Here is a 109,484-nt window from a genome sequence, read left to right as displayed (position 1 = left end):
CTCAAGGATCGGCTGCGCCATCCCGGCATGTGGCGCATGGTGCTCGTGGGCTTTGCCGATTGCATCCCGCGTGACAGCAACCGGCTTGATCTCGATCCCGTCCGGACCGACCGTTTCGGCATTCCGCAACTGCGCATCCAGTTCGCCTTCGGCAAGGAGGAAGAGGCCGCGCTCGCTCAGGCAAAGGCCGATGCCGCCGAAATGCTGGGGGCTGCGGGCGGCACGGTCATCATGGGGATGGACCGGCCCGGAACCGGCGGCATGGCCATTCACGAAATGGGCGGCGCGCGCATGGGCCACGATCCGAAAACCTCGGTGCTCAACAAGTGGAGCCAGGCGCACGACATTCCCAACCTTTTCGTCACCGATGGTGCGCAGATGGCATCGTCCGCCTGTCAGAACCCGTCGCTTACCTACATGGCGCTGACCGCGCGGGCCTGCGATGCGGCGGTGCGGATGCTGCGCGAAGGCGCGATCTGAGCCGATGGCCACGACCGCCGCGCCGGGGGGCATCTCCGGCATGACCGAACGGCAGAAGAGCCTCGCCTTCTTCACCCTCATCACCGCGCTCGTGCTCGAAATCGTCGATGTCACGATCATCAACACCGCGCTGCCTGCCATGCAGGCCGATTTCGCCGCGCGCGGGCAGGATCTTGGCGGCAGCACCGCGCAGTGGATCGCGGCGGGCTATTCGCTGGCATTCGGGTTGCTGCTGATCCTTGGCGGCAGGCTGGGAGATCTGTTCGGCGGACGGGCGATGTTCCTTGCGGGCGTCGCGGGCTTCACGCTGGCCTCTGTCCTGTGCGGGGTGGCGGCCGATCCGCAGCTGCTCATCGCCGCGCGCGTGGCGCAGGGCGCGGCAGGCGCGGTCATGGCGCCGCAGGTCATGGCCGTGATCCAGATCCTCTATGATCCGGTGGAGCGCATCGGCCGTCTGGCATGGTTCGGCGTCATTGGCGGGCTGGCGGGGATTGCCGGGCCGGTCATCGGCGGCCTGCTCATTTCCGCCGACATTGCGGGGCTGGGCTGGCGCACCGTCTTTCTCATCAACCTGCCGATCGGGCTTGCCGCGCTCGTGGCCGGTTGGCGCTTTCTGCCGCGCGGGGCGCAGCACAAGGGCGGGCGCATCGACGTGGCCGGAACGCTGGCCTTCGGCATCGCGCTGGCGGCCATGCTCGTGCCGCTGGTGCGCGGCGAACATGGCGGGCTGGACCGGGGCAGCGCGCTGCTGCTCGGTGTATCGCCTTTCCTGCTGTGGGCGGCATGGCGCGGCCTCGTGCGGCGGGCGGCGGCGGGCAGGCCGGTCATTCTCGATCCCGCGCTGCTCGATGATGGCCTGTTCCGCACCGGTGCGCTCATCGGGCTGGTCTTTGCGGCGGCCAATACGGGCTTCCTCTTCGTCTTTGCCCACGCGCTGCAATCGCGCCTCGGCTACACCCCGCTCCAGACCGGTCTCATCCACATTCCCTTCAGCGCCGGGGTCATGCTCGGCATGGGTTTTCTGGGGCGGCGCTATCTCGCGCGGATGGGCAAGTGGCTGCTCGTGGGCGCGGCTTTCGCCCTGTTCGTGGCCGATACCGCCACTTTCGGCTGGATCGCGGCGGGCGGTCCGGGCCTTGGCCTGCTCCTGCCCGCGCTGCTTCTGGCGGGCATGGGCATGGGCACGATGTCCGGCCCGGTCAGCCCGATCGCGCTGGCGCGGGTCGACCGGCGGCACGCGGGTGCTGCCAGCGGCATCCTCAAGACGGTGCTGCAAATGGGCGGGGCTTTCGGCATCGCGCTTGTCGGCAGCGCCTATTTCGCGCTCGGCGGGCCTGATCCTGCAAACGGTCCGGAAGGTGTCTTGGCCGCGCTTGGCGTGATCCTGCTGCTGCTGGGCGGCTGTCTTGTCCTCGCGCTGTCGCTGCCCTCCGTGATCTTTGCCCCTGCGGCCCCTTCCCAAGCGCTGCAAACCCGATAATCTTGCCTTCGAACCACAGCGCCAGGGAAAGGGCGCAGGGGAGAAGGATGCAAGCAATGGACGATCTGCCGACCGCCCGGTTCCACACCATGACCGAAGGCACCCAGGAAGACTGGGACGCCATCATGGCCCATCTGAAGCCCTACTCGCGCGAAGGAGGGCGGCGCGTGCTCGATCACCTGCGTCTGCTCGAAGGTGATTGCGGCGGCTTTGCCGTGGACCGGCTGACCCATTGCCTGCAAACCGCCACCCGTGCCCATCGCGACGGGCGCGACGAAGCCTATGTCGTCATGGCCCTGCTGCACGATATCGGCGATACGCTGGGCGCCTACAACCATCCCGACATTGCCGCGGCCATCCTCAAGCCCTTCGTTTCGGAGGAACTCCTGTGGATCGTGCAGCACCACGGCATTTTTCAGGGCTACAATTTCTTCCACTTCATCGGGCTTGACCGCAACCTGCGCGATCAGTTCGCCGGGCATCCCCATGCCGCCGCCACGGCCGAGTTCGTCGAGAAATACGATTGCCCCTCGTTTGATCCCGCTTACGAAAGCCTGCCGCTGTCCTTCTTCGAACCCATGGTCATGCGCCTGTTCGAAACGCCGCTGAACAGCGTCTACAAGAAGGCTATGGAGCAGGCCTGAGCACAAGGGTCGCGGCGGCGGGCTGCGGCCTGCCGCCGGCGGCAGCGGCCGACACACTCTGTCACGTTTGCCGGGCTTGCCTCGTGGCTTAATTGCGTGATTAATTCGCCCGGACAGACCCTTGGGAGAACACCGCATGGCTCAAGCTGCCGCCCGGCCCAGCACGGCCGAACGCACCGCCGATCTGTTCACCTTCGATGCCTTCCTGCGGTTCTGGGCCGAAGATCGCCCGCGCGGCATCGCGCTCGACGGCCCCGACCGGACGCTCGATTTCGGCCAGCTCGACGGGGTGACGGCGCAGGCCATCGCCGGCTTTGCCCAGCTCGGCATCGCCAAGGGTGATCGCATCGCCTGGTTCGGCAAGAACAGCACGCTCTATTTCACCCTGTTCTTTGCCGCGGCGCGCGTCGGCGTGGTCATGGTGCCCATCGGCTGGCGGCTTGCTCCTGCCGAGGCGACATGGATCGCGCGCGATGCACAGGCAAAGGCCGTGTTCCTTGGCGAAGGGTTCGAGGCGATGGCCGACGCCTTTGCCGCGCTGCCCGGCGTCGGGCGCGTATTCACGCAGGATCAGGCGTGGGAGTGGATCGACCGGCAGCAGCCTTGCGATTTTGCGCCCGCAGGCCCTGACGATGCCGTCCTGCAACTCTACACATCAGGCACGACCGGAAACCCCAAGGGCGCGGTCCTGTCCAACCGCAACCTCTTCGGCCTGCGCAAACAGTCGCTGGGCAGCGAGCAGCCCTATACCACCATGACCGACGACGAGGCGATCCTCGTGGCCATGCCCTGCGCGCACATCGGCGGCACGGGGCTGGGGGTCATGGCCGTGGGGGCGGGCCTCCCCGCGGTGATCCTTGCCGAGTTCGAGCCGCGCGCGGTGTTCGATGCGGTCGAACACAAGGGCGTGACGCGCTTCTTCATCGTGCCCGCGGCCTTGCAGATGCTGCTCAACCATCCCGATTGCGCGCGCACCGATTTCAGCCGCGTCAAATACATCATCTATGGCGCATCGCCGATCCCGCTCATGCTGCTGCGCGAATGCATCGCCATGTTCAAGGCCGAGTTCATTCAGGCCTACGGCATGACCGAGACGACCGGCACAATCTGCATGCTGCCGCCCGAAGACCACGATGTGAACGGCAACCAGCGGATGCGTTCGGCCGGAAAGCCGCTTCCCGGTGTCGAGGTGCGCGTGGTCGACGAGAACGGCACACCGCTCGGTCCCAACCAGATCGGCGAGATCCAGACCCGTTCGTCAAACAATATGCTGGGCTACTGGAACCTGCCCGAAGCCACCGCGAAGACGCTCAGCCCCGATGGCTGGATCGCCACCGGGGACGCAGGCTATCTCGACGAGGACGGCTATGTCTACATGCACGACCGGATCAAGGACATGATCATCTCCGGCGGCGAGAACGTCTATCCCGCGCAGGTCGAAAGCGCGATCTATGGCCATCCCGATGTGCTCGAAGTCGCCGTGATCGGCGTGCCCGATGAAAAGTGGGGCGAGGCGGTAAAGGCGGTCTGCGTGCCCAAACCGGGACACACCATCGATCCGCAATCGATCATCGACTGGACGCGCGAACGGCTTGCCGGGTTCAAGGTGCCCAAATCAGTGGATGTCATCGCGGCGCTGCCGCGCAATCCTTCAGGAAAGATCCTGCGCCGCACCCTGCGCGAACCCTACTGGCAGGGCTTCGAACGGCAGGTGAACTGATACTGCCTGCAAGGGGGTGCGCTGGCGCCGGCCCTGCTAGGCGTGACCTCGTTCGATAAAACGCACCATCGGCCAAATGCAAAGGCCGGCGCAAGGCGCAACGCCCGCACCGGCCAAGGCAAAGGCCCGAACTGCAACGGGCCGCCCCGAAGGCGGCCCGGCTATCAGGCCATCCGGCCTTTCGCCAATCAGCCGTTCAGCCGTTCAGCCGTTCAGCCAATCAGCCGTTCAGCCAATCAGCCGTTCAGCTTGTCCTTGACGGCCTTGGCGGCAGCAAAGGTCAGCTTGTTCGAGGCGGCGATCTGGATGGTGGCGCCGGTCGAAGGGTTGCGGCCTTCGCGGGCCGGGGTGTTCTTGACCTTGAACTTGCCGAAACCGTTCAGCGAAACTTCCTCGCCCTTGGCGGCGGCGTCGGCGATGGCGGCGAACACGCTGTCGACGGCCTTGCGGGCGTCGGCCTTGGTCAGGCCGTGGTTGGCGGCAACGATATCGGCGAGGTCATTGTTGTTCATTGCTATGCAGTCCTCTGCTGGAAAGGGAAGGCACGGCTAACGCAACGCTGGCCGCCAAAGCCATGCCTTTCGGCCTTCTTTCCACTGTTATTCGGCGATGATGAGCGATTTTGCCTCGATTTTGGGGGTGCCACGCCGCGAATCAGCGCGAATCGGGCCTGCTGCATCGTTGCTTCGGTGCAATTGTAACTTTCTGTCGCAATTGTCGCGCATGGCCATCAAGGAACGTGCGCAAGTGCAGCAATCTGCTAGACACGCGGCGCAACCGGTTCCGCAAGGGACGGGGCGTTCTGTGCTGAATCCCCCGCCGCACGGGGCGAATCGCGCTGGGCATTGCCGTCGCTGCACCGGTCAAACGCGGTTTCTGGAGTGAGATTTTCCTTGCCATTCACGATCCCGTCCACCGGACCTGATCTGCGTATTGCGCTTCTGGCGAAAGCCGGCGCGGCCATCTTGCTTCCCGCCGTTCTGGCGCTGTCGCTTGGCGGCTGCGGTTCGGGCAAGGCGGAAAAGTCCAAACCCGTTCCGGTCGTCGGCGTCATGGTCGCCCGTGCCGAACCGGTTCCCCTCACCACCGAACTGGCCGGCCGCACCGAGGCTTCGGAAATCGCCGAAGTGCGCCCGCAGGTGGCAGGCATCGTCATGGCGCGCCTGTTCGAGGAAGGCTCCTTCGTGCGGGCGGGTCAGCCGCTCTACCAGATCGATTCCCGCCTTCTGGCGGCCACGCGCGATCAGGCCGCGGCCGCGCTCGAATCCGCGCGCGCCACGGTCGAGGCGAACCGCCTGCGCGCCGAACGCTTTGCCGCGCTGGCCGAACAGGGCGGGGTCAGCAGGCAGGAAGCCGCCGATGCCATGGCCACCTATCACCAGTCGCGCGCGCAGGTCGGGCAGGCTCGCGCCGCGCTGGCATCGGCCAGCGTCAATCTCGGATTCACCCGCGTCACCTCTCCCATCAGCGGGCGCATCGGCATTTCGCTCGTCACCAAAGGCGCGCTCGTCACCAATGCGCAGGCCACGCCCATGGCCAAGGTGCAGCGGCTCGATCCGATGTATGTCAACATCCGCCAGTCCGGGGCAGAGTTCATCGCCCTGCGCCGCGCCATCGAGAAGGGCGAACTCATGGCTGGTGCGGCCCCGGTCACGGTGATCCTGCCCGATGGCAGCGAATATCCGCTGAAAGGCAGGCTCAACCCGGCCGATATCGACGTCAATCCCGAAACCGGCACCATCACCATGCGCGCGGTTGTGCCCAATCCCAGGGGCGATCTTCTGCCCGGCCTGTTCGTGCGTGCGCGTGTCGGGCAGGGCGTCGTCCCCGATGGCATTCTCGTGCCGCAGGTTGCCGTCACGCGCGATCCGCGCGGCCGCGCCAGCGTGCTCGTCGCCACGGCCAAGGACGAACTGGAGAAACGCCAGATCACCGCCGATACGCCGGTCGGCCAGAACTGGCTGGTCACGGACGGTCTGAAGCCGGGCGATCGGGTGGTCGTCGAAGGTCTCATCAACGCGCGCGAAGGCATCAAGGCCAAGGTCGTGCCTGCCGGAACCAAGCCTTCCGGCAAAAAGCCCGAAGCGGGCGCGGCCGGGGCCTGACGCGCCATGATCTCGCGGTTCTTTGCCTATCGTCCGATCTTCGCCTGGGTGCTTGCCATCGTGGTCATGGCGGCGGGGCTGCTGGCCGTCAGCACCATGGGGGTCGAACAGTATCCCGATATCGCCCCGCCCACGATCTCGGTCAGCGCCACTTACGGCGGGGCCGATGCCGCCACGGTCGAGAACTCGGTCACGCAGGTGCTTGAGCAGCAGCTCAAGGGTCTGGACGGGATGCTCTATTTCAGCGCCACCTCCTCGAACGGCTCGGCCAACATCACCGTCACCTTCGAGAAGGGCACCGATCCCGATACCGCGCAGGTCCAGGTCCAGAACGCGATCTCGCGTGCCATCAACCGGCTGCCCGCCGTGGTCCAGCAGCAGGGCGTCAACGTCAACAAGGCGCAGTCCGATCAGCTCATGGTCGTCTCGATCTATGACGAGACGGGCCGCGCCGCCAATTCGGACATTTCCGATTACCTTACCACCCATTTCCAGGATCCGATCTCGCGGGTCGAGGGTGTCGGCGCCACGCAGGTCTTCGGCGGCTCGTTCGCCATGCGCGTGTGGCTCGATCCGCTGCGGCTGGCGGCGGTGCAGCTCATGCCCGCCGATATCGTCGCCGCGCTTCAGGCCCAGAACACCCAGGTCGCCGCGGGCGAGATCGGCGGCAACCCCGCGCCTCCCGGACAGCGCCTGACCGCCACCGTCACCGCGCGCTCGCGTCTCGAAACCCCGGAAGAGTTCGCCAACATCGTCGTCAAGACCAACGTCGATGGCTCGGTCGTCAAGCTCAGGGACGTTGCCCGCGTCGAGATGGGCGAGGAGAACTACGGCGCGATCAGCCGCCTCAGCGGAATGCCCGCCACCGGCATGTCGATCAGCCTCGCGTCCGGGGCCAATGCCATGCTCACGGCCGAACTGGTCAAGGAAAAGGTCGCCGAACTCGCGCAGGATCTGCCCTACGGCTATCACGTCGCCTTCCCGCGCGACAGCAGCACATTCGTCAAGATCTCGATCGAGGAAGTGGTCAAGTCCCTGTTCGAGGCGATCGTGCTGGTCGTGATCGTGATGTTCCTGTTCCTGCAAAGCTGGCGCGCCACGCTGATCCCGGCCATCGCGGTGCCGGTCGTGCTGCTGGGCACGTTCGGCGTGCTGTCGCTGTTCGGCTACACGGTGAACACGCTCACCATGTTCGGCATGGTGCTTGCCATCGGCCTGCTTGTCGATGACGCCATCGTCGTGGTCGAGAACGTCGAGCGCGTGATGCACGAGGAAGGGCTTGGCCCGCTCGAAGCCACGGTCAAATCGATGGGCGAGATCACCTCGGCACTGATCGGCATCACTCTCGTGCTCACTGCCGTGTTCGTGCCGATGGCCTTCTTCGGCGGATCGACCGGTGCGATCTACCGCCAGTTTTCGGTCACCATCGTTTCGGCCATGGTGCTTTCGGCGCTGGTGGCGCTGATCTTCACGCCCGCGCTCTGCGCAACGCTGCTCAAGCCCGTGGCGCACCATGAAAAGCCGCAGGGGCGCTTCTTCCGCGCTTTCAACCGCAACTATGAACGGCTTGAACAGGGCTATCGCTCGCGTCTTGCGCGGGTGGTCGGCCGCCCTTGGCCGTGGATGGCGGCGTTCGGGGCGATCACGCTGGCCATGGTGGTGCTCTACCTGCGCCTGCCCACCAGCTTCCTGCCGGACGAGGATCAGGGCAACATCTCGATCAGCTTCCAGCTTCCGGTCGGCTCCACCGCCGAACAGACATGGGCCGTGGCGCTGCGTATTTCGGACTACATCCAGAAGACCGAAAAGGACAATATCGCGGCGGTCTTCGTGAACATGGGGCGCGGGCCGTCGGGCAATGCGCAGAACACCGGGCAGGGGTTCGTCCCGCTCAAGCACTGGTCCGAACGCAAAGGCAAGGACCGCAGCGCGCAGGCCATTGTCGAGCGGCTCAATGCCCACTTCCGCACATGGAACGATGCGCAGGTCTTCGTGCTCAACCCCGCGCCGATCCGGGGACTGGGCAATTCCAGCGGGTTCGAGATGTGGCTTCAGGACGCCGCCGGCGCCGGGCGCGAGGCGCTCACCGCCGCCCGTCGCCAGCTCGTCAAGGCCGCAACCGAGGACGAGCGCCTCGGTCAGGTCCGGCTGGCCGGGCTTGAGGATACGCCGCAGCTCAGGGTCAGGATCGACGACGAGGCGCTTACCGCCTTCCAGATTGCCCCGGCGGCGGCCAATTCCACGCTCTCTATCGCGTGGGGCGGCCTTTACGTGAACGATTTCGTCGATCGCGGCCGGGTCAAGCGCGTCTTCGTGCAGGGCGATGCGCCCTATCGCGCCAAGCCTTCCGATCTCGATCAGTGGTTCGTGCGCAGCGCCAGCGGCCAGATGGCGCCGTTCTCCGCCTTCGCCACGTCCGAATGGACGCAAGGCCCGGTCCGGCTCGATCGCTTCAACGGCATTCCCGCGCAGCAGCTCAACGGCAGCGGCGCACCCGGCGTCAGTTCGGGCGAGGCGATGAACATCATGGAAGCCAATGCCAAGGCGCTGCCCGGCGGCTTCAATGTGGCGTGGAGCGGCCTGTCCTATCAGGAACGCGCTGCCTCCAGCCAGTCGGGTCTGCTCTATGCCGCCTCGATCTTCTTCATCTTCCTGTGCCTTGCTGCGCTTTATGAAAGCTGGTCGGTGCCCTTTGCGGTGCTGCTGGTGATCCCGCTCGGCATCATCGGGGCGGTTCTGGCTGTCACCTTGCGCGGGTTCGATAACGACATCTACTTCCAGGTGGCGTTGCTCACCACCATCGGCCTGTCCGCCAAGAACGCGATCCTGATCGTCGAGTTTGCCGAATCCGCCATGGAAAAGGGTGCCGCGCCCGTGGCCGCGGCGCTTGAAGGCGCACGCCTGCGCCTGCGTCCGATCATCATGACCAGCGTGGCCTTCATCGCGGGCGTGGTGCCGCTGGCGCTGGCCAGCGGGGCAGGGGCCAACGGGCGGCGCGCCATCGGCACAGGCGTGATGGGCGGCATGATCTCGGCCACGGTGCTGGCCATCTTCCTCGTGCCTGTGTTCTTCGTGCTGGTGAAGGGCTGGCTGGCCCGGCACGGTGCGCCTGCCGGCAAGGGACCATCGCCCGAAAGCGGCGAAGCGGCGGAACCGCAAGCTGCGCTTGCCGCGGGAGAGGTGCCATGAAGCCCGCCCGCCCGCTGCGCATCCTTGCCGCCTTGCTCCCTGTGCTGGCCCTGCCTGCGTGCAATCTTGCGCCCAGGTATGTGCGGCCCGATGCCCCGGTAGCCCCCGCCCTGCCGCAGGGCGCGGCCTATCCGGCGCTTGCCGCACAGCAGGGAGAGGCGGTCGATGCCATCGGCTGGCGCAACTTCTTCACCGATCCGCGCCTTCAGAAGGTGATCGAACAGGCGCTCGCGGATAATCGCAACCTGCGCGCCACGCTTGCCAATGTCGAACGTGCCCGCGCGCTCTACCGGGTCAACCGGGCGGCCCTGTTCCCCATCGTCAATGGTGCGGCGGTGCTCTCTGCGGTGCAGGGCACGCAGGGCCGCGTGACCGACAATTTCCTCGTGCAGGCCGGGTCCAGCGCCTACGAGATCGACCTGTGGGGACGCCTGCGCAACCAGAGCGAGGCCGCCTTCCAGACGTGGCTCGCCACTGATGAGGGGCGCAAGTCCACGCAGATCGCGCTTGTCGCCGAAACCGCCAGCGCGTGGCTCAGCCATGCCGCGATTTCCGATGGCCTGCGCATCGCGCGCGAAACGCTCGAAACCCGGCGGGCAACGCTTGCGCTGGTGCAGCGGCGCGAGGCCATGGGCATCGGCACGCGGCTCGATGTGGCCAATGCCACCGCGCTGCTCAATCAGGCCGAAGCCGCCGTTGCCGATCTCACCACCAGTCAGGCACAGGCGCGCAACGCGCTCGAACTGATCGCGGGCGGCCCGCTTGCCGATGATCTCCTGCCCGCAACGCTGGGCACGGGCGATCAGTTGCTGGCCGCGCTTCCCGTGGGGCTGTCGTCCGATGTCCTGCTGCGGCGACCCGATGTGCTGGCCGCCGAACACAGTCTGCGCGCGGCCAATGCCAATATCGGCGTGGCGCGCGCCGCGTTCTTCCCCACGCTCTCGCTCACCGGGCTGTTCGGCTATGCCAGTCCCGGCCTGACGCGCATCTTCAGCCAGAACGCCTTCCAGAAAACCGCGAACACCGCGCTGCGCCCGCGCCTGTTCGATGGTGGTGCCACGGCCAACAACCTCAAAGCCGCCAAGGCTGCGCGCGATGCTGCGGTCGCCACCTACGAACGCGCCATTCAGGTCGCGTTCCGCGAAGTGGCCGATGCCCTGGCGCGGCGCGGCACCATCGACGAAAGCCTGCGCGCGCAGGCCAGCCTCGAAGCCAATGCCGCCACGGCCCGCACGCTCAGCGAGGAACGCTTCAAGGTGGGCGTCGCCAGCTATCTCGAAGCGCTCGATGCGCAGCGCACGCTCTATAACGCGCAGCAGTCGCTCATCGCCGCGCGCCTGACGCGCGCCGCCAACATGGTGGAATTGTATCGCGCCCTGGGCGGGGGGCTGGTCGAAACCACGGGGCAGGATGCACCCGCGCGGTAGCCGCGCCCCGGTTCAGTCGCTGCGGGCCCGGTCAGTAACTGCGTGGAAGCCCCAGCACGTGTTCGGCAAGGTGGGAAAGGATCAGGTTCGTGCTGATCGGCGCCACCTGATAAAGCCGGGTTTCGCGCAGCTTGCGCTCCACGTCGTATTCCTCGGCAAAGCCGAAGCCGCCGTGGGTCTGCACGCAGGCGTTGCCCGCTTCCCATGAAGCATCGGCGGCCAGCATCTTGGCCATGTTCGCCTCCGCCCCCATCGGCAGGCCGGCCTCGTAAAGCCGGGCGGCCTCGCGCACCATGAGTTCGGCCGCGCGCATGTTCGCGTATGCCCTGGCAATGGGAAAGGCCACGCCCTGATTGGCACCGATGGCGCGGCCAAAGACCTGCCGCTCCTTGGCATAGTCCACCGACCGGCGCGTGAACCACTTGGCATCGCCCACGCATTCGGCCGCAATCAGCACACGCTCGGCGTTCATGCCCGACAGGATATAGCGAAAGCCCTTGCCTTCCTCGCCCAGCAGGTTGGCCGCCGGGATGCGCATGTTGTCGAAGAACACCTCGGTCGTCGCGTGGTTCATCATCGTGCGGATCGGCCGGATGGTGAGCGACTTGCCAACCACCTCGCGCATGTCCACGATGAACACCGAAAGCCCCTCGGTCTTCTTCGCGGCCTGTTCCCTGGGGGTGGTGCGCGCCAGCAGCAGCATGAGGTCGGAATGTTCGGCGCGGCTGGTCCAGATCTTCTGGCCGTTCACCACGTATTCGTCGCCCTCGCGCCGGGCGAAGGTGCGCAAGCTCGTGGTATCGGTGCCGCTCGTCGGCTCGGTCACGCCAAAGGCTTGCAGGCGCAGCGCGCCGCTTGCAATCTGCGGCAGGTAGAAGCGCTTCTGCGCTTCCGATCCGTGGCGCAGGATCGTGCCCATCGTGTACATCTGCGCGTGGCAGGCTCCGCCATTGCCGCCTTCGGCCTGAATCGTCTCAAGGATGGCTGCCGCCGCGCCAAGGCCAAGGCCCGATCCGCCGTATTCTTCGGGGATCAGCACGGAAAGGTATCCGGCCTCGGTCAGCGCCTTCACGAAGGCGGTGGGATATTCGCGGTTCCGGTCAAGCGCGCGCCAGTATTCGCCGGGAAACTGCGCGCACAGCTTGCGCACCCCTTCGCGGATTTCGCCGTGGTCCTCGCTGTCGTAAGGGGAAAGGATCATTGCGCGGCCTCGAACACGGCGGCAATGCCCTGTCCGCCGCCAATGCACATCGTCTCCAGCCCGTAGCGCCCGCCGCGCCGCTTCAGTTCGCGCGTCAGGTTGGCAAGGATGCGCCCTCCCGTCGCGCCGATGGGATGACCTAGGCTGATGCCCGATCCGTTGACGTTGAGCATTTCGTGGCGGCTGTCGTCGTCCGACCAGCCCCAGCCCTTGAGGCAGGCCAGCACCTGCGGCGCGAAGGCTTCGTTAAGCTCGATCAGGTCGATGTCCTTCCACGAAAGCCCGTTGCGCGCAAACAGGCGCTCGGTTGCGGGCACTGGGCCAAAGCCCATGCGCGATGGATCGCAGCCCGCCGCCGCCCACGAATGGAACCATGCGATCGGCTCCAGCCCCAGTTCGTCCAGCCTGTCCTCGGCCACCACAAGGCAGGCGGCAGCCGCATCGTTTTGCTGGCTGGCATTGCCTGCCGTCACCACGCCGCCTTCGATCGGGCGCAGCTTGCCCAGTGTTTCCATCGTGGCATCGGCCCGATAGCCTTCGTCATGAGCGAACATCACCGGATCGCCCTTCTTCTGCGGCACGGGAACCGGCACCAGTTCATCGTCAAACAGGCTGCCGGCCCATGCCGCCGCCGCGCGCTGGTGGCTGCGCACGGCGTAGGCGTCGCAGGCTTCGCGGCTTATGCCGAAGTCGCGCGCCAGATTCTCCGCCGTCTCGATCATGCCGGAGATCACGCCATAGCGCTCGATCGGCTGGCTCATCACGCGCCCGCGCGTCAGCCGGTCATGCAGGGTCAGGCTTCCGGCGCGTACGCCCTTGCGCACGTCGGTGGTGTAGTGCTCCACGTTCGACATGGATTCCACGCCGCCTGCCACCACCACGTCCGAAACGCCGGTCTGCACCATCATGGCCGCATTGACGATCGCCTGAAGTCCCGATCCGCAGCGCCGGTCAAGCTGATAGCCGGGCACCTCTTCGGGCAGGCCCGCCAGCAGCCACGACCAGTGCGCGATGCACGGCGCCTCGCCGCTGCCATAGCCCTGTGCAAAGACCACATCGTCCACCCGTGCCGGATCGATGCCGGTGCGTTCGATCAGCGCGTTGAGGATTACCGCGCCAAGTTCGCCCGCGGTCAACGGAGCAAGCGCGCCGCCGAACTTGCCGACTGCGGTGCGCAAGGGGGCGACGATGGCGGCTCTTCTGAGGGTCATGCTCTGTCCTTGTGTTATGGGCCGTCTGACGTGGCCACCACGCCCCGGTCGATCAGCGCAGCGATCTGCCCGGCTGAAAGGCCCAGCCGCTCGGTCAGCACTTCCTCGGTGTGTTCGCCAAGAAAGGGGGCAGGGCGCGGATCGCCCGCCGTCTGGCCGGCGATGCTGGCAAAGCTGCGCGGCGCGGGATAGGCAAAGCCACTGGGATTGGCGGGTGATGGGCCGAACAGCGGGTTGTTGGTCACAAGGTCCGGGTCCTGCGCCATGTCGTGCATCGTGCGATAACGCTCGAACGTTGCCCCCGCCCGCGTCAGGCGCGCGGCCATTTCGGCATAGTCGAACCGCTCCGCCGCGCGCTGGAACAGGGTGAACAGGCGCCGGCGATGGACAAACCGCGCGTTGTCGCTTGCCGCAAAGTCCTCGCCCAGTTCCGCCTCCAGCGCGGCCACGTCGGGGGCAAGGCCGAAGGCGTCCACCGTTGCGCGCCACTGCTTGGCCGTCAGCGCGGCGATCATGAAACGGATGCCGTCGCGACTGCGGAAATCGCGCCCGAACGCTCCCCAGATGGCATTGCCGATGCGTTCGCGGTTGGCCCCGCGATAGAGCATTTCGGGCGCCGCCCCCGCGTTGAAGGCCGTGCCGATCGCCACATCGCCCAGCGGCACGCGCACTTCGCTGCCTTCGCCGGTGGCATCGCGGTGGCGCAGCGCCGCCAGCAGCGCGAAGGCGCAATAGGCCCCGGTGATGAAATCCCACGCGGGCAGGATCTGGTTCACCGGCGGGGCACTTTCCGGGTCCCACTCTTCCGGTCCCGTCATCAGCGGATAGCCGGTGGCCGCATTGACGGTGAAGTCCATGGCCTGACGCCCGTCATGCCAGCCAAGGATGCGCACCGAAACCAGATCGGGCCGTCCCTCGGCCATGCGCGCGTGCGCCATGAAACTGTCCGGCGGCAGATTGGTGATGACCTGCCCGCAGCCGCGCGCCAGTTCCACCGCCAGTTCGCGCCCCTCGTCCGATTGCAGGTCGAGCGCGACGCTCTTCTTGGCGCGGTTCAGGTTCTCCCATGAAAGCGAGCGCCCCTCGCGCGTGGTCAACTGGCGGCGATAGTCCAGCCCGCCGCGCCGGTCGTCGATGCGGATGACCTCGGCGCCCATCTGCGCGCAATAGAGACCCGCCGTGGGCGAGGCCACGAACGAGGAGACCTCGATGATCGAAAGGCCCGACAGAAGCTGGTACATGCCCTACCAGACCGAGCCTTCGCGGGCGAACTCGCGCAGCATGTGCTTGGCGATCTGAAGCTGCATGATCTGGCTGGTGCCTTCGTAGATGCGCAGGATGCGCGCATCGCGGAAGAAGCGCTCGGCCGGATATTCGGCAAGGTATCCTGCCCCGCCGAACACCTGCACGCAGCGGTCCACCACGCGCCCGCAGGCTTCGGAGGCGAAGAGCTTGGCGGCGGCGGCCTTGCGCTGGATGTTTTCGCCGCGGTCGGCCCGCGCGCAGGCATCGGCGATCATGCACTCGGCGGCATAAAGGTCGGCTTCGCTGTCGGCCAGCATGGCCTGAATAAGCTGAAAGTTCGCGATCGGTTCGCCAAAGGCCTTGCGCTCGCTGGCATAGCGGATCGCGGTGTCGAGCGCGCGGCGCCCCATGCCCACGCCCATGCCCGCAACCGAAAGCCGCCCGTTGTCGAGGCTCTGCATCGCGATCTGGAAACCGCGCCCTTCCTCCCCGCCGACCAGCGCCGATCCGGGGACATGCACGTCTTCCATGATGACATCGGCAATGTGCGCGCCCGATTGCCCCATCTTCTTGTCGGGCTTGCCCACGGTGATGCCGGGCGTCGTCATATCCACGATGAAGGCCGAAACATGCGCGTTCTTGGGCAGCGCCTCCTTGGATGTGCGCGCCATGATGAGGCCGATCTTCGCCCAGGGGCTGTTGGTGATATAGCGCTTGGTGCCGTTCAGCCGGTATCCGTTGCCATCGCGCACGGCGGTGGTCTGCATGGCGGCGCTGTCCGATCCCGATCCCGGCTCGGTCAGGCCGAAGCAGGCGATTTCCCCGCTGGCAATGCGCGGCAGCCATTCGGCCTTCTGTTCTGGCGTGCCGAAGTTCTTGATCGCGCTTCCGGTCATGCCGATGTTGATCGAGATGGTCGAACGATAGGCAGGCGCGGCATAGCTCATCTGCTTGACCGTCTCGATATACTGGCTGATGTTCATGCCCGCCCCGCCGAACTCTTCGGGGATGGTGATGCCGAACAGGCCCATTTCGCGCATTTCGCCAAGGATTTCGTCAGGGATGCGGTCCTGCGCGATCACGTCGTCCTCGGCCGGGATCAGCCGTTCGCGCACATAGCGGCGCAACTGCTCGATGAACTGGGCGAAGATTTCGGGGTCCATGCCCGCGTTGCCGGGGTTGGCAGTGCTCATGCTGTGGTGTCCTCAGACCGGATCATAAGGGAAGACGTGCGCGGTCACTTCGTCGGCGCACGCAAAGCTGCTCTGGAAGGCGGGGATCAGTTCGGACGCAATGCTCGCGGGCGTCCAGCCTTCCAGCTTCACCATCGAGCGCGCCGGGCGAGGCTTGGAAAACAGCACGATCTCGTTCTTGCGGACCGAGAAGATCTGGTTGTTCACGTCCTTTGCCGCGTCCGATGCAAGGAACGCCACCAGCGGGGCGATCTTGTCGGCGCTCATCGCCTTCAGCCGTTCCACCCGTTCCTTCTGGGCGGGCGTTTCGGCCGGGATCGAGGCGGTCATCCGGCTCCATGCAAACGGCGCCACGCAGTTGGACCGCACACCCCAGCGCGCCATGTCGAGCGCGATGGAATGCGAAAGCGCCACAAGGCCCAGCTTTGCCGCCGAATAGTTGGCCTGCCCCACGTTGCCGATCAGGCCGCTGGTCGAGGTGAAATGGATGAAGCTGCCCGATTGCTGCTCGCGGAAATAGGGGGTTGCCGCCTTCGACACGTTGAACGCGCCGGTCAGGTTCACGTCGATGACGCTCGTCCAGTCTTCGTAGCTCATCTTGTGCCAGATCGTGTCGCGCAGGATGCCGGCATTGTTCACCACCGCGTCGATCCGCCCGAAGCGCTGGACCGCATCCTCGATGATGCTGGCCGCGCCTGACGGATCGGCCACGCTGGCAAGGTTGGCCCAGGCCCTGCCACCCGCCGCCTTGATGTCGGCCACGGTGGTCTCTGCCGGCCCGGCATCGCCGCCGTCGCCGCCCTGCGCCACGCCGGGATCGTTCACCACCACGGCCGCGCCTTCGCGCGCGCACAGCAGCGCCACTTCGCGCCCGATCCCGCGCCCCGCGCCGGTTACGGCCACGACCTTGCCTTCCAGCATCCCTGCCATCCGAATCTCCCGCAACGGTGTTCTTGACACGGGTGTTAATTGATCGATTAAATCATTTCAACCACCTGCGCCGCCAATCTGTGCCATTCGCTTCACAATTTGCGGCGATTGTGGTTTAAGTCACGCATCATTCACATTCTGATTGAACGGGAGCAGTGCAGCCATGCGGTTCAAGGGGCTCGATCTCAACCTCTTGGTCGTCTTCGATGCTCTCATGGAAACGCGCAGCGTCACGCGCACCGCCGAACGCATCGGACTGACCCAGCCTGCCACCAGCGCCGCGCTGCGCCGCCTGCGCGATTATTTCCGCGACGAGATCGTGGTGCCCGTGGGCAAGCGGATGCACCCCACGCCCTTTGCCGAAAGCCTGCATCCCCAGATCCAGCTTGCCCTGCGCGGGGTGGAACGCGCCATCACCGCGCCCACCGCGTTTGATCCCGCCACCTCCAATCGCTGTTTCCGGGTGATCGGTTCGGACTATATCATGGTGGCCGTGCTGGTGCCCCTCATGCACCGCTTCGCCACGATCGCGCCGCATCTGCGGATCGAGATTCTCCTGCCCACCGAACACAGCATCGGCGAACTGGAATCGGGCAGGGCCGATCTGCTCATCACGCCCGAACCGTTCCTTGCCGCATGGCACCCGCACGAAGTCCTGTTCGAGGAGGAACAGGTCGTTGTCGGCTGGGCGCGCAACCCTGTCTTCGCGCGCGGGCTGACCGAGGAGGATTTCCTTGCCGCGGGGCATGTGACGGTGGCTTTCGGATCGAACCGGGTTCCCGCCTTTGCCGATTCCACGCTGGCGCGCATGGGCTGTGATCGGGCCATCGAAGTCACCGTGTCCAGCTTCGCCTCCGCGCCGTGGTTCATCGCGGGCACGTCGCGCCTTGCCGTGCTGCACGAACGCCTCGTGCGCCAGATCGCCAGCCGGTTCGATCTCGCCTGGGCCAGAATGCCTTTCCCGTTCCCGAAGATGAACGAGATGATGCAGTTCCACCAGTCCCGCGCCGACGATGAAGGTCTGGCCTGGCTGCGCCAGCAGATGCGCGAGGTCGCGGCAGAAGCGGCCTGAGGCGCTCACGCGGCGGTGCTTTTCATGCTGCTGAACGCACGATAGCCTTCGGGCGAATATTTTCAGCGCACTGGGTCAAGGTGAAACGTGGCATCCACACCCATGATTTTCCGTCCCGCGCCACCCTCGTGGAACGAAATCTGGCTCGTGTTGGCAATGGCAGCCCTCGTGCTTCTGCTTCTGCTCGGAGTGGTCATTGGCCAGTCTGACAGGGCGATTACCCCCCTGGCATTGTCGGGACTGCTCCTGGCAGGGGCATTCTACCTCCCGGCCCGAAACCGCTTTCCCGGCCGTCCGACGCTCTACATCGACACAGACGGGCTACGCTATGATCGGGGCGGGAAGCAGCAGGTTCTGGCGTGGGCCGACGTGTCCGAGATTCTGAAGGATTTTACCCTTCGGACCATGACTTTCATCTCACGATCGGGCCGTGGCTCGATCAAGGTGCACGCCGACATGGTCTGCGCCGATGGCCGGAGACTGGATACGGTCTTCGACAGCTACTGGAAGCCGCGCACGTCCAGACGCTAGGTCCGGAGGCTGGCGGACGTCTCGCACAGCGCCGTTTCTGGTTCCATGATCGCCACTGTGCCTCAGGGCCGCTGTCTTCAGTGCGAAATGCGCTTTGCGCGCTTGATCGTGCCGGAAAAGGTCAGGACCGCCTCTTCGGCCCCGTTCTCCCCCGCGCGCAGCACGGTGCCGCGCGCAAAGACGAGGCTTCCGCCTGCGCGCACGCATTCCCCGCGTGCGATCAGCAGGTCTCCGGCCTGCGCCCCGCTCACGAATTCGCAGTTCAGCGTCACCGTCACGCCGCTCACCTCGTCACCGCCCGATGCCGCCACCATGAACAGCGAAAAGTCGGCAAAGGTCATGAGCGCCCCGCCGTGGACGATGCCGTGCCCGTTGAGGTTCTTCGCTTCGGGGCGAAAACCCGTCACGATCCCGCGTTCGTCGCGCTTCACGAAGAACGGGCCGGTGCCATCCTCGAACGGATCCTTGCCCGACCACTTCCACCAACCGGCCCACGGTCCTTCGCTGACCGGGACGAAACCTCCCCGGATCGGGGCTTCATGTGTCTCTGCCTTGTTCATGAGCGGCGTTTAGGCATGGCTGGCGGTGCCTGTCGAGAGGCTGGGTCCGCTCAGGCCACTTCCTGCGGCACGCTGGCCATCATCTTGGCCGCAAGGTGCCGTCCCGAAATCCACGCATTCTCCACGCGCGGTCCCAGCAGCCAGTCGCCGCAGACGCCGATCTTCGAATGCTCGCTCCACAGTGCACCCAGATTGCTGCCGGTCGACATGGCATAGCGCCAGCGGTGCGCCGCAGAGACGACCGGTTCGGGCATCAGGATGTCAAGCGCTTCGCCCAGCGAATGCAGCAGCCGCCGGGCCACGTCCTCGGCGCTGTCGTCGATGTGCTTGGCCGACCAGTGCGGGCTGGCCTGCACCACCCATGTTTCCGGTCCCTTGCGGCCGGGCTTGGCCGCGTTGCGCGCCGCCCAGCCGATGATGCCGCAATCGCGCACGGTGTCGCTTGCGCTCGGAACGCGCCCGGCAAAGGCGAACATGCCCGTCCAGCAGGGCTGCGAGCGCGCTGCCAGCGCCGTGGCGGCAAGCGAAAGGTCATGCAGCGCCACGATCGCAGCGGCCTGTTCGGGCGGAAGCGAGACCACCACCGCGTCAAACGGGCCTGCCTCTGCCCGTTCCTCCCTGGCGGTATCGCCCGTCAGGAACCAGCGCCCGTCGCGCTTCACCAGCCCTCGCACGTGCCAGCCGAAGCTCACGTCATGCTGATCGGCCATTTCCTTGACCACCGCGTTCATCGTGGGCACGCCCACCCATGCGCCGGTTCCGGCGGCGGGCCAGGGCGCGGCCACGCCGCTGGCCGACCAGCGCGCCACCTGCGCCATGAAGGCGGGGTCGCGCACGGTGAAATACTGCGCGCCGTGGTCGAAGTGCGCTTCGCCCAGCGGGGTCTGCATCCGCCGGGTGGACATGCGCCCGCCGGGGCCGCGTCCCTTGTCGAACAGCGAAACCTTGTGCCCGGAACGGACCAGCCGGGAAGCACAGGACAGACCGGCCATGCCGGCGCCCACAATGGCAACTTGCATTTTCATGGATGTTTTCGGGCGTTCAGCCACGTCCCATCAGGCTCAGCACTTCCTTGCGGCTGCTGGCGTCCTCAAGGAAGCAGCCGAGCATCCGGCTTGTCACCATGCCCACGCCGTGCGTGCGCACGCCGCGCCCGGTCATGCACCCGTGCTGCGCTTCGATGACCACGGCCACGCCCTGGGGCTGAAGGTTGTCCCAGATGCACTGCGCCACTTCGGCGGTCAGCCGTTCCTGCACCTGCAAGCGGCGGGCAAAGCCGTGCAGCACGCGGGCCAACTTGGAGATTCCCACCACGCGGTCCTTCGGCAGATAGGCGATCGAAGCCGTGCCGATGATCGGGGCCATGTGGTGTTCGCAGTGGCTCTGGAAGGGAATGTCCCGCAGCAGCACCACCTCGTCATAGCCGCCCACTTCCTCGAAGGTGCGCGAAAGGTGCAGCCCCGGATCCTCGGCATAGCCGGCGCAGTATTCGCGCCATGCCCGCGCCACCCGCTTGGGCGTGTCGAGCAGGCCCTCGCGTTCGGGCACGTCGCCCGCCCAGCGGATCAGCGTGCGGATTGCATCTTCCACTTCGGCGGGGACCACCAGCTTGCCGTCCGCGCCGATCACGTCGGCCATTCCCGTCTGCGCGGCGATGGATGGAGAATAGACGTTCATCGGCGGCTGCGCTCCGGATTGCGGCGTTTCGGGATGGTCCCCGGATGCGCCGCACGCCCCTTGCAAACAACACGGACCAAAGGGCACGGGCTGGAAATCGCGCGCAGATCGCCTATATATGCCCCATGTCCATAGCCGAGATGATCGCTTCCAGCCCGACGGCCGCCGTCATCAGCAATCCGCGCCTGCCGGACAACCCGATCATTGCCTGCAACGATGCCTTCGTGGAACTGACCGGCTACAGCCGCGAGGAGATCATCGGTCGCAACTGCCGCTTCCTGCGCGGTTCGGGCACCGAGGATGACAAGGCGCGCATCCTGCGCGACGGCATCTGGCGCAAGCAGCCCGTCATGGTCGAGATCATCAATTACAAGAAGGACGGCACCCGCTTCCGCAACGCGGTCATGGTGGCGCCTATCTTCGATGCCAATGGCGAGGTCGAATATTTCCTCGGCTCGCAGGTGGAAATCGCCGAGGAGCAGGGGCAGGCCAACGATGTGCGGCGCAGCGATGCGGCCGAACGCGTCGAACGGCTGAGCCGCCGCCAGAAGGAAATCCTGGTGCTCATGGCTGCGGGCAAGCTCAACAAGCAGATTGCCTACGAGCTGGGGCTGAGCGAACGGACGGTCAAGATGCACCGGTCTGCCGTGCTCAAGGGCCTCGATGTGAAGACCAGTGCCGACGCCATCCGAGTGGCCATCGAAGCCGGTTTCTGACGCCCGGTCAGATTTTTCGCTTTAATCCTGCGCACACCCCGGTCGGCCGGGCGGCGGGTGCAATTCCGCCCGGCCTTCCGGGGAAGCGTTCACTGTGCCGCTTCAAGCATGGCGCTTTCCTGTGGCGCATCAGCTTCATCCGGCGCAGCGGTAATCTGCAAGTCGTCGATCGCGGCGCCCAGCATGCTCAGCGTGGCATCCACCGCCATGAGGCCGTTCTGCGTCAGCCGCACGAAGGTGCGCCGTCCGTCGCGCCCGTCGTCCTCGCGCTCCACAAGGCCGCGCGCTTCAAGGATGCGTAGCCAGCGCAGCGCGGTCGTCGGCGGCACATGCGCACCGATGCAGGCACTGGTGGTCGGCACGCGCCGCTCCTCGCGCTCGGCGATGTAGAGGTCAAGCAGGATGTCCCAGGTCGGCTCGCCGAACAGGTCGGCAGGCAGGAACTTGTGGCGGCGTCGGCGGCAGGCATAGACCGCGCGGGCAATCGCGGTGTGCCGCGCGATGCTCTGCGGATTAAGCGCCGTGATGGCGGGCACCGGCTGGAGCGAACGGGCGATGCTGCGGCGACCGGCCAGCTGCACCGGGTTGCTTCCAGACGCGGCGCGCATGGAACGAACGGTCATGATCGTGCTCCCCTGAAGGCAGGCCCGCAACCTTTGCATCGGGCCTGAAAGGATGTTTCGGTTCTGACAGAGGCGCGCTTCCGGGGCGGGGGTGATGCTTGCCGCAACCCTCCCCAGGGCTGCGGCAAACCCGCGCCGGTTGCCCGCATCTGTCCTTCGGTATGATGTGGTGCTGGTTGCCGCCGTCGCCTCAGGCGAGACGCCAGCCGCGATAACGGCCAATCCGCTCCTCGCGCCGCATGTGCGCCCAGGTTCCCGCAAACAGGGCCATGGCCTGAATCGCGATCGGCAACTGGGTCATCGCGAAGTAGCCGAAACGGACCAGCGACAGATCGATGATCTTGGCCAGATGGCCCAGAACCACGATGATCTGCGCCGCGCTCACCAGCATCGGCCAGCCACGGTTGGCGCGCAGCGCCACCCACAGCAGAGCCAGAGCGCCCCACCCGTCGATCACGAGATGGCCGGGGTTCACCACGAAGAACTCGGTGAAGCCGAACATGGCGTGGTTGAGGATGTCGAGCACGATGGTTGCAATCAGGATTGCCGCCACCAGCCTCTCCGGCTCATCCCCTTTGCGCAGGGCAAAAGCCAGAATTGCTGCTGTCAGGATCCGCAAGGCCCAGATCACCGTCATTGGCCGAACTCCGGCATCGCGGGATCGCCGGTCCCGCGATGCGTCGGTCGCGTCTGGCCATGGCGCTGATCGCTCATGCGCTGATGGCTCATGCAATGTCCGGTTTTGGCGTGCATTGTCCCTGCCACGCTGTCAGGCGGCACGGACCATGCCAGCGGGACGGGCCGCGTCGGCGCTCCCATCGTCAAGCGAGCCCGCCGCGGGGCAATCGTCAACCAGTCCTGAGCGCACTTCCTGGCCCACGGCCAGCAGCTTTCCGTGCACCCGCGCCAGTTCGCCGCTTGCTTCCAGCACGGCCTTCTGGCTTGCCGCAAGGCGAAGCAGGGCTTCCTGGCCGGTGAACGGGCCAACCGCGGTTTCGCGCCGGGCGCGCACCATCGTTGCCAGCAGATTGGCCTGCCGGATCAGGGCTTCGTCCAGCGCCGCTTCGGCGTCGTGCAGATCGCGGGTGATGCGCAGACCGTGCACGGTCATGGCATTGGCCTGCGTCTTGCCGGACAAGGCATCCTTGCCGTTCGCGGCGGCGGAAAAATCGGTCACGTTGGTCATCTTCATTGTCGCTCCCACCCGTGCGCCTCATCGGCGCACCGGCCCCTGTTCAAAGGGATGGCAGTGCCCCCGCACCGGTCATCCCGTTCCTGACAGAAGATGCCTCAGGGCCGGCCGGCTGGCCGTCAGCCGTCGAGCAGGGTTCCCAGCTGTGCAAACATGCTCAGCCCCCTCAGCACGATCAGGATCAGGAACACCGTCAGGCCGCCGATGAAGCTGAGCCTGACGAGCGTGCCATTCGGCCCGTCGAACATCTCCGGGAGGACACGGTAATCCGCGATGCCATCATTCCGGTCCGCCTTGCCTTGCCCTTCGCGGAGGAAGGCGGGCATGTCGGAGATCAGGCTTGCAGCCGTTCCGGTCTGTGTCGGGGATGGTTGCTGCACCCCTTCCGGTTGGTCTGCCGCGACTGCCGTGTCGTCCTGCTTTGCATCATCGCGGGGCAGGGGCGGAAAGCCGATATGGGATATTTCATATACGGGTTGTTCGTATGTCTCGACGAGCCGCCGGTAGGCTTGCGCCACCTCGCCGCGCGTCGCCACGCCCAGCTTGGCGCGGGCCAGCATGATGCGCTGGTCCACCGTATGGGGCGATATGCCCAGCAGGCGCGATATCTCTTTCGAGGTTTTGTGCTGGATCAGCAGGTCCAGCACCTCGCGCTGTTTTGCGGTCAGCTCCACCAGAGGATTGTCGAACACGTCGCCGGCTACGGTCATCTTTTTTGCAACACCCAGAAAGGCCCGTTTCGGGTTGATAAAGGTAAACACCCGGTCTCGCGATTGTGCCGCAAAACCGCGCGGGTTCCAATGGCTGTCTGTTAACGCGAATGCCGATTCCAACGGCATTTTCCTTAACCAAAGTCAAAAGAGGTGCGAACGCCGGTTTATGGGCAAGCCCGATTTTCTGGTGCATAGCCGGAACTTGCCCTGCGCGCTGAGTGCGCGCCGTTACGAATCGAGAGAGCTGCACTTTGCAGGATAACGCGACCAGAAAGCGCAACACCGGCCTCGCGGTTGCGGCTGCGCGTCTGGTTCTCGCCCTGGCCTTTTGGGGCGTTCTCATCGCCGAACCGTCTCTGCCGTTCCGCGGCTTCGGCTATGGCTACGGTGCGCCGGTGCTGGCAGCCTATCTTGGCTGGGCGCTGCTGCTGCTGGCTGTCGCGCGCTACAGCTGGTGGTATGACCATCGTCTCGCGCCAGTGGCGCAGGCGGTCGACATGCTGGTGCTGCTGGCTTCGGTCTATCTCACCGAAACTCCCGTCAGCGAGTTTCAGACACCGTTCCTCGCCTTTGCGGCCTTCCTGCTCATTTCCTCGATGGTCCGCTGGAACTGGCGTGTGACGGCGCTCACGGCTGCGGCGCTGCTCGTCATCAATCTCGCCGTCGGCCTCACGCTCTACCAGTTCGGCTATCAGATCGACCTGCTGCGCTTTGGCCGTCGCGTCATCTATATCGTGCTTCTCGCCTCCATGCTCCTGTGGCTCAGCACGGCGCGCGGCACCGGGCGCGCGGTAAGCCTGCCCGAAGCGCCGGGCGTTCCCGGAGAGCGGCGCGACAGCGTGATCGATCCCGCGCTCGCCGCGGCTGCCAGCGCGCTCGGTGCCTGGCGGGTGGCGCTCGCCCTTGCCAGCAGCGAGGAGCCGTGGATCGAACTGCGCATCTTCGGCCCCAACGGGATCGACGTGCAACGGCTCATGCCTGATGGCATGGCCGAAGAACTTCTCAACCCCGGCTCGCCTGCCTTGTTCAGCACCCGGCGTCAGCGCCAGTTGCGTCTTTCGGGCGAAGGCGGACTGTGCTTTGCGCGCTCTGGTCCGGTGTCCTCGCTCCTGCTCGACCGGCTCGGCATCGACGAGGGGCTGGTGGCCCCGGTGCGCAGCGTCATGGGGTCGGGCCAGCTTGTCGCCTGGGCCATCGATGGTCCCTGCCGCGATGACATTGCCCTGCTCACCGCGATCGGACAGGAACTGGGCCTTGCGCTCGACCGCGAGGAAACCGCCCGCCTCTCGCGCGTTTCGGCCGCCGATGCGGTGCGTCAGGCGCTTGCCCGCGATCTTCACGACAGCCTTGCCCAGTTCCTTGCGGGCACCCTGTTCCGGCTTGAGGCGCTGCGCCGCTGGATCAGCGAAGGTAACGATCCCGAACCCGAAATCGCCGCCATCAAGAACGCGCTGCGGCAAGAGCAGAGCCAGCTTCGCCAGCTTATCGATCGGCTGCGCCGGGGCGAGGACGGCGAGCGCGAGACCGATCTCGTGGCCGAACTCAGCGATCTGCTCGTCCAGACCGGGGCGCACTGGCACATCCGGACCCGTCTCGATGCGCCAGACCATCCGCTCCTGCTGCCCCTGCACATCGCCCATGAAGTGCGCCAGCTCGTGCGTGAAGGCGTTGCCAATGCCGCCCGCCATGGACAGTGCAGCGCGGTCGAGATCGGGCTTGCCAGCAGGGACGGCACCTTGCACCTTACCATCAGCGATGACGGCGGCGGGTTTGCCAGTGTCGACGGGATGGCCCCGCGGCCCCGGTCGATTGCCGAACGCGTCGCCGCGCTTGGCGGCAGTTTCGAATTGCAGGACACCGCGCAAGGCGCATGTCTCGTGATCGCACTTCCAACCGGAGAACAGGCATGATTCCCGTCCTTGTTGCAGATGATCATGGCTTTATCCGCGCCGGGGTCGAAGCGGTGCTGCGCGGCAGCCCTTTCACCGTCGTGGCAGGGGCGGCAAGCGGCGCGGAAACGCTCGATGCGGTGCGGACGCATGATCCGGCCATTGTCCTGCTCGATATCAACATGCCCGGCATGAACGGGGTCGAAGTGCTCGAAGCCCTGCGGGCGCGCGGCGATGACCGGCCGGTCGTGCTGCTCACCGCGGGCATCAACGATCGCCAGCTCATGGCGGTCATGCGGGCGGGGGTGCAGGGCATCGTCTCCAAGGACGGGGCCGAAGATGGCCTCGTCGATGTGCTGTCGCGGGTCCATGCCGGTCACAAGGCGATTGAACCCGCCATCCTGCAACGCGCGCTCGATCTGTCGCTCCGGCCATCGGGCGAGGGGCCGCTGGGCAAGCTCAACCCGCGCGAGCGCGAAATCGCCGCGCTCGTCGCGCGCGGGATGCGCAACCGCGATATCGGCGCCCAGCTCGGCATCGGAGAAGGCACCGTGAAGGTCTATCTCCACACCATGTATCAGAAGCTCGGCATCGAGAACCGGACCGAACTTGCCCTGCTTGCGGTGAACGATCAGCCCGCCTGAAGCAGCAGGCTGGCGGCGGCCGTATTGCTGATCGGGATGTGGTAGTTGCGGCTCACCTCGGTCATGGGCGTATCGCCCATCGCCCCGCGCGCGGCGATCCAGTTCAGGATCTCCACCCCCTGCGTCCCCGCCAGCTCTGCCACCTCTTCGGCCGAATGGCCGGTCAGCGCTTCGGGATTGGCGGCAAGGTTATCAAGGCAGAACAGGTCGTATTCCGGGTTCATGAATCCTGCGCGCGGCCCGTCAAGCTGGTGCGAAAGGCCGCCCGTGCCACAGATCAGGATGCGCTCGTCGCCGCCCCAGCTCATCAGCGCGCGGTGCACCGCCCGTCCCAGCGCAAGGCACCGCTTCGGGCTGGGCAGGGGATACTGCACCGTGTTGATGGAGATCGGCACCAGCTTCACCGGCCAGGCTTCCACGCCCGGCCACACCAGTTCGAACGGGATCGACACGGCATGATCCACCAGCATCTTCTGGCACGTGGTGATGTCGAACTCGTCGCGCACCAGCGCATCGATCAGGTGCCACGAAAGCGCGGGGTGCCCCTCGAAGCTCTTGTAAACCGGCAGACCCCAGCCCTCGTCGGCATTGTCATACTGTGGCGCGGCGCCCACCGCGAAGGTCGGCATCTTGTCGAGGAAGAAGTTCAGCCCGTGGTCGTTGGAAAATACCACCGCCACATCGGGCCTCTCCTTGGCCAGCCATGCGCGGATCGGCGGAAACCCGTCGAAGAAGGGCTTCCAGTAGGGCGTTTCCTGATCGCCGCGCACGATCGCCCCGCCGATGCCCGGCACGTGGCTGGTGAAATAGCCGCCGATGATCTTTGCCATCACACCGCCTCCCGCACTCTGGCACCCTGTGGGATCGCCTCGGCCTGACGCACCAGCATCGCCTTGAACGCGTCAACCGACATGCCCGTCTGCAGCGCGCCCAGGTCCTGCACGCCCAGTCCGAAGATCCCGGCCAGCTTGGCCAGATAATAGACGTTTCCGCCCGCCTCCAGCATTGCCAGCACATCGCGCCGCGCCACCGCATCGCGCTGCTCTTCGGTCAGGCCGAACTTCGCGCAGTATGCTTCCTCGTCCGCCAGAAACGCCTTGCGGTTGGCTTCCTCGTTGAAGGAAAAGCACATGGCGTTCAGCGCATAGCCGCGCCTTGCCAGATCGCCATCGAACAGCGGTATCGCCTTGCGCCGCGCATTGTCGTCGCGAACCGGATCACTCGTCATCGAATCGCCCTCCCACAACAGGCTTGATGACGGCAATTGATATGCAACACATACAATCCCGCCTTGACCCAGATCAAGGCAGTGCCGGCATGTGCGCCCCTGCCATCGGTCATGGGCTTGCGGCACCGGCCGACCGCGTTCGATGAAACGAACGGTTGCACCCGCCATAGGTAACGTAACGGAATATCTCCGCCCCCGGCCCGGCGGTAAACACAGGCGCCATGCCGCTCTCCAACGCCGAACGCCAGCGCCGCTATCGCCAGCGCCTCAGGGCGAAGGCGGCCGGTGCCAACGTGGTCGAACAGGTGCGCCTTGCGGTAGAGCGGGCCGTCCACGCCCTCTGGGCCTATCACGAAAGGCCGGGGCCGGGCGGCGTCCTGTGGTCGAATATCGATGGCTGCCACACGCTCGATCAATACCGGTCAGAACTTGAACGCTCCCCCGCCAATCTCATCCAGGCCTGCCGCGCCTTCCTCCCCGGCTTCGAAGGGCTGACTCCGGCCGAGGCGCGCATCATCGCCGATGTGATCGAGATCGCCGATGCCCTGCGGCTGGCCGCGCCCACGCCCATCCACATCCCCGAAGTCGACTGACCGGCCCTCGCCGCGCGCACGCTCGCGCAGCATGGCATCGCGCATGTCCAGCAACCGGGCGCGCAAGGATCGGCGCACCTCGTCCGCCTGGGCCTCGCGTTCGGCTTGCCACTGCGCCAGCCATTCGGCCCGCAGGCTTTCATAGATGGCATGGCCCGGCCGCAGATCGGCAAGCCGCACGGCGCCGAATTTTTCCGGCCGCCGCGCGCGCAGCAGGAACATCAGCAGCGCCGTGTTGTGGTGCGTCCACGTCCCCACCACCTGCCCGCCCGAAACGATGGGCCGCTCCTCCCCGGCAATCGCCCGCTCCAGCGCACAATCCTCCAGCCGTGAATAGCCCCGCTCCACCGCCGCATCCCACGCCCGCGCAAAATCCTCGGCCCCCGCCCGATGGCGCAATTTGTAAAGCGCCTCCATCGAAGCCCCGATGCTCCGCGCCGCATGGCTGACAATCCCCGTCGCCGCCAGCACGGCAATGAAGCGCCGCTGCTTGTCGGGCGTGATCGAATTGCGCCGCGGCGCCACATGCACATAGGGCGCAAAGTCCAGCAGCGAATCGTCCACGTCATCCACGCGCCGCACCCGCGAAGTCCGCTGCCGTGCCACATGCCCGGCCGGGCTGTCCCCGCCACGCGCTTTCCGCTCGATCTCATCCATACTCCAGATTAACCCATACGGTTAAATGTAGGAAAGCGGAAACTGCCAACGGAAAAGAGCGAAGGAAAAAAGGCGAGGGCCATCGCCCTGGCATGCCCCGGAATCGGGCATGATGGACAAGTTTCGACCACTGTGCGCCGTTCCGAGGCGGTGGCAGGAATGTCGCGTTACGCTAACCCCGGCAGTCCCTTGCTCCATGCTCCGTTGATCAACGGCCCGCGGTAAATGAACGGCTTGATAAATTCGCAGTCCGGACCCGGCTGGACACTTCTGGAAGTGTCGGCGAGCAACAGGCTTGCCCCAGTTTCTGTTAGTTCGTCGTCGCGACGCACCCCTTGACCCCACCTCCAAACCCGCCTAAGGGCGCGCACTTCCACAGGTGCGGCCTCGCTGTGCCTCTGGCTTGAGCTGAACATTGCCGGTGCGTCTGGTTCTGCCAGGTAATCCGTCAAAGTAACCCGGCGGCGAAAGTTGCGGGTGGAGCGTTTCGGTTCGTGATTGCGTGCGGGGGAAGGGGCCTTGCGGCCCGGCTTTCCCGTTTTGCGCATTTGCGGCATCCGCATTCCTTCACCTTCGGCCCGAAGCGCCAGAACTACAGGTGAAGTTTTCACATGCCCACGATCAATCAGCTGGTCCGCAAGGGCCGCGAACCGCAGAAGGCCAAGTCCAAGGTCCCTGCGATGGAGCAGAACCCGCAGAAGCGCGGCGTCTGCACCCGCGTCTACACGACCACTCCGAAGAAGCCGAACTCGGCGCTGCGCAAGGTCGCCAAGATCCGCCTGACCAACAGCCGCGAAGTCATCTCCTACATTCCGGGTGAAGGCCACAACCTGCAGGAGCACTCGGTCGTGCTCATCCGCGGCGGCCGCGTGCGCGATCTTCCCGGCGTTCGCTACCACGTCCTGCGCGGCGTGCTCGATACGCAGGGCGTCAAGGACCGCAAGCAGTCCCGCTCGAAGTACGGCGCCAAGCGTCCGAAGTAAGGTTCAAAAGGGGTTTCGGTCCTTCGTTTCACCCAGTCACCGGCCAGGTGGCTTCCGGGTGGCCGGCCAGAAAGGTCGGAAATGCGGAGTGCGCCGGAGCCGAGAGCCTTGCGCGGATGCGGAAGGCTCGCTCCGAAGGAGTACACAATATGTCACGTCGTCGTCGTCCGGAAAAGCGGGTCATCCTGCCCGATCCGAAGTTCGGTGATCAGGTTCTCTCGAAGTTCATGAACAACCTCATGCTCGACGGGAAGAAGTCGGTTGCCGAAAGCATCGTTTATGGTGCGCTCGAAGCCATGCAGGCCCGTGCGAAGGCGGACCCGGTCCAGCTCTTCCACGATGCGCTGAACAACGTGCGCCCGCAGATCGAAGTGCGCTCGCGCCGCGTCGGCGGTGCCACCTATCAGGTGCCCGTCGAGGTGCGCCCCGAACGCGCCCAGGCGCTGGCCATCCGCTGGCTCATCAATGCCGCGCGCAACCGCTCGGAAACCACCATGGCGGCGCGCCTTTCGGCAGAGCTGCTCGATGCGGCCAACAATCGCGGCAACGCGGTCAAGAAGCGCGAAGACACCCACCGCATGGCCGACGCGAACCGCGCGTTCAGCCACTACCGCTGGTAATCTTCGCCGGTATCCGGGGCCGTCTTCAAACGGTCACGAAATTAACCATATGGGCGGGGCTTGTTCGGCTCCCCCATATTTCCAAGGAAAAGCACCATGGCACGCAGCCATCCGCTTGAGCGCTATCGCAATTTCGGCATCATGGCGCACATCGACGCCGGCAAGACGACGACGACCGAGCGCATCCTCTACTACACCGGCAAGTCCTACAAGATCGGCGAAGTCCATGACGGCGCCGCCACCATGGACTGGATGGAGCAGGAGCAGGAGCGCGGCATCACCATCACGTCGGCCGCCACCACCTGCTTCTGGCGCGATCACCGCCTGAACATCATCGACACCCCCGGCCACGTCGACTTCACCATCGAAGTCGAACGCTCCCTGCGCGTCCTGGACGGCGCAGTCGCCGCCTTCGACGGCGTCGCAGGTGTTGAACCCCAGTCGGAAACCGTCTGGCGCCAGGCCGACAAGTACAACGTCCCGCGCATGTGCTTCATCAACAAGCTCGACCGCACCGGCGCGAACTTCAAGTACTGCGTCCAGACGATCATCGACCGCCTCGGTGCAACGCCCGCCGTCCTTTACCTGCCGATCGGCGCGGAAAGCGATTTCAAGGGCCTCGTCGATCTCGTCGAACAGCGCGCGATCATCTGGAAGGACGAATCGCTCGGCGCCGAGTTCTTCTACGAGGAAATCCCGGCCGATCTGGCAGACGAAGCCGCCGAATACCGCGCCAAGCTGGTCGAACTTGCTGTCGAGCAGGACGACGAGGCAATGGAAGCCTATCTGGAAGGCAATGAGCCTGACGTGGCGACCCTGAAGGCACTGATCCGCAAGGGTACGCTCAGCCAGGCATTCGTGCCCGTCCTCTGCGGCTCCGCGTTCAAGAACAAGGGCGTGCAGTGCCTGCTCGATGCTGTGGTCGACTATCTGCCGTCACCGCTCGACATTCCCGACGTGCAGGGGATCAATCCCGACACCGATGAGCCGGACAGCCGTCCGACTTCGGATGACGCGCCGTTCTCGGCGCTGGCGTTCAAGATCATGAACGACCCGTTCGTCGGCTCGCTCACCTTCACTCGCATCTATTCGGGGACGCTCGTCAAGGGATCGTACCTGAACTCGGTGAAGAACAAGAAGGAGAAGGTCGGCCGCATGCTGCTGATGCACTCCAATAACCGCGAAGATATCGAGACCGCTTACGCAGGCGATATCGTTGCTCTCGCCGGTCTGAAGGAAACCACGACGGGCGACACGCTTTGCGCGGAAAAGCAGCCGATCATCCTTGAGCGCATGGAATTTCCTGAACCGGTCATCGAACTTTCGGTCGAGCCGAAGACCAAGGCTGACCAGGAAAAGATGGGAATCGCGCTCAACCGCCTTTCCGCTGAAGATCCTTCGTTCCGTGTCTCGACCGACCACGAATCGGGCCAGACGATCATCAAGGGCATGGGCGAACTTCACCTTGAAATCCTTGTCGACCGCATGCGGCGCGAGTTCAAGGTGGAAGCAAACGTCGGTGCGCCTCAGGTGGCCTATCGCGAATATCTCGCGAAGCCCGTGGATGTCGATTACACCCACAAGAAGCAGTCGGGTGGCACCGGCCAGTTCGGCCGCGTGAAGGTCAAGGTCACGCCCGGCGAACGCGGCAGTGGCATCATCTTCAAGGATGAAATCAAGGGCGGCAACATTCCGAAGGAATACATTCCCGCCATCGAGAAGGGCATGCGCGAAACGGCCGCAACCGGTTCGCTCGTGGGCTTCCCGATCATCGATTTCGAAATCCTGCTCTACGACGGCGCCTACCACGACGTCGACTCGTCGGCGCTGGCATTCGAAATCGCGGGCCGCGGCTGCATGCGCGAAGTTGCCCAGAAGGCAGGCATCAAGCTGCTTGAGCCTATCATGAAGGTGGAAGTCATCACGCCGGAGGAATACCTCGGTGACGTGATCGGCGACATCAACTCGCGTCGTGGCCAGATCCAGGGCACTGACAGCCGCGGCAACGCCCAGGCGGTGACGGCCATGGTCCCGCTTGCGAACATGTTCGGCTACGTGAACCAGCTTCGCTCGTTCACGCAGGGCCGTGCAAACTACTCCATGTTCTTCGATCACTACGACGAGGTTCCGGCCAACGTCGCAGCCGAAGTCAAGGCGAAGCTTGCATAAGCGCTCGGATGGCATTAGGGGCGGCGCTCGATTCAGCGGGTGCCGTCCATTTCCCGCAGTATCTGCACACATACGAAAAGAAGGTTTGAACAATGGCCAAGGCTAAGTTTGAGCGGACCAAGCCGCACTGCAATATCGGCACCATCGGTCACGTCGACCACGGCAAGACCACGCTGACTGCCGCAATCACCAAGGTGCTTTCCGAAACCGGCGGCGCCGAATTCACCGACTACGCGAACATCGACAAGGCTCCGGAAGAGCGCGAGCGCGGCATCACCATCTCGACCGCACACGTCGAGTATGAAACCGCCAACCGTCACTACGCCCACGTCGACTGCCCCGGTCACGCCGACTATGTGAAGAACATGATCACCGGCGCGGCGCAGATGGACGGCGCGATCCTCGTGGTGAATGCTGCTGACGGTCCGATGCCGCAGACCCGCGAGCACATCCTGCTCGCCCGCCAGGTCGGTGTGCCGGCTCTCGTCGTGTACATGAACAAGGTTGACCAGGTCGACGATCCGGAAATCCTTGAGCTCGTCGAACTGGAAGTGCGCGAATTGCTCTCGTCGTATGACTTCCCCGGCGACGATATTCCGATCATCAAGGGTTCGGCTCTCGCCGCCCTCGAAGGCCGCGACGACGAAATCGGCAAGAACTCGATCAACGAGCTGATGGCTGCCGTCGACAGCTACATCCCGCAGCCGCCGCGCCCGACCGACAAGCCGTTCCTGATGCCCGTCGAAGACGTGTTCTCGATCTCCGGCCGTGGCACCGTGGTTACCGGTCGTGTCGAAACCGGTGTCATCAAGGTTGGTGAAGAAGTCGAAATCATTGGTCTGAAGGACACCCAGAAGACCACCGTGACCGGCGTTGAAATGTTCCGCAAGCTTCTCGATCAGGGTGAAGCCGGCGACAACATTGGCGCGCTGATCCGCGGCATCAAGCGTGAAGAAGTCGAGCGCGGTCAGGTTCTGGCCAAGCCCGGCTCGGTCACGCCGCACACCGAGTTCTCTGCTGAAGTCTACGTGCTGTCGAAGGACGAAGGTGGCCGTCACACGCCGTTCTTCGCCAACTACCGCCCGCAGTTCTACTTCCGCACAACCGACGTGACCGGTGAAGTGATCCTTCCTGAGGGCACCGAAATGGTCATGCCTGGCGACAATGTGACTCTTTCGGTCAAGCTGATCGCTCCGATTGCGATGGACGAAGGTCTGCGCTTCGCTATCCGCGAAGGTGGCCGCACCGTCGGTTCGGGGGTTGTCAGCAAGATCACGAAGTAATATAGGCCGCGCACCGGCGGGGAGATTCGCTCTTCCCGCCGGTCGGTTTTTACGGACTGATCGCATTTTGGCAGTCGGCCCGCTCTCCCCGGACTTCGCAAAGTGGGGTGGGGTAGAGGGCAGGCCGACTGACATTTTTTGTTTTGCTCTTTCGCATCGGTAAACGGACATGGAAGCCCAGAATATCCGCATTCGCCTCAAGGCCTTTGATCATCGTGTTCTTGACCAGGCCACTGGAGAAATCGCGGACACCGCCCGTCGCACCGGCGCGCTGATCCGGGGCCCCATTCCGCTCCCGACGCGCATCGAGAAGTTCTGCGTCAACCGCGGCCCGCACATCGACAAGAAGTCGCGTGAGCAGTTCGAGGTTCGCACCTACAAGCGTTTGCTCGACATCGTGCAGCCCAATGCGGCGACGGTCGACGCGCTCATGAAGCTGGACCTTGCGGCTGGCGTCAATGTCGAGATCAAGCTGGCCTGAACGGCTGGCCTGACGACACAGGTTTCGGATCAGCGGATCCCAAATATCCTTCCGGTCCTTCGTGCCGGTTTGGCGAAACAGATTTTTCGCCGCGACAAAGGGATACCTCCGGCGCCGCCAGCAATGGCAAGGCCGGGAAAGCGTCCCCCGATCGCTACTGTCGAGGCAGTGGCATTCAGCCCGGTCGGGGCATGCTTCACATACGGGCTGAACACGCCTGTCGGGATGGGCCCGGCAGGCCTCTGTTAGGAGTATGGATCATGCGCACCGGCGTGATCGCGAAGAAGGTGGGGATGACCCGCCTTTTCCAGGAAGATGGTCGGCACGTGCCGGTCACTGTCCTGTCGCTTGAAAATTGCCAGGTGGTTTCGGTTCGCACCGAGGAGCGTGACGGTTACGTTGCGGTCCAGCTGGGTGCTGGCGAAGCCAAGCAGAAGAACGTTGCCAAGCCGCAGCGTGAGCACTTCGCCAAGGCGGAAGTCCCGCTGAAGATGGAAGTCGCCGAGTTTCGCGTTTCGGAAGATGCGCTGCTCGATGTCGGCTCCACCATCGCCGCTTCGCACTTCGTTCCCGGCCAGTATGTCGACATTACCGGCAAGACTCAGGGCAAGGGTTTCCAGGGCGCCATGAAGCGCTGGGGCTTCGGCGGTATGCGTGCCACGCACGGCGTTTCGATCTCGCATCGTGCTCACGGTTCGACTGGCAACCGTCAGGATCCCGGCCGCGTCTTCAAGAACAAGAAGATGGCTGGCCACATGGGTGATCGTCAGCGCACGCAGCAGAACCTCGAAGTCGTCCGCACCGATGACGAGCGTGGCCTTATCTTTGTGAAGGGCTCAGTGCCCGGTTCGAAGAACGCGTGGCTGCTCGTGCGTGACGCGGTCAAGGTTTCGCGCCATGCTGACGCGCCCTATCCCGCAGGCCTCAAGCAGGCCGCAAACAGCAATGACTCGGCTGCTGCCGACACCCCCGCAGACATTGCGGCTGTCGAAGCCACCGAAGGTCAGGAGGGCTAAGTCGTGAAGGTTCAGGTCCTCAATCTCGATGGCACTGCCGCCAAGGGCGAAGTGGAACTGTCGGATGACGTGTTCGGTCTCGAACCGCGGGCGGACATCCTGCATCGCGTCGTCACCTGGCAGTTGGAGAATCGTCGCGGCATCGCCCGCAAGGCGCGCGAGCGTTCGGATGTTGCCCGCACCGGCAAGAAGTTCGGTCGCCAGAAGGGCGGCGGCACGGCGCGTCACGGCGATCGCAAGGCTCCCGTGTTCATCGGTGGCGGCAAGGCTCACGGCCCCCGCGTTCGTGAGTTCAACATCTCGCTGAACAAGAAGGTCCGCGCTCTCGGCCTCAAGATGGCTCTTTCGTCGAAGGCCAAGTCGGGTCTCGTGGTTGTCGACTCGCTTGATGTCGATGCCAAGACCAAGGTGCTTGCCGGTCAGCTGGCCAAGGCCAACTGGGGCAAGAAGGTTCTCGTGATCGACGGTGAAGCCGTGAACGACAACTTTGCCAAGGCGGCACGCAACATCATCGGTGTCAATGTGCTGCCTGCCATCGGTGCCAACGTTTACGACATCCTGAAGCATGACACGCTGGTGCTCACACGCGCTGCGGTCGAAAAGCTGGAGGCGCGTTTCGCCCTTCCGGGAGGGACTAACTGATGGCTAACGCAATCGATACGCGTCACTACGACGTGATTGTGGCTCCCCACATCACGGAGAAGGCAACGCTGCTGAGCGAGAACAACGCCGTGGTCTTCAAGGTTGCCGACAAGGCGACCAAGCCTGAGATAAAGGCCGCGGTCGAAGCCCTGTTCAACGTCAAGGTCACGAAGGTGAACACCCTGACGCAGAAGGGCAAAACCAAGCGCTGGAAGGGCAAGCCCTACAAGCGCACCGACGTCAAGAAGGCTGTCGTGACCCTGGCTGCTGGCCAGTCGATCGACGTCACCAGCGGGATCTGAGGCTAGACCATGGCACTCAAGAGCTATAATCCGACCAGCCCCGCCCGGCGCGGCCTGATCCTCGTCGACAAGTCGTCGCTGTGGAAGGGAAAGCCCGTCAAGGCGCTGACCGAAGGCAAGACCAAGACCGGCGGTCGTAACAACAAGGGTCATGTGACTTCGCGCGGTATCGCGGGTGGGCACAAGCAGAAGTATCGCTTCATCGACTTCAAGCGTCGCAAGTGGGACATGCCTGCAACGGTCGAGCGTCTGGAATATGATCCGAATCGCACGGCATTCATCGCACTCATCAAGTATGAAGACGGTGAGCAGGCCTACATCATTGCGCCCCAGCGTCTTGCTGTCGGCGATGTGGTGGTCGCTGGTGAAAAAACCGACGTGAAGCCGGGTAACGCAATGCTGCTGTCGCAGATGCCGGTCGGCACGATCATCCACAATGTGGAGATGAAGCCGGGTAAGGGTGGGCAGATCGCTCGTTCGGCTGGAACCTATGTTCAGCTCGTCGGTCGTGACCGCGGCATGGTGATCGTGCGCCTGAACTCTGGCGAACAGCGTTATCTGCGCGGTGACTGCATGGGCACCGTGGGTGCGGTTTCGAACCCCGACAACGCGAACACCAATCTTGCCAAGGCGGGGCGCAACCGTTGGCTCGGCCGCCGTCCGCTGACGCGCGGTGTTGCCAAGAACCCGGTTGACCACCCGCACGGCGGTGGTGAAGGCCGGACTTCGGGTGGCCGTCATCCTGTGACGCCGTGGGGCAAGCCGACCAAGGGCGCCCGCACCCGTCACAACAAGGCGACGGACAAGATGATCATCCGTTCGCGCCACGCGAAGAAGAAGAGGTAAGACCACATGGCACGTTCCGTCTGGAAGGGCCCCTTCGTCGACCTGCATCTGCTGAAGAAGGCGGAAGCCGCTCACGATGCAGGGTCGCGCGCTGGCCCGATCAAGACCTGGTCGCGTCGTTCGACCATCATTCCGCAGTTCGTTGGCCTGACGTTCAACGTCTACAACGGACACAAGTTCATTCCCGTTTCCGTCTCGGAAGAGATGGTCGGCCACAAGCTTGGCGAGTTTGCGCCCACGCGCACGTTCCCTGGCCACGCCGCTGACAAGAAGGGCAAGCGCTGATGAGCAAGCCTAAGGCACCCCGTCGCGTTGGCGACAAGGAAGCGCTGTCGGTTGGCACGCAGATCCGTGGTTCGGCGCAGAAGCTGAACCTCGTTGCTGGACTTATCCGTGGCAAGCGCGCGGAAGAGGCGATGAACATCCTTGCCTTCTCGAAGAAGGCGATGGCGGTTGATGCGCGCAAGGTGCTCGCGTCTGCGATCGCCAATGCCGAGAACAACCACAACCTCGACGTCGATGCGCTGGTCGTGGCCGAAGCCTCGGTCGGCAAATCGATCACCATGAAGCGCTTCCACACCCGTGGTCGCGGCAAGTCGACCCGCATCCTGAAGCCGTTTTCGCGGCTGCGGATCGTGGTCCGCGAAGTTGAGGAGGCCTGATCATGGGTCACAAGTCGAACCCCATCGGTCTGCGCCTGCAGATCAACCGGACCTGGGACAGCCGCTGGTATGCGGAAGGTCGCAACTACGCGCAGATGCTCAAGGAAGACCTTGAGATCCGTAAGTATATCGTCGAGAACCTGCCTCAGGCAGCGATTTCGAAGGTGGTGATCGAGCGTCCCGCGAAGCTGTGCCGCGTGTCGATCTATGCCGCCCGTCCGGGCGTCATCATCGGCAAGAAGGGTGCAGATATCGAAAAGTTGCGTTCGAAGCTTGCCACGATGACCGGCAGCGACGTCAAGCTGAACATCGTCGAAATCCGCAAGCCGGAAATCGATGCGAAGCTTGTCGCTCAGGGGATCGCGGACCAGCTCGTTCGTCGCGTTGCTTTCCGTCGTGCGATGAAGCGTGCGGTGCAGTCCGCGCTTCGCCTTGGTGCCGAAGGCATCAAGATCACGTGTGGTGGGCGCCTTGGTGGCGCTGAAATCGCGCGCGTCGAATGGTATCGCGAAGGCCGTGTTCCGCTGCACACGCTGCGCGCGAACATCGACTACGCGGAAGCCGAAGCCCACACCGCCTATGGCGTGATCGGCATCAAGACCTGGATCTTCAAAGGTGAGATCCTCGGTCATGATCCGATGGCGCAGGACCGACTGATGATGGAAGCGCAGACTTCCGGCGTCCGTCCGGCACGCTGAGCCTGAAGGGTAGAGAGAAGCACCATGCTGCAACCGAAGAAGACCAAGTTCCGCAAGGCCTTCAAGGGCCGCATCCACGGCGTTGCCAAGGGTGGCACGGACCTCAACTTCGGCTCCTACGGCCTGAAGGCCCTTGAGCCGGAGCGCGTTACCGCTCGTCAGATCGAAGCCGCCCGCCGCGCGATCACGCGCCACATTCGCCGTCAGGGGCGTCTGTGGATCCGTGTGTTCCCGGATGTTCCTGTGTCGAAGAAGCCCGCCGAAGTCCGTCAGGGCAAGGGCAAGGGTTCGATCGAATACTGGGCAGCCCGCGTCAAGCCGGGCCGCATCCTGTTCGAACTGGACGGCGTCCCCGGCCCGCTGGCGGCCGAGGCTTTCAGCCGCGCCGCGATGAAGCTGCCGATCAAGACGAAGGTCGTCGCCCGCCTGGGTGATACCTCGCACCTTGGCGGCGAGTGATTGGGAGTCGAATGATGGCCAAGATCGAAGACCTTCGCGCCAAGAGCGACGACCAGCTGAGCGCTGAACTCGCCGAGCTGAAGCGCGAGCAGTTCAACCTGCGCTTCCAGGCTGCGACGAACCAGCTTGAGCGCCCCGCGCGCATCAAGGAGGTCCGTCGCGACATCGCGCGCATCAAGACGCTGCAGACTGAGCGTTCTCAGTCGGCCCAGGCGTAAGGACGAAAGTATGCCCAAGCGTATCCTTATCGGCACCGTGGTGTCTGACAAGACCGACAAGACCGTGGTCGTGAAGGTCGAGCGCAAGGTGAAGCACCCGCTCTACGGGAAGATCATCCGCCGCTCGAAGAAGTATCACGCCCACGACGAGGCTAATGCCTACAAGACCGGAGAGACCGTGCGCATCGAGGAGACTGCGCCGATCTCGAAGCTGAAGACGTGGAAGGTCATCGACCGCGTCACTGCCGGCAAGGGCGCCGCTCTCGAAGCGGACGTCTGATCGACGCTTCACGAAGTTTGGGGTTGCTTCACGGCCCAAGTCGTGTAGCGGCCCCGGCTACTGTTTTGGAACTGCCGGACTGGTTTCGGCAAGCCAGTGAGAAGGAACCGGATCAATGATCCAGATGCAATCCAATCTCGACGTGGCGGACAACAGCGGCGCAAAGCGCGTCCAGTGCATCAAGGTGCTGGGTGGCTCGAAGCGCCGGTTCGCAAGCGTCGGCGACATCATCGTGGTGTCGGTGAAGGAAGCGCAGCCGCGCGCGCGCGTCAAGAAGGGCGACGTGCACCGTGCCGTCATCGTGCGCACCAAGAAGGACGTCCGCCGCACCGACGGTTCGGTCATCCGCTTCGACAGCAATGCTGCCGTGCTCGTCGGCAAGAACGAAGAGCCGATCGGCACGCGTATCTTCGGCCCCGTGGTGCGTGAACTGCGCGCCAAGGGCTTCATGAAGATCATCTCGCTCGCTCCGGAGGTGCTGTGATGGCTGCCGCGAAGATCAAGAAGGGCGATACGGTCGTCGTTCGTTCGGGCAAGGACAAGGGCCGCACCGGCACTGTCCTTCAGGTTCTGCCGAAGGATGAGAAGGTTGTCGTGCAGGGTGTGAACATCGCAGCCCGTCACCGCAAGCCCAGCCAGCAGAACCCGCAGGGCGGCATCGACCGCTTCGAGGCTCCGATGCACATCTCGAAGGTTTCGGTTGCTGACAAGGATGGTAAGCCCACCCGCGTCCGCTTCGAGGTCAAGGACGGCAAGAAGGTCCGGGTGGCCGTCAAGTCCGGGGAGACGATCGATGGCTGACAAGTACGTTCCGCGTCTGCGCAAGAAGTATGACGCCGAGATCGCTGCCGCGATGCAGGCCAAGTTCGGCTACAGGAATGCGCTGGAAATCCCGCGCATCGAGAAGATCACGCTCAACATGGGCGTGGGCGAAGCGAGCCAGGACAAGAAGAAGGTCACGACTGCTGCTGCCGAAATGGAGCTGATCGCGGGCCAGAAGCCGGTGATCACCAAGGCGAAGAAGTCGATCGCACAGTTCAAGCTGCGTGAAGGCATGCCCATTGGCTGCAAGGTGACGCTGCGCCGTGAGCGCATGTATGAATTTCTCGATCGTCTGATCACGATCGCGATGCCGCGCATTCGGGACTTCCGCGGGCTGAACCCCAAGTCGTTCGACGGCCGTGGCAACTATGCGATGGGTCTGAAGGAGCAGATCATCTTTCCGGAGATCAGCTACGACCAGATCGAGAAGGTGCGTGGGATGGATATCATCGTCACCACCACCGCCAAGACCGACGATGAAGCGCGCGAGTTGCTTCGCCTGTTCGGTTTCCCGTTCCCGCAGGATGCTGCCGAGCAGCAGCAGGCCGCCTGAGCCAGTTCAAGGAAAGAGCTTAAGTCCATGGCGAAACTGAGTTCGATCAACAAGAACGAGAAGCGCAAGAAGCTCGTTCAGAAGTATGCGGCAAAGTATGCTGCGCTGAAGGCCACGGCGGCTGATGAATCGCTCGATGAAACCGAGCGCCTCATTGCCCGTCTCAAGATGGCAGAGCTTCCGCGCAACGCGAACCCGACCCGTGTCCGCAACCGCTGCAACACCACCGGCCGCCCGCGCGGTTACTACCGCAAGTTTGGCCTGTGCCGCGTGGAACTGCGCGATCTGGCCAACAAGGGGCTTATCCCCGGCGTGACCAAGTCGAGCTGGTAAGGATCATCCGATGGCTATGACCGACCCCCTGGGTGATATGCTCACCCGCATCCGCAATGGGCAGCAGGCAAAGAAGGACTCTGTCCTTTCGCCCGCCTCCAAGCTGCGTGCGCACGTGCTCGAAGTCCTTCAGCGTGAAGGATACATCCGTGGCTTCTCGGAGGACACCACTGGTTCTCATCCGCAGCTTCGCATCGAGCTGAAGTATTTCGAGGGCCAGCCTGCGATCAAGCACGTTGCCCGTGTCTCCAAGCCTGGCCGCCGCGTCTATTCGGGTTCCAAGGAACTTCCGGTGATCCGCAACGGCCTTGGCATCACCATCGTCTCGACGCCGAAGGGCGTGCTTTCGGATGCCGAAGCGCGTGCTGCCAACGTCGGTGGCGAAGTGCTGGCGGAGGTGTTCTGATGAGCCGCATCGGCAAGAAGCCGGTGACGATCCCAAGTGGCGTCACCGCGAACATCGCAGATGGCGTGCTGACCGTGAAGGGGCCGAAGGGCACGCTCACGCTTACGTTGCGTGACGAGATCAGCTACACCGTCGAAGGCGATACCATTCTCGTGAAGCCCGCGAACGACACCAAGTCGGCGCGAGCGTTCTGGGGCATGCAGCGCACGCTGGTAGATAACCTCGTGACCGGCGTGACCCAGGGTTACACGAAGGTGCTTGAAATCACCGGCGTCGGCTATCGTGCCAACGCGCAGGGCAAGAACCTCAAGCTGCAGCTTGGTTATAGCCATGATGTCGATTTCCCGGTGCCCGAAGGCATCGAGATCAAGACTCCGGACAACACCACGGTGGAAATCTCCGGTATCGACAAGCAGAAGGTTGGCCAGGTTGCCGCCGAGATCCGTCGCTGGCGCAAGCCCGAACCCTACAAGGGCAAGGGTATCAAGTACCGCGGCGAGTTTATCTTCCGCAAGGAAGGGAAGAAGAAGTAATGGCAAAGCTTTCTCTCTTCGAACGCCGCCGTCGCCGGGTGCGCACTGCGCTCAAGGCCCGCTCTGGTGGTCGTCCTCGCTTGTCGGTGCATCGCTCCGGCCGTCACATCTACGCGCAGATCATCGACGATGCCGCCGGTCGCACGCTGGCTGCGGCTTCGACACTGGTCAAGGGGCAGAAGTCGATCGGCGCGAATGTCGATGCTGCTGCCAAGGTCGGCACCGAGATCGCCGAGAAGGCCAAGGCTGCCGGCATCACCTCCGTCGTGTTTGATCGCGGCGGGTTCCTCTTCCATGGCCGCGTCAAGGCGCTGGCTGACGCTGCCCGCGAAGGCGGGCTGGAGTTCTGACAATGGCTGACGAAACCAACCTGGAAGGCGTCGCTGCGGTCGAATCGACCGGTGGCGAGCAGCGCGAAGGTCGCGGTCGTGGCCGCGGCCGCGGCGGGAACGATCGTGGCGGTGAGCGCGGCGGTCGTGGTCGTCGCGACGATCGTCGCGGCCGTGGCAACAACGAGGAAGAAGGCGGTGAGGAGCTGATCGAGAAGCTCGTGCACATCAACCGCGTTTCCAAGACCGTAAAGGGCGGCAAGCGCTTCGGCTTTGCGGCTCTGGTCGTAGTCGGTGATGGCAAGGGTCGGGTCGGCTTCGGCAAGGGCAAGGCCCGCGAGGTGCCGGAGGCTATCACCAAGGCGACGGCTTCGGCCAAGCGCGCCATGGTGCGCGTCCCGCTCAAGGAAGGCCGCACGCTCCATCACGACGGCAAGGGCCGTTTCGGTGCGGGCAAGGTGAATGTGCGCTCGGCTCCTGCCGGGACGGGTATCATCGCCGGCGGCCCGATGCGCGCCGTGTTTGAAAGCCTCGGCGTTTCTGACGTGGTGACAAAGTCGGTCGGCACGTCGAACCCCTACAACATGATCCGCGCAACCTTCGATGCGCTGACCGACCAGACTTCGCCGAAGGCGGTCGCTCAGCGTCGTGGAAAGAAGGTTGCCGATCTGCTCGGTCGTGGTGGTGCTTCGCAGGGCGAAGCCGAAGCCGCTGCCGAAGCCATCGCGGAGTAATCGGTCATGGCTACCATCAAGATCAAGCAGATCGGTTCGCCGATCCGCCGCCCGGAAAGCCAGAAGAAGATCCTCATCGGTCTTGGTCTGGGCAAGATGCACCGCGTGGTGGAGGTGCAGGACACCCCCGAAGTGCGTGGCGCGATTGCCAAGCTGCCGCATATGGTTGCCGTGATCGACTGATCGCGGGTTCCACTGTGACCACAAGGGACGCCCCGGCCGCTGTGCCGGGGCTTTCTGCATGAGCGCCGGGGAGCCAAGGGGTGACAAGGCGCGCCCGATAGGCTAGGCGCGCAACCTTCCAAAGCGCGACTCAAAGCGAAAGCGAGTGCAAGACATGAAACTGAACCAGATTTCGGATAACAATGGTGCCCGCAAGGGGCGGATGCGGGTGGGCCGTGGTATCGGGTCCGGCAAGGGCAAGACCGCCGGGCGCGGCCAGAAGGGTGCGAAGGCGCGTTCGGGCGTCAGCATCAACGGGTTCGAAGGCGGTCAGATGCCGCTACACATGCGCCTTCCCAAGCGCGGCTTCAACAATGTCTTTGCCAAGGATTACGCTGAAGTGAACCTCGGCATGGTCCAGAAGGCAATCGATGCTGGCAAGCTGGATATTTCCGGCACCGTCGATCACGCTGCGCTGAAGGCTGCCGGTCTCGCGCGCGGCGGCAAGGATGGCGTGCGTCTGCTTGGCAAGGGTGAACTGACTGCCAAGGTCGTTTTCCTGGTTGCTGGTGCCTCGAAGGGCGCAGTTGCGGCGGTCGAGAAGGCTGGAGGTTCGGTGTCGATTCCCGAAGCCGGGCCGACCGAGGCCGAGAAGAAGGCAGCGCGCGCTGCCGCGAACAAGGCCAAGTAAGGGTCTCTCCTTTCCCCGCCCGTTGATCGGGCGGGGATTTCTGCATTGCAGGGGTTCGACTTTCGCAGCCCCGCACTATATGGGCTAGCTCAAGACGTCCGAAACGGCAGGGCCGGTGGCCCGGTTTCGCAGCAAGGCTTAGAACCCCGAAATGGCATCACGCGCCGACAACATTGCCAGCAATCTCAATCTGGCCAACTTCTCCAAGGCTACCGAGCTCAAGAAGCGTATCTGGTTCACGATTGGTGCGCTGATCGTTTTCCGGTTCCTGAGTTTCGTGCCGCTGCCTGGGGTCAACCCGCTGATCATGGAGACGCTCTACGATCAGACGCGGGGCGGCGTGCTGGATATTTTCAATGCGTTCTCCGGTGGCTCGCTTGAGCGCATGAGCCTGATCGCGCTTGGCGTGATGCCCTACATCACGGCATCCATCGTGGTTCAGCTTGCAGCTTCGCTCCATCCGGCGCTGGCCGCGATGAAGAAGGAGGGCGAAAGCGGGCGCAAGAAGCTCAACCAGTACACCCGCTACGGCGCGGTGTTCCTCACCGCCATTCAGGGGTGGGTTCTGGCTTCCGGCCTTGAGGCGTATGGCGCGTCGAGCGGTCTTCAGGCCGTGGTTAATCCGGGTTATCTCTTCAGGATCGGCGCGGTCATATCGCTCATTGGCGGGACGATGTTCCTGCTGTGGCTGGGCGAACAGATTACGTCGCGCGGCATCGGCAACGGCGTTTCGCTGATCATCATGGCCGGCATCGTCGCGCAGCTTCCGCGGTTTTTCGGCAATCTCTTCGAAGGCGGGCGGACCGGATCGATTTCGCCGTTCCTGATCGTCGGCATCGTCGTAATGCTGGTCGCGCTGGTCATCGGCATCTGCTTTTTCGAACGGGCAACGCGGCGGCTGTTGATCCAGTATCCGAAGCGGGCAACGCAGCGCGGCATGATGCAAGCCGACAGCAGCCATCTTCCGCTCAAGCTGAACACCGCCGGTGTGATCCCGCCGATCTTCGCCAGTTCGCTTCTGCTGCTGCCGCTCACGATCACGCAGTTTGCCGGCAATTCCATTTCGCCCGATACGGCGATGGGACAGGCGATTGTCACGCTCAACCAGTATCTCGGCCATGGCAAGCCGGTCTATATGCTTCTCTATGCACTGGGGATCATATTCTTCGCGTTCTTCTACACTGCGGTGGTCTTCAATCCTGAGGAAACCGCCGAGAACCTTAAGAAGAATGGTGGCTTCATTCCGGGGATCCGTCCTGGCAAGAATACCGCGACCTATCTGGATTATGTGTTGACGCGCATAACCGTTCTTGGTGCGGCCTACATCACCGTGGTCTGCGTTGTGCCTGAGTTCATCATGGCCGAAACCGGGATGGGGACGGTGTTCTTCGGTGGCACCAGCTTGTTGATCGTGGTCAACGTGACGGTTGATACGATAACGCAGATCCAGTCGCACCTGCTGGCTCACCAGTATGGCGACCTTATCAAGAAGGCGAAGTTGAAGGGGCGTCTGCGCTAGTACAGGCGCAGGCTGCGAGAGGGGAGCGAGTTGGTGAACATCATCCTGTTGGGCCCTCCGGGCGCAGGCAAGGGCACCCAGGCACAGCGTCTGGTCGAGCGTCACGGCATGAAACAGCTTTCGACCGGTGACATGCTGCGCGCCGCGGTGAAGGCGCAGACGCCGGTCGGGCTGAAGGCGAAGGCCGTCATGGAGGCGGGGCAGCTTGTTTCGGACGAGATCGTTTCGGCATTGATTGGTGATGAGCTGGATGCAATGCCTGCCACGCAGGGTGCGATCTTTGACGGCTACCCGCGCACCGCGCCGCAGGCGGAATCGCTGGTTGCCATTCTTGAAGGTCGTGGCCGAAAGCTCGATCATGTGATCGAACTTGATGTCGATGAAGATGCTCTGGTTGAACGGATCACCGGCCGTTACACATGCGCGACCTGCGGCAAGGGCTATCACGACAAGTTCGAGAAGCCTGCCGTCGAAGGCACCTGCGACAAGTGCGGTGGCCATGAGTTCAAGCGGCGTCCTGACGATAACGAAGAAACCGTGCGCACCCGAATGGCCGAATATCGCGCAAAGACCGCACCGATCCTGCCTATCTACGAAGCGCAGGGGATCGTATCGCGGGTCGACGGGATGGCTGATATGGATGACGTGACTGCCGCTATCGAGGCGATTATCGCCGCAGACTGATTTGCGGCGCGGTTCGGGATTGCGGTTCGGAAGTGCGAGACAGGAGGCTGTGATGCGTCGGGTGAACATCCTGCTTGCCTCCTTCTTCACTTGCTTCGCTGCACCAGCTTCGGCTGAGGTTACACAGTTCAGCGATGCCGGGTTCATTGTCCGGATCACCAGTGACGTCTCGGTCAGCCCGGCAGAAGCGTGGAAGCTCTTTGCCATGCCTTCGCGGTGGTGGAGCGGGCAGCACACCTTTTCAGGCGAGCAATCTTATGGAGCAAAAAAACCAATCCTCTGGCTCATTCAGCTAAGTCTCGACTTGAGCCTTCCGTCGTAGATACCCGTCTACGCGCAAGATTGTGTCGAACATGAATGCAGTCATGCTGAGCGCATTATAAGCATTCTGGGCGGTGCTATATGTCACATATCCGTGCTGGCTCGCGTGGCGGTTAGGCACGGGATCCGCTTGCAATGCCGCCAGATCTTCAGGAGTCGATTCAACATAGCGGTATAGATGGCTGTCCATCTTCTGCGTGAGAGCGAATCCAAAATCAGCATACACTCCTAGACCGGCGGGTAGATGTTGCATCAAAGACTCGCGGAGGGCTCCAAGGCCTGTGTTGAGGCGTCTCGTCTCTTTTCGTTCGTCAATAGACCAATCCTTGCGGCTGCCACCGTAGACTGTATCGCGCGCGACCCTTTCGATCTCAGGAAATAGAACTCGGACAACCGAACGATAGTGCCCATTCTCGAATGCACTTAGAGCTTCATCGAACGTCACGACCGCTTCTTCGTCAACCTTTGACATTGCGACTGTGTTTGCCAAGCAGTTCCGAACTTCAACCCATCGATCTCCGATGAGCGAATTCATGAATATATCAACCTGATCAGCAGTGGCTTGCTCTGGGAGGTCGTCGATCGGCATCCCTGCATAGGGCACCCACCCAGCATCAAGTATTTTTTGAGCTCGTTCAGTATTTTTGAAGTGCCTCCCAATTTCTTGGAAAATATTAGATGTCCTGCGCTGGAAATCAGCGAGGTCTACAACTTTTAGGCTTTCACTGACGTTTCGCATTGCTTGAGCAATTTGGCCAGTAAGGTCGCCTACTTCGATAAATCGCTTCAATGCAGCTTCAAGATTTGGATTACGGTGAATGAGTTCACCGACCAGTGAGTCAGATCCCGGGGTTGGGCGGTCTGCGTTTGGGTTCTGGCTCTCAATCATATCAGCCCATAATATCGCTCGAAGAACTCAGACAGCTTTTCCATTACCGACCGCTTCCGCGTTGCATGCTCCCCGCCCTTCGCGAATCGCGACACCGGAGGCATTATTTTCGTGATGCCTACGCCCGATGTGGGGATGGCGCCGTCCCTGAAGGCGTTGTCGATGAAGCCGCGGGTCTCATCCCCGTTCAGCCCTTCAGCGGCGATGATGCCCTCGAGCTCACTCTCCTTGCGAGCCGCTAGGAACGATCGCCATTGCGCATCGACCTTGGATTTTGCCGACACAGACGCGACAAACTGCTCGATCAGGTCCTTCTTGTTCCGCAGCGAGGGGCTGGAATTGATCGCCCGGTCGATCGTCGCAAGAATTTCCTTGTCCTCGCCGGATCCCTTGGCAGCGAGGTATCGATCCACCAGCATCAAGATGTAATCGACATTGATCTCAACCTGTTTGACCAGCTCGATTTCGAATACGATGTCGTCGTTGATCGCCTCGCGATCAGCCTCTGAAGCCCTGCGGAACTCGGCGTAGAAGTTCAGGTAGAGGCTGAGGTAATCCTGGAACTCGCGCTGCGACAGGATCTCGTTGCCGGCGAAGTCGTCGAAGGCCGTCAGGATGTTCTTGAGCCTTAAAATAGCCCCAAACAGCTTGATGAAGGCCTTTTGTGCAGCCTCCCCGATGATCGGCTGATCGAGGGAGAAATCTGCCCGCAGCTTCGCGATCAGGCTCTCGTATTCATCATAATACTCGGCATAGGGCTTGAGGAGCACGATCCCCTTGGCGTCCTTGTTGCCGAACAGGGCCAGCGCGTCGTTGGTCTCTTCCTCGAGGTCGCGGAAGGACACGATGTTCCCGTAGGTCTTGACCGAGTTGAGGATCCGGTTGGTGCGCGAATAGGCCTGGATCAGGCCATGCGCCTTCAGGTTCTTGTCCACCCAGAGAGTGTTGAGCGTGGTGGCGTCGAACCCGGTGAGGAACATGTTGACGACGATGACGAGGTCGAGTTCGCGGGCCTTCAGGCGAAGGGACAGGTCCTTGTAGTAGTTCTGGAACTTGTCCGCCGACGTGTCGAAGCTGGTGCTGAACAGGGCGTTGTAGTCCTTGATCGCACCCTCGAGGAAGTCGCGTGAGCTCTGGTCGAGGCCGGTCGTCTCGAACTCCTCCTCGCCCAGCAGGCCGTCTTCATCATCCTCGTTTGCGGCGAAGCTGTAGATCAGTCCCACCTTGAGCTGCTGTGCGGCAGGGAGTGATTGCTGCTGCTTCTTGAACTCGGCGTAGTAGCGCTTGGCAGCATCGATCGAGGCGGTGGCGAAAATCGAGTTGAACCCCGCGAGCCGCTTCCCATCGTGGCGATACGAGGCGGAACGGCGCGTCTTCTGGTCGAAGTGCTCGCGGATGTATTCGACGACGCCAGCGATGCGCTCCGGTGCCAGCAAGGCCCGTTCGGTATCGATGGCCGGGACCTTCTTGTCCTTGATTGTCGATCCCGTCTTGATGGTGTTGATGTAGTCGATGCGGAATGGCAGCACGTTCTTGTCGGCTATGGCATCGACGATCGTGTAGGTATGAAGCCGGTCCCCGAACGCCTGCGCTGTGGTGCGCCGGTTGGGATTGCCAGAGCTGCCCGAGTTCTCGGCGAAGATCGGCGTCCCCGTGAACCCGAATAGGTGGTAGCGCTTGAACGACCGGGTGATCTCGGCGTGCATATCGCCGAACTGGCTCCGGTGGCATTCGTCGAAGATGACGACGACGTGAGCATCGTAGATCGGGTGCTTCTTGTTGGCGGCAACGAAGCGGGACAGCTTCTGGATCGTGGTGATGATGATCCGTGCGTTGGGATCGGACAGCTGCTTCTGGAGGACAGCGGTCGAGGTGTTCGAGTTCGCGGCGCCCTTTTCGAACCGCTCGTATTCCCGCATCGTCTGGTAATCGAGATCCTTGCGGTCAACGACAAACAGCACCTTGTCCACGCCGGCGAAATCGCGGGCGAGCAGCGCGGTCTTGAAGCTGGTGAGCGTCTTGCCGCTGCCTGTCGTGTGCCAGATGTAGCCGCCGGCATTGACGGTGCCCAACTGGTTGTAGTTCGTCGAGGTGCTGATCCGCAGCATGATCTGCTCGGCCGCCACGATCTGGTAGGGCCGCATCACCAGCAGCTTACGGCTGACATCGAACACACAGTATCTGGTCAGGATGTTGAGCAGGGTGTGCTTGGCAAAGAACGTCTTCGTGAACCCGACCAGGTCCGTGATCGGCCGGTTCTTGGCGTCCGCCCACCAGCTGGTGAAGGCGAAGCTGTTGGAGGTGGTCTGCTTCGACCGCTTGCTCCGCTGCTCGGCAAGGTGCCCATCGCGCACGGTGTTGCTGTAATACTTGGTGAGCGTCCCGTTGCTGATGACGAAGAGCTGCACGTATTCGAACAGGCCTGAGCCAGCCCAGAAGCTGTCCCGCTGGTAGCGGTTGATCTGGTTGAAGGCCTCCCGGATGTCGACGCCGCGGCGCTTGAGCTCGATGTGCACCATCGGCAGCCCGTTGACGAGGATCGTCACATCGTAGCGGTTCGCCCGAGTGCCCTGGGTCTCATACTGGTTGATGACCTGCAGGCTGTTGTTGTGGATGTTCGTCTTGTCGATCAGGTAGATGTTCTTGATGCTGCCATCGTCGCGCTTGAGCAGCTGGACGTGGTCCTCCTGGATGCGGGCCGTCTTCTCGATGATGCCGTCATTGGCGCTGGCGATGCAGGTGGAAAAGAAGCGCTGCCACTCGGCATCGGAGAATTGCATCTTGTTCAGGCGCTCGAGCTGGGTGCGCAGGTTGACCACCAGTTCGGCTTCCGTGGTGAAGGTAAGATACTCGTAGGCCTGTCCTTGAAGCTGGGCGATCAGTGCCTTCTCGAGGGCATCCTCCGACTGATATCCGGCATCGCGCACGCTAGGGGGATCGGGCACGAACTCGCTGACGACCGTGCTCTCGCTGGACTGCGCGATGGGATGGTAGCGGAAAGGATGCTGTCCTTCGGTCATGCGGCTTCCTTGAAGGTCAGCAGTTGGTCGCGGTAATGGGCATACTGGCGGCGACGGGCGGCAATCTCGGCAGGCAGGCCGGTCGACAAGCTGCTGGTGAGTTCGTCAAACCGATCAAGGATCGCGACGATGCGTTCCTGCTCTTTCATCGATGGGACCGGGATCTTGATCTTCGCCATGCTGTCACCCGAGATGCGGCGAACCTTGGTGCCGGTCACATGCGGCTTCTTCTGGGCCTGAAAATGCTCTGTCTGGAAGAAATACGAGACATACTTCGGATTCAGGGTGTGCCGGAAAATGTAGGCGTCGGTGCTGACGGCGACAGGCTCGTCACCCAGCCAAGCCACTGCCTTGGCAACGGCGGCGTCGTCTTCGCTGGTCGTGGCGATGACCAGATCCCCTGTCTGCGCTTTACGCAAGCGTGCAGCGAGATCGGGGCGGACGAACGATTTCGTGCTCTTGGCCCACGTGCCGTAGTGCGTGTGGATCTGACCATAATGAATACAACCAGCGCCAGCATCGACGAAATCGGACTTCTGGATGCCTGAGCCCCGAAGAAAATTGCCAACTTCACCCAAGGTCAGTATCCTCGTTGCTTGCTTGCTTGCTTGCTTGCTTGCTTGCTTCGCTACCCGTGTCTTCTGGGAAGCTCAGGAGTGTATCGCGGTAGTGACCATACTGCCGACGCCGCGCCTCCAGCTCCGCCTCCAGCTTGGTGAACCGGTCGAGAATTGCAACAATTTCCTGTTGAATTTCAAGCGGCGGCACTGGGATCTTGTATTCGCGGACCCGACCATCTGGAATTGATGGGTAATTTCCAGGGACTTGCTTTTCTTCAATATACTTTTTGAAGTGCTCGGTTCCAAGAAGATGAGCCAAGAAATTTGTGTGAATGATTTCTTGTTTTGGCCTGATAACGCAATAGCCAGTGCTCGCAATTTGTCCGTCAAACTCAGGAGGAATGATCGCCCAACGCATCTGAGTTGGTCGAGTCGTCGCGAAAATAACATCGCCTGCTTTGACAATCTGCTGTGCGCGGCTAGGCGCATTGCCTGAGTTGATTGTCGCCGTTTCGCCGATACGTCCGGTTAGGCGATCCACGGAAGACAAGTCGATATACTGATATTCGTCATCGCCCGTATTCGCCCATCGGATGTTGGAGCTACGGATCGAAACGTCGCCTATGTGCTGGAACACTACCTTTTTTGCGTCAAGATCACGCAACAATGCTTTGAGCCTGCTCATGCAGCCTCTCCTTCGAGTTCTGCCACGATCGCATCGATCTGGGTCCGCAAGTCTGATTGCCGCGCCACGATGTCAGCGATCTCGGCGTTCAGTGCCGCGATATCGACATTTTCTCGCGCATTTCGCTGCTCCACCCATGACGAGACGGAAATGTTGTAGCCGTTCTCGCCGATAGCATCGTTGTCGACCAGCTTGGCGAAGTGATCGACGTCCTTACGCGCGACATAGGCATCGAGGATCGTGGTGATGTTCCGAGGCAGGAGCTTGTTCTTATTGCCGACCCGCGAGCACTCGGCCGTGGCATCGATGAACAAGGTCGCATTGTCCGTCTTGGACTTCTTCAGCACGATGATGCAGGTGCCGATCGTGGTGCCGAAGAACAGGTCCGGCGGAAGCTGTATCACGGCGTCCACGTAGTTATTGTCGATGAGATACTGCCGGATTTTCTGTTCGGCACCGCCACGATAGAGCACGCCCGGGAACTCGACGATGGCAGCCGTCCCGTTCACCGCCAGCCAGTGCAGGATGTGCAGCGTGAAGGCGAGGTCGGCCTTGCTCTTAGGAGCCAGCACGCCGGCCGGCGCGAACCGCGGATCGTTGATGAGCAGCGGGTTGGCATCCCCCTCCCACTTGATCGAGTAGGGAGGGTTGGACACGATCGCCTCGAAAGGCTCATCGTCCCAGTGCGCCGGATCGATCAGCGTATCCCCCAAGGCGATGTCGAACTTCTCGTAGTTCACATCGTGGAGGAACATGTTGATGCGGCACAGGTTGAAGGTCGTCAGGTTGACCTCCTGCCCGAAGAAGCCTTGCCGCACCTTGTCGTGCCCGAGGACCTTGGCGAAGCTTAGCAGCAGCGAACCCGAACCACAGGCAGGGTCATAGACCTTATTGACCTCGGTCTTGCCGGCGACGGTGATGCGCGCCAGCAGCTCGGATACCTCCTGCGGGGTGTAATACTCACCGCCCGACTTGCCCGCGCTCGAGGCATACATCTGCATGAGGTATTCATAGGCGTCGCCGAACAGGTCGATGTTGCTGTCGTTAAAGTTGTCGCTGGCCAGCGGGAGATCGCCGATGGCCTCGAGGAGCTTGACCAGGTTCTCGTTCCGCTTGGCAACGGTTGCTCCGAGCTTGTTGCTGTTGACATCGAGGTCGTCGAAGAGTCCCTTGATGTCGTTCTCGCTTTCCGTGCCGGTGGCCGAGCCTTCGATCGCGGCGAACACCTTGGCGAGCGTTTCATTAAGGTCGGGATCCTTGCGGGCGGCCTTCCGGACGTTGCCGAACAGCTGTGAGGGCAGGATGTAGAAGCCCTTTTCCCTGACGGTCTCCTCCCGTCCGTATTCAGCGTCCTCATCACTCAGTTCGGAATAGTCAAAATCCGGATTGCCTGCCAAGCGCTCCTGCTCGTTCAGATATCGAACGAGGTTTTCCGAAATGAAGCGGTAGAACAAAGTCCCGAGCACGTAGGATTTGAAATCCCATCCATCGACACTGCCACGAAGCTCATTAGCGATACGCCAGATCGTGCGATGCAGTTCGGCACGGTCGAGTGACCCATTATTACCCATCGTAAATCGGTTCCCTGTTGTTCGGATCTTGTTTTTAGGACAAGCATGCAGATGCCGCCAAACTTCTATTGTGGCGGGCGTTTATTCTTCGCAAGCTTCTGAGCTCCGCCGGGCTGGCCTGCCTCCTCAATTGAGTCCGGCACTTCAATCCAGCTCGCTCCCAGCGCGAACATGCACTGCATGAAGAACACGGCTGTGAAGCGCCCCCGGCCAACCTTGTTTCGAAGGTTGGATTCGGTGTCGGTCACCCCGATCGCTGCGAGCTTCTCGGGGAGCGTGGCGAACGAAACGCCCCGCTTCATCATCTCGGCTCGCAAGAGGTTCTTGGTCAGTTCCTCCCATGCCTTCTCGGACGGGAATTCGGGCTGCTGGGCTGATTCTGTCTCTGTCATGAAGGGGTTATAGATCGACCCACCCCTCTGCGCAAAGGTCCAGTTCTCCACAGGAGGAGTGCGGCACCTCAAAAATAAGGTGTGACACCTTAAACACCCTAGACCTTAGGTGCTATACCTCATATATGAGGTGCAGGACATCATTGCGTGGCTCAGCACTTTCTCCTCTCCCCTCCGGCGATCAGCCTAACGATGGGAGAAGTGTGGACGCTGACCGAGGATGAGGCACACGAGAAGCTAAAGGCTATCCGGTGGCCGGACGGCATTCCGACTTGTCCGGTCTGTGGTTCCAAGCAGTCGTGGAAGGTTGGTAAGCGCAAGTGGAAGTGCCGGGGTAAGCGGATCGATCCCAAGACCGGCAACGAGCGCTGGTGCTACTACCAATACACCATCACCACCCAGACCCACCTTCATAGCCGGAAGCGTTCGCTCAAGCACATCCTCGCCGCATGCCTTAGCTTTGTGAACGGCGTCCTTGGCGCTGCTGCCCTACGTCAGCGCCGGGAGATCAAGAACTCCTACAAGACCCCCTTCGTGTTCCAGCACCGTATCCGGGCGGCGATCGACACGGCGAACCAAACAGAGATGGCGGCAGGCCCCTTCATGGAAGGTGAAGTCGAAGTCGATGGTATGTTCGTGACCGGACGTAAAGTAAAACAAAATAATCCAATCATGGATGACAAAGAACTGGAAAAGTTCTTTGAGGATTACCGCAAGACGCACACTGCATTAGTTGTGGTTCGCGAAAGAATGGCTGCTGGCTGCGACAAGCCGGGGAAGGTTCGAACGATCCATGTGGACAGGGAGGGCGACGCGATCCCGTTCATCCGGCGCGTGGTCAAGCCTGGGTCCACTGTCCATACTGACTACAGCACGCAGTATCTGCCCATGCGGATGTTCTTCAAGCATCAGCGTGTGAACCACAGCAAAACCTATAAGGATGGTGACGCTTGCACCAACCAAGCCGAAAGCTTCTTCGCGCGGGTCCATGCGGCAAAGGAAGGCGTCTACCGCTCTTGGCGGAAGCGATACGTCAGCTGGTATGGGGCTGAACTAGCATGGCGGGAGGAAAATGCCCGGACCGCCAACGGGGAGCAGGTAGACCTCATCCTGAAAGCGCTGCTACAGATCGGACGCTCGCCCATTGCGGGCTACTGGCAGCAGCACAAGGACAGGGTCCCCTTCTGATCGTTAAACCGGAGGCTTGGGCATCTCCGTCTCGTCGATCGATTTGACCTTCCATCGCGAAGGCCGACCTCCCACGTTCTCGATGTGATCCTTTGCCTTGCGGAGGCTTTGATCCAAATTGTTTCGAACGCGATCAAGCAGGTCTCCGTCCGTCGGATCACCTCCAAGCCGAGCAATCGTCAACTTCGACAATTCCAGTGTCGAAATCGGTTCCTCTAGATCGCGGATAACGTCGAAAGCCGTAGCTGTCAGCAACCCGTGCTCATACGGGAGAACCTGCTTGTTTGTCATCTGAGGGTCGACAGTGTTTGGATCCCATCCGGAAACAAGCTCGATCATTATCGTTTCGGTCGCCTGGGTCAGTTCATCCAGCTTCGCCAGCCGCTGCTTCTTTTCTTCGAGGCATTCTATCGCCTCTTCAATCTTCTTGATTTGTTTTTTGAGCTGGATCCGCTCGCCAAGCCACCGGGCGTATTGCCGCTGCAAGCCGATTTGGTAGTTCGAGATTGCCATCCTACAATTCGGATAGCTGCCCAATTCCGATTCGCAAACAACCAACTACTTGGTTTTTTTGCTCCATAAGATTGCAGGCGAGGCAGCCAACCTGACACTCGAACCGGTCGCTGGTGGCTGTCTGTGCGAGACTCTCCCTCCCCCGAAAGATGCCCCGGCAACGCAGAAGGCCGGTTCGGTCCTGCACATGCGGGTTATCTATGCAGAGCCTTATCGCGCATTGCGCCTCACGGGGGGACTTGGGCCGTTGCAGTCCGAGGCCGTGAACGGCACGATGACAGTTACTTTCAAGGTAATTGATGTCAGTAATGGCAAAGCTACGCGTATTCTGTGGGAATATGTTGTGGGCGGCTACATGCGCTACAAGAGCGAGACCATCTCCGGAGCGGTTGACCGGATGTTGTCCGCGCAGCTGGCCAGTCTGACCAAGCTTGCTGGCCCGTTTTCAGCCAATCCGGTTTCATCGGGGCAGGTTCTGGCTGCTGAACCGGTATCTGACACGGCAGAGCAGGAAGAGAGGTTCGTGCCTGACCCGGCGCGTGATGATGCAGCAGCTGCCGAGTCGGTGAAGTCGGCGCTCGATCGAATCTTTCCAAAGAAGGGCGAACGCGCGAGAGACGGACGCTGACGGCTTCCATCTGGCGATTGGGGGTAGCCTGCCAAGTGCCGTGATGCGAGCTGCAATTGGGGCGTTGGATATAGGGCTGGCTTGTCAGCCGCTTGCGATCTCTCAGGCGAATCGCGGAGCGGGCTTAGTTCCATTCATTTTCGCAGCAGTTTCGGTGCAGGCGGAATTGCCTTGGATGAGCCATTTTCCACTATGGCGATGTGTCTGCACGTGACGCGATTTGCTTTCCTCGATAAGCATTTGAGCCTCTTCGCCTCCATTGCGGAGAAAAATCTCCGTTCCCTCCTTGTTCTTGCGGAACATAACAGATACAACGCTCTTGTTGACGGTTCGTGCAAGCCAACTCTAGCAAGGGAACAAAGCCATGGCGGCGCAGCTCAAGCTCATTGAGGAAGGTAAGATCAAGGACATGGATCGTCAGAAGGCGCTTGAAGCGGCCCTTGCGCAGATCGACCGCGCATTTGGCAAAGGCTCGGCCATGCGGCTTGGCTCGAAGGAAGCCATGCAGGTTGAAGCAATTTCCACCGGCTCGCTGGGTCTCGATATCGCACTTGGCATTGGCGGCCTTCCGCGCGGGCGCATCATCGAGATCTATGGTCCGGAAAGTTCGGGCAAGACCACGCTGGCGCTGCATGTCATAGCCGAAGCGCAGAAGAATGGCGGAACTGCCGCATTCGTCGATGCAGAGCACGCGCTTGACCCCGTCTATGCAAAGAAGCTCGGTGTCGATATCGATAATCTGATCGTTTCCCAGCCCGATACCGGGGAGCAGGCGCTCGAAATCACCGATACGCTGGTGCGTTCAAACGCGATCGATGTGCTGGTGGTGGATTCGGTTGCCGCACTGGTGCCGCGCGCGGAAATCGAAGGCGAGATGGGCGACAGCCATGTCGGGTTGCAGGCTCGTCTGATGAGCCAGGCCCTGCGTAAGCTGACCGGCTCAATCAGCCGTTCGCGCTGCATGGTCATCTTCATCAACCAGGTCCGCATGAAGATCGGTGTGATGTATGGCAACCCAGAGACAACGACTGGCGGCAATGCGCTCAAGTTCTATGCTTCGGTCCGCTTGGACATCCGCCGCACGGGCCAGATCAAGGATCGTGACGAAATCGTTGGTAATGCCACGCGTGTGAAGGTGGTGAAGAACAAGGTCGCACCGCCATTCAAGCAGGTCGAGTTCGACATCATGTATGGTGAAGGCATCTCGAAAATTGGCGAAATCCTCGATCTGGGGGTGAAGGCGGGGCTGGTCGAGAAGTCGGGTGCGTGGTTCAGCTACGATTCGATCCGCATCGGGCAGGGCCGCGAGAACGCCAAAAACTTCCTGCGCGAGAACCCAGAGGTCTGCGACCGTCTGGAAGCGGCCATCCGCGGGCGCACAGAGCAGGTTGCCGAAGGCTTGATGGCGGGGCCTGACGCCGACGACGACATCTGAACCGGAAGGAGCCGGTTGCCTGCTAGGCAAGAGGTTCTTCCGACGAGATGCGGCCCGCCTGTTTCGTGACCGGAGCAGGCGGGCCGTGCTTTAACAGCTTGCATCGGGCTGCAAGACGGTCAAGCATTCGGCCTACCCGCAAGGAGGGCAACAGTGGCCATCGTCGTTCATCATCTCAACAACAGCCGGTCCCAGCGCATTCTCTGGCTGCTGGAGGAACTCGGCGTCGATTACGGGATCCGCCGCTATGTGCGCGATGCGGTGACGAACCTTGCGCCCGATGCACTCAAGGCCGTTCATCCGCTTGGCAAATCCCCCCTGGTGGAGATTGACGGTCGCGTAATCGAGGAGTCCGGGGCCATCGTCCAGACCTTGTGCGAAAGGTTTGGAGGCGGCAAGTGGTTGCCAATCCCCGGCACCGATGAGGCGCTGCGTCATCTGGAACTGATGCATTTTGCGGAAGGGTCAGCAATGACACCGATTCTGCTTCAGCTCTACACCTCGCGTCTTGGCGAGGCGGCAGCGCCTCTCACGCCGCGAATCGACGAGCAACTCGCCGCTCATTTCGGTTACATGGAGCAGATCCTGCGGCCGTCTGGCCATTTTATTGGTGATGACTGGACAGGGGCCGATGTCATGCTGAGCTTTCCGGCCGAGATTGCGCTGATGCAGGGACGGGGTGCGCAATATCCACGGCTAAGCGCGTTTGTTGCCAGTATCCATGCCCGTCCGGCTTGGCAGGCTGCGCGTGCGAAGGGCGGCGACTATTTCGGGATGTAGCAGATGACTGGTGCAAGTGAATGGCAAGGCACCGTAGGGCGCAACTGGGCGGCTGAATGGCGCCGGACCGATACGAGCTTTTCCGAACTGACTCCGCACTTGCTCGACGCCATTGCGAAGGAGCCGGGCGAAGTCATAGCTGACATCGGATGCGGCGCGGGGCAGATCGCGCTTTCCTTGGCTTCTGCGCGCCCAAGCGCGCGGATTTGGGGTGTCGATATTTCGTCCGACCTAGTCCAGACCGCAGCCCGTCGTGCAAGCCAGGCGGACATCAAGGGCGCCAATGTTTCATTTCACTGTGTTGATGCCGCGCTCTGGCTGCCGCCAGCGCCACCGGACCTCCTCGTTTCCCGGCATGGTGTGATGTTCTTTCCTGATCCACCCATGGCCTTTGCCCATCTGGCGGCAATTTCGAAGCCTGGTGCACGGATGGTATTCACCTGCTTTCGCAAGCCTCATGAGAATGACTGGGCAACGCAGATCGCTGGATTGCTGCCAGCACCGCAACAGACCGCACCTTCGGCTTTTCCGCCCGGCCCCTTTGCCTTCGCGCTTCCCGACCATGTGCGGCGCTGTATGGCTGGTTGGCGCGATCACAGCTTTACCCCGATCGATTTCGACTACATTGCCGGAACGGGAGAGAATGCCGTGGCCGAAGCACTTGCGCTGTTTCAGAGGATCGGACCGGCCGCTTCCGCCTTGCGCGACTTGCCCGAACCGGAACGCGCAGAGGTGCAAGCGAGGCTGCGTGAACTTGTTGAAGCGCATCATCGCGACGGGCGAGTGGCTTTCCGTGCGGCTGCGTGGCTGGTCAGCGCCACATCCGATAACACTGATGGATGAAACGTGCTTGTAGCGCGCCAAACGCTGGCCTAATCGGCAGGGCATGACACCGACCAACGAGATCCGCCGCTCTTTTCTGGAATACTTCGGCTCGCAGGGGCATGAGGTGGTGCAGTCCGCGCCGCTGGTCCCGTATAATGATCCGACGCTGATGTTCACGAATGCGGGGATGGTACCGTTCAAGAACGTGTTCACCGGCCTTGAGACTCGTGCCATCCCGCGTGCGACATCCTCGCAGAAGTGCGTGCGTGCAGGCGGCAAGCACAACGATCTCGATAATGTGGGCTACACGGCAAGGCACCACACCTTCTTCGAGATGCTCGGCAATTTCTCGTTCGGCGACTATTTCAAGGAACAGGCGATCACTCATGCGTGGACGCTGCTGACCCGCGAATGGGGCCTGCCCAAGGAAAAGCTCCTCGCCACCGTCTATCACACCGATGATGAGGCATTCGATCTCTGGAAGAAGATTGCCGGGCTTCCGGACGAGCGCATCATTCGCATCGCCACGAAGGACAATTTCTGGGCTATGGGTGATGATGGCCCCTGCGGGCCTTGTTCGGAAATCTTCTATGATCACGGCGAGCACATTCCCGGCGGACCGCCGGGATCGCCAGAGGAGGACGGAGATCGCTTCATCGAGATCTGGAACCTCGTGTTCATGCAGTTCGAGCAGACCGCAGGGGAGATAACCGGAAGCCTGCCGAAGCCCAGCATCGACACCGGGATGGGGCTGGAACGCATTGCGGCCGTGCTGCAAGGCGAGCATGACAACTACGACACGGATACTTTCAAGGCGCTCATCGCTGCATCTGAAAGCCTGACGGCGGTGAAGGCGCAAGGCGAGCATCGTGCCAGCCACCGTGTCATTGCCGATCATCTTCGGTCGACCAGCTTTCTGCTGGCCGATGGCGTTCTGCCCTCGAACGAAGGACGTGGCTATGTTTTGCGGCGGATCATGCGCCGCGCCATGCGCCATGCCCATCTGCTGGGGGCCAAGGATCCCCTGATGCACCGGCTCGTGCCGGCGCTGGTGGCCGAAATGGGCGCTGCCTATCCCGAACTTGGCCGGGCGCAGCCGCTGATCGAGGAAACGCTTCTGCGCGAGGAAGTGCAGTTCAGGCGCACCCTCTCGAACGGCATCAAGCTCCTTGACGAAGCGACCGCTGCTCTGGGTGAGGGCGACAAACTGCCGGGTGAGACGGCATTCAAGCTCTACGACACTTACGGGTTCCCTTATGACCTGACCGAAGACGCCCTGCGCGCGCGCGGCATCACCGTGGACCGCGATGGTTTCGATGCCGCCATGGCGCAGCAGAAAGCTGCGGCGCGTGCGGCATGGAAGGGCTCCGGTCAGGCGGCTGACGGCGAGGTCTGGTTCGACATTGCCGAGCGCGTGGGCGCGACCGAGTTTACCGGCTACACTGCCACGACCGGTGAGGCGCAGGTGGTTGCGCTTGTCCGGGATGGTGCGGAAGTGGACAGCGCCGTGGCAGGCGATGCGGTGACAGTCATCGTAAACCAGACTCCCTTCTATGGCGAGAGTGGTGGCCAGACCGGCGATGCCGGCACCATTACCGGGACGGACGGGCTGGTCTTGGCAGTGAGCGATACGGCAAAGCCCCTGGGGCGCCTGCACGCTCATATCGCCACGGTCAGGTCCGGCGCGGTCAAGGTGGGTGATGTTGTGAAGCTTGCCATCGATGTTGCCCGGCGCGATGCCATCCGTGCGAACCATTCGGCCACCCATCTTTTGCACGCGGCGCTGCGCAACCGTTTGGGAGCACACGTCACGCAGAAAGGATCACTGGTTGCGGCTGATCGTCTGCGCTTCGACTTCTCGCAACCCACGGCCCTTACGGCTGACGACATTGCGGCGATCGAGGCGGAGGTGAATGCCGAAATCCGCGCGAACGAGCCCGTGACAACACGGTTGATGAGCCCGGAGGACGCTATCGAGGCGGGCGCGATGGCCCTTTTCGGCGAGAAATACGGTGAGGAAGTGCGTGTCCTCAGCATGGGGCGCGTGGCAGACAGGCATTATTCGGTGGAGCTTTGCGGCGGCACCCATGTGCGCGCCCTCGGCGATATCGGGCTCTTCCGGATTGTCAGCGAAAGCGCGGTCTCATCCGGTGTTCGCCGCATCGAAGCGCTCACGGGCGAGGGGGCGCGGCAATGGCTGGTGGCGCGTGAAGAGGCACTGAAACACACCGCATCGCTGCTGCGCACCACGCCTGATGATGTCGAGGCGCGCGTTTCCGCGCTGATCGAGGAGCGCAAGAAGCTGGAGCGCGAGCTGGCCGAGGCAAAGAAGGCGCTGGCACTTGGTGGTGGTTCCTCCAGAGCCGAGCATGCGGACGAAGACGTTGGCGGGATCAGGTTTTCCGGTCAGGTTCTGGACGGGCTTGATCCCAAGGAACTGCGCGGACTGCTGGATCAGGCCAAGCAGCGGCTGGGTTCGGGCGTGGCGGTGATCGTGGCGGTGAACGAGGGCAAGGCCAGCATCGCCGCCGCCGTGACCGAGGATCTTGTTGGCAGAATCAGCGCAGTCGATCTGGTCCGTGCCGGGGTAGAGGCACTGGGTGGCAAGGGGGGCGGTGGCCGTCCCGACATGGCGCAGGGCGGCGGACCTGACGGTGCGAAGGCGGCTGAAGCCATCGCGGCGGCAAAGGCTGTTGTCGCAGCCTGAGGCACCCGCTGGTTCAACCCAGTCGTTCGCGCAGGCTGGCTGATTTGAGCCGGGGCTTTTCGGTAAGCCCGCCTTCGAGCATAATCTGTTCGCGCAGTTCGTCGCGCTTCTCGTGGATAGAGGCAATTACCAGCCCCATGGGAAAGCCGAGATCGACCAGCACGGCCTCGGATAGCTGGAGCGAGCTTTCCAGTGTTTCCGGCACGGCATGGGTCACGCCGTAGCGATAGAGTTCGGCCGCATGTGTGGCATCGCGCGCACGCACGATTATGGGCAGATCGGGGTGGGTGGTGCGCAGGCGTTTGACGATGCGCAGGATCAGTACCGGTTCATCCATTGTCAGAACCATGGCCCGTGCATTGTCCAGGCCAAGGCGGGCAATCGCCACTTCGCTGTCAACATTGCCGAAAAGGACGGGCAATCCCTGCTGGCGGGCGGCCTTGACAATGGCCGGATCGGTATCAATTCCAATCCATGGCGCGCCATGCACCGTCAGCAGTTCGCCGATCAGGCGGCCAACCCGCCCGAATCCCATGACGACAACCCGTTCGCCTTCCGGTTCCGCGACAGATTCAGACTGACCGGAATCGGGCGTTTCCTTCGCGACAAGGCGTCCGCTGCGTTTGCCGAGCATGGCCAGCAAGGGCGTGATGGTCAGACCCACTGCCGTAACGATCTGCCAGAACTGCGCCGTCTCCCGATCAATCAGCGAGGCTTCGGCAGCGGTGGCCAGAACGATCAGCGTGGTCTCCGATGGGCTGGCCATGAGAATGCCGGTTTCAAGAGCCGTGGCGCGCTCCTTGCCCATGGCGCGAAGGGCGAGTGTTGTCACCATTGCCTTGAGCAGAACGACGCCGACGACCGCGACGGTCAGCGGCAGGAGCATCGACCAGACCACGCGCAGGTCGATGCCCATGCCGATGGTGATGAGGAACACACCGAGAGCCAATCCCTTGAACGGTTTGGTGATGGCTTCGACTTCGGTGTGATATTCGGTTTCGGCGATGAGCAGCCCGGCGAGCAGCGCACCCATGATCGGCGATAGTCCGACGACGGATGTCGCAAGGCTGGCTGCGATGACCACCAGCATGGTTGCTGCAAGGAACAGTTCGGGGCTTTTGGTCTGCGCGGCTTGCGCGAAAAGGCGCGGCAGAAGCATACGGCCGAACACGAGCAGTGCCGCCACTACCATGCCGCCATACAGAAGTGTGGCGCCAAGATCCGGGGCATCCGTTCTGGTGGCCATCGGGGCCATTGCGCCGAGGATGAAGATGATCGGCACAATTGCGATGTCCTCGAAAAGAAGCATCGACAAGGCGGCACGGCCCACCGGCCCCTGCGTTCCGGAGATCGGCAGAACCAGAGCGGTAGAGGACAAGGCCAACGCCAGACCCAGCCCAAAGGCACCTGCTGTTTGCAGACCGGTTGCCATGAGGACGAGAGCAAGCAGGAATGCGGATACACCCAGTTCTATCGCGCCCAGTCCGAAGACCAGACGGCGCATGTCCCACAGGCGATTGAACGAGAGTTCGAGGCCGATCTCGAACAGCAGCAGGATGATGCCGAACTCGGCGAAAGGCACGATCGCCGCCGGGTCTGATATGGTGAAGTAATAGAGCCACGGAAACTGCGGGACCAGCGCCCCCAAGCCAAACGGACCGACCGCAAGGCCCACAAGGATGAAACCGATGATCGGGGTGATACGAAAGCGGGCGAAAGCCGGGATGACTATCCCGGCCGCACCGAGAATGACGAGGGCGTCGGAAAGGGCGGTAGTCGGTTCAAGATTGCCTGCCATGGTGCCAGCGTAGGGGAGGGGGGGCTTCGTGTCACGACCGCGATTGGCCTCGTTGTGGCAGGGTGCGGTCCTTCCGCATGAAAAAGGCCCCGGCGTGCACCGGGGCCTTGCTTCTGTCGGCTTGTGAAAACGCCGGGTCTTATGCCCAGTTCTTCATTTCCGCTTCGAGGTTCTCGACGATGGCCTCGAAGAACTTTTCGGTCGTCATCCATGCCTGATCGGGACCGATGAGCAGCGCGAGATCCTTGGTCATCTTGCCGCTTTCGACGGTTTCGATGCAGACGCGCTCAAGCGTTTCGGCAAAGCGCACGACATCCGGGGTCTCGTCGAACTTGCCGCGATACATCAGGCCGCGAGTCCATGCGAAGATCGAGGCGATCGGGTTAGTCGAGGTCTGCTTGCCCTGCTGGTGCTGGCGGTAGTGACGGGTCACGGTGCCATGGGCGGCTTCGGCCTCGATGGTCTTGCCATCGGGCGTCATCAGAACCGAGGTCATCAGGCCGAGCGAGCCGAAGCCCTGCGCCACGGTGTCGGACTGGACGTCACCGTCGTAGTTCTTGCAGGCCCAGACGAACTTGCCCGACCACTTGAGCGCCGAGGCGACCATGTCGTCGATCAGACGATGTTCATAGCTGATGCCGGCGGCGGCGAACTTTTCCTTGAAGCCTTCGGTGTCGAACACTTCCTGGAACAGATCCTTGAAGCGGCCGTCATAGGCTTTCATGATGGTGTTCTTGGTCGACAGATAGACCGGCCAGCCCAGCGACAGACCATAGTTGAACGAGGCGCGCGCGAAATCGCGGATCGAATCATCAAGGTTGTACATCGCCATGGCGACGCCGCCCGAAGGATAGTGGAAGACTTCGCGGTCGATCGTCTCGCCATTGTCGCCTTCCCAGACGAGACGCAGCTTGCCGGGGCCGGGGACAACGAAATCAGTGGCGCGATACTGGTCGCCAAAGGCATGGCGGCCGACCACGATCGGGTCGGTCCATCCCGGAACCAGACGGGGCACGTTCTGAATCACGATGGGTTCGCGGAAGACCACGCCGCCCAGAATGTTGCGGATCGTGCCGTTGGGCGATTTCCACATCTGCTTGAGGCCGAACTCCTCGACGCGGGCTTCGTCAGGCGTGATGGTGGCGCACTTCACGCCCACGCCATACTGCTTGATCGCATTGGCGGAATCGATGGTGATCTGGTCGTTGGTCTCGTCGCGCTTCTGGACCGAGAGATCGTAATACTTGAGATCGATATCGAGGTAGGGGAGGATCAGACGCTCGCGGATCCATTCCCAGATGATCCGGGTCATTTCGTCGCCGTCGAGTTCGACGACCGGGTTCTTCACCTTGATCTTCGCCATAACCGTCCTGTCTTTCAAGCTGGGGAGAAATCGCGCACCCCCTTAGCAGAGGCCTGCGCCGGTGCAAGGCAGGGAGCCGATTCGCGCAAGATTTGGAACGCGACCACTGGACAGGGACGTTCTGGCGATGCACAGATTTAAGTGACCGGTTAAGCCAGGTTGCCAGTCAGGCAGGTTTGTCAGTTTGGCGGGCTTGAATATCCAGAAGCGGAGAGATGCGATGAGCGAAGCGGAAGTCCTCACGGAAGTTGATGGCAATGTCCTGATTGTCACGATCAATCGGCCGGAAGCGAAGAATGCGATGAACAAGGCTGCTGCCGAGGGTATTTCGGCGGCGATGGACCGTCTGGATGCCGAGGCCGACCTGCGCTGCGCCATCCTGACCGGAGCTGGCGGGACATTCTGTTCGGGTATGGACCTCAAGGGTTTTCTGCGCGGCGAATCACCCTCGATACCGGGGCGTGGCTTCGGCGGGCTTTCGGAATGGACACCCAAGAAGCCCATCATCGCTGCCGTCGATGGCTATGCGCTTGCAGGGGGAATGGAGCTGGCGCTTTCGTGCGACCTGATCGTGGCCAGCGCTGCTTCGAAGTTCGGCATTCCCGAAGTGAAGCGGGGCCTTGCCGCAGCCGCAGGAGGCTTGATCAAGCTGCCGCGCCAGATCCCGCCGCGCATAGCCATGGAACTGGCACTGACCGGGGATTTCATCACTGCGCAGCGCGCCTATGAACTGGGCTTCATCAACCAGATCACCGATGGCCCGGCAATCGAAGGCGCCAAGGCGCTGGCAGCCCGCATTGCTGAAAACGGTCCACTGGCGCTTATCGCATCGAAGGGCATTATCCGCGATTCGCACGAGTGGACCGAAGCGGAAATGTGGCAGAAGCAGCAGGCCTACATCGCGCCGGTGTTCTCCTCATCGGATGCGCGCGAGGGCGCGGCTGCCTTTGCCGAAAAGCGCAAGCCCAACTGGCAGGGCAAGTGAACAGCGCTTGATGATGGACAGTCCGGCACCCGTGCTGCACATGCTGTTGCCATGGGGCTGGACCGTCTGATTTCCGAACTGCGATCGGGCGCCTGGCTCCATGCCAGGCGCGTCCGGGCCTATCTGGCCATTCTGGCACTGGTCAACGTGGTGTCACTTGGCTGGCTTCTGCTTTCACTGAACGGCGGCATTGATCCACAGGGCAGGCTGCTGGGCACCGATTTCGTGAGTTTCTGGGCGGCTGGCACGGTGGTTCATGCCGGTGCCAGCCCCTACGATCCAGCAATCCATGCAGCAGCCGAGCGCATGGTCTGGCCCGGTCAGTCCGGGTACACCGCATTTTTCTATCCGCCGATCTTCCTGCTCTGGTGCTGGCTGCTGGGCCTCGCGGGGTATTTCCCCGCGCTTGCATCGTGGCTCGTGCTGACCGGGGGGGCATGGATGGCCGCCGTTCGCGGCTGGAGCCGGCAGGCGGGCATTCTTCCCGTTCTGGCCTTTCCGCCTGTTCTCATCACGTTAACCCATGGGCAGACATCGTTTTTGCTGGCCGCCTTGCTGGGTGGCAGCGTGCTGATGGCAGTGCGTGGACAGGCGGCGCTTGCGGGGGTTCTTTTCGGCCTTGCTGCCTTCAAGCCGCAGTTCGGCGTCCTGGTGCCGATCGTTCTGCTTGCTGCAAGGCAGTGGCGGATCATCGGCTGGGCGGTTGCGACCGTTGCGACATCGGCGCTGCTGGCAAGTTTGATGTTCGGTTACGGAATATGGGCCGAATGGCTGGCGGTTTCCGGTCCGGCGCAGCAGGCCATGGCGCAAGGTGCCATCGGCTTCGGCAAGATGCAGAGCCTGTTTGCCGCGATGCGCCTTCTGGGATTCGGCACTGCTCTGGCCTATGGCGCGCAGGCGGCGCTTGCCCTGCTGGTTGCTGCGATGCTGGCCCATTCTGCCTGGCGTGAAGGGCTGACCCGGCAAGTGGGCGCAGCGATGCTGACGGGTGCCTTGCTGGTAACGCCGTTCGTGCTTGATTACGATTTCCTGCTGCTGGCCTTTCCCTTGGTTGTTCTCAGCGATTCAACACGCCGGCCATGGGGGCGGACGGTGGCAGCGATAGCCTTTGCCATGCCTGCATTCGCGCGGCCACTTGGCACCATGCTTGGTGTGCCGATCGCACCGATCATTGTGCTTGCGGTATTTCTGTTGCTGGTCCGACGGGTGCCGGAGGGGCGCAAAGACTTGGCCTGCGCCTGAAAAGCGAAAAGGGCGGCACTTGCGCGCCGCCCCTTCAGGTTTTCCAGATGGTGGGCGTAGCAAGGATTGAACTTGCGACCCCTACGATGTCAACATAGTGCTCTACCACTGAGCTATACGCCCGCACCATCGAGCTTCAAGCAGCTTCACACATGGAGTGTTCGCCGTTTGGAAGCGGCCCATTAGCCTCGGTCAAAAGCCAAGGCAAGGGGGAATCCGCATGAGGTCGCAATCCAGTGCCGACCGCTGAGCCAAGCCACTGGTCAGGGCTGGTGCGATCCTGCGAAAGCCGTGTCCTCGAACACGCGCTGCACCTCCAGAACAAGGTCTTTCAGGTGGAAGGGCTTCGATAGCACTCTGGCCTGAGGGGCTTCGCGATTCGCCTTGAGGGTCACGGCAGCAAACCCGGTGATGAACATGACCTTCGTCGCCGGACTGATCTCGGCACAGCGTTGCGCCAGTTCGATCCCGTCCATCTCCGGCATGACGATGTCGGACAGCAGAAGGTCGAACTGTTCCCTTTCCAGAAGGGGCACGGCGGCCGTGCCGCGGTCAACCGCAACAACGGAAAACCCAGCGTTCTCAAGCGCGCGGGTAAGATAGGTGCGCATCGCCTCTTCGTCTTCGGCGAGCAGGATGCGGATCATGGCCAACCTGTCTTGTCTTTGGTGCCGTTGGGCACGGGGAGAGATTCATCGGGAAAGGTGCGCAGCTTACGCCTGATGAAGTTAACATTCTTGTCCATGTCACCTAATGGCTTTGCAGGACAGTCCAGAAAGGGGGCGACAGTCTTTTGACTTCGTTGCGAATCGGTTGCACGGTTTGCCGATGCGGCATTCGAGCGAGCATGACGGTGATTCGGCGCTGATCTCAGGCGGCTCGGTGCCCGGCAACCCCGGAGTGCCGGCCTTCTCGCTCAAGCTGATAGACCCATCGCCGATCCCGGTGGTCATAGCCGTTCCTCATGCCGGGCGCGCCTATGCCAAGTCGCTGCTTGAGCGCATGCGCCATCCGGCCTTTGCCGCACCGCGCCTTGAAGACCGCTATGCCGATCTGCTTGGACAGGCGGTATCCGCGGCCACCGGCGCGGCCCTGCTGGTGGCCCATGCGCCGCGCGCCATGCTTGATCTCAACCGGGCCAGCGATGACGTGGACTGGGAAATGCTGGGCGGCATGCCTGCCGATGCTTCCTCGGCGCCAAGCGGTTTTGCGCGGCGCGCACGAAGCGGCCTCGGCCTTGTTCCTCGCCGCCTTCCAGGGCTTGGCGAGTTGTGGAAGCGCCGCCTGGATCACGCCGAGCTGCAAGAGCGCATAGCCGCCATCCATCAGCCTTATCATGATGCGCTTGCCAAAGCCCTTGCAACCATACGCGACCGCTGGGGCGCTGCATTGCTGATCGATCTTCACTCAATGCCCCCGCTTGCGGCCCGTTCACCGGGAGAGGCAGCGCCGGAGATCGTTGTGGGAGACCGCTTCGGTGCATCCTGCGACGGGGGTATCGTCGGATCGGCTTTCAGCATCCTTGCCGAAGCGGGCCGCCGGGCATCGCATAACCGTCCTTATGCCGGAGGATATGTTCTCGAACGCCATGCCCGCAGGGGTGAGGGCGTCCATTGCCTTCAGATCGAGATCGACCGGACCGCCTATCTTGATTCGCGGATGGCCGAACCGGGAACCGGTTTCGAGGCGACGGTGGACATGCTGATTGCGCTAGTGCGTCGGCTTGCCTCCGATGTGGCCGAACTGGGGCGGGCACCGCATCAGGAGCGCTGGCGCATTGCCGCAGAATAGACGGCTTTGCCGCTTGCTGCGTCGTCATGTTCTGCGTCCGCGCCGTCACGCATGAAAAAACCACCTGGAGCAAAGCCCCAGGTGGCCAAGGTTCAGGGAGGAGGTGCACAAGGTGCACCAGTCATATCGGGCCATGAGGGGAGCCGCGACATAACGTTCACAAGATAGGCGTGGTCCCGGCGCGCCGCAAGAGGATTCGAGGGATTTTTGCAACACTCAAAGAAAAAACGCGGCGAACCGAGGGTTGCGCCGCGTTTTTTGTCTGGTCTGTTGCCAACCGGTTGCCGCCGCTATGCAGATGGCACCGGGGGGAACGCCGCTCAGGCCGGGATGGCGATTGCCGGAACCGGGCCCTTGCCAAGCTGGACTTGTGCGCCAAAGATCTGGCTGATCAGTTCAAGCGAGAACAGGTGTGCATAAAGCAGCGGGAGAAGGCCGCTCTGCGCCCAGCCACGCAGCACATCGCCGCGCACTTCGCGAAGCTTGTCCTGGTTGACCATCTGGAAACCGCGATAGACGAAGGGCTGATCGTGGCCTTCCTGCTGGATGGCCACTTCGCCTTCCATGAGCAGGTCATGTTTCTTCAGTTCGTCGATGAAGGCCTGCGTGCGCTGCCCGGCCTGCTCGAACTGCTCGCAAAAGCCAAGCGCTGACTTGGTGGCTTCGGAAGGCTGGCCATCGGCGAACAGATCAACCCCTTCAACCGATTCGCCCAGAAGGCCAGACGTAGGGTCGAAGCAGAGCGAGAGTTCTTCGCTGCTGGGGTTCAGCTTGGCGAGAAGGAAGGGGTAGCGGCGCACGTATGCCGGGATGTAGATCGGTTGGGTGACTTTTCCGGCTTCGTCGACAAAGACGTTCACGCCTTCGTTCAGGCCCATAAGCGCGAGCGGGACCGGATTGTCGCCGGAAGCAAAGATGATCGGATAATGGCGGGCTGCCTGAGGAAACTCTTCGGCAGTCAGTGGGATGGCATGCTGGCCGACGAGCCAAGGGGCCGCATCCGCATTCCGTGCCTTCCAGGTGGCATGGTCGCGGCTGTTGAGCGGCATGAGATCGTTGTAGAACATCGGCAGGTTGGCTTGCGGCGCGCTGGCCATTTCGAAACTCTCCAGTAAGCAGCACATGACGCGCCGTTCGAACGGCCGTGTCCGTGGTATTCAGGAATTGCGGTTCTTAGGGATTGGCGCAATGGGGCGCAAGCCGGGTTAGATCAGCTTTCCGGGGTTCAGCAGCCCTGCAGGATCCATGGCCTGCTTGACCGCCCGCATGGTGGCCAGCATGGCCGGATCGGCAAGTCTGGCCAGTTCATCGCGCTTGAGCTGACCAATGCCGTGCTCGGCCGAGATCGAGCCGCCCCATGCGCTCACCATGTCGTGAACCTGTGCGCTGATTGCCTTGCCGTCATGGGCTTCCCACAGCACGCGGTCGGCTCCCGGAGGTGCGATGACGTGAAAGTGCACGTTGCCATCTCCCAGATGGCCGAAGCAGACAGCGCGCGTCCCGGCCCAACGCGCCTCGATCAAGGGCACGATGGCTTCGACAAAGGCAGGCATCTTGTCCACCGGCACCGATATGTCGTGCTGCATGGCAGGGCCGATGGCACGCTCGGCAGGCGAAATCGTCTCCCGCAGCAGCCAGAGCCGTTCGGCCTGATCTTCGTTGGCTGCAATGGTCGCATCGACGATGAGATCGCGCTCCAGCGCCTTGGCCAGCAGGTTTTCGGCAATTTCGGGCAGGCGGCTGGCGGTATCGCCATCATTTGCCACGAGTTCGACGAGAATATGCCATTCGTGCTTGCCCGCCAATGGTGCCCGCGCTGCCGGGCTATAGGCGAGCACGGCCTCAAGGCTGTGCTGGGGAAGCACTTCGAATCCTTCGAGCATTGCGCCTGCGGCAGATTCAAACAGGAGCAGAACCGCACGGGCATCGTGCAGCGATCGCGTCCCCGCCCAGATGACGCAGCGCCCGGCCATTGCCGGCTCCAGTTTGACTGTCGCGGTCGTGACCAGCCCAAGCGTTCCTTCCGATCCGATCAGCAACTGCTTCAGGTCGAAGCCGCGGTTGTCCTTCTTGAGCGGTGTCAGCAGGTCGAGGACAGAACCATCCGCCAGAACCGCTTCGATGCCCAGAACCAGCGCGCGCATCGAGCCATGGCGCAAGACCTGGGTTCCGCCGGCATTGGTGGAGATCAAACCGCCGATCGTGGCAGACCCCTTGCCCCCAAGAGTGAGAGGAAAGCGCAGTGAGTGCTCAGAAGCCTTTTCGTGGAGCGTTTGCAGGATGACGCCGGCTTCGCAGATCGCCGTGCGATCGGCATTGTTGATGGCGATGATGCGGTTCATGCGCCGCATCGATACGATGATCTCTGTCCCCGCAGGCGAAGGCGTGGCACCTCCCGACATTCCGCTGTTTCCGCCTTGCGGCACCAGCGGCACCTTGTGCTTTGCGCATAGGCGGACGAGCGCGGCCAGTTCCTCCGTCGATGCTGGAGATGCCATGCCGAACGCCTTGCCGGTGAAGCGGCCGCGCCAGTCGGTCAGCCACGGTTCCATCAACTCCGCGTCGGTAGTCCAGCCTTTCGGCCCCAGCAGGCGGGCCGCTTCATCAAGAAACGCATCGCTCATGCGCATCGGCTATTGCGAGCCAGCGCCAAGAGCAATTCATTTTTGATTGCCGTGGGGTTAAGCACTGGTTCAAGCACACAAACTAAAGCACGCAAGGCGGGCTGCGCAGTTTCGGTCAGGCGAATCTCCGCATCAGGGGTCGATCAGGGTAACAGCTCGAACAGATGTCCACGCTTTCCCATCTCTTCTTTCCCATCGGGATGCTGCTGTCCGTCACGGCTATGCCGGTCGATCGGCTGAACCCGTTGCAGGACGAGAGCGTGGCGCGGATGGAGCGGGACGGCTTTGGCGCAGCGGCAATTCCGTCGGAACCGCCTCTGGGGGCCGTGAGGGCAAGCTCGTCAAACGCTTATGCGCCGTTTTTCGCGCAAAGTCTGGCTGACTGGACATGGAACCAGGTGCGGATCGAACAGCGCATGATCATCAGGATCGCGCCACGCTTTCCCGGACAAATGCTGGGAGCACCATTGGGACCGCCACCGATGCAGCCGCAGACGCCATTGCAACCGCCGCGCTTTTATGAACGCAAGGCGCCCAAATGTCAGCCAATCGCCGATATTGCCGGTGTGCAGCTCGAATCCAGTGACCGTCTCCTGCTGGTGATGCGCAACCGCAAGCTCATTGGAGCAAGACTCGACAAGAGCTGCCATGCCCGCGACTTTTATTCCGGTTTCTACATCGAACGCAGCGAAGACGGACAGCTTTGCGCCGGGCGCGACATCATCCATTCCCGTGCAGGTGCGAACTGCGCCATAACAGGCATGCGCGAACTCGTGCCCGACGAGGATTGACGCAACCGCCGATACGGGTGCTGCGCCATGCGCGGATTTCTTGACTTTTTCGGCCATGTCGGCATAGCGCGCATGAGAAACAGGCAGCGCTCCTTTTGACTGGCGCTCCGGTTTGCGCAGGCAACGGTTGGTGGCCTGATTTCGGATTTTCCCAGCATGAAGTGCCCCTTTGCATGAAGTGCCCCGCATGAAGGCCATTGCATGAAGTTTGCCGATCTCGGCCTTTCGGATGAATTGCTCCAGTCGGTGCTTGATGCCGGCTACGACGAGCCGACGCCAATTCAGGCGCAGGCCATTCCGGCAGTGCTGATGATGAAGGACATCATCGGCATCGCCCAGACAGGGACGGGCAAGACAGCCGGTTTCGTGCTGCCGATGATCGATATTCTCGCTCATGGCCGCCGTCGCGCGCTGATGCCGCGTTCGCTCATCCTTGAACCGACGCGCGAACTTGCCGCACAGGTTGCCGAGAACTTCGAGAAATACGGCAAGAATCACGATCTGAAGATGGCGCTGCTGATCGGTGGCGTGCAGATGGGCGATCAGGTCAAGGCGCTTTCCGAAGGCGTCGACGTGCTGATCGCCACGCCGGGCCGCCTTATGGACCTGTTCGAACGCGGCAAGATCCTGCTCACGGGTTGCGAGATGCTGGTGATCGACGAGGCCGACCGCATGCTCGACATGGGCTTCATCCCCGATATCGAAAACATCTGTTCGAAGCTGCCGACCACGCGCCAGACCTTGCTGTTTTCGGCCACGATGCCGCCACCGATCAAGAAGCTGGCTGACCGGTTCCTTTCTAACCCCAAGTCGATTGAAGTGGCGCGTCCTGCGGCAACGAACACGAACATCGCGCAGCACAAGGTCAGATGTTCGGCCCGGCAGAAGCGTGAGGTTCTGCGTCACCTGCTGCGCACTGACAACGTTTCGACCGCGATCATCTTCGCCAATCGCAAGACAACCGTGCGCGAACTGAACAAGTCGCTCCAGCGCCACGGATTTGCCAGCAGCGAAATCCACGGTGACATGGACCAGTCGCAGCGGCTTGCGGAACTGCAGCGCTTCAAGGATGGCGAGGTCAACATCCTGTGCGCATCCGATGTCGCGGCCCGCGGACTCGATATCAAGGGCGTGAGCCACGTGTTCAATTTCGACACGCCGTGGCACCCTGATGATTATGTTCACCGGATCGGACGCACGGGGCGCGGCGGTGCCACGGGACGCGCCTTCACGCTGGTTTCCGATGAGGATCTCGAATCGATCGAGAACGTCGAGAAGCTACAGGGAACGAAGATCCCGGAGTTCAAGCTGGAATTGCCGGGCAAGGACGAACGGCCCGCGCGTGAGAACAAGCCTGCGCTGACCACCGAAGAGCCAAAGCGCGCGAACGGACGTAACCGGTCCAAAGATGATGATGCGCGTTCGAGACCCGAAGAACGCAAGGCGCGTCCTGAGCGTCAGGTCCGGCAGGACGTCCGGCGTGGACAGACCCGTCAAGATCAGGCGGAACCGCCATCCAAGCCCGGCGATTGGAACGGCCCCATTCCTGAATTTCTTGCAGTCTCAGCGCTTTGATCCCGGCACAGTCTGCGCCGTGTCACGCGGCCATCAGACTGCCGTTTTGACGAAGCTGTCGATCACGCGCTTGCGGCCCGTGCCTTCGAAGTCGATCTCCAGCTTGTTGCCTTCCTGCCCGGCCACCGTGCCGTAGCCGAACTTTTCGTGAAACACGCGCGCCCCGACGCCGATATCGTCCCGCGGTTTGGCGGCGAAGCTGGCGGCGCTGCGGGTGGGTTCGGCAATGCGGCGTGGGGAGGGGGTGAAAGGTTGGGCGGCGGCCCGTTGCCAACCGGGGCCGCGTGAGGCGGCGCGTCCGGTGCCGGCCTGAGCGACATGGCTGAAAGGATCGTCGCGCTCGCTCCAGTTGGCGCGCCACATTGATGCGCCGCCCGAAAGGGTGGTTTCTTCCTCAATGTGTTCGGCAGGCAGTTCGCCGATGAAGCGCGAGGGGATGGAACTGGTCCACTGGCCATAGATCTGGCGGTTGGCGGCGTGGAGGATGGTACAGCGCCTACGGGCGCGGGTGATTGCCACATAGGCGAGGCGGCGTTCTTCCTCCAGCGAAGCCAGCCCGCCTTCATCCAGCGAGCGCTGTGAGGGGAACACGCCTTCCTCCCAACCCGGCAGGAAGACATTGTCGAACTCCAGCCCCTTGGCGGCATGGATGGTCATGATCGTGACCTTGTCTTCCTCGGCCGCCGCCTCGTTGTCCATGACCAGGCTCACGTGTTCGAGGAAGTCTCCCAGCGTCTCGTATTCCTCCATCGCACGGGCAAGTTCGGTAAGGTTTTCAAGGCGGCCTGCGGCCTCTGCGGTCTTCTCGGCCTGAAGCGCGGCGGTGTAGCCGCTTTCGTCAAGGATCGTGCGGGCAAGCTCTGCCGGCACCAACAGCTTTGCCGCTTCGCGCCAGCGGGCAAAATCGCGCATCAGAGCGGCAAGGGTATTGCGGGCGCGGACCGCAAGTTCGTCGGTGTCGAGGATTTCAACCGCTGCGAGCGAGAGCGGGATGCCGCGTTTCCGGGCATGGCGGTGCAGCTTTTCCAGCGTCTTGTCGCCAAGGCCGCGCTTGGGCGTGTTGTAGATCCGTTCAAAGGCAAGGTCGTCCTGCGGACTGGCGATCTGGCGCAGATAGGCCAGTGCATCGCGGATTTCGGCGCGTTCGTAGAAGCGGAAGCCGCCGACGATGCGATAGCCCATGCCGATCTGGATGAAGCGGTCTTCGATGGTGCGCGTCTGGAACTGGGCGCGTACGAGGATGGCGACGCGATCGAGCGGGGCGCCCTCGCGCTCCAGTCGTTCGATCTCCTCACCGATGCGCCGAGCTTCTTCCGGAGCGTCCCACACGCCGATCACGCGCACCCTGTCGCCGCCGTCAACCTCGGTCCACAGCGTCTTTCCGAGGCGTTCCGAGTTCTCCGCGATCAGGCCCGATGCCGCCCCAAGGATGTGCGGGGTGGAGCGGTAGTTCTGTTCGAGCCGGATTACCCTGGCGCCCGGAAAATCCTTTTCAAACCGCAGGATGTTGGCAACTTCCGCCCCGCGCCATGAATAGATCGACTGATCGTCGTCACCCACCACACAGATGTTCTTGCGGTTCTGGGCCAGCAGGCGCAGCCACAGATACTGCACGGCGTTGGTGTCCTGATATTCGTCGACCATCACGTATTTGAAACGCTGCTGCCACATTTCCAACACTTCGCGCTCACGTCTGAAGATGCCCAGCATGTGCAACAGCAGGTCGCCGAAATCGCAGGCGTTCAGATCGCGCAGGCGGTTCTGGTAGAGCGCATAGAATCGCTGCCCCTTTCCGTTCGCATAGGCCTCATTCTCCAGCGAATCGAGATCGGCCGGGTTGAGGCCGCGGTTCTTCCAGCGGTCGATGAGGCTCGCCAGTTGCCGGGCGGGCCAGCGCTTCTCGTCCACGCCTTCGGCTACGATAAGCTGCTTCAAGAGGCGCAGCTGGTCATCCGTGTCGATGATCGTGAAATTGCTTTGCAGGCCGACAAGTTCGGCGTGGCGGCGCAGCATCTTTGCGGCGATGGAATGGAACGTGCCCAGCCACGGCATGCCTTCCACTGCCGGGCCGATAAGATGCCCCACCCGTTCGCGCATTTCGCGAGCGGCCTTGTTGGTGAAAGTCACGCACAGGATCTCGCTGGGCCAGGCAAGCCGCTGGCGCAGGAGGTTTGCCAGGCGGGCGGTGAGCGCAGCGGTCTTGCCGGTTCCCGCGCCCGCCAGCATGAGAACCGGTCCTTCAGTCGTGACGACCGCCTCACGCTGCGGCGGATTGAGCGCTTGCAGCCAGGCGGGCCCGGCTTCGGAGTGGTCGGAAACGGAAAGGGACATGCGCGAACAGATAGGGATCAAAATCCCCTGCCGCAATCGGAAAGGCGGCCGACGAGCGGAAGGCCGTCGTCATTCAGAAGTCGCTCCAGTCTTCATCCTCGCTGATGGCCAGAGCGGAATTGCCCTGACTGCGGGCAACTGGTTGTTTTAAGCGCTGGGAAACGATTGCCGGGACGTTTTGTGGCCGCTTCGCAATGCCTGTTCCGAAACGAGCAACCTGCCCTGAAAGCTCCATTGCCTCGCCTGCGAGATTGCGTGCGGCAGCAGTGCTTTCCTCAACCATGGCGGCATTCTGCTGGGTCATGCGGTCGAGTTCGCGAACCGTATCGTTGACTTCCTCAAGCATTGCAGCCTGCCGGTTTGCCGCTGCTGCAATGGTGGCCGTAAGCGTGTTGACGCTGCTGACCCGGCTGACGATATCGCCCAGAACCCGGCCCGTATCGCCGACCAGCTTCACCCCGTGGTCCACCTCTTGCGAAGCAGTGGTGATTAGCTGGTTGATTTCCCTTGCCGCATCGGCCGATCGCTGCGCGAGCGCGCGCACTTCGTTTGCGACCACCGCAAACCCCTTGCCAGCGTCGCCGGCTCTGGCCGCCTCGACCCCGGCATTCAGGGCAAGCAGATTGGTCTGAAAGGCGATGCCATCGATCACGCTGCTGATCTGGCCGACTTCCTGCGACGACTTCTGGATGCGATGCATTGCCTCTACGGCGTCTTCCACCACAGTGCCGCCATGTTCCGCCTCATGCTGGGCATGTGCGACCGACCTTTCCACTTCGGCAACACTGCCCAGATTGCCGCGGACGAGTTCCGTCACCTGCTGCATCGCGGCGCTCGCCGCTTCGAGCCGGGCTGCCTGCTGTTCGGTTCGCACGGCCAGATCATCGGATGCCGCGCGAATTTCGCCCGCGCCGGTGTCGATCGAGTTTGCCGAAGCGGATACCGCATTCATCACGTCGGACAGCGCCGTTACGGCAGCATTGAAGCATGTGCGCAAGGTATCGAGTTCGCCGGGAAAGGCTCGCTCGATCCGCCGGGCAAGATTGCCTTTTGCCAGTGCATCTATGGCGGTGCCCAGTTCCTCGACAATCAGCTTTCGTTCTTCACTGCTTTCACGCACCTTGCGGGCATTGGCAGAAAATACCGCCATCGCCCGCGCCAGGCGGCCGACGCAATCACCGTGAGAGGTGAACTGCACCGGACTTTCCAGATCTCCCGCGGCCAGCGCTTCCAAGCGCTCCACCGTGGCGACATAGGGATCGCAGATCAGCCTCTTGGCATAGGTCACGAGCATGAGCGTGAGCACGACCGAGGCGGCAGGGAACATGATCGCGGGCCAGTTGCCGCCTCCCAGGTCGATCCAGAGCAGCGCTCCGCCCGAAAGCGCAACGATTGCGAGGTGAAGCCAGCGCAGCGTGTCGAACTTTCGCCGTATCGGCGCATCATTGGCAAACCATGCAATCATTGGCGCAACCTTTGCTGAGCATTCCGCATTTGACACCGCCTAATGGGAAGGGTCTTAGGATTTGCACGGCGCGGGCCTAGGGGAATGCGGCTATGCCTGGGCGAGTGGCGCGGTCATCATGAGGGGAGGGGCACGCTTGAGTCCGTTGAAGAGCAATGCGCGCGTGCTGACGGCTAGTCTGGTGGGCACAGCGGTCGAGTTCTACGATTTCTACATCTATGCGACCGCTGCCGCGCTGGTGATCGGCCCCCTGTTCTTTCCCAGCGAATCGCAGACTGCGCAGACGCTGCTGTCGTTCATGACCTTTGGCCTTGCCTTCTTCGCCCGGCCGGTGGGCGCAATCGCGTTCGGGCATTTCGGCGACAGGGTGGGGCGCAAGTCAACGCTTGTGGCCTCGCTCATGCTGATGGGCGGATCGACCCTGCTTATCGCTTTTCTTCCCACTTATGCGATGGCCGGATGGATCGCGCCTGCGCTGCTGTGTTTGCTTCGCTTCGGGCAAGGCTTCGGGCTTGGCGGCGAATGGGGCGGGGCGGCACTGCTGGCGGTGGAGAATGCGCCGCGCGGGTGGGAGGCGCGTTTCGGCAGCGCCCCGCAACTGGGAGCGCCGCTGGGGTTTCTTTTCGCCAACGGGCTATTCCTCCTGCTGGGCCGGACCCTGTCTGATGCGGATTTCGCCGCGTGGGGCTGGCGGATTCCCTTTCTTGCCAGCGCGCTGCTGGTGGGACTGGGCCTGTGGGTGCGGTTGAGGATCGGAGAAACTCCGGCCTTTCGTGAAGCACTGGAAAAGGCACCGCCGCCGCGCGTGCCGGTGGGGTTGCTGATGCGCCGACACACTGCGGCGGTTCTGGCCGGAATTGCCGGGGTGGTTGCCTGTTTCGCGATTTTCTACCTTGCCACGACTTTTGCGCTTTCGTTCGCAACGACCCGTCTTGGTTATGCCAAGCAGGATTTCCTTGCTCTCCAGCTTGGCGCAAACAGTTTTCTGGCGCTGGGGATTCTCGTTGCAGGATACTGGGCCGACAAGGCTTCGGCAAAGGTCGTGCTGGGCACGGGCGCGGGGCTGACGGTGCTGGTCGGACTGGTGTTCGGACCTGGCCTTGGTTCGGCATCGCTGCCGGTCGTGTTTGCCACGCTGGCCGCTTCGCTGTTCGTCATGGGCCTTGCTTACGGACCGCTGGGGGCATGGCTGCCCACGCTCTATCCCGTCGCGGTGCGATACACCGGTATTTCGGTGGCGTTCAACCTGGGCGGGATCATCGGCGGCGCGCTTGCTCCCTTTGCGGCCGCATGGCTCGCCAGCATTGGCGGCACGGCATATGTGGGGCTGTTCCTGACGCTGGCAGGCGCCATGACACTTGGCGGTGTCCTCTTCGCACCAAGGCTGAAGGGTTAGCTTTTCAGCCGCATCAGCGTTAGCAGCGCCTTGCCCACCTTGCGCGATGCATCGACTTCGCACACGCGCACATCCGGCACTTCGGAAGCGGCGGTTTCAAGGCTGATCCACGTTGCCTCGCCAATCCAGCCCAGCCTGACGAGCCGGTCGATGGCAACCGCGCCCGCGCCGGTTCCGTAGGGCGGATCGAGCATGACAAGATCAAGCGGTTGCTTGGCCGGACCGAGCGAGAGCACCGACGCGGCCCTGACATCGCATTTCGCGGCGCAGCGCAGGGCCGCGATGTTCGCGCGGATCGTGCGCACGGCAGCCGGATCCTGTTCGACGAAGAGGGCCGTTGCCGCACCGCGTGAGAGCGCTTCAAGACCCAGAGCGCCTGACCCGGCGAAAAGGTCGGCTACGGCAAGCCCATCGAAGCTGCCAAGACGGCTGTTCAGCATCGAGAACAGCGTTTCGCGCGTGCGATCTGCGGTGGGGCGGGTGGTGTCACCCTCTGGCGCGCGCAGCGGGCGACCGCGCCACTCTCCTGCGATGATCCTCATCTCTCGGCTATTGATCCTCGATTGTCTGCCAACTGCCATCAGGCGTTCTTCAGGGTCTTGCGGAAGCGCTCGACCTGAACCTGTGGCACTTCCTCGACCGCGCCGCGCGGCAGATCGGCGAGTTCAAAGGGGCCATAGCGCGTGCGCAGCAGGCGCGAGACCTGAAGGCCCAGATGCTCCAGCACCCGGCGCACTTCGCGGTTCTTCCCTTCGGTAAGTGTCAGTTCGATCCACTGGTTGCGACCGGTCCGACGTTCCATGTTGGCATCGATGGGGCCATAGCGGATGCCCTCGATCTCGATCCCTTCCATCAGCTCTTCCAGACGGCTCTGGCTGATGTCGCCGAAAGTGCGCGCGCGGTAGGTGCGCGGGATGCCGGTGGAGGGCAGTTCCAGCGCGCGCTTCAACTCGCCGTCATTGGTCATCAGCAGCAGCCCTTCCGTGTTCACGTCGAGGCGGCCCACCGGCATTACGCGCGGTGCATCCTTGGGCATGGCGTTGCGCAGCGCGGCGTAAATCGTCGGACGGCCTGCGGGATCACGCTCGGCCGTGATAAGGCCCGCGGGCTTGTGGAAGCGATAGAGGCGGGGAGCGGCGATAGGGCCGACGAGCTTGCCGTCAACGCTCACGCCCTTCAGCGTCTTGAGCAGGGTGGCAGGCGTGGTGACAACCTCGTCGCCGATCTTCACGCGCCCTTCCTCGATCATCCGCTCGACCTCGCGGCGGCTGGCAATGCCCGCGCGGGCGAGCAGCTTGGCAATGCGATCGCCTTCGCGTTCCGAGCCATCCTGCGCCAGCGCGCGCTTTGCCGGAGCAGCCGGTTGTGGGCCTCGCGGCGCGTTGCTGCGTGCCGACGCGGGCTTTCTGGCGGGAGCGGCGGGTCGTCCCGATCGGCCGGTCCTGTTCTTCGGGGGAAAAGTCATGGGCCAGCCCTTACGCGCAAACGCGCAATCCGTCACCCCTGGTGGCATTGGGCTCTGGCGCGCGATGAATTGGCCGCTAGTCTGCCGCCAGCAAAGATGGAGCAACAGCCTCGATGAGCGCAGACACTTCCGGCCAGCGCAGCCTTCTTGGGTCAGTCAGGCCCTACCTTGAAAAAGAATCGCTTGCCGCCTTCTTTCTCGGCGTATCTTCGGGCTTTCCCTATGCGATGATCGGCGCGACCCTGACCACCCGGCTGGCGCAGGATGGAATCGACAAGAAGACCGTCACCGCCTTCACGCTGGCTTTCCTCGTTTATAACCTCAAGGTGTTCTGGGCCTGGGTGGTGGATGGCGTGCGGCTTCCGATAGTGGGCAGGATGGGCCAGCGGGTTTCATGGATGGTGCTTTCCGGCGTGCTGGTCATCGCCGCAGTCTTCAATCTGGCTTTGGTTGAACCATCTGCCGACATAGGTGCCACCGTGCTGGCCGCCATTCTCGTCGGCATTGCCGGCGCGACCTTCGACATCGTGATCGATGCCTATCGGATCGAAACACTCAAGCCTTACCAGCTCGGCACGGGATCAGGGATGAGCCAGTATGGCTGGCGCATCGGTTCGGCTGGTGCAGGTGCTCTGGCGCTGATCGTGGCGGCCCGGACGGGGTGGGGCGCGGCCTACATGGCCTGCGCGCTCTTTGCCCTGCCTGCGATGCTCACGGCGCTTGTTCTGGGCGAACCGGCCCGGCACCGTGAACCAGCGGCACGCAAGGGGGTGTCTGAAGTGATCGGTGCGATCATCGGCCCCTTCGGTGAGTTCTTTCGCCGCAACGGTGCGTGGCTCGTGCTGCTGTTCATCCTTGTCCACAAGGTTGGGGATACGCTTGCCAACCTCACTTTTCGCCTTCTGTTCAACGATCTCGGCTTCACCAACGATGAAATCGCGATCTGGGACGTGGGCGTAGGTTTCTGGGCCTATCTCATCGGCATTTTCGTGGGCGGGATCGTCTATGCCCGGATCGGGTTGAAGCACTCGGTCCTTCTGGCGCTCGTGTTGATGGCGGTTTCGAACCTGTCTTTTGCGGCGCTGGCTGCGGCAGGCCATTCCAATCTTGGCATGGCCGCTGCGATTGGTTTTGAAAACGCGGCTTCCGGCTATGGCGGCGTGGTGGTTGTCGCCTATTTTTCGGCACTGTGCGACCTGCGCTATACCGCGGCGCAATATGCACTGATTTCCGCCAGCGCCAGCGTGGTCGGAAGGTTTGCCACGGGCGCTACGGCGGGCGCGCTGATCGAGAGCATGGGCTATGTCAACTTCTACGTGCTGACCACCGTGCTGGCGCTGCCGGGGGTTGCGCTGTTCTGGTGGATGGGGCGCAGCGGGCTTGTCGATGCCGCCATGGGAACGGCGGGAGAGCAGACCGGTTAGTCCGGCACTTCCTGATTGAGCCGCAGCACTTCACCGGCAAGATAGAGCGAGCCAACGATCAGCACGTCGCCTTCGGACGGCAGGGCGGCCAGTGCTTCGGGAACGGCGGAGAAGCTACGCACGGGCAGGGCGGTAAAGGGCGCAAAGTCTTCTGGCTTGTGCGCTTCATGGCCGGGGGCGGGGACGACCGAGATCGACAGCGCATGGTTTCCCAGCGGCTTGAGGATTGCCGATGGATCCTTGTTCGCCAGCATCCCCATGATGATGTGCACAGGCGGCTGCGAACCAAGGTGGCGCGCGATGGCCAAGCCTGCATCGGGGTTGTGTCCGCCATCAAGCCAGACAGTGCGAACTCCTGTCAGCGCGGTCAGCGGGCCTTTTCCAAGACGCTGAAGCCGTGCTGGCCAGCGTGCTTCAACAATGCCCTTGGCCATGGCTCCCGGTGAAACGCGCACGGCGGTCTGATGCCGGATCATGGCCACGGCAAGCGCGGCATTATCTGTCTGATGGGTGCCGGGCATTGCAGGCCGCGGCAGTTCGATTTCGCCCGCAACATCACGATAGAGGATCGTGTCGTTGGCCACGGCGTGCCACTCGTGCCCGCGCATGAAAAGCGGCGCGCCGATCCGCGCGGCCGTTGCTGCTACCGAATCGGCGGCCACCTGCGGATAGGCCATTGTCACCAGCGGCACGCCGGGTTTGGCGATGCTGGCCTTCTCGAAGGCAATGCGGGCCAGTGGTTCGGTCGGCACGCCATCTTCCGGCGCCAGCAGGAAGGCTTCGTGATCGAACCCCAGCGTGGCAATGCCGCAGACGGCCGCCGTGGGCATCACGTTGGTCGCATCGAGCCTCCCGCCAAGGCCGGTTTCGATCACGCAGGCGTCTGCTGGCGTGCGCGCATAGGCAAGAAAGGTGGCAACGGTCGTGACTTCGAAGAAGCTCGGTTCCAGTCCTTCCGCCGCATCGAGCACTTCCTTGAGCAAGGCCGCCAGGAGATCGTCTCCGATCAGCTTGCCTGCAAGGCGGATACGCTCATTGTAGCGCACAAGATGCGGCTTGGTGGCGGTGTGAACTGTCAGCCCTTCGGCTTCGAGGATGGCGCGCAGATAGCTGCACGTTGAACCCTTGCCGTTCGTGCCCGCCACATGGAAAACGGGCGGGAGATGGTTCTGCGGATCACCCACCCGCGCGCAAAGTGCCCGCACCGTATCAAGACCAAGCCGACCGGATGGCAGCGACAGCGCGCCGAGGCGGTCAAGCTGGGCCTGAACCGCCGGATTGTCGGATATGGCGAAGTCCTTCACGGCGGGTGCCCGTTCAGGCGGCTGCCTTGCCCGCCATCAGATAGTCGATGACCTGCGCCAGCGTGGCTTTCAGATCACGCCGGTGTGTGACCATGTCGACCATGCCGTGGGCATGCAGGTATTCGGCACGCTGGAACCCTTCGGGCAGCTTCTCGCGGATCGTGTCCTGAATCACGCGCTGTCCGGCAAAGCCGATCAGCGCGCCGGGCTCGGCAATCTGCACGTCGCCCAGCATGGCATAGCTGGCCGTGACGCCGCCCGTGGTCGGATCGGTCAGCACCACGATGTAGGGCAGACCGGCAGCGCGCAGACCGGCAATCGCCACGGTTGAACGCGGCATCTGCATGAGGCTGAGGATGCCTTCCTGCATCCGCGCACCCCCTGCTGCTGTGACGGCCACATAGGGGCACTTTTCCTGCACCGCGCGCGCGCATCCAGCGACGAAGGCATTGCCCACGGCCATGCCCATCGAACCACCCATGAAGGCGAAGTCCTGCACGCCGACGACGGTCTTCTGTCCCTCGATCCGGCCCAATGCGTTGGTCAGCGCATCGGGATGAGGATTGGCGGCGCGGGCGGCCTTCAGGCGATCGACATACTTCTTGCTGTCGCGGAACTTGAGCGGGTCTTCCTTGACCTTGGGCGCGGGCAGCAGTTCATAGCCGGGGTCGAGCAACTGGCTGAACCGTGCATCGGCGCCGATGCGGCCATGGTGCTCGCAATGCGGGCAGACCGAAAGGTTTTCCTCGTATTCCTTGGTGAACAGCATTTCGCTGCACGAAGGGCATTTGATCCACAGGTTGTCCGGCGTATCCCGCTTCGGCGTGAAGGGGAGCGCGTTGCGGACCTTGTTGAGCCAGCTCATGCCCGGAATATCCTTACAAAGCGCCCTTGCGGGCAGAGTGGACGGCATTGGCAAGCGCGGCGGTGAGTTCCTTCACTGGCCCGGCGGCATTCGTGCCGTGTTTTGCGACGAGATCGACCAGCGCCGAGCCGACAACGACGCCATCCGCCACCCGCGCAATCGCGGCAGCCTGTTCAGGCGTGCGCACGCCGAAGCCCACGGCGACGGGAATCGTCGCGGATTGCTTGATCCTTGCCACCGCCTCGTCGATCGATGCCTGCGCCGCCTGCTGCATCCCGGTAATCCCGGCGACCGAGACATAATAGAGAAAGCCCGAAGACCCTTCGAGCACCGCCGGAAGCCGCGCATGGTCTGTCGTAGGTGTGGCAAGACGAATTAGCGATATGCCCGCTGCGCGAAGCGCAGGACCAAGCTCGGCATCTTCTTCCGGCGGAATGTCGACGCAGATGACGCCATCGACCCCGGCCTTCACGCATTCGGCGGCAAACCAGTTGCTCCCGCGAATCGTCATCGGGTTGGCATAGCCCATCAGCACCAGTGGCACCTCCGGATGACGCGCGCGGAACGCAGTAGCAATCGCCAGAATGTCGGCGGTCTTGGTGCCTGCTCCCAACGAGCGCAGGTTCGCGAGCTGGATTGCCGGGCCATCGGCCATGGGATCGGTGAAGGGCATCCCCAGTTCGATGACATCGGCCCCGCCTTCGACAAGCGCGTCGAGAATCGCAGCCGTGGCATCGGGTGTGGGATCGCCTCCGGTGACGAAGGTGACAAGGGCAGGACGGCCCTTGGAAAAGGCGCTGGAGAGGCGCGACATCAGAGTTTAACTCCAAGATGTTCGGCTACCGAGAAGATGTCCTTGTCGCCGCGTCCGCACAGGTTGGCGAGGATGATCTGATCCTTGCCCATAGTGGGCGCGACCTTCTTCACCGCCGCGATGGCGTGGGCGGGTTCAAGCGCCGGGATGATGCCTTCGGTACGGCACAGAAGCTGGAAGGCATCAAGCGCTTCGGTGTCGGTGACCGACGTGTAATCGACACGGCCGATTTCCTTCAGCCATGAATGCTCAGGACCGATGCCGGGATAGTCGAGGCCGGCACTGATCGAGTGGCCTTCGATGATCTGGCCGTCCTCGTCCTGAAGCAGGTAGGTCTTGTTGCCGTGGAGGATGCCGGGGCGTCCGCCCGCCAGGCTGGCGGCATGTTCCCTGTCCAGTCCATGTCCCGCCGCCTCGACGCCGAGCATCCTGACGCTGGCATCGTCAAGGAACGGGTGGAACAGACCGATGGCATTCGATCCGCCGCCGATTGCTGCCACCAGCAGGTCAGGCAGGCGACCGGTGCGGGCCAGCATCTGCGCGCGGGCTTCCTTGCCGATCACGCTCTGGAAATCGCGGACGAGTTCCGGGTAAGGATGCGGGCCTGCGGCCGTGCCGATGATGTAGAACGTGTTGTGGACGTTCGCCACCCAGTCGCGCAGGGCTTCGTTCATTGCATCTTTCAGCGTGCCAGCGCCTGCGGTGACAGGCACGACCTCTGCACCCAGCAGCTTCATGCGGAACACGTTGGGCTTCTGCCGTTCAACGTCGGTCGCGCCCATGAATATCACGCAGGGCAGGCCGAAGCGCGCGCAGACCGTGGCCGTGGCCACGCCATGCTGGCCCGCGCCGGTTTCGGCGATGATCCGGGTTTTGCCCATGCGGATTGCCAGCAGGATCTGCCCAATGCAGTTGTTGATCTTGTGTGCGCCCGTGTGGTTCAACTCGTCGCGCTTGAACCAGACCTGTGCGCCGCCCAATTCCTCGGTCAGCCGGGGGGCAAAATAGAGCGGGCTGGGTCGGCCCACGTAGTGCTCAAGCAGATCGTCGAACTCGGCCTGAAATGCCGGGTCGGCCTTGGCCTTGCGGTATTCGGTTTCCAGATCGAGGATCAGCGGCATCAGCGTTTCGGCAACGTAGCGCCCGCCGAACTGGCCGAAGTGGCCGCGCTCGTCTGGCTGATTGCGGAAGCTGTTCGGAGTTTGCGCGTTCATGGCCATGCCGCTTGGCAGAGGGCGCGGCGCTTGTCCAGATTCCGAGCATGGAACCCTTTCGGGCAGGAGAGCGTTCCTTCCCTGAGACAACAGCCTTGCTGGCCCGTTCATCTTCGGGCAAGGCGCGGCGCAGTAGGCGGGCGTTGCAACGTCGTGGAGGCGGTTCCGAAAGGAGCCGCCTTTTCGTGCTTAAGTAATGACAAGAAAAAATATCAAACGGAACAATTGCTGAAGAATGGTAATGTGACAAAATTGTCACATGTCGCCAATGTCATCTTCACGATTGTTTCTCATTCATTGTAGATGCAGGATTTTCTACCTACCTGACCCTCGCCCCCGGCACAGAAGGGGCCAAAAAGTCAGGAGTAAAAACTATGCGTCTGGTTCTTCTCTCGCTTGCCGCTTCGCTCGTTGCGGCAACTCCGGCTCTCGCCAACGAAGCCCGCATTGAATCGCGTGGCGGCGTCGTGTGGGACCGCACCAACACCGAAGCGATCGCCGGCATTGCCGCTGGTTATGACTTCGATCTCGGCAAGACCGCGTTCGTCGGCGCAGAAGTGTCGGCCGACAAGGTGCTTCAGGGCGGAACGAAGGTGACGTTCGGCTTCAACGGCCGCGCTGGTGTCAAGATCAACGATAACGGCAAGCTTTACGGCATCGGTGGCTACAACACCGAATCGTGCGATCTGTGCGATGGTGCCTGGTCGCTGGGCGCGGGCTATCAGCACGGTTTTGGCAAGTTCTATGGCAAGGTCGAATATCGCCACTTCTTCGCTGACAACGCGCTGCTGCGCGACAGCGATGCGGCAGTGGTGGGCGTCGGCCTTCGCTTCTGACGATTCATCGATTCGTCGGATGTGATCTGAGGAAGGGCGGCTCTCCCGATGGAGAGCCGCCCTTCTTGTGTCATTCAGGCGGCGCGCGCGTTGAAACAGAACGTGCGGATGAGATCCGCGTCCTTGACGCCGGGCGCGCGCTCCACCCCAGACGAGACGTCTACCAGACCGGCCCCAGTCTGGCGCAGGGCTTCGGCCACATTGGCCGGGTTCAGCCCGCCTGCCAGCCCCCAGGGACATGCGCCTTTCCATGCCTGGAGCAGTGTCCAGTCGAAAGCCAGCCCCAGTCCGCCCGGCAGCGCGGCGCCCTTGGGCGTCTTGGCATCGAACAGGATGAAGTCCGCTGCACCGGCATGGCGATCTGCCTTTGCCACATCGCCGGGTCCGGCAACGGAAACGACCTTCCACACTGGGATTCCGAAGCGCTGGCGCAACGATGCAACGCGAGACGGGTCTTCCGCGCCGTGCAACTGGATGGCATCAAGCCTTGCAGCTGCAATGGCTTCGGCGATGAAATCGTCGGCGGCATCGACGAAGACACCGACCCGCGTGATCTGGTCCTGCGCCTGTGCAGCAAGTGCCGGAGCATCCGCAAGGGGCAAGAACCGCGGCGAGGGCGGGAAGAAATTGAAGCCGACGTGGCTTGCACGCGCGCGGATAGCGGCGTCAAGCGCTTCACGGGTGGTGATACCGCAGATCTTTATCGAAGGCGCACGGGCTGACATGCTGCGCGGACTAGGGCCGATGCGCGCTTCCTGTCAAATCGGGCATCAGCAATGCCAGAAGCTGACCCCCAAGGGACTGCGGCAATCAGCCGATCTTGCGCTCCAGCACCGCCATCCGGAATGGCCGATCTTCCCCGTTCGGAAAGGGGCGCGTTTCGCCCGTGCGGACATAGCCCAGTCGTTCATACCATGCGATCAGTTCTTCGCGGATGGCGATCACGGTCATTTCCATGACGCCCGCGCCAAACTCCTCGGCGGCCATGTCCTCTGCATCTGCAACCAGTGCGCGGCCAAGACCTGCCGCCTGAAGGGATGGATCGACGCACAGCATTCCCAGATAAGCGCGGCCTGCGCCGAGGTTGCGGACCGTGACCGTGCCCGCAAGTCCGGCTTCGTTCAGTGCGAGCAATACGCGCGCATCGTCGCTGGCAATCGCATCGGCCAGTTCGGCATCGCTGGTCCGCTCGTCGTCAAGCAGGTCGGCTTCATGCGTCCAGCCCTGTTTTGCAGTTTCACCGCGATAGGCGCGTTCAACCAGCGCGCGCAGCGCGGGAACATCGGCAGGTCGGGCCAGACGGAAGCGGATCATCCGTTTACAGTGTGGCTTCAATCGCGCGGGCGGCGGCAACCGGGTCTTCGGCACGGCTGATGGGGCGGCCGATGACGAGGACGCTGGCGCCGGCATCGCGCGCGGCGCGCGGGGTCACGGCGCGCTTCTGATCGCCCAGCTTGCCTTCGGCCGGGCGCAGACCGGGGACAACGAAAAACCCGTTCTTCCAACGTTTGTGGACCGCGCCGACCTCGTGACCGGAGCAGACAATGCCATCAAGGCCCGCCTCCTGTGCCAGATCGGCAAGTCGCAGCGCCTGATCGTGGGCCGAGCCGTCAATGCCCAGATCGCCCATGTCGGCATCGTCAAGACTGGTCAGCACGGTGACGGCAACGACCTTGCAATGCTCGCCCGCAGCGGCCTTGGCGTCTTCCATCATGGCCCGTCCGCCCTGAGCATGGATGGTGACGATGGCCGGTTCGAGCACGTGTATGGCCTGCATCGCTCCGGCCACCGTATTGGGAATGTCGTGCAGCTTGAGATCAAGGAAGATCGGCAGACCCACCTTGGCAATTTCATGCACTCCGTGATGGCCATGGGCACAAAAGAACTCCAGCCCCAGCTTCAGCCCGCCGATATGGCCCTTGACCTTGTTGGCAAGCGCAATGGCGGCATCAAGGCGTGGCAGGTCAAGGGCGAGATAGACAGGGTTGCTCACGGATTTTCGCTCGTCGGTTGGTCATCTGCCAGGGTCGGAGACCGGGCAGCTTCGAGGTTGGTCGAGGTCAGCGACGGCGCAGCCCTCGCGGTCAACTGGGTTTCAAGGTTGGCAATGCGCCGCTGAAGCCGCCAGCGCGTGGCACGATAAAGTAGCCAGGTTGGCAGCAGCCCGATCAGGAAGGCCAGCATGACCAGCGCCGGAAGTTTGGTTTCGAGGAGCAGACCTTCCCATATGCGCACTTCAACGGGCTGCCAGTTGGCAACACTGAATGCAGCAAGCGCTGCCAGCACCACCACCCAGAAAATCGTGCGCAGAACGCTCATGCTCGTGCCTTGCCGCTGTTTCAGGAACAACAGGCTTAGGACAGCCGCGCGTGCTTTGCGAGTCCTCCTCGATCGGCAACCGCGCGCCGGCCTGCCTCAATCCTCGCCGAAGACCCGCGCGAAGATCGTGTCGATTGCCTTGAAGTGATAGTCGAGGTTGAACTTGTCCTCGATCTGTTCGGCAGACAGCGTTGCAGCCACTTCTGGATCAGCCTTCAGCAGTTCCATGAGGTTGAGCTGTCCGTCCGATTCCCACACCTTCATCGCGTTGCGCTGAACCAGACGGTAGGCAGCGTCGCGTTCCAGCCCAGCCTGCGTGAGGGCAAGCAGAACCCGCTGTGAGTGGACGAGGCCGCCCATCCGGTCGAGGTTCTTCTGCATCCGCTCAGGATAGATCACCAGCTTGTCGACCACCGAGGTCAGGCGGGCGAGCGCAAAGTCGAGGGTAATCGTTGCATCGGGGCCGATGAACCGCTCGACCGAGGAATGCGAGATGTCGCGCTCGTGCCAGAGCGCCACGTTTTCCAGCGCTGGGGTCACGGCCGAACGCACCATGCGGGCCAGCCCGGTGAGGTTCTCGGTCAGCACGGGGTTGCGCTTGTGCGGCATGGCCGACGAACCCTTCTGGCCGGGCGAGAAGTATTCTTCCGCCTCCAGCACTTCGGTGCGCTGGAGATGGCGGATTTCCACGGCGAGCCTCTCGATGCTGCTGGCGATGACACCCAGCGTTGCGAAGAACATGGCATGGCGATCGCGCGGGATCACCTGGGTGGACACTGGCTCCACCGCAAGGCCCAGCTTTTCCGCCACGTATTCCTCGACCGACGGGTCGATGTTGGCAAAGGTGCCCACCGCGCCAGAAATGGCGCAAGTGGCGATTTCGGCACGGGCAGCCACGAGGCGCGCCTTGCAGCGGCTGAACTCGGCATAGGCTTCGGCCAGCTTCTTGCCGAAGGTGGTGGGTTCGGCATGAATGCCGTGGCTGCGGCCAATGGTGGGCGTGTATTTGTGTTCGTAGGCGCGGCGCTTGATGGCCTCAAGCAGGGCGTCAAGATCAGCGAGCAGGATATCGGATGCGCGCGCAAGTTGAACGCTCAGCGTCGTGTCGAGCACGTCCGAACTGGTCATCCCCTGATGCATGAAGCGCGCTTCCGGCCCAACCTGCTGTGCGACCCAATCGAGGAAGGCGATGACATCGTGCTTGGTCACGGCCTCGATGGCATCGATCGCGGCAACGTCGATCCTGGGGTTCGTCGCCCACCAGTCCCACAGGGCCTTCGCGCCCGATGGCGGCACAACGCCAAGCTGCCCCAGCTTCTCGGTGGCGTGGGCTTCGATCTCGAACCAGATGCGATAGCGGGCTTCGGGGTCCCAGATGGCGGTCATCGCGGGGCGGGCGTAGCGGGGGACCATGTTCGACTCCGTGGAAGGTTTGGCGCTTGCGCTGTGTCTGCGCGCCGCTAGGCAAGGGGGCGCGCGATGGCAAGGGGCAACAACGGCCGACAGGGGCCTTCGCGGCGGCGTGCAGGATGTTCAGCGGGCGAGGAACTCATCGCCCAGACGTCTGGCGACTAGACCAGCTCCATATTCCGAAAGATGTGTCCAGTCGTGATAGATGACCTTGCCATCCCGCATCACCGCACACCCGGCGGCATCGCAAAGGTCCAGTGTCGGATCAAAGTAGAACGTCTGCGGCAGCCGCATCGCCAATGAGGCCAGCAGGGGATTGATGTGGCGGCCTTCTGCCCTTTCAGCCGGATAGGACACGGGGCAGCGGATATCGAGATAAGCAAGGCACCTTGCGTATCCGTCAGACAGTGCCGGGCCGCCCGTGGCAGCGGTTGGAACATTGCCTACAAGAATTAGCCGGGTGGTGGAGGGCAGCGATGCGCGCAATTGTTCTATGCCCTGCTGCATTGCGGGCCAGGCTGCGCCGGATGCCTGCCCCAGAAGATGCAGCGATGCCTTGTCATAAAGTTCCCGGTCCCAGCGCTGCGCCCAGATCACCACGGGGATTTGCCGCTCTCGCACCAGCATTGCCAGTTCCTGCGGCAAGTCTGCGCAGATTTCGGCTCTTTCGGATACCTCGTTGCGGCTGGTGATTTGCGGCAGTGATAGGCAGCCCGGCACGGTCAGCAGTGCCCCCTTGCCAAAGCGCGCCTGAAGGGAAGGGAAGTATTGCCGGGCATGGCTGTCCCCGTAAACGATGAAGGCCAGCGGCGCGCCATTTTCCGGAAGGATGATGCCCTGCTCCTCGCCCGGCGGGGGGTGCGCACCAAGCGCCTTTGCGGCAACGATGCTGCGCGGCTGAAGCCAGCGCAGATGCCCGGCAATGCCCGCGGCGAGCGCCAGCGCCAGCGAAAGCCCGCAGAAGACCGCCAGCGCCCGCGGAGCGCGCAGGATTTCACGCTGGCGCACAGGCCGCTCAAGCAGATGCAGCGAGGCAAAGCCCAAGGCTGTTGCCAGCCCGATGGCACTGGCCGAGAGCCAGAGCGGGGGCACATCGAGCCAGACATAGTCCAGCGTGGCCAGCAGGGGGTTGTGCCAGAGGTATATCCCGTAAGAGGCCGCCCCGATGCTTGTGAGCACGGGCAGGCCGAGAATGCGTCCTGCGAGATTGCTGGCGCTGGCATGGCGAAGCACAAGGGCGGTGCCGCCGACCGGCAGCAGCAGCCGCCAGTCGGGCGCCTGCATTCCGGATGAGATCATCATGCCTGCAACAACCAGCACAAGGCCTCCCAGCGCCAGTGTGCTGCGGGTGGATGCGGGCTGGCCGCCGCTGCTATCGGGAAGCACGGCGCATAATGCCCCGGCCAGCAACTCCCACGCGCGGGCAGGCAGCAGGAAGAAGGCAACCGAGGACTGCTCTGATGGCATTGCCAGAGCTGTGGTCAGCGAGGCGAGCGCCAGCAAGGCAAAGGCCGTTGTCACCATCGTTTGCCTGCGTTCCGGCCGCGCAATCCTGAGGAGCATGAGCACTAGCAGCGGGAACAGGATGTAGAACTGTTCCTCTACCGAAAGGCTCCACAAGTGCAGCAGGGGAGCAAAGCCTTCGTCGTCGTCGAAGTAGCCGGTCTTGCGGGCAAACAGCAGGTTGGCGGCAAACAGCGCGCTTGCGCCCAGTGACTGGGCGAACTGGCGAAAATCCGGAGGGGTCATAACAAGCCATGCGAGGGCAAGGCTGGCAAGCAGCACCGGGAACAGTGCGGGCAGGATGCGCCGCGCGCGTCTTTCGTAGAAGTCGCGGAGCAAGAAGCGGTGTTCCAGAGCATCGGCAAGGATGGCGCGTGTGACCAGATAGCCGCTGATGACGAAGAACACGTCGACGCCGACGAAACCGCCGCCAAAACCGGCAATTCCTGCATGGAACAGCACGACCGGCACGACCGCAACCGCGCGCAGACCTTCGATTTCCGCTCTGTGCTGCAAGGGTTTCCTGTGTCCGGCTGCTTCCGCCGCACCTTTGGCGCAAGGTCAGCAAGCGCGCAACCATTTGGGGTGCCCGCGCTGGCGGTCATCTGATTTCACCCGTCTCAGATCAGGCCTTGGGCTTTCAGCGACGTGTGGCCTTCCCGTCCGATCACGATGTGGTCATGAACGGTCATGCCCAGGAGGTGCGCCGCTTCCATGATCTTCTGGGTAATCTGGATGTCTGCCCGGCTTGGCTGGGGAGATCCTGAAGGATGGTTGTGAACAAGGATCATGGCCGCCGCGCCAACGTCCAGCCCCTTCTTCACCACCTCGCGCGTGTAGATCGGACTTTCGTCAAGCGTGCCCTCGCTGACCAGATGATCGAGGATCAGCATGTTCTGCGTGTTGAGATAGAGCACGCGGACGCGCTCCACGTTAAGGTGCGCCATGTCGATGTGCAGATAATCAAGCAGGGCCTGCCAGTTGGAAAGGATCGGCTGTTCGCGTACACTGGTGCGGGCAAGCCGCCGCGCGGCAAGCGCCACGATGCGCAGGGCGGCTGCGCTGCTTTCGCCCATTCCCGGATGCAGCGCCAGCGTTTGCGGATCGGCGGTCAGCACGCCTGCCAGACTGCCAAAGCGCTGGATCAGCGATCGCGCGATGGGCTTGGTGTCGATACGCGGCCGCGCAACAATGAGCAGGTATTCGATCAGCTCATGATCTGCCAGCGCGTCCTCGCCGCCGGTCATCAGGCGCTTGCGCAGCCGCGCCCGGTGGCCGCTTGCATCGCTGGCGTCGAAGGACGATCTTCTGCCTGCGGCCGCTTCCTGTTCAGGAAAGAGTCGGGTCTGGTCAGCCATGGTTTCCCGGCGGGCACCGAATTGGCGCTTTTGCGTTCCACGCCGTGCATTGCCCAAGCGGCGGGAGTGCGCAAGAAGGGGGCGAATGGCAGATCGTTTCGAAATGGCGGAAGCAGACCCGTCGGACGCGCCTGCGCGCGTCGGGCGCTGGCGTCGCGCCGGAGGCACGGCGCTCGCCATTGCGGTTGTCGGTGCATCTGGCCTCTGGCTTTCGCGTGAGCGGATTGCCGATCAGATCATTCTGGACCAGCTTGAAAGACACGGCGTTGTTGCACGCTACGAAGTGGAAAACATCGGTCCGCGCTTTCAGGTGCTGCGCAACGTAGTCGTCGGCGATCCCGCACGGCCGGACCTCGTGGTCGAACGAGTCGAAGTGCGGATCGACTACGTGTTCGGCACTCCAAGGATCGGTGCGGTCAAGCTGGTCCGGCCGCGGCTTTACGGCACCCTCCTTGACGGCAAGCCGAGCTTCGGCGCTCTCGATCCGCTGCTCTTTCCCAAGCAGGTTTCGCAGGAACCCTTCACGCTTCCCGATCTGGCGGTCTCGGTCATCGATGGTCGCGCGCTCATGCTCACCGGGTTCGGCAAGGCGGGGATTGCGGTGGATGGCGAGGGCAACCTGCAAAGCGGTTTCGCCGGCACGATTGCGGCCAGTGCGCCCAAGCTTTCAATGGGGCGGTGCCGTGCGGCGGACGTCACGCTGTTCGGCAGGATTGCGGTCGATGACGCAAGGCCCCGGCTGGAAGGCCCCTTGCGCATGGCATCGCTGCAATGCGACGGCGCTGATGACAAGGCGGGCAGCGCCAGTGGCAAGGGGATGACGGCCAACTTGAAAGTGCAGGCCGACAAGGATCTGGCCGGGTTGACGGGCACGGTTTCCTTGCGCGGGCGTGAGCTTGCCTTGCCGGGGGCTTCGGCGGCATCGCTCGCACTTGATGCGCGGCTGGCCTTGCGCGATGGCGCGCTCAGCGGGCGGGTCGAGGCGAATGCAGGAAGCTTTGTCACCGATGCGGCGCAATTCGGGCTGGTCGGTCTTGAAGGAGCGCTCCGGTATGAACCGGGCGAGTCTCGCGCTGAGTTTCGCGGTGCCATCAAGGGTGAGGGCGCGCGTGTAGGTAGCGGTTTTGCCGGTGCGCTCGCTCGTAGCGCGGACGCATCGCGCGGCACCATGCTTGGTCCGCTCCTCGACCAGTTCCGCAAGGCACTGGCTGCGCAGGAACGCGGCAGCCGACTGGTGGGCGAAGTCGGCTTGCGCCGAAACGGTGAGGCTTTGTCCATCGTTGTTCCTCAGGCGCGGCTCACCGGCGGCAGCGGGCAGGATCTGTTCTCGCTTTCCCGGTTCCAGCTTGTCACGGCCAGTCCTGCTGGCCCGCCGCTGCTGGCGGGCAACTTCGCGACCGCAGGGGCTGGCCTGCCGCGGATCGTCGGGCGCCTTGAGCAAGGGCGCGCCGGTCAGGCTCTGTTCCGGCTGACAATGGCGCCGTGGCGCGAAGGCGCCAATTCTCTGGCCATTCCGGAACTTATGGTTGCGCAGGTGACTGATGGCTCGATCGGCTTTTCGGGTCTGGCAAAGGTGTCAGGCGCGATTCCCGGTGGCACCGTGCAGAATCTTGAAGTGCCTTTGGCGGGCAGCCTGGATGCAAAGGGGCAACTTGCGCTGTGGAAGCGCTGCATCCAGCCTCGGTTCGAGCGGATTGCGCTGGGCACAGCGGTTTTCGATCGAGCGGCAATCAACCTTTGTCCTTCCGAAGGCTATGCGATCGTGAAAAGCGGGCGCGATGGTCTGCGTATTGCTGCGCGCGCGGAGGGGCTGGCTTTGACCGGGCGCGTCGGAGAAAGCCCGCTTGCGCTTTCAACCGGCGCGATCAGTCTCGGATATCCCGGCACACTCCGTGCCGCTGCGGTTGACGTTCGTCTTGGCACCGACGCAGCGGCTTCGCGTATTCGTGTGACGAAGATTGATTTGCGGGCGGAGAAGGATCCTGCCGGAACATTCGATGGGCTGGAGGCTCGGTTGGCCGATGTGCCGCTCGACCTTGCGGGCGCATCCGGCCAGTGGCGCTATGCAGATGGCAGGCTCAGCATTTCACAAGCCGGTTTCGACCTGACCGACAGGCTCGATCCGGCGCGCTTCGAGCCTCTGCGCAGCGATGGTGCCATGCTGACGCTGGAAGGCAGCCGCATTTCGGCGAAAGCAGCGCTGCGCGAAGCCAAGACGTTGCGCGGCGTGGGCGAGGTTTCCATCGGACACGATCTTGCGACAGGTGCCGGTCATGCCGATCTGACCGTGCCAGACCTGAAGTTCGACAAGGGCTTTCAGCCTGCCCAACTGACCCGGCTTGCCCTGGGGGTGGTTGCCAATGTCGAAGGCCGGATCACGGGATCGGGGCGCATTGACTGGAACGCACGCGGCGTTGCCAGCACAGGCAGCTTCGGCACCGAGAATCTCGATCTTGCGGCGGCGTTCGGTCCGGCCAAGGGCATCAAGGGGCGGATCGAGTTTATCGATCTGCTTGGCATGGTGAGCAAGCCCCACCAGAGGATCACGGTTGCTTCCATCAATCCCGGCATCGAAGTGACGGAGGGGCAGATCGACCTCACGCTCATGCCGGAGCAGGTCTTGCGCCTGCACGATGCCCGCTGGCCGTTCCTGGGCGGCACATTGGTGCTCGAGCCGACCGATCTGCGGCTCGGCGTGGCCGAGGCCCGTCGCTATACCCTGACTGTCACCGCTATCGATGCGGCCAAGTTCATCGAGAAGATGGAACTCGGCAACCTTGCCGCGACCGGCACCTTCGATGGGCAGTTCCCGCTCGTATTCGATGCGAACGGCGGACGTATCGAGGAAGGCACGCTCGTATCGCGCAGCGGCGGTGGTAATGTCTCCTACATTGGCGCACTGACCTACGAGAACATGGGCGCGATGGCCAACTTCGCCTTCGATTCACTCAAGTCTCTCGATTACCGGACCATGGCCATCGCCATGCGCGGCGATCTGGAAGGCGAGATCGTTACAAACGTGAAGTTCGATGGTGTCCGGCAAGGGGCCGGGACGAAGCGGAACTTCATCACGAAACAGGTAGCCAACCTTCCGATCCAGTTCAACGTCAACATTCGCGCACCATTCTACCAGCTCATAACCTCGTTCAAGGCGCTCTATGATCCTGCGTTTGTGAAGGATCCGCGCTTGCTTGGGCTGGTCGATGCGCAGGGAAGGCCCCTGCAGCGCCTTGGAGCAATCGGCCAGACGGGCGGCGCAACAAGAGTGGTGCTGCCTGTTTCACAACACGGCATTCAGCCGGCAGAAAGCGGAAACGTGCCATGAAACGCTTGGAATTGACCCGGTCCGCCAATCCTGCGAGCAGCATGGGCATGGCAAATGGCACTGGCGCAAGAACGAAAACGAAGCGAAAGCGGCGCATCCTGCTGGCGCTGCCGCTGTTGGGAGGGTTGGCGTTATCAGGCTGCATTTCGGTGAACGCACCGGACAAGCCGATCGTCATCGAACTCAACATCAACATCAAGCAGGAGGTCGTGTACCGGCTCGCACAGGATGCGAACGCCACGATTGAAACCCATCCGGACATCTTCTGATGTCCAAGGAAAACGCAAGGATCGAAGCCATGATCTTGGTTCCCATGCACAAGGCACTTCTGGCCGCGGCGGTTGCCGGTATGGCTCTTGGCCCGATGGCGGGTTCCGCGGCTGCGCAGGCCCGCGATCCGGCCTATGCTGCTGCCCGCAGCGCCGGGCAGGTGGGCGAGAAGATGGACGGCTATCTCGGTTATGTCGTGCCGCCCAGTCCGGCCCTGAGAGCGATCGTCGAAGACATCAACATCAAGCGCAAGGCGCTTTATGCGGAAAAGGCGCAGGCCAACAAGGCGACGGTTGAGGAGTATGCGCTGACCTCAGGCTGTCTGCTCATTGCCCAGACCAAGCCGGGCGAGAAGTATCAGGCGCCGGACGGCTCGTGGCAGACACGCGGCGATGGACCGCCGCTGCGTGATTCGCGCTGCCCCTGAACTGAAATTGCGCATACGAATCGCCAGCCAGTTTCTCTCGCTTTTGCGCCCTTTCCCGCCTTTGCGGGGAAGGGCGTTCGCTTTTGCGATGATACCTTGGTTCAGACACAGTCCGTGACAGTTGACTCGGCGATACCCCCCGCCTAAGGGGACCGCGCCCTCGGCGGATACCCGTCGTTTGTGCTGAAACTTTTGGGTCGGACAACCGATCAGGGGGGTAAACGGCATGAATGATGATCCGCACGGGATCGAGCCTATCGGTGAGGACGCGCGTATCGACGCGCTCGACAAGCGGCTGAAAGCCCTTCGCGAGCGGGAAGAAGAGCGCGGCCGACCAAAGGCGGGCGGGGAAACCGATGCGAATTATCGCATGGGCAACCGCGTGCTGGCGGAGTTGATCGGAGGTCTTGTAGGCGGCGCGTTCATCGGCTGGGTCATTGACCAGTTTGCCGGAACAAGCCCCTGGGGGTTGCTGGTGATGCTGTTCATGGGGGTCGTGGTGGCTTTCCGCAACATCATCCGGATTTCGAGCCGGCGCCCCGATTAGGGCGCTGTTGTTGTATTCGAGTGAGACGGGGTTTAGCGCGTGGCCGAAGGCAAGGTCGATCCGGTTCACCAGTTCACGATCCAGACCCTTTTTGGGACCGAGAACTGGGCTATCGGCGGTTACAACATCGCGTTCACCAATTCGGCGTTGTGGATGGCGATCACCACTGCCGTCCTCGTGGTTTTCGTTGCGGGCGGCGCCAAGCGCCAGCTTGTGCCGGGCCGCTGGCAGATGGCGGTGGAAGGGCTGACCGGCTTCGTTGATAATCTGCTTCAGGCCAATATTGGCAAGGCGGGCCGCAAGTATCTGCCCTATGTCTTCTCGCTCTTCGCCTTCATCCTTTTTGCCAACATGCTCGGCCTTCTGCCGCTGGCACTTGTTGGTGTTCATCCGTTTACGGCAACCAGCCATTTCACCGTCACGGGCGTTCTGGCGGTCATGAGTTTCGCCATCGTGCTTGGCGTCGGCTTTGCCAAGCATGGCCTGCACTTCTTTTCTCTGTTCGTGCCGCACGGCACGCCCGTGCCGATGATCCCGATCATCTTTCCGATCGAGCTGATCTCGTTTCTGGTGCGTCCGTTCAGCCTCGGTCTGCGTCTGTTCGTGGCGATGATGGCCGGGCACGTGCTCCTTGAAGTGCTCTCAGGCTTCGTGATCTCCGGCACCAATGCCGGGGTCGGGACATTCTTCCTCGCTGCCCTTCCCAGCTTCGTGCTGATGATTGGCATCTGCGCGCTGGAACTTCTGGTGGCAGGCATTCAGGCCTATGTCTTCGCCCTGCTCACCTGCGTCTATCTGAACGACGCCGAGAATCTTCACTGATAACCGCAACACTTTATCCATTCGGATTTGATCAAAGGAGTTTTTTGACATGGACGCAGAAAGCGCAAAGCTGCTCGGTGCTGGTCTCGCCGCTGTTGGCGCCGGTCTCGCCTCGCTCGGCGTGGGCAACGTGTTTGCCAAGTTCCTTGAAGGCGCGCTGCGCAACCCCGGCGCTGCCGACGGTCAGCAGGGCCGCCTTTTCATCGGCTTCGCCGCTGCCGAACTTCTGGGCCTGCTCTCGTTCGTCGTCGCGATGATCCTGATCTTCGTTGCCTGATCCGGCAACGAACGTCACAGATTGTTGAAATGCTGGCCGGGGTTTACCCCGGCCGCCTGACGCCCGGACAACCGCGATGCCTCAGATTGAACAGCTTGCCACCACCTATTCCAGCCAGATCTTCTGGTTGCTGGTGTTCTTCGGCATTGTCTTTTTCGTGATCGGCCGGGGCATGCTGCCCAAGGTCGTTGCCACGATGGACGGCCGCGACAAGCAGATCGCCGACGACCTTGCCGCTGCCGAAGCCGCACGGGCCGCCGCCGATGCCGAGGAAGAGGCATGGCGCGCGCAGGCAAACAGGCAGCGCGCCGAAGCGCAAGGCCTGATCGCTGCCGCCAAGGCTGACGCGGCCAAGGCCACGGACGCCAAGCTTGCCGCCGCTTCGGCTCGGATTGACGAAACCGTGACGGCCGCTGAAGCCCGCATCTCCGCTGCTCGCGCTGCCGCGCTGGCCGAAGTGGAAGGTGTTGCCGCCGAAGCCGCGCAGGATATCGCGAGCCGCCTCGCCGGCCTGTCGATCCCTGCCGAGGAAGCACAGGCCGCCGTTAAGGGAGTTCTTGCGCATGGCTGACCACGCCGAAACAACCGCGGTGGTGGAACACGGCGCCGCCGCAGAGCATCACGTCGAACCTTCCGCGCTTGGCCTGGGGCCGGGTGCGTGGGTCGCACTCGCCATGCTGATTTTCCTTGGCATCCTTGTTTACAAGAAGGTGCCGGGCCTGATTGTGGGCGGACTGGACAAGCAGATCGACGCAATCCGCAAGCAGCTTGACGAAGCCAAGGCGCTCCGCGCCGAAGCGGAAAAGCTGCGTGCCGAATACGCCGCCAAGATCGCCAATGCCGAAAAGGATGCGGCTGCCATGGTTGAGCACGCGAAGAGCGAAGCTGCTGCCATTGTCGCCAAGGCTGAGGCGGACACTGCAGCCGTGATTGCGCGCCGTGAAAAGATGGCTGCCGACAAGATCGCTGCTGCCGAACGCGCTGCCGTGGATGATCTGCGCGTCAAGGCAGCCGAAGCGGCTGCCTCTGCCGCGCGCGACCTCATCGCCAGGAACCATTCTGCCGGAGCGGACAAGGCCTTGGTTGATACGGCCATCGCTGGTCTGGTGAACTGAGCCGCTGGCGTCAGGATCACCGCTCAAAATCATGAAAGCCCCTTCCGGCTCAAGGCCAGGAGGGGCTTCTTGATTCAGCTGGAGATTGGCAGTCAAGCTTCTCAGGGACGGGTAGATCCCCGGATAACCAGTCTGACGGGCACGCGCCGTCCTGACCCCTCGGTGCCGTTGATCTTCGCCAGAAGCTGCTCCACCAACAGTGCTCCTGCCATCTGGAAGTCAGGCTCGATTGAGGTGAGGGGCGGGGTGGACCAAGCGCCGGCCCGGATGCCGTCGAACCCGATGATTCCCACTTTATCCGGAATGGCGAAGCCGCGCGCGGTAAGCTCCTTCAGCGCACCGAGCGCCATTTCATCGCATACTGCAAAGATCGCGTCGAACGGCTCCCCGTTTTGGGCCAGAGCGATTGCAGCGCGGCGTCCCTGCTCTTCACGGGCGAGGCCGCTTTCGACCTGTTGCAGGCGCGGCTCCAGACCGGCAGAGCGCATGGCTTCGGCATAGCCTTCGTAGCGTTCCTGAAACTGGCGCTGGGGCGACGTAGCGGAGCCGATGCAAACGATCTGTCGGTAGCCGCGCACAAGCAGATGCCGCGTGGCGAGTGTTGCCCCCGAAAGGTTGTCGCTGCGGACCCATGGCAGGTCGTTGTCAGGCGCGCCCCAGCAGGTCCAGTTTGTGCCATCGGGCATGTTCCGGAAATAGTCCCATGCGGCGGTGTTCGTGGTTGTGCCGATCACGATCATTCCGTCGGCCTTGCGCCGTTCCTGGAAGTGCCCCCAGAAGTTCTCCGGTGCATCCTGAAAGGAAACCAGAGTCTCGTATCCGCGCGCGGAGGCCGCCGCGCAGACACTGCCGAGCAATGAGAAATAGAAGGGGTTGATGTCCTTGCGATCCTGCCCCTCACGGCAGATCATGACCACGGCCAAGGTGCCCGTGCGACCGCGTCGCAGGCGCGCCGCGTTCTCGTCAACCTGATAGTTCAGCCGCCGCGCTGCCTCGATCACTCGCAGACGTGTCGGTTCGCTGATCGAGGTATCGCCCGCAAGGGCGCGGCTGACGGTCGATTGGCTTACGCCCGCGGCCTCGGCCACGTCGAAAGACGTTACGCGGATGATCTTCCTGTCGCCGGCCATGCGTTTCCCCCAGTCAACTGCCGCTTTAGCAGGATCGGCGCTAGCGGAAAGTGTCCTTCGCAGCGCGCAGGGCGGCGAATGTCTCGACAGGAGATTCGCCGCCCCAGCGTGCTGCCATGTCTGGCGCATCGGCACGCAGAAAGGGGTTCGCGGCCAGTTCTGCGGCGAGCGTTGTGGGCACTGTCCACTCACCCCGCTCGCGCCTTGCCGCTACATTCTGCGCATAGGCACGAAGTGCGTCATTGTCCGGATCGGCGAAGATGGCGAAGCGCGCGTTCGAGAGCGTATATTCGTGCGCGCTGTAAAGCGTCGTTTCAGGGGGCAGGGCCTTCAGGCGCAGGAGGCTCGCCCAGAACTGCAGCGCGGTGCCCTCGAACATGCGCCCGCAGCCCAGCGGAAACAGGGAATCGCCAACGAAGGCCCCGTTCGCCTCAGGCAGATGATAGGCAATGTGCCCCAGCGTGTGCCCGCCCACATCGATGACGTTGGCGCTGATTGAACCCAGTGCAATCACATCGCCATGGGCTACCTGCCGGTCAATTCCGGCTATCCGCGCTGCATCTCCTGCTGGCGCGACCACCATGCACCCCGTTGCCGCCTTGATGGCTTCGTTGCCGCCCGCATGATCCGGGTGCCAGTGCGTGTTCCAGATCTGCGTGATCCGCCAGCCTTTCGCATCGGCTTCGCGCAGGCAGGCCCCGGCATCGGGCGTATCGATGCAGGCAGTTTCGCCACTGGCGGCATCATGCACCAGGAAACCGTAGTTGTCGGCGAGGCAGGGGAACTGGTGGATCTCTGTCGTCATGGGCGCAGCTTAGCGCCGCGCGGGCGTCAAACAAAGCAAAAGCCCGCCCGGATCGCTCCGGACGGGCCTTGCTTCAAGCCTCCCTTGCGGAGAGGCTCGATGCTCAGTTGCGGGCCTTCAGCGCCGCACCGAGGATGTCGCCCAGCGAGGCGCCGGCATCCGAGGAGCCATACTGTTCCACGGCTTCCTTCTCTTCGGCGAGCTGGCGTGCCTTGATCGAGAAGTTCGGTTTCTTCGAACGGTCGAACCCGGTGACCATGGCATCAACCTTCTGGCCGACCTGGAAACGGTCAGGACGCTGCTCGTCGCGGTCACGGCCGAGATCCGAGCGCTTGATGAAGCCGGTCGCGCCGTCTTCGCCAGCCTGCACTTCGAGGCCGCCATCGCGCACTTCGAGGACGGTGACGGTGACAACTTCGCCGCGGCGCAGAGAGCCCGCGCCGGCAGCCGAGGCGCCGCCAGCAGCCGGAGCGCCCTTTTCGAGCTGCTTCATGCCAAGGCTGATGCGTTCCTTCTCGACGTCCACATCAAGAACCACGGCCGAAACCTGCTCGCCCTTGCGGTGCAGGGCCAGTGCGTCCTCGCCCGAAATGCCCCATGCGATATCCGACATGTGGACCATGCCGTCCACGTCGCCGTCCAGACCGATGAATAGGCCGAACTCGGTGGCATTCTTGACTTCGCCTTCCACGACCGACCCGACCGGGTGCTTCTCGGCGAAGGCTTCCCACGGGTTCTGCTGGGCCTGCTTGAGACCAAGGCTGATGCGGCGCTTGTCGCTGTCGACTTCCAGAACCATGACGTCGACTTCCTGGCTCGTCGAAACGATCTTGCCGGGGTGGACGTTCTTCTTGGTCCAGGACATTTCCGAAACGTGGACAAGGCCTTCGATGCCGGCTTCCAGTTCCACGAACGCGCCATATTCGGTGATGTTGGTGACAACGCCCGAAAGCTTTGCACCCACCGGATACTTGGCGGCCACGCCATCCCACGGATCGCTTTCAAGCTGCTTCATGCCAAGGCTGATGCGCTGCGTGTCCTGATTGATGCGGATGATCTGCACCTTGACGGTATCGCCGATGGCAATGACTTCCGACGGGTGGTTGACGCGCTTGTAGCTCATGTCCGTCACGTGGAGCAGGCCGTCGATGCCGCCCAGGTCCACGAACGCGCCGTAATCGGTGATGTTCTTGACCACACCGTCGATGATCTGGCCTTCCTTGAGGTTCTGGATCAGGCCCGAACGCTGTTCTGCGCGGGTTTCTTCGAGCACCGCACGGCGCGAAACGACGATGTTGCCGCGGCGGCGGTCCATCTTGAGGATCTGGAAGGGCTGGGGCATGTCCATCAGCGGGGTGACATCGCGCACCGGGCGGATGTCGACCTGCGAGCCGGGGAGGAACGCCACGGCGCCGTCGAGGTCAACGGTGAAGCCACCCTTCACGCGGCCGAAGATCACGCCTTCGACGCGCTTGCCTTCGCCGAATTCGTTTTCGAGCTTGTCCCATGCGGCTTCGCGGCGGGCGCGGTCGCGCGAGAGCATGGCCTCGCCGTCGGCGTTCTCGACGCGGTCGACATAGACTTCGACTTCATCGCCGACCTTGAGGCCGTGCGGCTGGCCGGGAGCGGCAAATTCGCGCAGGGCAACGCGGCCCTCGCTCTTCAGGCCTACGTCGATGACGGCCTTGTCGTTTTCGATGGCGGTGATGGTGCCCTTGACGACGCGGCCTTCAAAGCCGCCGTTGGCGGCGCCGCCAAGCGATTCGTCAAGCAGCGCGGCGAAATCGTCGCGCGTCGGATTGGTAGCCATTGTTCAAGCTTCCTGTTTGCAAGTATTCCGGCCAGGCGGTTGTTTCCGCCGGTCTTTCCTCCACGCTCCGCCCCATGCGGTGCGCGGGCCAAAAAGGGCCGAACCGCCCCCGGAGCCGAATGCTGGCGGGGGCATCCGCTCAGACACGAGCCATCACGGACGGGCGGCGCTTAGGCGCACAGGGCCGGAAAAGCAAGGAAAATGCGGGCTGCTTGGCTTTAGCGGAGGGCACTGGTCGGTTCGTTATCGTGCGTGCTGCGCAGTCAACCGCGCACCCGATTACCCCCGCGCGGCCACCTGCTTCTCCACCAGCGCAATTGCTGTCGCCACCGCCATTTCCCTGGTCAGGTTCGACGTATCCAGCAGCGCGGCGCCTTCGGCCTGACGTAGCGGAGCCTCGGGGCGGTTGCGGTCGCGTTCGTCGCGGGCTGCGAGGTCTGCTTCGATTTCGGCGCGTTCGACGTCCTTGCCCAGCCCTTTCATCTCCATCCAGCGGCGCAGGGCGCGTGCCGATACGCTGGCGGTGACGAAAAGCTTGGCGTCGGCGTGCGGAGCGATGACGGTGGCGATATCGCGGCCGTCGAGGACAGCGCCGCCTGGCTGGTTGGCGAAAGCCTGCTGGCGGGCAAGAAGTGCGGCACGGACCGCAGGGTGCACCGAAACGCGGCTGGCGTAGCCCCCTGTTTCCTCGGTCCGCAGTTCGGGATCATCAAGCAGGCTTTCAGGAAAGGTACAAGCGGCAAGCGCGTCGGCCGGATCATCCGGGTTGCCGCCGTTCAGGAAAACTTGCCGCCCGACTGCGCGGTAGAGCAGCCCGGTATCGAGGTGCGGCAGCCCGAAATGTGCGGCAAGCGCCTTGGCAATGGTGCCCTTGCCCGATGCGGTCGGGCCATCGACGGCAATGATCACTTGTGCAATCTCCGGCTGCGGAATGCCTTGACCAGCCCCCAGATGGCAATGGCCGCCCAGAAGAACTCCAGCACGAACGAGGCGGGATTCATGTTGACCAACAGCGAGATCGTGAGCAGCGCCGCGCCCAGCAGGTTGACACCGTGCTGCACGAAGGGATTGGGCTGTGCGACCTTGGTCACGTAGCCATAGGCAAGAACGATGCAGGCCGTGCCGCAAAAGCCGATGACGTTGGCCATTGTCGGGTCCATCAGGCTGCCGCGCTTTCCAGCAGGCTTTCGAATATCGGGAAGCTGGTGGCGATGGGGCGCGTATCGTCCACGCTCACCCCGCTGCGGCTTACAAGCCCGGCAATCGCCATGCTCATGGCGATCCGGTGATCAAGGTGCGTGACGACGCTTGCGCCGTCGGCCGTGCCGGGCAGAAGCTCGCCGCCGGTGCCGTCGATGATGAGGCCGTCCTCGGTTTCAGTAACGGTTGCACCGGCAAGTTCCAGGGCGGCGCGCATGGCGCTGATCCGGTCACTTTCCTTCACACGCAGCTCTTCAAGGCCGGTGGTTACGGTGCGGCCCTGTGCGAGCGCGGCGGCGACGAAAAGGATAGGGAACTCGTCGACCATGCTGGGCACGACAGCGGGATCGACCTCGATTCCTGTCAGCACCGAATGGCGCACGCGCAGATCGGCCACCGGTTCGCCGCCGACATCGCGCCGGTCCGTTTCCTCGATGTTCCCGCCCATCAGACGCAGCACATCGAACAGCGCGGCGCGCGTGGGGTTGAGGCCCACGTTCTCGATGACGAGGTCCGATCCTTCGACAAGCAGTGCGGCAACGACGAAGAACGCAGCAGATGAAGGATCGCCCGGCACCACGATGTCTTGCGGGGTGAGTTCGGCTTCCCCGCGCACCCTGATGATGCGGGTGCCGTCATCTGCCAGATCGACGGTCAGTTCGGCGCCGAACCCGCGCAGCATCCGTTCGGAATGATCGCGCGTGGGGATCGGTTCGATCACCGTGGTGATCCCCGGCGTGTTCAGCCCCGCCAGCAGCACCGCGCTCTTCACCTGCGCCGATGCCACGGGCAGCCGGTATTCGATCGGGACTGCGGGGGAAATCCCGCGAAGGGTAAGGGGAAGCCGCCCGCCGGGGCTGGCGGTGAACTGTGCGCCCATCATCGACAGAGGATCGATCACCCTGCCCATCGGGCGCTTCGATAGCGAGGCATCGCCGACGAACGTGGCGGTAATCGGATGGCTGGCAACAAGGCCCATGAGCAGCCGCGTGGACGTGCCCGAATTGCCCATGTCGAGCGCCTGTTGCGGCTGGAGCAGACCACCTGCGCCAACGCCATGAACGTGCCACATGCCCTTGGCATCGCGTTCGATCGTGGCACCCATTGCCCGCATCGCGGCGGCAGTGGAAAGCACGTCTTCGCCTTCCAGCAGGCCCGTAACCCGCGTTTCGCCCACAGCCAGCGCACCGAGCATGATCGAGCGGTGGCTGATCGATTTGTCGCCGGGCACGCGGATGCGGCCCTTCAGCGAGCCGTTGGCAGTGAAGCGGCGCGGACGCATCTGGTTGGTATCGTGAGAGGACACGTCGGGTCTTTCCAAACGGGGAGGGCCAATAAAGCGCGCGGCTTTTGACAGCAGCGCGCCGCTATGGCAAGGCGCGCGCTCTCTTGATTCCGCGGTTGTGCGGACCCATCAAGCGTGCAGTTTCTCCGCCGGGCGCTTTTGCCGCGCCGGGCCAGTCTTGAGGAAGTTTCATGGTCAAGCCGGAATGGGGCGCCAAGCACGGTTGTCCGAAGTGTGGCACCCGCTTCTACGATCTGGGCAATACCGACCCGATCACCTGCGTCGAGTGCAAGTACACCTGGACCGCCGAGCCAGTGCTCAAGTCCAAGCAGCCGATCCCCTATGAGGAGATCCAGAAGGAGAAGGCCGACGCCGTGCCCGACGTCGATCTGGCCGATGAGGATCTCGACATTGACGAGGACGGCGATTCGCCCGACAACGATGTCGATCTTGGCGGCGACGACGATCTGGGTGTGCCCGGACACGACGGCGACGACGACGAGGTCTGAGTTCTTCGGCTGCGGGAGAAGGCCGCGCTTGTCTTCCCCGTAGCAAAAAAATGGCCAGACCTGAAAAAAGCGTCTTGTCAGCCGGGAAGCTCTCCCTTAGAGGCGCGGCTCCCGGCGACAGACATCCGCCGGAACGGTCTGAAATGCCATTACAGGCCGGATGAATTACGGGGCCTTAGCTCAGCTGGGAGAGCGCCTGCATGGCATGCAGGAGGTCAGCGGTTCGATCCCGCTAGGCTCCACCATTCACGATCGAAAAGGCCGCCCGCAGGCGGCCTTTTTCGTTTGTGGCTGCGCGGGGCTTTGCCGAAGCCCGCGCTCTCGCTGAAGCAAGTGCGCAGGCTTCGGCAAACGTTTCACTTCTTCAGGCCGATCTCACGCAGGCGTTCCTGCAGGTAGTCGTCTGCGCTGATCGAGACCGGATAACGGTCTGGATTGTCGGCGGTGATGCACTGGGGCAGCGTCTTGAAGCGGAAGTCGCTGCGCAGGTGCAGGAAGAAGGGCATCGAATAGCGGCTGTGCCTTGCGCGTTCGCCCCGCGGGTTGCGGACGCGGTGCGTGGTGGATGGCAGGACGTGATTCGTCAGCCGTTGCAGCATGTCGCCGATATTGATGACGAGTGCGCCATCCGGCGGTGAAACGCCGATCCATTCGCCCTGCTTGGTCAGCAGCTCAAGTCCTGCTTCTTCCGCGCCAAGCAGCAGAGTGATGAGATTGATGTCCTCGTGTGCACCGGCCCGGATGGCGCCTTCGGGAGCATCGGCGGGAAGGGGCGGATAGTGCAGCAGACGCATGACCGAGTTGCCATCCTCGATCGCGGGATCGAACCAGTGCGCATCCAGACCGAGCCATGTGGCGATGTGTGAGAGAATGCGCGCGCCGACAGCGTCGAATGCAGCATAAAGCGTCTGGAAGGTTTCGCGAAAACCCTCTGGCCGTGTCGGCCAGACATTGGGGAACATCGACAGCCCGGCCAGAGGATGATCCGCCGGAAGATCGCGTCCGACGTGCCAGAACTCCTTCAGGTCATGCTGCTTTGCGCCCTTGGCGATTTCGGTGCCGAAGGGGGTGTAGCCTCGTGCGCCGCCTTGGCCTTCGATAAAGTATTGCCGTTTTTCCGCTTCGGGCAGGGCAAAGAACGCGGCTGTCAGCTCCCATGCGCGGGCGATGAGCGCGGGATCAATGCCGTGGTCCTTTACCATCGCAAAGCCGAAGGTCTGAAAGGATTCGCCCAGTTCGCGAGACAGGGCTTCAGGCTCGCCGTTCAGCGAGATGACGGGCAGGGTTTCGAGAGGCATGGTGTTCCAGTTCGGAAAATTGTCGCTATGGAAACCGCCTCTAACGGGAATCGCGCAGGCTTTCATGACCAAAATCAACATCGCAGATACCGATGGCCGCAATCTCTGGCTGATGAAGTCGGAACCGGATGTCTATAGCTGGGACGATCTCGTGACCGAAGGCGAGGGCACGTGGGATGGCGTGCGCAATCATCTTGCGGCACGCAATCTGCGCACCATGCAGCCCGGTGATCTTGCCTTTTTCTACCACTCCAACATCGGCATAGAGATCGTTGGCGTAATGATGATCAGCGTGGGCGGCATCACCGATCCGACCGACCCAGAAGGAAAGTGGGCTGCCGTCAAGGTTAAGCCGGTCGAAAAGCTGCCGCAGACGGTAACGCTGAAGCAGATCAAGGCAACGCCCGAACTTCAGGACATGGACCTTATCCGGCTTTCGCGGCTGTCGGTCGGCGCGGTCCGGCCAGAGGAGTGGCATCTGATCCTGGAAATGGCGGGGGCGCGCTGAGCAATCCTGTCCCGTCCCGGAACAGGGCGGACATTGCGCATGGCCGGGTATTTCACAAGGTAAACGAATCGTTAAACTGGCGGGCATGGACAGGATGCTTGCCAGACACGCCGGAGCGCTCTTCAACGGGGCGGCCTACGGCACCGCCCGCCACCCGTTTCGCGCCTCGCTGCCGCGCCACGCACTGCGTGAACTGCCGCGGTTCGAGCCGGAAGTGATGGCGGCCATGCGCCGTGCGGAAGAGCGCCTGCGCGAGGTGGAGGTGCGTTCCGCGCCGGTCGATCTCAAGCGCATTTCCATGCGCGACATCCGCGAGTTCCTGCTGGCCTATTGCGCCTGCTTTCTGGCAGTAATGGCATTCATTGCCTGAAGATCAGGCATTGCCTGACCTTCAGACCGCCGCGGCCTTTTCCGCGCGGTAAAG

The 109,484-nt window shown here is 62.8% G+C and carries 117 protein-coding genes and 2 tRNA genes (2 of these 119 running past the window's edge); 66 read left to right on the top strand and 53 right to left on the bottom strand.

What is annotated here, in order from left to right; genetic code table 11:
* The 4 genes from DKM43_RS16155 to DKM43_RS16140 all read left to right on the top strand — a co-directional run.
* On the top strand, positions 1–480 hold the 3' portion of the coding sequence (locus tag DKM43_RS16155) for a GMC oxidoreductase (protein WP_109799511.1). Its footprint begins 1,200 nt before the window's first position; 480 of the gene's 1,680 nt are visible here — the last part of the coding sequence; the start codon falls outside the window, past its left edge; its stop codon occupies positions 478–480.
* A gap of 4 nt (positions 481–484) precedes the next feature.
* Positions 485–1,960, top strand: a complete 1,476-nt coding sequence (locus DKM43_RS16150; protein ID WP_109799510.1) for an MFS transporter — start codon at positions 485–487, stop codon at positions 1,958–1,960.
* 56 nt (positions 1,961–2,016) lie between these two features.
* Positions 2,017–2,604 carry an HD domain-containing protein gene (locus tag DKM43_RS16145; protein WP_109799509.1) on the top strand — a complete coding sequence of 196 codons (588 nt, stop codon included), beginning with the start codon at positions 2,017–2,019 and terminating at the stop codon, positions 2,602–2,604.
* A gap of 136 nt (positions 2,605–2,740) precedes the next feature.
* On the top strand, positions 2,741–4,324 hold the full coding sequence (locus tag DKM43_RS16140) for a fatty acid--CoA ligase (RefSeq protein ID WP_109799508.1): 1,584 nt from the start codon (positions 2,741–2,743) through the stop codon (positions 4,322–4,324).
* Positions 4,325–4,560: 236 nt separating this feature from the next.
* On the opposite strand, the gene DKM43_RS16130 is transcribed toward DKM43_RS16140, so the two are convergent.
* On the bottom strand, positions 4,561–4,836 hold the full coding sequence (locus tag DKM43_RS16130) for an HU family DNA-binding protein (protein ID WP_109799506.1): 276 nt from the start codon (positions 4,834–4,836) through the stop codon (positions 4,561–4,563).
* Between the two features lie 369 nt (positions 4,837–5,205).
* On the opposite strand from DKM43_RS16130, the gene DKM43_RS16125 reads away from it, so the two are divergent.
* The 3 genes from DKM43_RS16125 to DKM43_RS16115 are packed head-to-tail and all read left to right on the top strand — an operon-like array spanning position 5,206 to position 11,045.
* Complete coding sequence (locus DKM43_RS16125; protein ID WP_236632629.1) at positions 5,206–6,429, top strand: efflux RND transporter periplasmic adaptor subunit; 1,224 nt, start codon at positions 5,206–5,208, stop codon at positions 6,427–6,429.
* Positions 6,430–6,435: 6 nt separating this feature from the next.
* Positions 6,436–9,618 carry an efflux RND transporter permease subunit gene (locus DKM43_RS16120; protein WP_109799505.1) on the top strand — a complete coding sequence of 1,061 codons (3,183 nt, stop codon included), beginning with the start codon at positions 6,436–6,438 and terminating at the stop codon, positions 9,616–9,618.
* Entirely contained in the window at positions 9,615–11,045 is a 1,431-nt protein-coding gene (locus tag DKM43_RS16115) for an efflux transporter outer membrane subunit (RefSeq protein ID WP_109799504.1), read from the top strand. The genes DKM43_RS16120 and DKM43_RS16115 overlap by 4 nt, the downstream gene beginning before the upstream one ends.
* Before the next feature lie 31 nt (positions 11,046–11,076).
* Here DKM43_RS16115 and DKM43_RS16110 read toward each other — a convergent pair whose 3' ends face one another.
* The 5 genes from DKM43_RS16110 to DKM43_RS16090 are packed head-to-tail and all read right to left on the bottom strand — an operon-like array spanning position 11,077 to position 16,825.
* Positions 11,077–12,246 carry an acyl-CoA dehydrogenase family protein gene (locus DKM43_RS16110; protein WP_201739896.1) on the bottom strand — a complete coding sequence of 390 codons (1,170 nt, stop codon included), beginning with the start codon at positions 12,244–12,246 and terminating at the stop codon, positions 11,077–11,079.
* Positions 12,243–13,457 carry an acetyl-CoA C-acetyltransferase gene (locus tag DKM43_RS16105; RefSeq protein ID WP_109799503.1) on the bottom strand — a complete coding sequence of 405 codons (1,215 nt, stop codon included), beginning with the start codon at positions 13,455–13,457 and terminating at the stop codon, positions 12,243–12,245. Before DKM43_RS16105 ends, DKM43_RS16110 begins: the two co-directional genes overlap by 4 nt.
* A gap of 14 nt (positions 13,458–13,471) precedes the next feature.
* The gene (locus DKM43_RS16100; RefSeq protein ID WP_109799502.1) at positions 13,472–14,698 is read right to left on the bottom strand and encodes a CoA transferase; all 1,227 of its coding nucleotides are present in this window, start codon (positions 14,696–14,698) and stop codon (positions 13,472–13,474) included.
* Positions 14,699–14,701: 3 nt separating this feature from the next.
* On the bottom strand, positions 14,702–15,895 hold the full coding sequence (locus DKM43_RS16095; RefSeq protein WP_109799501.1) for an acyl-CoA dehydrogenase family protein: 1,194 nt from the start codon (positions 15,893–15,895) through the stop codon (positions 14,702–14,704).
* 12 nt (positions 15,896–15,907) lie between these two features.
* Complete coding sequence (locus tag DKM43_RS16090) at positions 15,908–16,825, bottom strand: SDR family NAD(P)-dependent oxidoreductase (RefSeq protein ID WP_109799500.1); 918 nt, start codon at positions 16,823–16,825, stop codon at positions 15,908–15,910.
* A gap of 163 nt (positions 16,826–16,988) precedes the next feature.
* Here DKM43_RS16090 and DKM43_RS16085 point away from each other — a divergent pair, with 163 nt between their 5' ends.
* On the top strand, positions 16,989–17,897 hold the full coding sequence (locus DKM43_RS16085) for a LysR family transcriptional regulator (RefSeq protein ID WP_109799499.1): 909 nt from the start codon (positions 16,989–16,991) through the stop codon (positions 17,895–17,897).
* Positions 17,898–17,999: 102 nt separating this feature from the next.
* Positions 18,000–18,428, top strand: coding sequence for a hypothetical protein (locus tag DKM43_RS16080; protein WP_145960542.1), 429 nt, complete (start codon positions 18,000–18,002; stop codon positions 18,426–18,428).
* Between the two features lie 77 nt (positions 18,429–18,505).
* On the opposite strand, the gene DKM43_RS16075 is transcribed toward DKM43_RS16080, so the two are convergent.
* Genes DKM43_RS16075 through folE form a run of 3 tightly spaced genes read right to left on the bottom strand, consistent with a single transcriptional unit; the run spans position 18,506 to position 20,626 of the window.
* On the bottom strand, positions 18,506–18,988 hold the full coding sequence (locus DKM43_RS16075; protein WP_109799497.1) for a PaaI family thioesterase: 483 nt from the start codon (positions 18,986–18,988) through the stop codon (positions 18,506–18,508).
* 50 nt (positions 18,989–19,038) lie between these two features.
* Positions 19,039–20,007 carry an NAD(P)/FAD-dependent oxidoreductase gene (locus DKM43_RS16070; protein ID WP_109799496.1) on the bottom strand — a complete coding sequence of 323 codons (969 nt, stop codon included), beginning with the start codon at positions 20,005–20,007 and terminating at the stop codon, positions 19,039–19,041.
* Between the two features lie 22 nt (positions 20,008–20,029).
* Positions 20,030–20,626: a GTP cyclohydrolase I FolE gene (folE, locus tag DKM43_RS16065; RefSeq protein WP_109799564.1), complete on the bottom strand. Its 597-nt coding sequence runs from the start codon at positions 20,624–20,626 to the stop codon at positions 20,030–20,032.
* A 164-nt stretch (positions 20,627–20,790) separates the two neighbouring features.
* Here folE and DKM43_RS16060 point away from each other — a divergent pair, with 164 nt between their 5' ends.
* Positions 20,791–21,381, top strand: a complete 591-nt coding sequence (locus DKM43_RS16060) for a PAS domain-containing protein (RefSeq protein ID WP_201739895.1) — start codon at positions 20,791–20,793, stop codon at positions 21,379–21,381.
* Between the two features lie 89 nt (positions 21,382–21,470).
* Here DKM43_RS16060 and DKM43_RS16055 read toward each other — a convergent pair whose 3' ends face one another.
* From DKM43_RS16055 to DKM43_RS16040, 4 genes are all read right to left on the bottom strand, one after another.
* On the bottom strand, positions 21,471–22,004 hold the full coding sequence (locus tag DKM43_RS16055) for a winged helix DNA-binding protein (protein ID WP_109799495.1): 534 nt from the start codon (positions 22,002–22,004) through the stop codon (positions 21,471–21,473).
* 190 nt (positions 22,005–22,194) lie between these two features.
* Positions 22,195–22,641, bottom strand: coding sequence for a hypothetical protein (locus DKM43_RS16050; protein WP_109799494.1), 447 nt, complete (start codon positions 22,639–22,641; stop codon positions 22,195–22,197).
* A gap of 132 nt (positions 22,642–22,773) precedes the next feature.
* Positions 22,774–23,196, bottom strand: a complete 423-nt coding sequence (locus DKM43_RS16045) for a hypothetical protein (RefSeq protein WP_109799493.1) — start codon at positions 23,194–23,196, stop codon at positions 22,774–22,776.
* A 119-nt stretch (positions 23,197–23,315) separates the two neighbouring features.
* A complete protein-coding gene (locus DKM43_RS16040; RefSeq protein WP_236632628.1) occupies positions 23,316–24,029 on the bottom strand; it encodes a helix-turn-helix transcriptional regulator in 714 nt (237 codons plus the stop codon).
* Positions 24,030–24,160: 131 nt separating this feature from the next.
* Between DKM43_RS16040 and DKM43_RS16035 the strand changes: the two genes are divergently transcribed.
* Both DKM43_RS16035 and DKM43_RS16030 read left to right on the top strand, forming a co-directional pair.
* Positions 24,161–25,819, top strand: a complete 1,659-nt coding sequence (locus tag DKM43_RS16035) for a sensor histidine kinase (protein ID WP_109799491.1) — start codon at positions 24,161–24,163, stop codon at positions 25,817–25,819.
* Complete coding sequence (locus DKM43_RS16030) at positions 25,816–26,442, top strand: response regulator (RefSeq protein WP_109799490.1); 627 nt, start codon at positions 25,816–25,818, stop codon at positions 26,440–26,442. The genes DKM43_RS16035 and DKM43_RS16030 overlap by 4 nt, the downstream gene beginning before the upstream one ends.
* Here DKM43_RS16030 and DKM43_RS16025 read toward each other — a convergent pair.
* From DKM43_RS16025 to DKM43_RS16540, 3 genes are all read right to left on the bottom strand, one after another.
* Positions 26,430–27,272: a class III extradiol dioxygenase family protein gene (locus DKM43_RS16025; protein ID WP_109799489.1), complete on the bottom strand. Its 843-nt coding sequence runs from the start codon at positions 27,270–27,272 to the stop codon at positions 26,430–26,432. The genes DKM43_RS16030 and DKM43_RS16025 overlap by 13 nt on opposite strands.
* A complete protein-coding gene (locus DKM43_RS16020; protein ID WP_109799562.1) occupies positions 27,272–27,670 on the bottom strand; it encodes a protocatechuate 4,5-dioxygenase subunit alpha in 399 nt (132 codons plus the stop codon). Before DKM43_RS16020 ends, DKM43_RS16025 begins: the two co-directional genes overlap by 1 nt.
* Positions 27,671–28,092: 422 nt before the next feature.
* The gene (locus tag DKM43_RS16540) at positions 28,093–28,920 is read right to left on the bottom strand and encodes a hypothetical protein (RefSeq protein ID WP_161554108.1); all 828 of its coding nucleotides are present in this window, start codon (positions 28,918–28,920) and stop codon (positions 28,093–28,095) included.
* 611 nt (positions 28,921–29,531) lie between these two features.
* Here DKM43_RS16540 and rpsL point away from each other — a divergent pair.
* The 28 genes from rpsL (at position 29,532) to DKM43_RS16405 (ending at position 46,667) form a co-directional block, all read left to right on the top strand.
* Positions 29,532–29,903, top strand: coding sequence for a 30S ribosomal protein S12 (gene rpsL / locus DKM43_RS16010; RefSeq protein WP_011444902.1), 372 nt, complete (start codon positions 29,532–29,534; stop codon positions 29,901–29,903).
* Positions 29,904–30,052: 149 nt separating this feature from the next.
* Entirely contained in the window at positions 30,053–30,523 is a 471-nt protein-coding gene (gene rpsG / locus DKM43_RS16005; RefSeq protein ID WP_109799487.1) for a 30S ribosomal protein S7, read from the top strand.
* A gap of 96 nt (positions 30,524–30,619) precedes the next feature.
* Positions 30,620–32,692: an elongation factor G gene (gene fusA / locus DKM43_RS16000; protein WP_109799486.1), complete on the top strand. Its 2,073-nt coding sequence runs from the start codon at positions 30,620–30,622 to the stop codon at positions 32,690–32,692.
* A 92-nt stretch (positions 32,693–32,784) separates the two neighbouring features.
* Positions 32,785–33,975 carry an elongation factor Tu gene (gene tuf / locus DKM43_RS15995; protein ID WP_109799485.1) on the top strand — a complete coding sequence of 397 codons (1,191 nt, stop codon included), beginning with the start codon at positions 32,785–32,787 and terminating at the stop codon, positions 33,973–33,975.
* A gap of 169 nt (positions 33,976–34,144) precedes the next feature.
* Entirely contained in the window at positions 34,145–34,456 is a 312-nt protein-coding gene (rpsJ, locus tag DKM43_RS15990) for a 30S ribosomal protein S10 (RefSeq protein ID WP_011444906.1), read from the top strand.
* 260 nt (positions 34,457–34,716) lie between these two features.
* On the top strand, positions 34,717–35,472 hold the full coding sequence (gene rplC, locus DKM43_RS15985; protein ID WP_109799484.1) for a 50S ribosomal protein L3: 756 nt from the start codon (positions 34,717–34,719) through the stop codon (positions 35,470–35,472).
* A 3-nt stretch (positions 35,473–35,475) separates the two neighbouring features.
* Positions 35,476–36,114 carry a 50S ribosomal protein L4 gene (gene rplD, locus DKM43_RS15980; protein ID WP_109799483.1) on the top strand — a complete coding sequence of 213 codons (639 nt, stop codon included), beginning with the start codon at positions 35,476–35,478 and terminating at the stop codon, positions 36,112–36,114.
* Positions 36,114–36,416, top strand: a complete 303-nt coding sequence (locus tag DKM43_RS15975; RefSeq protein WP_011444909.1) for a 50S ribosomal protein L23 — start codon at positions 36,114–36,116, stop codon at positions 36,414–36,416. Before rplD ends, DKM43_RS15975 begins: the two co-directional genes overlap by 1 nt.
* Positions 36,417–36,425: 9 nt before the next feature.
* Positions 36,426–37,262: a 50S ribosomal protein L2 gene (rplB, locus tag DKM43_RS15970; protein ID WP_109799482.1), complete on the top strand. Its 837-nt coding sequence runs from the start codon at positions 36,426–36,428 to the stop codon at positions 37,260–37,262.
* 6 nt (positions 37,263–37,268) lie between these two features.
* Complete coding sequence (gene rpsS, locus DKM43_RS15965; protein WP_109799481.1) at positions 37,269–37,547, top strand: 30S ribosomal protein S19; 279 nt, start codon at positions 37,269–37,271, stop codon at positions 37,545–37,547.
* Positions 37,547–37,924 carry a 50S ribosomal protein L22 gene (rplV, locus tag DKM43_RS15960; RefSeq protein WP_109799480.1) on the top strand — a complete coding sequence of 126 codons (378 nt, stop codon included), beginning with the start codon at positions 37,547–37,549 and terminating at the stop codon, positions 37,922–37,924. The genes rpsS and rplV overlap by 1 nt, the downstream gene beginning before the upstream one ends.
* Before the next feature lie 2 nt (positions 37,925–37,926).
* Positions 37,927–38,622 (top strand): 30S ribosomal protein S3, encoded by a 696-nt coding sequence (rpsC, locus tag DKM43_RS15955; protein WP_109799479.1) that lies wholly within the window; start codon positions 37,927–37,929, stop codon positions 38,620–38,622.
* A gap of 24 nt (positions 38,623–38,646) precedes the next feature.
* The gene (rplP, locus tag DKM43_RS15950; RefSeq protein WP_039334360.1) at positions 38,647–39,081 is read left to right on the top strand and encodes a 50S ribosomal protein L16; all 435 of its coding nucleotides are present in this window, start codon (positions 38,647–38,649) and stop codon (positions 39,079–39,081) included.
* 11 nt (positions 39,082–39,092) lie between these two features.
* Entirely contained in the window at positions 39,093–39,299 is a 207-nt protein-coding gene (gene rpmC / locus DKM43_RS15945) for a 50S ribosomal protein L29 (protein WP_109799478.1), read from the top strand.
* A 10-nt stretch (positions 39,300–39,309) separates the two neighbouring features.
* Positions 39,310–39,579 (top strand): 30S ribosomal protein S17, encoded by a 270-nt coding sequence (gene rpsQ / locus DKM43_RS15940; RefSeq protein WP_109799477.1) that lies wholly within the window; start codon positions 39,310–39,312, stop codon positions 39,577–39,579.
* Positions 39,580–39,694: 115 nt separating this feature from the next.
* Positions 39,695–40,063, top strand: a complete 369-nt coding sequence (gene rplN, locus DKM43_RS15935) for a 50S ribosomal protein L14 (protein ID WP_109799476.1) — start codon at positions 39,695–39,697, stop codon at positions 40,061–40,063.
* The gene (rplX, locus tag DKM43_RS15930) at positions 40,063–40,380 is read left to right on the top strand and encodes a 50S ribosomal protein L24 (RefSeq protein WP_109799475.1); all 318 of its coding nucleotides are present in this window, start codon (positions 40,063–40,065) and stop codon (positions 40,378–40,380) included. The genes rplN and rplX overlap by 1 nt, the downstream gene beginning before the upstream one ends.
* Positions 40,373–40,954: a 50S ribosomal protein L5 gene (gene rplE, locus DKM43_RS15925; protein ID WP_109799474.1), complete on the top strand. Its 582-nt coding sequence runs from the start codon at positions 40,373–40,375 to the stop codon at positions 40,952–40,954. The genes rplX and rplE overlap by 8 nt, the downstream gene beginning before the upstream one ends.
* A 27-nt stretch (positions 40,955–40,981) precedes the next feature.
* Complete coding sequence (gene rpsN / locus DKM43_RS15920) at positions 40,982–41,287, top strand: 30S ribosomal protein S14 (protein ID WP_109799473.1); 306 nt, start codon at positions 40,982–40,984, stop codon at positions 41,285–41,287.
* A gap of 10 nt (positions 41,288–41,297) precedes the next feature.
* On the top strand, positions 41,298–41,693 hold the full coding sequence (gene rpsH / locus DKM43_RS15915; RefSeq protein ID WP_109799472.1) for a 30S ribosomal protein S8: 396 nt from the start codon (positions 41,298–41,300) through the stop codon (positions 41,691–41,693).
* Entirely contained in the window at positions 41,693–42,226 is a 534-nt protein-coding gene (gene rplF / locus DKM43_RS15910) for a 50S ribosomal protein L6 (protein WP_109799471.1), read from the top strand. The genes rpsH and rplF overlap by 1 nt, the downstream gene beginning before the upstream one ends.
* The gene (gene rplR, locus DKM43_RS15905) at positions 42,226–42,576 is read left to right on the top strand and encodes a 50S ribosomal protein L18 (RefSeq protein WP_109799470.1); all 351 of its coding nucleotides are present in this window, start codon (positions 42,226–42,228) and stop codon (positions 42,574–42,576) included. The genes rplF and rplR overlap by 1 nt, the downstream gene beginning before the upstream one ends.
* Before the next feature lie 2 nt (positions 42,577–42,578).
* Positions 42,579–43,289 carry a 30S ribosomal protein S5 gene (gene rpsE, locus DKM43_RS15900; protein ID WP_109799469.1) on the top strand — a complete coding sequence of 237 codons (711 nt, stop codon included), beginning with the start codon at positions 42,579–42,581 and terminating at the stop codon, positions 43,287–43,289.
* 6 nt (positions 43,290–43,295) lie between these two features.
* Positions 43,296–43,472, top strand: a complete 177-nt coding sequence (gene rpmD / locus DKM43_RS15895) for a 50S ribosomal protein L30 (RefSeq protein WP_109799468.1) — start codon at positions 43,296–43,298, stop codon at positions 43,470–43,472.
* 154 nt (positions 43,473–43,626) lie between these two features.
* Positions 43,627–44,142 (top strand): 50S ribosomal protein L15, encoded by a 516-nt coding sequence (rplO, locus tag DKM43_RS15890; protein ID WP_109799467.1) that lies wholly within the window; start codon positions 43,627–43,629, stop codon positions 44,140–44,142.
* A gap of 151 nt (positions 44,143–44,293) precedes the next feature.
* A complete protein-coding gene (gene secY, locus DKM43_RS15885) occupies positions 44,294–45,661 on the top strand; it encodes a preprotein translocase subunit SecY (RefSeq protein ID WP_109799466.1) in 1,368 nt (455 codons plus the stop codon).
* A gap of 33 nt (positions 45,662–45,694) precedes the next feature.
* Entirely contained in the window at positions 45,695–46,345 is a 651-nt protein-coding gene (locus DKM43_RS15880) for an adenylate kinase (RefSeq protein WP_109799561.1), read from the top strand.
* A gap of 52 nt (positions 46,346–46,397) precedes the next feature.
* Positions 46,398–46,667: a hypothetical protein gene (locus DKM43_RS16405; protein ID WP_145960541.1), complete on the top strand. Its 270-nt coding sequence runs from the start codon at positions 46,398–46,400 to the stop codon at positions 46,665–46,667.
* Here DKM43_RS16405 and DKM43_RS15875 read toward each other — a convergent pair.
* From DKM43_RS15875 to DKM43_RS15850, 6 genes are all read right to left on the bottom strand, one after another.
* Positions 46,638–47,555, bottom strand: a complete 918-nt coding sequence (locus DKM43_RS15875) for a hypothetical protein (RefSeq protein WP_145960540.1) — start codon at positions 47,553–47,555, stop codon at positions 46,638–46,640. The genes DKM43_RS16405 and DKM43_RS15875 overlap by 30 nt on opposite strands.
* Positions 47,552–50,575 (bottom strand): type I restriction endonuclease subunit R, encoded by a 3,024-nt coding sequence (locus DKM43_RS15870; protein ID WP_109799464.1) that lies wholly within the window; start codon positions 50,573–50,575, stop codon positions 47,552–47,554. The genes DKM43_RS15875 and DKM43_RS15870 overlap by 4 nt, the downstream gene beginning before the upstream one ends.
* On the bottom strand, positions 50,572–51,153 hold the full coding sequence (locus DKM43_RS15865; RefSeq protein WP_201739894.1) for a restriction endonuclease subunit S: 582 nt from the start codon (positions 51,151–51,153) through the stop codon (positions 50,572–50,574). The genes DKM43_RS15870 and DKM43_RS15865 overlap by 4 nt, the downstream gene beginning before the upstream one ends.
* On the bottom strand, positions 51,146–51,820 hold the full coding sequence (locus tag DKM43_RS15860) for a restriction endonuclease subunit S (RefSeq protein WP_109799462.1): 675 nt from the start codon (positions 51,818–51,820) through the stop codon (positions 51,146–51,148). The genes DKM43_RS15865 and DKM43_RS15860 overlap by 8 nt, the downstream gene beginning before the upstream one ends.
* Complete coding sequence (locus DKM43_RS15855) at positions 51,817–53,391, bottom strand: type I restriction-modification system subunit M (protein ID WP_109799461.1); 1,575 nt, start codon at positions 53,389–53,391, stop codon at positions 51,817–51,819. The genes DKM43_RS15860 and DKM43_RS15855 overlap by 4 nt, the downstream gene beginning before the upstream one ends.
* 65 nt (positions 53,392–53,456) lie before the next feature.
* Entirely contained in the window at positions 53,457–53,783 is a 327-nt protein-coding gene (locus DKM43_RS15850) for a DUF6471 domain-containing protein (RefSeq protein ID WP_145960539.1), read from the bottom strand.
* Between the two features lie 147 nt (positions 53,784–53,930).
* On the opposite strand from DKM43_RS15850, the gene DKM43_RS15845 reads away from it, so the two are divergent.
* The gene (locus tag DKM43_RS15845) at positions 53,931–54,971 is read left to right on the top strand and encodes an IS1595 family transposase (RefSeq protein WP_145960538.1); all 1,041 of its coding nucleotides are present in this window, start codon (positions 53,931–53,933) and stop codon (positions 54,969–54,971) included.
* A 3-nt stretch (positions 54,972–54,974) separates the two neighbouring features.
* On the opposite strand, the gene DKM43_RS15840 is transcribed toward DKM43_RS15845, so the two are convergent.
* Entirely contained in the window at positions 54,975–55,484 is a 510-nt protein-coding gene (locus DKM43_RS15840; RefSeq protein WP_109799458.1) for a hypothetical protein, read from the bottom strand.
* 49 nt (positions 55,485–55,533) lie between these two features.
* Here DKM43_RS15840 and DKM43_RS15835 point away from each other — a divergent pair, with 49 nt between their 5' ends.
* Positions 55,534–56,112, top strand: coding sequence for a hypothetical protein (locus DKM43_RS15835; protein ID WP_109799457.1), 579 nt, complete (start codon positions 55,534–55,536; stop codon positions 56,110–56,112).
* Between the two features lie 102 nt (positions 56,113–56,214).
* On the opposite strand, the gene DKM43_RS16400 is transcribed toward DKM43_RS15835, so the two are convergent.
* Positions 56,215–56,415 carry a hypothetical protein gene (locus tag DKM43_RS16400; protein ID WP_145960537.1) on the bottom strand — a complete coding sequence of 67 codons (201 nt, stop codon included), beginning with the start codon at positions 56,413–56,415 and terminating at the stop codon, positions 56,215–56,217.
* Between the two features lie 61 nt (positions 56,416–56,476).
* On the opposite strand from DKM43_RS16400, the gene recA reads away from it, so the two are divergent.
* The 4 genes from recA (at position 56,477) to alaS (ending at position 61,859) form a co-directional block, all read left to right on the top strand.
* A complete protein-coding gene (gene recA, locus DKM43_RS15830) occupies positions 56,477–57,547 on the top strand; it encodes a recombinase RecA (protein WP_109799456.1) in 1,071 nt (356 codons plus the stop codon).
* Positions 57,548–57,700: 153 nt separating this feature from the next.
* Positions 57,701–58,327 carry a glutathione S-transferase family protein gene (locus tag DKM43_RS15825; RefSeq protein ID WP_109799455.1) on the top strand — a complete coding sequence of 209 codons (627 nt, stop codon included), beginning with the start codon at positions 57,701–57,703 and terminating at the stop codon, positions 58,325–58,327.
* A gap of 3 nt (positions 58,328–58,330) precedes the next feature.
* On the top strand, positions 58,331–59,170 hold the full coding sequence (locus DKM43_RS15820; RefSeq protein WP_109799454.1) for a class I SAM-dependent methyltransferase: 840 nt from the start codon (positions 58,331–58,333) through the stop codon (positions 59,168–59,170).
* Between the two features lie 43 nt (positions 59,171–59,213).
* A complete protein-coding gene (alaS, locus tag DKM43_RS15815) occupies positions 59,214–61,859 on the top strand; it encodes an alanine--tRNA ligase (protein WP_109799453.1) in 2,646 nt (881 codons plus the stop codon).
* A gap of 13 nt (positions 61,860–61,872) precedes the next feature.
* Here alaS and DKM43_RS15810 read toward each other — a convergent pair whose 3' ends face one another.
* Both DKM43_RS15810 and DKM43_RS15805 read right to left on the bottom strand, forming a co-directional pair.
* A complete protein-coding gene (locus DKM43_RS15810; RefSeq protein WP_109799452.1) occupies positions 61,873–63,657 on the bottom strand; it encodes a cation:proton antiporter domain-containing protein in 1,785 nt (594 codons plus the stop codon).
* Between the two features lie 139 nt (positions 63,658–63,796).
* Positions 63,797–65,020: an NADP-dependent isocitrate dehydrogenase gene (locus tag DKM43_RS15805; RefSeq protein WP_109799451.1), complete on the bottom strand. Its 1,224-nt coding sequence runs from the start codon at positions 65,018–65,020 to the stop codon at positions 63,797–63,799.
* Positions 65,021–65,240: 220 nt separating this feature from the next.
* On the opposite strand from DKM43_RS15805, the gene DKM43_RS15800 reads away from it, so the two are divergent.
* Complete coding sequence (locus tag DKM43_RS15800; protein WP_109799450.1) at positions 65,241–66,005, top strand: crotonase/enoyl-CoA hydratase family protein; 765 nt, start codon at positions 65,241–65,243, stop codon at positions 66,003–66,005.
* Between the two features lie 51 nt (positions 66,006–66,056).
* Positions 66,057–67,247, top strand: a complete 1,191-nt coding sequence (locus tag DKM43_RS15795; RefSeq protein ID WP_109799449.1) for a glycosyltransferase family 87 protein — start codon at positions 66,057–66,059, stop codon at positions 67,245–67,247.
* Between the two features lie 48 nt (positions 67,248–67,295).
* On the opposite strand, the gene DKM43_RS15790 is transcribed toward DKM43_RS15795, so the two are convergent.
* Both DKM43_RS15790 and cpdR read right to left on the bottom strand, forming a co-directional pair.
* Positions 67,296–67,370, bottom strand: a tRNA-Val gene (locus DKM43_RS15790).
* Between the two features lie 140 nt (positions 67,371–67,510).
* A complete protein-coding gene (gene cpdR, locus DKM43_RS15785) occupies positions 67,511–67,894 on the bottom strand; it encodes a cell cycle two-component system response regulator CpdR (protein WP_109799448.1) in 384 nt (127 codons plus the stop codon).
* Between the two features lie 181 nt (positions 67,895–68,075).
* Here cpdR and DKM43_RS15780 point away from each other — a divergent pair, with 181 nt between their 5' ends.
* Complete coding sequence (locus tag DKM43_RS15780; protein WP_109799447.1) at positions 68,076–69,038, top strand: N-formylglutamate amidohydrolase; 963 nt, start codon at positions 68,076–68,078, stop codon at positions 69,036–69,038.
* Between the two features lie 320 nt (positions 69,039–69,358).
* Here the strand turns inward: DKM43_RS15780 and DKM43_RS15775 are convergent, their stop codons facing one another.
* The gene (locus DKM43_RS15775; RefSeq protein ID WP_109799446.1) at positions 69,359–70,135 is read right to left on the bottom strand and encodes a SapC family protein; all 777 of its coding nucleotides are present in this window, start codon (positions 70,133–70,135) and stop codon (positions 69,359–69,361) included.
* 108 nt (positions 70,136–70,243) lie between these two features.
* Positions 70,244–71,668, bottom strand: coding sequence for an FAD-binding oxidoreductase (locus tag DKM43_RS15770; RefSeq protein WP_201739893.1), 1,425 nt, complete (start codon positions 71,666–71,668; stop codon positions 70,244–70,246).
* Positions 71,669–71,826: 158 nt separating this feature from the next.
* Here DKM43_RS15770 and DKM43_RS15765 point away from each other — a divergent pair, with 158 nt between their 5' ends.
* Together DKM43_RS15765 and DKM43_RS15760 are read left to right on the top strand one after the other, a co-directional pair.
* Entirely contained in the window at positions 71,827–72,453 is a 627-nt protein-coding gene (locus DKM43_RS15765; protein ID WP_145960536.1) for a hypothetical protein, read from the top strand.
* Positions 72,454–72,654: 201 nt separating this feature from the next.
* Entirely contained in the window at positions 72,655–74,028 is a 1,374-nt protein-coding gene (locus DKM43_RS15760; RefSeq protein WP_109799444.1) for a DEAD/DEAH box helicase, read from the top strand.
* Positions 74,029–74,061: 33 nt separating this feature from the next.
* On the opposite strand, the gene DKM43_RS15755 is transcribed toward DKM43_RS15760, so the two are convergent.
* Both DKM43_RS15755 and DKM43_RS15750 read right to left on the bottom strand, forming a co-directional pair.
* Positions 74,062–76,359 (bottom strand): ATP-dependent helicase, encoded by a 2,298-nt coding sequence (locus tag DKM43_RS15755; protein ID WP_109799443.1) that lies wholly within the window; start codon positions 76,357–76,359, stop codon positions 74,062–74,064.
* A gap of 73 nt (positions 76,360–76,432) precedes the next feature.
* Positions 76,433–77,824, bottom strand: coding sequence for a methyl-accepting chemotaxis protein (locus tag DKM43_RS15750; RefSeq protein ID WP_109799442.1), 1,392 nt, complete (start codon positions 77,822–77,824; stop codon positions 76,433–76,435).
* Positions 77,825–77,942: 118 nt separating this feature from the next.
* Between DKM43_RS15750 and DKM43_RS15745 the strand changes: the two genes are divergently transcribed.
* Positions 77,943–79,220, top strand: a complete 1,278-nt coding sequence (locus DKM43_RS15745) for an MFS transporter (protein WP_109799441.1) — start codon at positions 77,943–77,945, stop codon at positions 79,218–79,220.
* On the opposite strand, the gene rsmD is transcribed toward DKM43_RS15745, so the two are convergent.
* Complete coding sequence (rsmD, locus tag DKM43_RS15740) at positions 79,217–79,762, bottom strand: 16S rRNA (guanine(966)-N(2))-methyltransferase RsmD (RefSeq protein ID WP_109799440.1); 546 nt, start codon at positions 79,760–79,762, stop codon at positions 79,217–79,219. The genes DKM43_RS15745 and rsmD overlap by 4 nt on opposite strands.
* Before the next feature lie 38 nt (positions 79,763–79,800).
* On the bottom strand, positions 79,801–80,685 hold the full coding sequence (locus tag DKM43_RS15735; protein WP_109799439.1) for a pseudouridine synthase: 885 nt from the start codon (positions 80,683–80,685) through the stop codon (positions 79,801–79,803).
* 113 nt (positions 80,686–80,798) lie between these two features.
* On the opposite strand from DKM43_RS15735, the gene DKM43_RS15730 reads away from it, so the two are divergent.
* Positions 80,799–82,109, top strand: a complete 1,311-nt coding sequence (locus tag DKM43_RS15730) for an AmpG family muropeptide MFS transporter (protein WP_109799438.1) — start codon at positions 80,799–80,801, stop codon at positions 82,107–82,109.
* Here the strand turns inward: DKM43_RS15730 and DKM43_RS15725 are convergent.
* Genes DKM43_RS15725 through trpB form a run of 4 tightly spaced genes read right to left on the bottom strand, consistent with a single transcriptional unit; the run spans position 82,106 to position 86,306 of the window.
* Positions 82,106–83,413: a bifunctional folylpolyglutamate synthase/dihydrofolate synthase gene (locus DKM43_RS15725; protein WP_109799437.1), complete on the bottom strand. Its 1,308-nt coding sequence runs from the start codon at positions 83,411–83,413 to the stop codon at positions 82,106–82,108. The two genes, DKM43_RS15730 and DKM43_RS15725, sit on opposite strands and share 4 nt — an antisense overlap.
* A gap of 13 nt (positions 83,414–83,426) precedes the next feature.
* Positions 83,427–84,278: an acetyl-CoA carboxylase, carboxyltransferase subunit beta gene (accD, locus tag DKM43_RS15720; RefSeq protein WP_109799436.1), complete on the bottom strand. Its 852-nt coding sequence runs from the start codon at positions 84,276–84,278 to the stop codon at positions 83,427–83,429.
* A 13-nt stretch (positions 84,279–84,291) separates the two neighbouring features.
* Entirely contained in the window at positions 84,292–85,092 is an 801-nt protein-coding gene (trpA, locus tag DKM43_RS15715; RefSeq protein WP_109799435.1) for a tryptophan synthase subunit alpha, read from the bottom strand.
* On the bottom strand, positions 85,092–86,306 hold the full coding sequence (gene trpB / locus DKM43_RS15710) for a tryptophan synthase subunit beta (protein WP_109799559.1): 1,215 nt from the start codon (positions 86,304–86,306) through the stop codon (positions 85,092–85,094). The genes trpA and trpB overlap by 1 nt, the downstream gene beginning before the upstream one ends.
* Positions 86,307–86,680: 374 nt before the next feature.
* On the opposite strand from trpB, the gene DKM43_RS15705 reads away from it, so the two are divergent.
* Positions 86,681–87,142 (top strand): outer membrane protein, encoded by a 462-nt coding sequence (locus DKM43_RS15705; RefSeq protein WP_109799434.1) that lies wholly within the window; start codon positions 86,681–86,683, stop codon positions 87,140–87,142.
* Positions 87,143–87,216: 74 nt separating this feature from the next.
* Here DKM43_RS15705 and DKM43_RS15700 read toward each other — a convergent pair whose 3' ends face one another.
* From DKM43_RS15700 to radC, 7 genes are all read right to left on the bottom strand, one after another.
* Complete coding sequence (locus DKM43_RS15700) at positions 87,217–87,867, bottom strand: phosphoribosylanthranilate isomerase (protein WP_109799433.1); 651 nt, start codon at positions 87,865–87,867, stop codon at positions 87,217–87,219.
* An 85-nt stretch (positions 87,868–87,952) separates the two neighbouring features.
* The gene (locus DKM43_RS15695; protein ID WP_109799432.1) at positions 87,953–88,456 is read right to left on the bottom strand and encodes a GNAT family N-acetyltransferase; all 504 of its coding nucleotides are present in this window, start codon (positions 88,454–88,456) and stop codon (positions 87,953–87,955) included.
* Positions 88,457–88,460: 4 nt separating this feature from the next.
* Complete coding sequence (gene pyrF, locus DKM43_RS15690) at positions 88,461–89,135, bottom strand: orotidine-5'-phosphate decarboxylase (protein WP_109799431.1); 675 nt, start codon at positions 89,133–89,135, stop codon at positions 88,461–88,463.
* The gene (locus DKM43_RS15685) at positions 89,132–89,461 is read right to left on the bottom strand and encodes a lipopolysaccharide assembly protein LapA domain-containing protein (protein WP_109799430.1); all 330 of its coding nucleotides are present in this window, start codon (positions 89,459–89,461) and stop codon (positions 89,132–89,134) included. Before DKM43_RS15685 ends, pyrF begins: the two co-directional genes overlap by 4 nt.
* Before the next feature lie 96 nt (positions 89,462–89,557).
* A complete protein-coding gene (gene purB / locus DKM43_RS15680; protein WP_109799429.1) occupies positions 89,558–90,874 on the bottom strand; it encodes an adenylosuccinate lyase in 1,317 nt (438 codons plus the stop codon).
* A gap of 120 nt (positions 90,875–90,994) precedes the next feature.
* On the bottom strand, positions 90,995–92,890 hold the full coding sequence (locus DKM43_RS15675) for an acyltransferase family protein (RefSeq protein ID WP_109799428.1): 1,896 nt from the start codon (positions 92,888–92,890) through the stop codon (positions 90,995–90,997).
* A 104-nt stretch (positions 92,891–92,994) separates the two neighbouring features.
* A complete protein-coding gene (gene radC, locus DKM43_RS15670; protein WP_109799427.1) occupies positions 92,995–93,732 on the bottom strand; it encodes a RadC family protein in 738 nt (245 codons plus the stop codon).
* Positions 93,733–93,817: 85 nt separating this feature from the next.
* Here radC and DKM43_RS15665 point away from each other — a divergent pair, with 85 nt between their 5' ends.
* From DKM43_RS15665 to DKM43_RS15630, 8 genes are all read left to right on the top strand, one after another.
* Complete coding sequence (locus DKM43_RS15665) at positions 93,818–97,057, top strand: YdbH domain-containing protein (protein ID WP_161554107.1); 3,240 nt, start codon at positions 93,818–93,820, stop codon at positions 97,055–97,057.
* Positions 97,054–97,326, top strand: coding sequence for a YnbE family lipoprotein (locus DKM43_RS15660; protein WP_236632627.1), 273 nt, complete (start codon positions 97,054–97,056; stop codon positions 97,324–97,326). The genes DKM43_RS15665 and DKM43_RS15660 overlap by 4 nt, the downstream gene beginning before the upstream one ends.
* Before the next feature lie 29 nt (positions 97,327–97,355).
* Positions 97,356–97,754 (top strand): YdbL family protein, encoded by a 399-nt coding sequence (locus DKM43_RS15655; protein ID WP_109799557.1) that lies wholly within the window; start codon positions 97,356–97,358, stop codon positions 97,752–97,754.
* Positions 97,755–97,980: 226 nt separating this feature from the next.
* Entirely contained in the window at positions 97,981–98,301 is a 321-nt protein-coding gene (locus tag DKM43_RS15650) for an AtpZ/AtpI family protein (RefSeq protein ID WP_109799425.1), read from the top strand.
* 39 nt (positions 98,302–98,340) lie between these two features.
* Entirely contained in the window at positions 98,341–99,123 is a 783-nt protein-coding gene (locus DKM43_RS15645; RefSeq protein ID WP_109799424.1) for a F0F1 ATP synthase subunit A, read from the top strand.
* Between the two features lie 49 nt (positions 99,124–99,172).
* The gene (locus DKM43_RS15640; protein ID WP_011444975.1) at positions 99,173–99,400 is read left to right on the top strand and encodes a F0F1 ATP synthase subunit C; all 228 of its coding nucleotides are present in this window, start codon (positions 99,173–99,175) and stop codon (positions 99,398–99,400) included.
* Between the two features lie 76 nt (positions 99,401–99,476).
* Entirely contained in the window at positions 99,477–99,971 is a 495-nt protein-coding gene (locus DKM43_RS15635; protein WP_109799423.1) for a F0F1 ATP synthase subunit B family protein, read from the top strand.
* Complete coding sequence (locus tag DKM43_RS15630) at positions 99,964–100,515, top strand: F0F1 ATP synthase subunit B family protein (protein ID WP_109799422.1); 552 nt, start codon at positions 99,964–99,966, stop codon at positions 100,513–100,515. Before DKM43_RS15635 ends, DKM43_RS15630 begins: the two co-directional genes overlap by 8 nt.
* 101 nt (positions 100,516–100,616) lie before the next feature.
* On the opposite strand, the gene DKM43_RS15625 is transcribed toward DKM43_RS15630, so the two are convergent.
* The 6 genes from DKM43_RS15625 to aroA form a co-directional block, all read right to left on the bottom strand.
* Positions 100,617–101,645 carry a LacI family DNA-binding transcriptional regulator gene (locus DKM43_RS15625; protein WP_201739892.1) on the bottom strand — a complete coding sequence of 343 codons (1,029 nt, stop codon included), beginning with the start codon at positions 101,643–101,645 and terminating at the stop codon, positions 100,617–100,619.
* 40 nt (positions 101,646–101,685) lie between these two features.
* Entirely contained in the window at positions 101,686–102,450 is a 765-nt protein-coding gene (gloB, locus tag DKM43_RS15620; protein WP_109799421.1) for a hydroxyacylglutathione hydrolase, read from the bottom strand.
* Between the two features lie 103 nt (positions 102,451–102,553).
* Positions 102,554–104,260: a 30S ribosomal protein S1 gene (gene rpsA, locus DKM43_RS15615; protein WP_109799420.1), complete on the bottom strand. Its 1,707-nt coding sequence runs from the start codon at positions 104,258–104,260 to the stop codon at positions 102,554–102,556.
* A 279-nt stretch (positions 104,261–104,539) separates the two neighbouring features.
* The gene (locus tag DKM43_RS15610) at positions 104,540–105,169 is read right to left on the bottom strand and encodes a (d)CMP kinase (RefSeq protein ID WP_109799419.1); all 630 of its coding nucleotides are present in this window, start codon (positions 105,167–105,169) and stop codon (positions 104,540–104,542) included.
* The gene (locus DKM43_RS15605; protein ID WP_236632626.1) at positions 105,166–105,408 is read right to left on the bottom strand and encodes a CBU_0592 family membrane protein; all 243 of its coding nucleotides are present in this window, start codon (positions 105,406–105,408) and stop codon (positions 105,166–105,168) included. Before DKM43_RS15605 ends, DKM43_RS15610 begins: the two co-directional genes overlap by 4 nt.
* 11 nt (positions 105,409–105,419) lie before the next feature.
* Positions 105,420–106,742: a 3-phosphoshikimate 1-carboxyvinyltransferase gene (aroA, locus tag DKM43_RS15600; RefSeq protein WP_109799417.1), complete on the bottom strand. Its 1,323-nt coding sequence runs from the start codon at positions 106,740–106,742 to the stop codon at positions 105,420–105,422.
* Between the two features lie 194 nt (positions 106,743–106,936).
* Between aroA and DKM43_RS15595 the strand changes: the two genes are divergently transcribed.
* On the top strand, positions 106,937–107,254 hold the full coding sequence (locus DKM43_RS15595) for an FYDLN acid domain-containing protein (RefSeq protein ID WP_109799416.1): 318 nt from the start codon (positions 106,937–106,939) through the stop codon (positions 107,252–107,254).
* Positions 107,255–107,423: 169 nt separating this feature from the next.
* Positions 107,424–107,499: transfer RNA gene (locus tag DKM43_RS15590), tRNA-Ala, on the top strand.
* A gap of 111 nt (positions 107,500–107,610) precedes the next feature.
* Here DKM43_RS15590 and DKM43_RS15585 read toward each other — a convergent pair.
* Positions 107,611–108,552, bottom strand: a complete 942-nt coding sequence (locus DKM43_RS15585; protein ID WP_109799415.1) for an isopenicillin N synthase family dioxygenase — start codon at positions 108,550–108,552, stop codon at positions 107,611–107,613.
* 64 nt (positions 108,553–108,616) lie between these two features.
* On the opposite strand from DKM43_RS15585, the gene DKM43_RS15580 reads away from it, so the two are divergent.
* Together DKM43_RS15580 and DKM43_RS15575 are read left to right on the top strand one after the other, a co-directional pair.
* Positions 108,617–109,060: an EVE domain-containing protein gene (locus DKM43_RS15580; protein WP_109799414.1), complete on the top strand. Its 444-nt coding sequence runs from the start codon at positions 108,617–108,619 to the stop codon at positions 109,058–109,060.
* Between the two features lie 85 nt (positions 109,061–109,145).
* Complete coding sequence (locus tag DKM43_RS15575; protein WP_109799413.1) at positions 109,146–109,430, top strand: hypothetical protein; 285 nt, start codon at positions 109,146–109,148, stop codon at positions 109,428–109,430.
* A 21-nt stretch (positions 109,431–109,451) separates the two neighbouring features.
* Here DKM43_RS15575 and DKM43_RS15570 read toward each other — a convergent pair whose 3' ends face one another.
* Positions 109,452–109,484, bottom strand: the 3' end of a protein-coding gene (locus tag DKM43_RS15570) for an MFS transporter (protein WP_109799412.1). 1,275 nt of this gene lie beyond the right edge of the window; 33 of the gene's 1,308 nt are visible here — the last part of the coding sequence; the start codon falls outside the window, past its right edge; it ends in the stop codon at positions 109,452–109,454.

The organism is Novosphingobium meiothermophilum, from assembly GCF_003171715.1.
GTDB classification, from domain to species: Bacteria; Pseudomonadota; Alphaproteobacteria; order Sphingomonadales; family Sphingomonadaceae; genus Novosphingobium; species Novosphingobium meiothermophilum.
The sequence above is the reverse complement of the archived record's forward strand: the minus strand, read 5'-3'. Positions and strand labels throughout refer to the sequence as shown.

Coding starts and splice junctions, on each gene's coding strand:
- DKM43_RS16150 (WP_109799510.1), top strand. CDS start 485: ATGGCCACGACCGCCGCGCCGGGGGGCATCTCCGGCATGACCGAACGG.
- DKM43_RS16145 (WP_109799509.1), top strand. CDS start 2,017: ATGGACGATCTGCCGACCGCCCGGTTCCACACCATGACCGAAGGCACC.
- DKM43_RS16140 (WP_109799508.1), top strand. CDS start 2,741: ATGGCTCAAGCTGCCGCCCGGCCCAGCACGGCCGAACGCACCGCCGAT.
- DKM43_RS16130 (WP_109799506.1), bottom strand. CDS start 4,836: ATGAACAACAATGACCTCGCCGATATCGTTGCCGCCAACCACGGCCTG.
- DKM43_RS16120 (WP_109799505.1), top strand. CDS start 6,436: ATGATCTCGCGGTTCTTTGCCTATCGTCCGATCTTCGCCTGGGTGCTT.
- DKM43_RS16115 (WP_109799504.1), top strand. CDS start 9,615: ATGAAGCCCGCCCGCCCGCTGCGCATCCTTGCCGCCTTGCTCCCTGTG.
- DKM43_RS16110 (WP_201739896.1), bottom strand. CDS start 12,246: ATGATCCTTTCCCCTTACGACAGCGAGGACCACGGCGAAATCCGCGAA.
- DKM43_RS16105 (WP_109799503.1), bottom strand. CDS start 13,457: ATGACCCTCAGAAGAGCCGCCATCGTCGCCCCCTTGCGCACCGCAGTC.
- DKM43_RS16100 (WP_109799502.1), bottom strand. CDS start 14,698: ATGTACCAGCTTCTGTCGGGCCTTTCGATCATCGAGGTCTCCTCGTTC.
- DKM43_RS16095 (WP_109799501.1), bottom strand. CDS start 15,895: ATGAGCACTGCCAACCCCGGCAACGCGGGCATGGACCCCGAAATCTTC.
- DKM43_RS16090 (WP_109799500.1), bottom strand. CDS start 16,825: ATGGCAGGGATGCTGGAAGGCAAGGTCGTGGCCGTAACCGGCGCGGGG.
- DKM43_RS16085 (WP_109799499.1), top strand. CDS start 16,989: ATGCGGTTCAAGGGGCTCGATCTCAACCTCTTGGTCGTCTTCGATGCT.
- DKM43_RS16080 (WP_145960542.1), top strand. CDS start 18,000: ATGATTTTCCGTCCCGCGCCACCCTCGTGGAACGAAATCTGGCTCGTG.
- DKM43_RS16075 (WP_109799497.1), bottom strand. CDS start 18,988: ATGAACAAGGCAGAGACACATGAAGCCCCGATCCGGGGAGGTTTCGTC.
- DKM43_RS16070 (WP_109799496.1), bottom strand. CDS start 20,007: ATGCAAGTTGCCATTGTGGGCGCCGGCATGGCCGGTCTGTCCTGTGCT.
- folE (WP_109799564.1), bottom strand. CDS start 20,626: ATGGCCGACGTGATCGGCGCGGACGGCAAGCTGGTGGTCCCCGCCGAA.
- DKM43_RS16060 (WP_201739895.1), top strand. CDS start 20,791: ATGTCCATAGCCGAGATGATCGCTTCCAGCCCGACGGCCGCCGTCATC.
- DKM43_RS16055 (WP_109799495.1), bottom strand. CDS start 22,004: ATGACCGTTCGTTCCATGCGCGCCGCGTCTGGAAGCAACCCGGTGCAG.
- DKM43_RS16050 (WP_109799494.1), bottom strand. CDS start 22,641: ATGACGGTGATCTGGGCCTTGCGGATCCTGACAGCAGCAATTCTGGCT.
- DKM43_RS16045 (WP_109799493.1), bottom strand. CDS start 23,196: ATGAAGATGACCAACGTGACCGATTTTTCCGCCGCCGCGAACGGCAAG.
- DKM43_RS16030 (WP_109799490.1), top strand. CDS start 25,816: ATGATTCCCGTCCTTGTTGCAGATGATCATGGCTTTATCCGCGCCGGG.
- DKM43_RS16025 (WP_109799489.1), bottom strand. CDS start 27,272: ATGGCAAAGATCATCGGCGGCTATTTCACCAGCCACGTGCCGGGCATC.
- DKM43_RS16020 (WP_109799562.1), bottom strand. CDS start 27,670: ATGACGAGTGATCCGGTTCGCGACGACAATGCGCGGCGCAAGGCGATA.
- DKM43_RS16540 (WP_161554108.1), bottom strand. CDS start 28,920: ATGGATGAGATCGAGCGGAAAGCGCGTGGCGGGGACAGCCCGGCCGGG.
- rpsL (WP_011444902.1), top strand. CDS start 29,532: ATGCCCACGATCAATCAGCTGGTCCGCAAGGGCCGCGAACCGCAGAAG.
- rpsG (WP_109799487.1), top strand. CDS start 30,053: ATGTCACGTCGTCGTCGTCCGGAAAAGCGGGTCATCCTGCCCGATCCG.
- fusA (WP_109799486.1), top strand. CDS start 30,620: ATGGCACGCAGCCATCCGCTTGAGCGCTATCGCAATTTCGGCATCATG.
- tuf (WP_109799485.1), top strand. CDS start 32,785: ATGGCCAAGGCTAAGTTTGAGCGGACCAAGCCGCACTGCAATATCGGC.
- rpsJ (WP_011444906.1), top strand. CDS start 34,145: ATGGAAGCCCAGAATATCCGCATTCGCCTCAAGGCCTTTGATCATCGT.
- rplC (WP_109799484.1), top strand. CDS start 34,717: ATGCGCACCGGCGTGATCGCGAAGAAGGTGGGGATGACCCGCCTTTTC.
- DKM43_RS15975 (WP_011444909.1), top strand. CDS start 36,114: ATGGCTAACGCAATCGATACGCGTCACTACGACGTGATTGTGGCTCCC.
- rplB (WP_109799482.1), top strand. CDS start 36,426: ATGGCACTCAAGAGCTATAATCCGACCAGCCCCGCCCGGCGCGGCCTG.
- rpsS (WP_109799481.1), top strand. CDS start 37,269: ATGGCACGTTCCGTCTGGAAGGGCCCCTTCGTCGACCTGCATCTGCTG.
- rplV (WP_109799480.1), top strand. CDS start 37,547: ATGAGCAAGCCTAAGGCACCCCGTCGCGTTGGCGACAAGGAAGCGCTG.
- rpsC (WP_109799479.1), top strand. CDS start 37,927: ATGGGTCACAAGTCGAACCCCATCGGTCTGCGCCTGCAGATCAACCGG.
- rplP (WP_039334360.1), top strand. CDS start 38,647: ATGCTGCAACCGAAGAAGACCAAGTTCCGCAAGGCCTTCAAGGGCCGC.
- rpmC (WP_109799478.1), top strand. CDS start 39,093: ATGATGGCCAAGATCGAAGACCTTCGCGCCAAGAGCGACGACCAGCTG.
- rpsQ (WP_109799477.1), top strand. CDS start 39,310: ATGCCCAAGCGTATCCTTATCGGCACCGTGGTGTCTGACAAGACCGAC.
- rplN (WP_109799476.1), top strand. CDS start 39,695: ATGATCCAGATGCAATCCAATCTCGACGTGGCGGACAACAGCGGCGCA.
- rplX (WP_109799475.1), top strand. CDS start 40,063: ATGGCTGCCGCGAAGATCAAGAAGGGCGATACGGTCGTCGTTCGTTCG.
- rplE (WP_109799474.1), top strand. CDS start 40,373: ATGGCTGACAAGTACGTTCCGCGTCTGCGCAAGAAGTATGACGCCGAG.
- rpsN (WP_109799473.1), top strand. CDS start 40,982: ATGGCGAAACTGAGTTCGATCAACAAGAACGAGAAGCGCAAGAAGCTC.
- rpsH (WP_109799472.1), top strand. CDS start 41,298: ATGGCTATGACCGACCCCCTGGGTGATATGCTCACCCGCATCCGCAAT.
- rplF (WP_109799471.1), top strand. CDS start 41,693: ATGAGCCGCATCGGCAAGAAGCCGGTGACGATCCCAAGTGGCGTCACC.
- rplR (WP_109799470.1), top strand. CDS start 42,226: ATGGCAAAGCTTTCTCTCTTCGAACGCCGCCGTCGCCGGGTGCGCACT.
- rpsE (WP_109799469.1), top strand. CDS start 42,579: ATGGCTGACGAAACCAACCTGGAAGGCGTCGCTGCGGTCGAATCGACC.
- rpmD (WP_109799468.1), top strand. CDS start 43,296: ATGGCTACCATCAAGATCAAGCAGATCGGTTCGCCGATCCGCCGCCCG.
- rplO (WP_109799467.1), top strand. CDS start 43,627: ATGAAACTGAACCAGATTTCGGATAACAATGGTGCCCGCAAGGGGCGG.
- secY (WP_109799466.1), top strand. CDS start 44,294: ATGGCATCACGCGCCGACAACATTGCCAGCAATCTCAATCTGGCCAAC.
- DKM43_RS16405 (WP_145960541.1), top strand. CDS start 46,398: ATGCGTCGGGTGAACATCCTGCTTGCCTCCTTCTTCACTTGCTTCGCT.
- DKM43_RS15875 (WP_145960540.1), bottom strand. CDS start 47,555: ATGATTGAGAGCCAGAACCCAAACGCAGACCGCCCAACCCCGGGATCT.
- DKM43_RS15870 (WP_109799464.1), bottom strand. CDS start 50,575: ATGACCGAAGGACAGCATCCTTTCCGCTACCATCCCATCGCGCAGTCC.
- DKM43_RS15860 (WP_109799462.1), bottom strand. CDS start 51,820: ATGAGCAGGCTCAAAGCATTGTTGCGTGATCTTGACGCAAAAAAGGTA.
- DKM43_RS15855 (WP_109799461.1), bottom strand. CDS start 53,391: ATGGGTAATAATGGGTCACTCGACCGTGCCGAACTGCATCGCACGATC.
- DKM43_RS15850 (WP_145960539.1), bottom strand. CDS start 53,783: ATGACAGAGACAGAATCAGCCCAGCAGCCCGAATTCCCGTCCGAGAAG.
- DKM43_RS15840 (WP_109799458.1), bottom strand. CDS start 55,484: ATGGCAATCTCGAACTACCAAATCGGCTTGCAGCGGCAATACGCCCGG.
- DKM43_RS16400 (WP_145960537.1), bottom strand. CDS start 56,415: ATGTTCCGCAAGAACAAGGAGGGAACGGAGATTTTTCTCCGCAATGGA.
- recA (WP_109799456.1), top strand. CDS start 56,477: ATGGCGGCGCAGCTCAAGCTCATTGAGGAAGGTAAGATCAAGGACATG.
- DKM43_RS15820 (WP_109799454.1), top strand. CDS start 58,331: ATGACTGGTGCAAGTGAATGGCAAGGCACCGTAGGGCGCAACTGGGCG.
- alaS (WP_109799453.1), top strand. CDS start 59,214: ATGACACCGACCAACGAGATCCGCCGCTCTTTTCTGGAATACTTCGGC.
- DKM43_RS15810 (WP_109799452.1), bottom strand. CDS start 63,657: ATGGCAGGCAATCTTGAACCGACTACCGCCCTTTCCGACGCCCTCGTC.
- DKM43_RS15805 (WP_109799451.1), bottom strand. CDS start 65,020: ATGGCGAAGATCAAGGTGAAGAACCCGGTCGTCGAACTCGACGGCGAC.
- DKM43_RS15800 (WP_109799450.1), top strand. CDS start 65,241: ATGAGCGAAGCGGAAGTCCTCACGGAAGTTGATGGCAATGTCCTGATT.
- DKM43_RS15795 (WP_109799449.1), top strand. CDS start 66,057: ATGGGGCTGGACCGTCTGATTTCCGAACTGCGATCGGGCGCCTGGCTC.
- cpdR (WP_109799448.1), bottom strand. CDS start 67,894: ATGATCCGCATCCTGCTCGCCGAAGACGAAGAGGCGATGCGCACCTAT.
- DKM43_RS15780 (WP_109799447.1), top strand. CDS start 68,076: ATGCGGCATTCGAGCGAGCATGACGGTGATTCGGCGCTGATCTCAGGC.
- DKM43_RS15775 (WP_109799446.1), bottom strand. CDS start 70,135: ATGGCCAGCGCGCCGCAAGCCAACCTGCCGATGTTCTACAACGATCTC.
- DKM43_RS15770 (WP_201739893.1), bottom strand. CDS start 71,668: ATGCGCATGAGCGATGCGTTTCTTGATGAAGCGGCCCGCCTGCTGGGG.
- DKM43_RS15765 (WP_145960536.1), top strand. CDS start 71,827: ATGTCCACGCTTTCCCATCTCTTCTTTCCCATCGGGATGCTGCTGTCC.
- DKM43_RS15760 (WP_109799444.1), top strand. CDS start 72,655: ATGAAGTTTGCCGATCTCGGCCTTTCGGATGAATTGCTCCAGTCGGTG.
- DKM43_RS15755 (WP_109799443.1), bottom strand. CDS start 76,359: ATGTCCCTTTCCGTTTCCGACCACTCCGAAGCCGGGCCCGCCTGGCTG.
- DKM43_RS15750 (WP_109799442.1), bottom strand. CDS start 77,824: ATGATTGCATGGTTTGCCAATGATGCGCCGATACGGCGAAAGTTCGAC.
- DKM43_RS15745 (WP_109799441.1), top strand. CDS start 77,943: ATGAGGGGAGGGGCACGCTTGAGTCCGTTGAAGAGCAATGCGCGCGTG.
- rsmD (WP_109799440.1), bottom strand. CDS start 79,762: ATGAGGATCATCGCAGGAGAGTGGCGCGGTCGCCCGCTGCGCGCGCCA.
- DKM43_RS15735 (WP_109799439.1), bottom strand. CDS start 80,685: ATGACTTTTCCCCCGAAGAACAGGACCGGCCGATCGGGACGACCCGCC.
- DKM43_RS15730 (WP_109799438.1), top strand. CDS start 80,799: ATGAGCGCAGACACTTCCGGCCAGCGCAGCCTTCTTGGGTCAGTCAGG.
- accD (WP_109799436.1), bottom strand. CDS start 84,278: ATGAGCTGGCTCAACAAGGTCCGCAACGCGCTCCCCTTCACGCCGAAG.
- trpA (WP_109799435.1), bottom strand. CDS start 85,092: ATGTCGCGCCTCTCCAGCGCCTTTTCCAAGGGCCGTCCTGCCCTTGTC.
- trpB (WP_109799559.1), bottom strand. CDS start 86,306: ATGAACGCGCAAACTCCGAACAGCTTCCGCAATCAGCCAGACGAGCGC.
- DKM43_RS15705 (WP_109799434.1), top strand. CDS start 86,681: ATGCGTCTGGTTCTTCTCTCGCTTGCCGCTTCGCTCGTTGCGGCAACT.
- DKM43_RS15700 (WP_109799433.1), bottom strand. CDS start 87,867: ATGTCAGCCCGTGCGCCTTCGATAAAGATCTGCGGTATCACCACCCGT.
- DKM43_RS15695 (WP_109799432.1), bottom strand. CDS start 88,456: ATGATCCGCTTCCGTCTGGCCCGACCTGCCGATGTTCCCGCGCTGCGC.
- DKM43_RS15685 (WP_109799430.1), bottom strand. CDS start 89,461: ATGAGCGTTCTGCGCACGATTTTCTGGGTGGTGGTGCTGGCAGCGCTT.
- purB (WP_109799429.1), bottom strand. CDS start 90,874: ATGGTCCCCCGCTACGCCCGCCCCGCGATGACCGCCATCTGGGACCCC.
- radC (WP_109799427.1), bottom strand. CDS start 93,732: ATGGCTGACCAGACCCGACTCTTTCCTGAACAGGAAGCGGCCGCAGGC.
- DKM43_RS15665 (WP_161554107.1), top strand. CDS start 93,818: ATGGCAGATCGTTTCGAAATGGCGGAAGCAGACCCGTCGGACGCGCCT.
- DKM43_RS15660 (WP_236632627.1), top strand. CDS start 97,054: ATGAAACGCTTGGAATTGACCCGGTCCGCCAATCCTGCGAGCAGCATG.
- DKM43_RS15655 (WP_109799557.1), top strand. CDS start 97,356: ATGATCTTGGTTCCCATGCACAAGGCACTTCTGGCCGCGGCGGTTGCC.
- DKM43_RS15650 (WP_109799425.1), top strand. CDS start 97,981: ATGAATGATGATCCGCACGGGATCGAGCCTATCGGTGAGGACGCGCGT.
- DKM43_RS15640 (WP_011444975.1), top strand. CDS start 99,173: ATGGACGCAGAAAGCGCAAAGCTGCTCGGTGCTGGTCTCGCCGCTGTT.
- DKM43_RS15635 (WP_109799423.1), top strand. CDS start 99,477: ATGCCTCAGATTGAACAGCTTGCCACCACCTATTCCAGCCAGATCTTC.
- DKM43_RS15630 (WP_109799422.1), top strand. CDS start 99,964: ATGGCTGACCACGCCGAAACAACCGCGGTGGTGGAACACGGCGCCGCC.
- DKM43_RS15625 (WP_201739892.1), bottom strand. CDS start 101,645: ATGGCCGGCGACAGGAAGATCATCCGCGTAACGTCTTTCGACGTGGCC.
- gloB (WP_109799421.1), bottom strand. CDS start 102,450: ATGACGACAGAGATCCACCAGTTCCCCTGCCTCGCCGACAACTACGGT.
- rpsA (WP_109799420.1), bottom strand. CDS start 104,260: ATGGCTACCAATCCGACGCGCGACGATTTCGCCGCGCTGCTTGACGAA.
- DKM43_RS15605 (WP_236632626.1), bottom strand. CDS start 105,408: ATGGCCAACGTCATCGGCTTTTGCGGCACGGCCTGCATCGTTCTTGCC.
- aroA (WP_109799417.1), bottom strand. CDS start 106,742: ATGCGTCCGCGCCGCTTCACTGCCAACGGCTCGCTGAAGGGCCGCATC.
- DKM43_RS15595 (WP_109799416.1), top strand. CDS start 106,937: ATGGTCAAGCCGGAATGGGGCGCCAAGCACGGTTGTCCGAAGTGTGGC.
- DKM43_RS15585 (WP_109799415.1), bottom strand. CDS start 108,552: ATGCCTCTCGAAACCCTGCCCGTCATCTCGCTGAACGGCGAGCCTGAA.
- DKM43_RS15580 (WP_109799414.1), top strand. CDS start 108,617: ATGACCAAAATCAACATCGCAGATACCGATGGCCGCAATCTCTGGCTG.
- DKM43_RS15575 (WP_109799413.1), top strand. CDS start 109,146: ATGGACAGGATGCTTGCCAGACACGCCGGAGCGCTCTTCAACGGGGCG.